Genomic DNA, 115343 nt, shown 5'->3' with positions numbered 1-115343 from the left:
CCGAGATCGGCCCCACGGTCGACGCGAACGGCGTCGAGCGCAAGGTCGGCCGCTCCGAGAAGCTGCGTGCCAAGCTCAGCGAGGCGTACTACGGCGAGGAAGCCCAGATCGCCAAGCCGACCGTCGAGGAGTACAAGGAGATCACGAGCGGCCACGGCCACCACTGATCACTGCTTGTCGCTGCGCTCGCCACGCGCGGTAGCAAGGGCCCGTCCGGTTCGCCGGACGGGCCCTTTCCCGTGCGGGTCGGTGGGGGCTCGTCCGAGGGCCGGACGTGGCCCTGTGGCGTGCTGCGGGCTGGATAGGGTGTCAGCACACTTTTCTACGACATCTGGAGCGGCCCCATGAGCGCTGTGACCCCCGCTGGAGGCGACACCGCGGCGGGCCGTTCCTGGCCCGAGGTGCTGAACGCCCTGCTGTACGGCCGTGACCAGAGCGCCGACGCGACGGCGTGGGCGATGGACCGGATCATGCAGGGCGAGGCGACCGACGCGCAGACCGCCGGTTTCGTGGTCGCCCTCAGAGCCAAGGGCGAGACGGTCGAGGAGATCAACGGGCTGGTGCGGACGATGTACGCGCACGCCAATGTGATCGAGGTCCCCGGACGGACGGTCGACATCGTCGGCACCGGCGGCGACGGCGCCAAGACCGTCAACATCTCCACGATGTCGGCGATCGTCGTGGCCGGCACCGGTGCCACGGTCGTGAAGCACGGCAACCGGGCCGCCTCCTCCGCGTCCGGCGCCTCGGACGTCCTGGAGAAGCTCGGCGTCAACCTGGAGCTGACCCCGCAGCGGGTGGCCGAGGTGGCCGGCGAGGCCGGTATCACCTTCTGCTTCGCGATCAAGTTCCATCCGGCGCTGCGGCACGCGGGCGCCGCCCGCGGTCAGTTGGGCATCCGCACGGTGTTCAACATCCTCGGCCCGCTGACCAACCCCGCCCGGGTGCGGTCCCAGGCGGTCGGGGTCGCCGATCCACGCATGGCACCCGTCGTCGCGGGCGTCTTCGCCGAGCGCGGCAACTCCTCCCTGGTCTTCCGCGGTGACGACGGCCTCGACGAGCTGACGACCACCTCGACCTCCCACGTCTGGGTCGTCCGCGACGGCAAGGTCACCGAGGAGAGCTTCGACCCCCGGGACGTCGGCATCGACCTGGTGCCGGTGGAGGCCCTGCGCGGCGGCGACCCGGCGTACAACGCGGAGGTCGCCAGGAAGCTCCTGGACGGCGAGAGAGGCCCGGTCCGGGACGCCGTACTCCTGAACTCGGCGGCCGCGCTGGTCGCCCTGGACCCGGGCACCGGGACGCTGGCCGAGCAGCTGCGGGCCGGGATGGACAAGGCCGCGGAGTCGATCGACTCCGGGGCGGCCAAGCGGACCCTGGAGCGCTGGGTGGCCGCGAGCAACGCCTAGCGTCCGGCGGGGTGTCGTCCCGCGATCCGGACACGGGTTGCGGGACGACGATCACCTCGCGTAGGTTTTTTGACCAGGTCATGAGTGACAGTCATGAGGCCCCGGCCGACTGTCCGGCAACCCTCCGTCCGTGGCGGGGTGCCCCGGGTGAAGACCAGGCCGTAGGCAGCGAGGTCTGCGGCAAGCGCGGATCCCTCACGAACCAGGGATCCTGGTCGTTCGAGGAGTCTTCCGTGAGCAAGCGAATGCGATAGGGCGCCGAGCCCCCTCTCCGCACATCCATCTCACTTTTCTCTTTCCACGGGAGTTCCCCATGTCTGTCTCCACCGCTGCCTCCACCCAGACCATTTGTGCGCAGCTGCCCGTTCTGGGCAGGGATGTCACCGTCCCGCTCGTGACCGGCGGCGAAGTCACCTACGCGGCGCTCGACTACGCGGCCAGCGCCCCCGCCCTCCAGCGCGTCTGGGACGACGTGGCGGCGTACGCGCCCTACTACGGCAGTGTGCACCGCGGGGCCGGCTACCTCTCCCAGCTGTCGACGGACCTCTTCGAGAACGCCCGCAGGACCGTCACCGAGTTCCTGGACTGCCGCGACGACGACCAGCTGATCTTCACCCGGTCGACCACCGACTCGCTCAACCTCCTCGCCGCCGCCCTCCCCGCCGACTGCCAGGTCTTCGTCTTCGAGACCGAGCACCACGCGAGCCTTCTGCCCTGGCAGGACGCCCGGGTCAGCTACCTCGACGCCCCCCGCACCCCGCGGCAGGCCGTCGAGACCCTGGAGAAGGCCCTCGCCGCCCGTGACCCGCAGGGCCCGGCCCTGGTCTGCGTCACCGGCGCCTCCAACGTCACCGGCGAACTGTGGCCGGTCCGCGAGCTGGCCGCCGCCGCCCACGCCCACGGCGCCCGGATCGTCCTGGACGCCGCCCAGCTGGCCCCGCACCACCCGGTGAGCGTCCGTGACCTGGACGTCGACTGGGTCGCCTTCTCCGGCCACAAGCTCTACGCCCCGTTCGGCTCCGGCGTCCTGGCCGGCCGTGCCGACTGGCTCAAGGCGGCCGACCCCTACCTCGCCGGCGGTGGCGCCAGCCGCAAGGTCACCCGGCGTGAGGACGGGGGAGTGGACGTGGAGTGGCACGACACCGCCGCCCGCCACGAGGCCGGCTCCCCGAACGTCATCGGCGCCTACTCCATCGCCTCGGCCTGCAAGGCCCTCACCGAGGCCGGCTTCGACACCCTGGTCGCCCGTGAGCAGCACCTGATCGCCAAGGTCCGCGAAGGGCTGGCGGAGGTCCCCGAGGTGCGCGTCCTGTCCCTGTTCGGCGACGACGCCCCCCGCGTCGGCGTGATCTCCTTCGTCGTCGAGGGCTGGAACAGCTCCCACTTCGCCGCAGCGCTCTCCGCCGAGTACGGCATCGGCGTCCGCGACGGCCTCTTCTGCGCCCACCCGCTCGTCCGCACCCTCCTCGGCAGCGACCCGCAGACCCAGGGCGAGTGCGGGGCTCCCGAGGCGGCGCCCGGCGAGAAGTCCCTGAACGCGATCCGGGTGAGTTTCGGCGCGGGCACCCCGGACGAGCACGTGGAGCGTTTCGTGAAGGCCGTGAAGGAACTGGTCGCCGATGGTGCGAAGTGGCAGTACCGCACCGAGGACGGGCGCTGCGTCCCGGCCGTCTGACCAACTGGCCCCTCCCTACGGCGTATACGCTCGCCCGAGAGCCGTACGAGGCAGGGGGAGCACGGGGTGCAGGAGCTGCGGGAGACCGATCCGCGGACCATCGGACCGTACGGGGTCCTGGGCAGACTCGGGTCGGGCGGCATGGGCGAGGTGTACCTCGCCGAGGCGCGGGGCGGGCTCAGGCTCGCGGTGAAGGTGGTCCGCGCCGAGCACGCCGAGGACCGCACCTTCCGCGCCCGGTTCCGGCACGAGGTGCGGGCGGCGCAGACCGTCGGCGGAGCCGGCACCTACACCGCGCGGGTCGTGGACGCCGACACCGAGGCCGCGCGGCCGTGGATGGCCAGCGAGTTCGTGGCGGGCCCCAACCTGCGGGACGCGGTGCTCGACCGGGGGCCGCTGGGCGCGGACGCGGTACGGCTGCTGACGGGGGCGCTGGCCGAGGCGCTCGCCGCGATCCACACCAAGGGCCTGGTGCACCGGGACCTCAAGCCCTCCAACATCCTGCTCGCGCCCGACGGGCCCCGGGTCATCGACTTCGGGATCGTCCGGGCGCTGGAAGGGACCGCGCTGACCCGGACCGGGGTGGTCGTCGGCTCGGTGGGCTATCTCTCGCCCGAGCAGATCCGCAACGGCGCCCAGGTGGTGCCGGCCAGCGACGTGTTCTCCCTGGGCGCGGTCCTCGCGTACGCGTCCGGCGGGAAGGAACCGTTCGGCGAGGGGCAGGACTCGGTCGTCCTGCTGCGGATCCTGACCGGGGACGTCGACCTGTCCGCCGTACCGGAGGAGCAGCTGCCGCTGGTGGAGGCCTGTCTGCGGGACGATCCCGCCAGGCGGCCGACCCCCGCCGAACTGGTCGCGGCCGTGGGGCACACCGCCGGCTCGCTGCGGGAGGGCCTGCGCGAGGGGTGGTTCTCCGGAGGGCCGCCGACCGTGGCCCTCGGTGCCGACGAGCGCTGGGTGCCGGAGGACGGCTCGCGGGAGCGGCTCAGCGGGGTGGAGTACATGGCGCCCATGACGACGGTCACCGACGTGCCCGAGACCACCGGCCCCGGCGCGGCGAAGCCCTCGCGGCGCCGGATCCTGGCGGCCTGCGCCGGTGGCGCGGGGGCCGTGGGCGCCGGGGGGCTCGGCTGGTGGCTGCTGCGGGGCTCCTCGCACACGGCCGCCTCCGCGGGCGCGGGACGCTCCGTGCAGGGCGGCCCGGTCGCGGCCGAGGTGGGATGGACGTACGCCGTGCAGGGGCTCGGCGGGCGGCGCGGCCCCTGTGCCGCCGTCCCGCCCGACGGCACCCGGGTGTACGTCGGCGGTGCGGACGGCACGATGCACGCCCTGGACCTGGCCGGCCGGCCGGTGTGGCGGACCGCGCTGGGCGGCGAGGCCATGTCCCCGCTCGCCACCGCGGACGGCGTGTACTGCCTGCTGGAGAACGACCGGGAAGGCGCCTCCGCGCTGTGCGCGCTCGGTCCGCGCGGCAAGGTCCGCTGGAAGAAGGCCTTCGCCGCGAACAGCCAGTTCCCGGTGGCCTCCGGACGCCTGGTCCTGGTCTCCTACGGCGACGGCTCGGACGCGGGCGGGGTGCGCGCCTACGCCCCCGACGGCAGTGTGCGCTGGTCCACGCCCACGGGTGCGGCGCCCACCAGCGAGCCCCTGGTGGCGGACGGGGTGGTGTACGTCGGCACCTTCGGGGACGAGGTGCAGGCCCTGGACGCGAGGACCGGCAGGCGGCTCTGGGCCACGAAGGCCGGCGCCGACACCGGGCGGCCCGCGCTGGTCGGCGACACGCTGATGGTCGGCTCCGGCGGCGAGCAGATGCTGCACGGCCTCAGCCGCGCGGGCAGGCTCCTGTGGAACTCGGCCAACGACAAGGTGTACGGCAGCCGCTACTTCACCTGCGTGCCCTTCGCGGGGCTCGGCGTCACCGCGTCCGACTTCGAGCTCGTCGCCCTCGACCCCACCGACGGATCGACCGCGTGGTCCTTCCGGTTCACCGACGACGGGAGCCAGTACAGCGACCCGGTGGTCCACGGCGACACCGTCTACGTGCGGCGGGGTTCGACGCTCTACGGTCTCGACCGCAAGGGCCGGCGGGTCTGGCAGAAGCGGGTCGAGGGCGGTGCGTCGGTCGGCACCCAGTCACCGGTCGTCCGCAACGGCCGGGTCTACGTCGCGACCGCGGACGGCATCACGGCGCTCGCGCTGGACTCCTAGCCGCCGGGGCCGGTCAGATGTCGAGGCCGGTCAGCTGTCGAGGCCGATCGCGAAGGCGGCCTCCAGGTCGTGCTGGGAGTACGTGCGGAAGGCCACGTGGGTGTCGGTGGCCTCCACGCCGGGGATCTTGCTGATGCTGCCTGGAATGACCTCGGCGAGGTCCTCGTGCTGCTTCACCCGGACCATGGCGATCAGGTCGTACGTGCCCGTCACGGAGAAGACCTCGCTCACGGACTCCAGCGCGGCGATCCGCTCCGCGATCTCGGGGATCCGGTCCACGCTGGTCTTGATGAGGACGATCGCGGTGATCACGGCTGGTTCTCTCCCTCGGGGGCCGGAGCTGGGGCGGCCCTCACTCTAGTCGTAGGGCCGAAACGCACCCAGGCGAAGGCCAGGCCCAGGCCGAAGCCCACCACGTGGGCGAGATAGGCCACCCCCGGCCCCTCGTTCGCCCGGCCCGCGGCCAGCCACTGGAGCGTCGCCCAGAACGGCAGGACGACCCAGGCCGGGAAGCGCAGCGGGAGGAAGAAGAGGAACGGCAGGAGACTGGTCACCCGGGCTCGGGGGAACAGGAAGAGGAACGCCCCGAGGACCGCGGAGATCGCCCCGGACGCGCCGACCAGGGACTGCTCCGAGCCGGCGTTGGCGGCCGCGTAGCCCAGCAGGGCGAGGTAGCCGCAGCCGAGGTAGAAGAGGAGGAACTGCACCCGGCCCATCCGTTCCTCGGTCATCACGCCGAAGACGTAGAGGAAGAGCATGTTGCCCAGCAGGTGCACCCAGCTGCCGTGGATGAACAGCGCGGTGGCGGGGGACAGGGCGGCGCCGGCGGAGCCCTCGAAGAGCTCGGCGGGGACCACGCCCCAGCGGTGGAAGTAGGCCCGCTGGGCGGCCAGGAGAGCGTCGCCGTGGCCGTAGGCCGGATTGAGGCCGGACGCGGGGCCGACCAGGAAGACCAGGAAGCACAGTGCGATCAGGCCGTAGGTGACCGGTGCCGGCCCCCGAAGCGACCTGCTTGCTCCACCGACCGTCACCCTCCAGTTGCGGATCATGAACACAGAGCATGACGTAACGGGACGCAAGCCGACAGACCGCCTCGCCGCCGTGGACGCCCGAGCGGCGAGTACCCGCCAGGCCGTAGGGTTACGTGCCACACCCCGGGAGCCCGGAGTGTCGCGGACAATAGAAGGCCTAGAAGGAAAGAGCACAGTCACGATGACGGTTCCCCTCCCGACCGCCTCGACGCGGTGGCGCTGCACCCTCTGCGGCAACCTCACGCGCTTCGACGTGACCCGCTCGTCGAAGGTCGTCGAGTACGTCCACCTCGACCTGGCCGGAGAGCCGAAGGTCGAGGAGCGCGAGGTGGTCAGTGAGACCATCGAGTCGGTGCGGTGCCGCTGGTGCAACGCCGTGGACCAGGTGGAACTCGTCGACAGGCCGGGCGCCGACTCCTGAGCGGAGCGGCCCCGCAGGTATTGGGGTGTGACGGATGGTGGAGACCACGGGCGGGGGGCCGGGCGACGGCGCCGCCGAGGTGCTCGACCGTCCGCTGCCCGACGGTGTGCGGCGCCGGGTCGTGCACATCGTCTCGGAGGGCTTCGGCGGGCTGACCGTCGGCGAGCTGCCCGCCCAGCTGCGGCAGTACGCCCGGTTCGCGCCCAACCGGCGCGCCAAGTTCGCGGGCAACGCGATGGCGGCCGCGCTGGAGACCGATCCGCTGTTCCGGCAGCGCATCGCGGAGAAGTTCAGAGAGACCCAGCCGGAGCTGTGCGGTGCTCTGGACTCCGGTGCGCCGCCCCCGGCCGCGGATCCGCTCGAGGTGGCGGCCGCGGCCTATGTGCTGCGGCCCACCGGCTGGGTCAAACTGGTCACCGCGGCCGGCGAGGAGGCCCTGCGCGCGGACGCCGAGCGGGCCGACGAAGAGGCCCGTGCCGAGCTGGAGCGGCTGCGCGAGGAGCTCGCGGCGGCGCGTGACCAGACGCGCGTCGAGACCGAGCGGCTGCGCACCGAGCTGGAATCGGCCAAGAAGGAAGCCGAATCGCTTCACCGCAAACTCCGTGCGGCCCACAGCGACGTCAAGCGCGGCGAGGCGGCCCTGCGCAAGGTGCAGGGCGAGATGGACGCCGTACGCGCGGAGGGGCAGGCCCAGGTGTCGGCCGCGGAGAGCGAGACGCGGCGCCTGAAGGCCCGGCTCGGGGAGGCGGAGGCCGCCCTGGAGGCCACGCGCAGAGCGGCGCGGGAGGGGCGCAGCGTCGAGGACATGCGTGTGCGTCTGCTGCTGGACACCGTGCTGGACGCGGCCCAAGGGCTGCGCCGGGAGCTGGCGTTGCCGCCCGTCTCCGTACGGCCCGCGGAGACCGTGGACGCGGTCGAACCGGGCCGCATGACCCCGAAGGACATCGCCGCGCGGGCCCTGTCGGACAACGACCCGGCGATCCTGGACCAGCTTCTCGCCCTGCCCCAGGCGCACTTGGTGGTCGACGGCTACAACGTGACCAAGACCGGCTATCCCCAGATGCCGCTGGAGAAGCAGCGCCTGAGGCTCCTCGGGCAGCTCTCCCAGCTCGCCGCGCAGACCGGCGCCGAGGTGACCTGTGTCTTCGACGGGGCCGAGCTGGCCGCGCCGGTGCTGCTCGCGCCGCCGCGCGGGGTGCGGGTGCTGTTCTCCAAGGCGGGGGTCACCGCCGACGAGTTGATCCGCCAGCTGGTGCGCGCGGAGCCGCCCGGACGGCCGGTGATCGTCGCCTCCACCGACCGCGAGGTCGCCGACGGCATCGCCAAGGCGGGGGCACGACCGGTCGCGTCCGCGGTACTGCTGAAGCGGCTGTCCTAAACCTTGAAGTTAGAGGTTTAACGCCCGAATTGGCCGCTATCGTCACGCAACGTAGGGTCAAGCCGACATCACTGCACGTGAGTTGTGTGTAAAGAATGCATGGCGTGACGGGATTTTGCTCCTGAGGATTTGAACTGATCACGGGAAGGTCACTAGGGTCTGGGCTCGAACCTCCGAGCGGGTGATCACTCAAAAGAAGGAGTTCACCTCCGTGGCGTCCCACCGTCGACCCAAGCAGCAGAGCCGAGTGCGCGTGACCGTGCTCACCACCGCAGCTGCTGCCGCCGTAGCCCTCAGCGCCAACGCCGCCAACGCGGCGCCGAGCGAGAAGCCCAGCAAGGACGAGGTCAAGGCGAAGGTCGACGCGCTCTACGAGCAGGCCGAGCAGGCCACCGAGAAGCTCAACGGCGCCAAGGAGAAGCAGCAGGAGCTCCAGAAGGAGATCTCCACGGTCCAGGACAACGTGGCCCGCGGCCAGGAGGAGCTCAACGAACTGCGCGACTCCATAGGCCTCGCGGCCGCCGCGCAGTACCGCTCCGGCTCCATCGACTCCTCCCTCCAGCTCTTCCTCTCCTCGAACCCCGAGGACTACCTGGACCAGGCGTCCACCGCCGACCAGCTCAGCGCCCAGCAGGTGGACGCGCTGAAGAAGATCCAGGAGAAGCAGCGCGAACTCGCCCAGGAGCGTGCCGAGGCCACCGAGAAGCTCCAGGACCTCGCGAGCACCCGCGCCGAACTGGCCAAGCAGAAGAAGGCCGTTCAGGCCAAGCTGGCCTCCGCGCAGAAGTTGCTCAACTCCCTGACGGCCGCCGAGCGCGCCGCCCTCGCCGCTGCCGACGCCCGCGCCAGCCGCTCCGCCAGCGAGCGGGTGGACCTCGGCAACACCGGCTCCGCCTCCGCCCGGGCCCAGGCCGCCTTCCAGGCCGCCCAGAGCAAGATCGGATCGCCCTACGTCTACGGCGCGGCCGGCCCGAGCTCCTTCGACTGCTCGGGTTTCACCTCCTGGGCGTTCGCGCAGGCCGGCGTCACCATCCCGCGCACCTCGCAGGCCCAGGCCAACGCCGGTACCCGCATCTACTCCCAGGCCGACCTGAAGGTCGGCGACCTGGTGCTCTTCTACGGCGACCTGCACCACGTCGGCTTCTACGCCGGCAACGGCATGGTCCTGCACGCCCCCCGCACCGGCACCGTCGTCCGCTACGAGTCGATCAACAACATGCCGTTCCAGTTCGGCGTGCGGATCTGAGCCCTTCGGCGGCTCAAGATCGCGACGACTCGCCCCCCGTTCGGGCGAATCGCGGCGACGCCGTCTGACTCCACGCCCCGCCCATGACCTGCGTCTGAGGCGGGGCGTTCCGTTATGCACCCTCTGGGGTCTTTGGTCGAGTCCCGTTCCCGGGGCTACTGTCTGCCGCGTTCTCGTCCGCCAACGGAAGGAGCGCGGCCTCCGTGGGGTCCCATCGCCGCCTTGTCCAGCCGTCCGGGTTCAACCGGGGCGCCGGTGCCGCCCTGGGTGTGCTGTCCGCGGCGGTCGCCGCGCTCGGCGCCGTACCGGCCGACGCCGCTCCGTCCGAGGGCACCCGGGCCGAGGTGGACCGCCTCTACGAGCAGGCCGAGCAGGCCACCGAGGCCTTCAACAAGGCCGACGAGCGCGCCGGCTCGCTCCGCGAGGAGATCAGCACCGCCCAGGACTACATCGCCCGGCAGCAGGAGCGCGTCAACTCCATGCGGGAGGCGCTCGGTTCGCTGGCCGGCGCCCAGTACCGCTCCGGCGGCCTCGACCCCTCGCTCGCGCTGCTGTTCTCCGACGACCCGGAGGACTACCTCGACAAGGCCGCCGTCCTCGACCGGATCAACGCCCACCAGGCGAGTGAGCTCAAGGACCTCCAGGAGGCCCTGCGCGAACTCGCCCAGGAGCGCGCCGAGGCGGCCCGCACGCTCGGCGAGTTGGAGACGAGCCGCAAGGCCGTCGCCACGCACAAGCGCGCGGTCGAGAGGAAACTCGCCAAGGCACGCGAACTCCTCAACACCCTGCCGTCCGACGAACGGGCCGCCTACGACCGGGCCTCGCGCTCCGGCCGCACCGAGATCCCCGACCTCTCCGGCGCGGCGGCGCCCTCGGGCCGGGCGGCCGCCGCGGTGGCCGCCGCGCAGTCCGCGCTCGGCAAGCCCTACGTGTGGGGCGCCAACGGCCCGAACGGCTTCGACTGTTCGGGCCTGATGCAGTGGTCGTACGCCCGCGCAGGTGTCTCCCTGCCGCGCACCTCCCAGGCCCAGCGGTACGCCGGCCGCCAGGTCCCGCTCTCCCAGGCCCGCCCCGGCGACCTGGTCACCTACCGGGGCGACGCCAGCCATGTCGGCATGTACGTCGGCAACGGCCAGGTCATTCACGCCCCCTATCCCGGCGCCCCGGTGCGCTACGACCCGGTGGGCATGATGCCGGGAGCCACCGTCACGCGCCCCTGACCGGGGGCCGGTGACCCCGTACGATCGGGAAACATGGCTGGTCGAAGGCGGGCGTCGAAACACGGTGTCGTGGTGCTGTGCCTGCTGCTGGCCTCCCTCGTGGCGTGCGGCGGCAGGCCCGCCGCCGACGACTCCGCCGCGACGGACGTCCAGCGCGTCCTGGACCTGCGGGCCGCGGCCGTCCTCGACCGGGACCGGGTCGCTATAGCCAGGACGGGCGCGGCGGACTGGTGGAGCGACCTCAGCGCCGTCCCGCTGGCCTCCTGGTCCTACAAGGTCACGTCGGTGCACCGCAGCGGCGCCAGTGCCACCGCGGACGCCGAACTCCGTTACCAGGTCCAGGGGTACGACAGCGCCCCCGTCACCGTCGGCCGCGTCCTGGACCTCTCCCTGGACGCCTCCGGCCACTGGTACGTCGTCAGGGAGCGGCCTGCCGCCAAGGCCCCGCAACAGCTGTGGGACCAGGGCCCGGTGACCGTCGTCCGCGGGCGGCACAGCATGGTCCTCGGCGTCGGCCAGTCCGGCGAGAAGCTGCACTCCTTCGCGGACCTGGCCGACCGCGCGGTGCCCGCCGTGTCGGACGCCTGGGGCACCGAGTGGTCCCGGCACGTCGTCGTCCTCGTCCCCGGCTCCCTGGACGGCATGGCGGGCCTGCTGGGCTCGCCCGCCTCCTCGTACCGGGGGATCGCCGCCGTCACCACCGGCGAGACCGGCGCTCCGGCCGAGGCGCCCGCCGACCGGATCATCGTCAACCCCGACGCGTACGCGCTCCTGGGCACCCTGGGCCGACAGGTCGTGCTGACCCACGAGACCACCCATGTCGCCACCCGTGCCGCCACCACCGGGGCGACCCCGCTGTGGCTGTCGGAGGGGTACGCGGACTGGGTCGGCTACCGGGGCACCGGGCGCACCCCTGCCGAGGCCGCGCCGGAGCTGGCGGAGGCCGTCTCCGCGCGCCGGGTGCCGAGGGCCCTGCCGTCCGACGCGGACTTCGGCTTCTCGGGCAGCGCGACCGGGCTCGCGCTGTCCTACGAGAGCGGCTGGATGGCCTGCCGGCTGATCGCGGACCGCTGGGGCGAGGCGAAGCTGGACGCGTTCTACCGGGTGGTGGGCGCCCACGGGAAGCGACCGGGCGCGGTCGAGGACGCCCTGGCGAAGACCCTCGGCACGAACCTGCGGGACTTCACGGCACAGTGGCGCGCCTATCTGCGCGACCGGCTCGACCCACCCACTGGATGACGCTCGGTCAGGACGACCGCTCCAGTTGCTCGACGGCCTCGGTGAGCCACTCCCGCTCGGCCCGCCCGGTCGCGCGGGCCACTCGCAGCATGCCCTGCCGGAACAGGTCGCCGGTCTCCTCCGCGGACACGGGTGCGCCGGCGTCGTAGAAGAAGCTCGTGGGGGTCTCCAGGAACTCCAGCCGCCGCCGTAGCACGGCCGCCTGCTCGTGCCGGTCCGGGAGGTGGCGCAGGAACGCGAGGACGGTGTTGAAGCGGACCTGGTCGGTGATCTCGGCCTGCTTCGGATGCCGGAGCCGCTCCAGGAGGTCCTCGCGGCCGAGGGCGGTGAGGGAGAGCGTGCGCCGCGGGGCCGCGCTCGTGCCCGGCTCGGGACGCTCGTCGAGCTTGCCGGCCCCGATGAGCCGGGTGATCGCCGGATACAGCGCCCCGTCGCTGACCGGGCGGACATGGCCGGTGAGCGCCTTGATGCGCTCCTTGAGTTCGTAACCGTGCAGCGGTTCCTCGGCGAGGAAGCCGAGGATCGACAGCTCCAGCACCGGGATTCCTCCTTGCGGGGTCGTCGACGGCCATGCTACCTCTTAACGAGCTACCTCGATTCGAGGTAGCTCGTATCGAGGGGGGTCAATCAGTGAGCAGCCACCGCAGACAGCTCGTCGCGCTCGCCCGTCCCGTCTACTTCGGCCTGCTGGCCTCCGTCGCCGCAGGAATCATCAACACGGTGTGGGTCTCCCGGCTCGGCGGCCCGGCCGTCGCCGCCGTCGCCGTGGCGACCGGTGCGGAGAACGTGCTGCTCGGCGTCGCGCTCGTCTTCGGCTCCGGTACGACCGTGCTGGTCGCCCACGCCCGGGGCGCGCGGGATCCCGGTGGGATGCGGGCGGCGGTGCGCGGCGGCACGGCTCTGTGGGCTCTGGTCACCCCGGTGGTGGCCGGGGGCGGGTTCCTGCTGAGGGAGCCCCTGTCCCGGCTGGTCCTCGACGACGGCCCGGCCGTGTCCCTCGCCACCGCCTACTTCGCACTCTCGATGCCAGGCATCGCCGTCTTCTTCGCCCAGCAGCTCGTGGACGGCATCCTCAAGGGCACCGGTGACACCCGCACCCCCATGCGCCTCGCCCTCCTCGCCAACGGGCTGATCCTGGTGTGCGACCCGTTCCTGATCCACGCGTACGGCGTCCAGGGGGCGGCCGCCTCGACCGTGCTGTGCCGGGTCGTGGCCCTGGCGGTGGGACTGGTCGCCCTGCGCCGGAACGCCCTGCTGCGGCCGTCCGCCGGGGGTGGGACCGCGCTCGGACGCGTGCTCAGGACCGGGCTGCCCATGGCCGCCGACTTCACCCTGCGCCAGGGCGGCACCCTCGTCCTCGTCGCGATCGTGGCGCGGCTCGGGGTGACGGCGGTGGCCGCCTACTCCATCGCGTACAAGGTCATGTACGTGGCGACCATGGCCTTCTACGCTGTCCGGCAGGCCGCCTCGATCCACACCGCCCAGCTGCGGGGAGCGGGACAGGACGAGCGGCGGGCGGTCGGGCGGGCGGCGCTGGTCGTGTCCGGGGCCGTCGGGCTCGTGGCCGCCGTCCTGCTCCTGGCGACCGCGCCGTGGATCATGGCCGCCTTCGGGGCGGGACCCGAGGTCGCCCACACCGGCGTGCTGTTCCTGCGCTGCGTCGGCCCGTATCTCGTGCTCATGGCCTGCTGCATCGCGCTCGGTGGGGTTTTCGAAGGCAGTGGGGGAGCGCCCGTGCTGCTCCGGGTGACCTTGCTGGGCACGGCCGTGCAGTCGGTGGCGGCGTACGGGTTCGCCGCGCTCGGGCTGCCCGGGGTGTGTCTGGCGCTCGCGCTGGCCATGGCGGTGCAGTGCGGACCGGTGCTCGTGCTCCTGCGGCGGGCCGGCAGGGGCGCTCAGGAGGACGCCGGGGCCTCCTGGGCCGGGGTTTCCGTCTGATCCGAGGACGGGGGCGGGGGCGGGGTCGGGAGGGTCTGCTGGGGGACCGTGTCGCGCCACAGTTCGCGCATGCCGATGGCCGTGGCGAGGGCCAGGAGGCCGTTGCGGACGACGAGGAGGCCGATTCCGCGCGGGGTGCTGCCGACCACGTCCGCGAACCAGATCGGGAACTCCAGGACCGTCACGAAGCACGCCACCAGCACCAGGACGGCCGGCAGCCCCATCCGGCTGGCGCGGAAGCACAGACAGGCCGCCGCCAGGCCGACCAGCCACACCATGTACTGCGGGCTGATCACCCTGCTGGTGGTGGTGAACATCAGCACCGCCACCAGGGCCGCGTCGGCCGCCGTGTGGGCCTGGAACCGGGTGGCCGTCAGCCGCCACAGCAGCAGCAGTCCGAAGGCCATGCCGGTCAGCGCCAGCGCGGCCGTGGAGACCAGGGTCACCCACGGGCCGAGGAACTCCACCGAGCCGTAGTTGAGCAGCACCGAGCCGCTCCAGCCGTGGTGCCGGGCGATGTGGAAGACCAGGGAGCCCAGCGACTCCACCTCGGTGCCCCGCTCCCGCTGGAAGGTCAGGAAGGCGAAGGCCCCGGGCATCGCGAGGGAGAACACCCCGGCCACCACGCCGGCCGTCACCGCCGCCCAGGCCCATACGCTCCGCCTGCGGATCCCGACCAGGACCAGCGCCGGCCACACCTTCAGCATGGCCCCGAAGCCCACCAGCGCCCCGGCCACCCGGGGATGCCGGGCGGCCGCGAGGACGGCGGCTACCGCCACCGCGGTCACCATCACGTCGTAGCGGGAGTAGACCGTCGGTCCGAGCAGCGGTACGCCCGCCACCCACACCCAGGCCCCGCGCAGCCGCCGGCCGGGGCGCAGGCCCGCGTACAGCAGCAGGGCGAGGACGGCCAGGTCGGCGGCGAAGGCGATCAGGAAGAAGGCCTGGGTGTACTCGAGGAACGGCAGCAGGGCGGGGGAGAGGATCGCGAGGGCGGCGGCGGGCGGGTACTGCCAGGTCACGTCGTCCTGCGGGAACGTTCCGGTGCGCAGGACGTCGTACCAGCCCTGGTAGATGACCGACACGTCACTGGTGACGTCCGGGCCCGGGAAGACGTACACCTTGTAGACCCAGAGCAGCAGCAACAGCCTGGTCACGCCCCAGGTCAGCAGCAGTCCGGTCAGGGACCGCCGCCAGGCCGTCGTCTCCACGTGATCCCCTGCCGTTCATTTCCGGTCTTGAGGGGAACATGATGTCCCGCTCTCCTGTGAGGGTGCCATAAACGCGGCCGTGCCCGGCTGTGAGCAGCCCGTTCGGTAGGGTCGGCGGCGATGCACAAGACCCTGATCGTGACGAACGACTTCCCGCCCCGTCCCGGTGGCATCCAGGCGTTCCTGCACAACATGGCGCTGCGGCTCGACCCCGAGCGGCTGGTCGTCTACGCCTCCACCTGGAAGCGGAGCCGGGAGGGCGTCGAGGCGACCGCGGCCTTCGACGCCGAGCAGCCCTTCACCGTTGTACGGGACTCCACGACCATGCTGCTGCCGACGCCCGGGGCGACCCGCAGGGCCGTCGGGCTGCTGCGGGAGCACGGGTGCACGTCGGTGTGGTTCGGGGCGGCCGCGCCGCTCGGGCTGATGGCCCCCGCCCTCAGGAGGGCCGGGGCGGAGCGGCTGGTGGCGACGACCCACGGGCACGAGGCCGGGTGGGCCCAACTGCCCGCCGCACGGCAGCTGTTGGGGCGCATCGGCGAGTCGACGGACACGATCACCTACCTCGGCGAGTACACGCGCTCGCGGATCGCCGGGGCGCTGAGCCCGAAGGCCGCCGCAAGGATGGTGCAGCTGCCGCCGGGGGTCGACGAGAAGACCTTCCACCCCGGCTCCGGCGGGGAGGCCGTGCGGGCGCGCCTCGGGCTCACGGAACGGCCGGTGGTGGTGTGCGTCTCGCGGCTGGTGCCGCGCAAGGGGCAGGACACCCTCATCCTCGCCATGCCGCGGATTCTCGCCGAGGAGCCCGAGGCCGTGCTGCTGATCGTCGGGGGCGGCCCGTACGAGAGGGAGCTGCGCAAGCTCGCCCACGAGACCGGGGTCGCCGCCTCCGTGCGGTTCACCGGAGCCGTGCCCTGGGCCGAGCTGCCCGCGCACTACGGCGCCGGGGACGTCTTCGCGATGCCGTGCCGGACCCGGCGGGGCGGGCTCGACGTCGAGGGGCTCGGGATCGTCTACCTGGAGGCCTCGGCCACCGGGCTGCCCGTCGTCGCCGGGGACTCCGGAGGCGCCCCGGACGCCGTGCTCGACGGGGAGACCGGGTGGGTGGTGCGCGGTCGTTCCCCGGAGGAGGCCGCCGAGCGGATCACCGTTCTCCTCGGCGACGCGGAACTGCGGAGGCGCATGGGGCAGCGGGGACGGGAGTGGGTCGAGGAGAAGTGGCGGTGGGACTTGTTGGCGGAAAAGTTGAAGACGCTGCTATAGCCGGAGGCCGATAATCCGCCGATGCTGCGGCCATGACAGTAAAACTGATACAACGTCAGCTGACTAGACGTCAGATCCTTGGTATGGCCGCCCTTCAGACGGCGGCCACTCTCGGCTTCACCCGCGTCGGGCTCCAGTCGGCCCGCGCGGACGAGCCCGCCGCGGTCGAGTCCGCACCCGCCATCGTCGTGGGCTCCGGTTACGGCGCCTCCGTCGCCGCCCTCCGGCTGGGCCAGGCCGGTATCCGCACCCTCGTCCTGGAGATGGGACGGCTCTGGAACACCGCAGGCCCCGACGGCAAGGTCTTCTGCAACACCGCCAACCCCGACCAGCGCTCCATGTGGTTCCGCACCCGCTCCGAGGCGCCGCTGGCCACCTTCCTGTGGCTGGACGTCGTCAACAAGGACATCAGCCCCTACCCCGGCGTCCTGGACCGGGTCCACTTCGCCAACATGTCCGTCTTCGTGGGCCGTGGAGTCGGCGGCGGCTCCCTCGTCAACGGCTCGATGGCGGTCACCCCGCTCCAGTCCTACTTCGCCGAGCAGTTCCCGACCGTCGACACCGTCGAGATGTACGCCACGTACTTCCCGCGCGCCCGCGCCATGCTCGGCGTCAACACCATCGACCCGGCCTGGTTCGAGTCGACCGAGTGGTACAAGTTCAGCCGTGTCTCCCGCAAGCACGCCCAGAACACCGGGCTGAAGACCACCTTCGTGCCCAGCGTCTACGACTTCGGCTACATGCAGCGCGAGGCCGCAGGCACCGCCACCAAGTCCGCCCTCGGCCAGGAGGTCATCTACGGCAACAACTTCGGCAAGAAGAGCCTCGACAAGACGTATCTGGCGTCCGCGCTCGGCACCGGCAACGTCACCATCCACACCCTGGAGAAGGTCACCGGCATCAGCCGGGCGGGCGACGGCAGTTGGGTGCTGACCGCCGACCGCATCGACTACACCGGCGCGGTCGTGGAGACCAAGCAGTACTCCTGTACCTACCTGTTCCTCGGCGGCGGCAGCCTGGGCACGAGTGAACTCCTGCTCAGGTCGCGGCAGTCGGGGACGCTCCCGGCGCTGGACGCGAGCGTCGGGGCGGGCTGGGGGCCCAACGGCAACACCATGCTCGGGCGGGCCAACCACCTGTGGGACACCGTCGGGGCCAACCAGTCGACCATGCCGGTCATGGGCATCGACGACTGGGCCAACGCCGACAACCCCGTCTTCGCCGAGATCGCGCCTCTGCCCACGGGACTGGAGCACTGGGTGAGCCTGTACCTGGCCATCACCAAGAACCCGCAGCGCGCCAGATTCTCCTACGGCAGCGGGGGGTTGGCCCTCGACTGGAGCGCGGCACAGAGCGCTGTCTCCTCCGGCATGGCCAAGAAGCTCTTCGACCGGATCAACTCCGCCAACTCGACCATCTACCGGTACGACCTGTTCGGCTCGCCCAGCAGGGTCTTCGCCGACGACTTCACCTACCACCCGCTCGGCGGCTGCGTGCTGGGCAAGGCCACCGACAACTACGGCCGGGTGAAGGGGTATTCGAAGCTGTACGTCACCGACGGCTCGCTGATCCCCGGCAACATCGGGGTGAACCCGTTCGTCACCATCACGGCACTCGCCGAACGGACGATGGCGCGGGTCCTCGTGGAGGACACCGCGCCATAAGCCCTGTGCCGGTGACTACTTGGCGTAGATGGCCTCGATCTCGCCGGCGAAGTCCTTCGCCACCACATTGCGCTTGAGCTTCAGCGACGGCGTGAGGTGGCCCGTCTCCTCCGTGAACTGGGAGGACAGAATGCGGAACTTCCGCACCGATTCCGCCTTCGACACCGCGGCGTTGCCGTCGTCGACCGCGGCCTGGATCGCCGCGTTCAGGTCCGCGTCCCCGGCCAGCGACGCCGCGGTGGAACCTGCCGGCTTGCCGTGCTCCTCGGCCCAACGGCCCAGGAACTCCTCGTCGATGGTGACCAGCGCGCCCACGAACGGCCGCCCGTCACCCACCACCATGCACTCCGCGACCAGCGCGTGCGCCCGGATACGGTCCTCGATCACGGCCGGGGCGACGTTCTTGCCGCCCGCCGTGACGATGATCTCCTTCTTGCGGCCGGTGATCCTGAGGTAGCCGTCCTCATCGAGGGTGCCGATGTCACCGGTGTGGAACCAGCCGTCGGTGAGCGCCTCGGCCGTGGCGGCCTCGTTGTTCCAGTAGCCCTTGAACAGGTGCTCGCCGTGCAGCAGCACCTCGCCGTCGTCCGCGATCCGGATCACCGAACCCGGCAGCGGCTGGCCGACGGTACCGATCTTCGTGCGGTCCCACGGGTTGAACGCGGTGGCCGCACAGGACTCGGTCAGGCCGTAGCCCTCCAGGACGGTGAAGCCGATACCGCGGAAGAAGTGCCCGAGGCGCTCGCCGAGCGGGGCGCCCCCGGAGATGGCGTACTCGCCACGACCGCCCAGCACGGCCCGCAGCTTGCTGTAGACCAGCTTGTCGAAGGTCTTGTACTTGATCTTCAGGCCGAGCGGCGGACCCGACGGGGTGTCCAGCGCCCTGCTGTACGCGATCGCGGTGTCGGCGGCCTTGTCGAAGATCTTGCCCTTGCCGTCCGCCTGCGCCTTGGCGCGCGCCGAGTTGTAGACCTTTCCGAAGACCCGCGGCACGCCGAGGATCAGGGTCGGCCGGAAGGACGCCAGTTCGTCGGTGAGCTGCTTGATGTCCGGGACCATGCCCAGCTTGATCGGCGCCATCATCGGCGCGATCTGCACCAGCCGGCCGAAGACGTGCGCGAGCGGCAGGAACAGCAGCACCGAGCACTCGCCGGTGCGGAACAGCGGGCGCAGCCGCTCCACGATGTTGCCGCACTCCGCGAAGAAGCTGCGGTGGGTCAGCACACAGCCCTTGGGGCGGCCGGTGGTGCCGGAGGTGTAGACGATGGTGGCCGGGTCGTCGGCCTTCGCCAGCGAGCTGCGCTCGTCCACCGCCGCGTCGCTGATGTCCTTGCCCGCGCGGCCCAGTTCCTCGATCGCGCCGCCCTCGATCTGCCAGACGTGCTTGAGCGCGGGCAGCTGCTCGCGCACCGACTCGACGGCCGCGGAGTGCGTGTCCAGCTCCACCACACAGGCGGTCGCGCCGGAGTCGGAGAGGATCCACTGGATCTGCTCCGGCGAGCTGGTCTCGTACACCGGCACGGTGACCGCGCCCGCGCTCCAGATCGCGAAGTCGAGCAGCGTCCACTCGTAGCGGGTGCGCGACATCAGACCGACGCGGTCGCCCGGCTGGACGCCGGAGGCGATGAGCCCCTTGGCGGCGGCGTGCACCTCGGCCAGGAAGGCGGTGGCCGTCACGTCCTGCCACGCGCCGCCCACCTTGCGGGCGATGACGGCGACATCGGGATGCTGCGCGGCGTTTCTCCGGACGATGTCGGTGAGATTGCCGTCCGCAGGGACCTCGTACAAAGCCGGAAGGCTGAACTCGCGCAAGACTGCTGCTCCTCATAGGGCGCCGGCGCCACGACGTTGTGTGATGCGACGGTCGGTCCAAGGCTCGGGCAGGTGCTCAGGCAGTGATTGACATGCTGAGCACGACTGGACTGCCCGGACGTTACCCGCCGGTATGGCTTCTTCGACAGGGGGTCCCGACGAGATGTTCGGTGCGTCACATGGATGGGGGTTCCTGCCGCACAGTAGTCCACCTGCTTACTGACTGGCCAGTAACCGCAGGCCCGGCCGCCACTGTTCACGTATGCCCCACAGGCCTACCCTTGATCGTCATGGCACCCTCACCGGCCGGAAGCCGGACTACGCGCGTTCATGTGGTCAGCGATGTGCACGGCAACGCCCGTGACCTGGCCAGAGCCGGCGAGGGCGCCGACGCCCTGATCTGCCTGGGTGACCTTGTTCTTTTCCTCGACTACGCCGACCACTCGCGCGGCATCTTCCCCGACCTGTTCGGGGTGGAGAACGCCGACCGGCTCGTGGAACTGCGCACCGCCCGCCGTTTCAAGGAGGCGAGCGAACTCGGCGCCCGGCTGTGGGGCGGCATCGACGCCGACCGGGCCTCGGTGATCGAGAAGGCGGTGCGCAAGCAGTACGCCGAGATGTTCGCGGCCTTCCCGACACCGACGTACGCCACGTACGGCAATGTCGATATGCCGTCCCTCTGGCCGGAGTACGCCGGACCCGGAACCACCGTGCTCGACGGCGAGCGGGTGGAGATCGGCGGCTGGACGTTCGGCTTCGTCGGCGGCGGCCTGCGCACCCCCATGCGGACGCCGTACGAGATCAGCGACGAGGAGTACGCGGCCAAGATCGAGGCGGTCGGCGAGGTCGACGTGCTGTGCACCCACATCCCGCCCGAGGTGCCGGAGCTGGTCTACGACACGGTGGCGCGGCGGTTCGAGCGGGGGAGCCGGGCCTTGCTGGACGCGATCCGCCGGACCCGCCCCCGGTACTCCCTCTTCGGTCATGTGCACCAGCCCCTCACCCGGCGGATGCGGATCGGGGCGACCGAGTGCGTGAACGTGGGGCACTTCGCGGGGACCGGGAAGTCGTGGGCGCTGGAATGGTGAGTCCGCACGCGCGGTAGCCTTCACGCTGCACAGACGTGCGTACCACCCTTTCTCAGCGGTCCGTATCTGGAGGAGCCACGGCGATGGCGGAACACACCAGTTCGAGCATCACGATCGAAGCTGCGCCGGCCGACGTCATGGCCGTGATCGCCGACTTCGCCCGCTACCCGGACTGGACCGGCGAGGTGAAGCAGGCGGAGGTGCTCTCGACGGACGCGTCCGGCCGCGCCGAGCAGGTCCGGCTGGTCATGGACGCGGGCGCGATCAAGGACGACCAGGTGCTGGGCTACACGTGGACCGGCGGGAACGAGGTCTCCTGGACGCTGGTGAAGTCCCAGATGCTGCGGCAGCTGGACGGCTCGTACGTCCTGAAGCCGGTGGGGGCGGGTTCGACCGAGGTCACCTACCTGCTGACGGTCGACGTCAAGATCCCGATGCTGGGCATGATCAAGCGCAAGGCGGAGAAGGTCATCATCGACCGGGCGCTGGCGGGGCTGAAGAAGCGGGTGGAGTCGGGGCAGTAGGGGTTCGCCGGTTCGTCGTCGGCCGCGTGCCGGTGGGGGCTGGTCGCGCAGTTCCCCGCGCCCCCAAACAGGTGGGACTCCACCCACATGCTTTTAGGGGCGCGGGGAACTGCGCGACCAGCCACGACGCACCCGCAACCGCAAGACGACACAGCGAGGCACATCCTCGGCGTCCGTTACGGTTCACCCCTATGCGCACCATCCTGATCACCGGCCCCGGCGGCAGCGGACGCACCACCGTCGCCGCCGCCACCGCGCTCACCGCCGCCCGCGAGGGCACCCGCACCCTCGTGCTGAGTGCCGACCGCACCGACACCCTCGGCACGATCCTCGGCACACCGACCGGTGCGACGCCCGCCCGGATCTCCGCGACCCTCACCGCGTGGCGCCCCGACGCGACCGCCGGTTTCCGCGACGACCTCGCCGGCTTCCAGGACCGCGCCTCCAACGTGCTGAACCTGCTCGGCGCCTCCCGGCTCGACCCCGAGGAGGTCACCCCGCTGCCCGGCGCCGAGGAACTCACCCTCCTGCGCGCCCTGCGCGACGCGGCGCTCTCCGAGCGGCACGAGCTGCTCGTCGTCGATCTGCCGCCCACCCCGCAGGCCCTCGCCCTCCTCTCCCTCCCCGAGGAACTGCGCCGCTACCTGCGCCGCCTCCTGCCGGCCGAGCGTCAGGCCGCCGCCGGTCTGCGTCCCGTGCTCGGACGCCTCGCCGGGGTTCCCATGCCCTCGGAGTGGCTGTACGAGACCGCCGCCCGCTGGGACACCGAACTCGGCGCGGTCGAGGCCGTCCTCGCCGACCGGCACCGCGTCGTACGCCTGGTCGCCGAGCCCGGCCCCGCGGGCAGCGACGCCGTACGGTCCGCGACCCTCGCCCTCGCGCTGCGCGGCCTGCGCCCCGACACCCTGGTCGCCAACCGGGCCGTACCGGAGGACTGGCCCCCCGGCCTGGTCGCCCAGCAGCGCAAGGTTCTGGAGGAGTGGCAGGAGACGTACGACGTCCGGGCCCTCCCGCACCTCGGCCACGACCCGCGCGGCACCGACGACCTCGACGCCCTCCAGGTGCCCGGCGTCAACGCCACGACCTCCACCGTCGAGTGGCCCGTCGCCGACCAGCTCGCCGAGGACGGCGTCCTCGTGTGGCACATCCCGCTGCCCGGCGCCGTACGGGAGGAACTGGACCTGATCCGGCGCGGCGACGAACTCGTCGTCAGCGCCGGGCAGTTCCGCCGGATCGTCCCGCTGCCCTCCGTCCTGCGGCGCTGCACGGTGGCCGGCGCCGCCCTGCGCGACGGCGAGCTGCGGATCCGGTTCGCGCCGGACCCGGACCTGTGGCCCCGCACCCCGTGAACCGCGTACGGCCGTTCGGGTAACGTCGGAGGGACGAACCGTAGTCAGGAGTCCGTCATGAGCGAACAGCTCCCCCCGTCCGACGCCGGGGAACACGAGGCGAACGACGAGGTACGGGCGACCGACGCCGACGCGTGGGCGACGGCGGCCGCTGAGGACCTCGCGGCGGAGAAGGCGCGCCGCCGCACCCAGTACGGCCCGCCCCCGGGCTCGGCGGCCGAGGAACTGCGCAAGCTCGTCGACAACGTCGCGGAGAAGCTGTCCGGCATCCAGTCCCCGCTGCTCGGCGGCATCGCCGGACCCGCCGCCCAGCAGGTGGTCCGGCAGGTCGTCCAGCAGGCCAAGGCCGCGGTCGAGCCGGTCATAGAGCGCAACCCGGACGTCTTCGACCACCTCGCGGCCGCGGGCGGGGAGCTCCTCGCCGCGTACCGCTCCGCGGTCCAGGCCCAGGAACAGCGCTGGACGGCCCGCGGCACCGGGCCGCGGGACCCCGACGGCGACGGCCGTGACCGGGGCGAGGGCACCGGCCCCGGTGAGCGCATCGACTTGGACTGAAACCCTCCGACGGCAGGGCCTCGGGTACGGTTGACCGTAGCGGGGCTCGACCGAAACTGAGGGATTCATGGGACTCACCATCGGCGTCGACATCGGCGGCACGAAGATCGCGGCCGGCGTGGTCGATGAGGAAGGCAACATCCTTTCGACCTACAAGGTGCCGACCCCGGGCACGGCCGAGGGCATCGTGGACGCGATCGCCTCGGCGGTGGAGGGCGCGCGTGCCGGGCACGACATCGTGGGCGTGGGCATCGGTGCGGCCGGATACGTCAACCGCCAGCGCTCGGAGGTCTACTTCGCCCCCAACATCCACTGGCGCAACGAGCCGTTGAAGCAGAAGGTCGAGGCCCGGGTCGGCCTCCCGGTCGTCGTGGAGAACGACGCCAACGCGGCTGCGTGGGGCGAGTACAAGTTCGGCGCGGGCAAGGGCCACCGCAACGTCATCTGCATCACCCTCGGCACCGGTCTCGGCGGCGGCATCATCATCGGCAACAAGCTGCGCCGCGGACACTTCGGCGTGGCCGCCGAGTTCGGCCACATCCGCATGGTCCCCGACGGCCTGATGTGCGGCTGCGGCTCGCAGGGCTGCTGGGAGCAGTACGCGTCGGGGCGGGCGCTGGTGAGGTACGCCAAGCAGCGCGCCAACGCCACCCCGGAGAACGCCGAGATCCTCCTCGGGCTCGGCGACGGCAGTCCGGACGGCATCGAGGGCAAGCACATCTCCATGGCCGCCCGCCAGGGAGACCCGGTAGCCGTCGACTCCTACCGGGAGCTCGCCCGCTGGGCCGGCGCGGGCCTCGCCGACCTCGCCTCCCTCTTCGACCCCTCCGCCTTCATCGTCGGCGGCGGCCTGTCCGACGAGGGCGAACTGGTCCTGGACCCGATCCGCAAGTCCTACAAGCGCTGGCTGGTCGGCGGCAACTGGCGCCCGGTCGCCGACGTCATCGCCGCCCAACTGGGCAACGAGGCGGGCCTGGTGGGCGCGGCGGACCTGGCGAGAGAGCCGGATCCGATCATGTAACGGTGACTGTAGCTTTTTCAGGGGCGCGGGGAACTGTGCGACCAGCCACAACGAACCGGCAGTCGCGCACGGTCCCTGCGCCCCTCCCTCTTGGGCGTAAATTGATCCACATGGTTCCGGTCAAAGTCCTGAGCTACAACATCCGCTCGATGCGCGACGACACGGACGCACTGGCCCGTGTCATCAGCGCCTGTGAACCCGACCTCGTCCTGATCCAAGAGGCCCCCCTCTTCTTCCGCTGGCGCAAGAAGCTCGCGCGGCTGGCGTCGGCCTCGGGGCTGGTCATCCTCACCGGCGGCGGCACCGCCGCGGGACCCGCCATCCTCTGCAACCTGCGGGTCACGGTCGAACGCACGGAGGACGTCCTGCTCCCCCTCACTCCGGGGCTGCACCGAAGGGGTTTCGCCACCGCCGTCGTAAGGATCGGCGGTGCCCGCCTCGGCGTGCTGAGCTGTCACCTCTCGCTCCAGAAGAACGAGCGCTATGAGCAGGCGGGCGCGCTCCTCGACCGCCTCGCCGGCATGGGCGTGGACCACGCGATCGCCGGCGGCGACCTCAACGACCGCCCCTCGGGACCCGCCTTCAGCCGTCTCGCGGCCAACCTCCAGGACTGCTGGGCGACCAGCCCCACCGGCGGCGAACACACCTGGACCCACTCGGAGCCCCCGCAGCGCATCGACGCCGTCTTCGCCACCAAGGGCATCGAGGTGCTCGGCTGCGGAGTGCCGACCGACCTCCCCGGGATCACCGGGACAGACCTGAGGGCGGCCACCGACCACCTCCCGGTCCTGGCCACCCTCAACGTGCCCGCGAGCTAGACGACGCCGCCCGGGCGACGCCCGATCAGACGACCGCTCCCCGCCCCGGGTCGCCGTCGTCCTCGTCGTCCGTCCGCATCCGCGTCACCAGCGTGACGAAGCCGCCCAGGAAGCCACCGATCCCGACCGTGGCCAGCCACCAGGTCATCTCCCAGCCGAGCAGCACCGCGACCAGCAGCACGAGCGGCCCGCCCAGCACCCCCAGCCACGCGAACTTCGCGGTGGTGTCGGCGGCGGGCAGCGGCGGCGGCTCCGGCGGGACGAAGTGGCCCTCGTCGTCCTCCTCGAAGTCGTCCTCGGACGGCTCCGGGGCGCTGTAGTCGCGCGGTCCCACACCGGGCGCGAAGGAGACGGAGCCGCCCAGCGGCTTCACGGGTTTCTCGTCCTTCCGCGCGCCGGGTTCCGTCTTCTCCGCGGTCGTCGGCTCGTCGTTGGTCTCGGTCTCCAGGAGCGCGAGGTCCTCGACCGACTTGAACGGCTTGGTGCCCGGCGGATCCTTCGGCTCCTCGCCGTACCCGGCGACGATCGCCGCCCACGCGGCCTCCTCGTCGAACGGAACGCCCTGCTCCTCCGGCTCGTGGCCCTCGTGACCCTCGCGGTCCTCACGGTCGGAGTCGTGCTCAGCCACGGGCGGCCGTCCCTTCACTGCCGATGCCGGTGGTGTGCCGGCCGATGAACGCGAGGCTCTCGTCGAAAATCCGCTCCGCGTCATGGTCCAACGTCGCCACGTGGTAGCTCTGTTCCAGCACGATCTCTGTTACGTCCGTCGACGACACCCGACTCAGCACGCGCGCGGTGTCGGCCGCCGGCACCACATGGTCCCGGGCGCTGCGCAGCACCAGCAGCGGCTGGGTGACCTGCGGCAGCTCGCCGTCCACCTGCCGGAAGAAGGTCCGCAGGGAGTGCGCCGCGTGCAGCGGCACCCGGTCGTACCCCAGCTCGACGCTGCCCTCCTTGGCGATGTCGCTGGCGATCCCGGGCGCGGTGCGCAAGAAGTGCCGGGCCACCGGAAGGGCGTACGGCGCGAGGCCGTGCATCCGGTTCGCCGGGTTGACGACCACGACTCCGCTGACCGCGTCCCCGTGCCGGGCGGCGAGCCTGAGGGCCAGGGTGCCGCCCATGGAGAGCCCGGCCACGAAGACGGAGGTGCAGCGCTCGCTCAGGGCGCGCAGCTCGCGGTCCACCTCGGCGTACCAGTCCTGCCAGCCGGTGAGCGCCATGTCCTGCCAGCGGGTGCCGTGCCCGGGCAGCAGGGGCAGGGAGACCGTCAGATCACGGTCGGCGAGGTGCTGGGCCCAGGGACGCAGCGACTGGGGGGAACCGGTGAAGCCGTGGCAGAGAAGGACACCGGCCTCCCCGCCCTCATGGCGGAACGGCTCGGCTCCGGGGAGGACCGGCACCTGGGTCTCCTGTTCATGAAAGAAGTGTGAGCAAGTCCGGGTGTGGTTCACCGTACGCGACCGCACTGACACCGACCAGGGCCGTCGGACTCTTTGGCAGCGCTCCGGGTTAAGGTCTGAGCGACGGACACAGGAGGCACTCGGTTGTTGTACGGCACGATGAAGGTCGCCATCGGCGGGCCGCTGAAGGTCGCCTTCAGGCCCTGGGTGGAAGGCCTGGAGAACATTCCCGCCGAGGGTGCCGCCATTCTGGCGAGCAACCACCTCTCCTTTTCCGACTCCTTCTTCCTGCCGGCGGTCCTCGACCGCAAGGTCACCTTCATCGCGAAGGCCGAGTACTTCACCACGCCCGGGGTGAAGGGCCGCCTCACGGCCGCCTTCTTCAAGGGCGTCGGCCAGCTCCCGGTGGACCGCTCCGGCGCGCGCGGCGCCGGTGAGGCGGCGATCAGGAGCGGTCTGGAGGTCCTGGAGCGCGGCGAGCTGTTCGGCATCTACCCCGAGGGCACCCGCTCGCCCGACGGACGCCTGTACCGCGGCAAGCCCGGCGGCCTCGCGCGCGTGGCGCTCGCCAGCGGCGCCCCGGTCATCCCCGTTGCCATGATCGACACCGAGAAGATCCAGCCGCCCGGCAAGGTGATGCCCAAGCTGATGCGCCCGGGCATCCGGATCGGCGAGCCCCTGGACTTCAGCCGCTACCAGGGCATGGAGCACGACCGCTTCGTGCTGCGCGCGGTGACCGACGAGGTCATGTACGAGATCATGAAGCTCTCCGGCCAGGAGTACGTCGACATCTACGCGACGGCGGCCAAGCGGCAGATCGCGGAGGCCGCGAAGGCGGAGAAGGCCGCCAAGGCCGAGAAGGACAAGCCCGGCACGTCCGCGTCCTAGGATCCTGGGACACGGCAGTCGGGCCGGGGGGTGGGGGAGATGGCCAAACAGGTACGCGTCATGCGCATGTCCGTCGAGCAGCCGCTGTGGCGTGCCCTGACCGGGTACCGCGTGCTCACCATGCTGTACGCGGTCGGGCTCTTCGCCAGCGAGTACGACGACTTCGACCTGCCCGGCGTCGCCATCGCCTACTACGTCGTCCTGTGCGTCTGGACGCTCGCCACCCTGCCCCGCGTCCAGAACGCGGCCGCGTGCACCAAGCGCTTCCTCGCCGTCGACCTCGCGATCGCGCTCTCCGGCATCGTCCTGACCCCGCTGGTCGTCAACCAGCACCACATCGACAGCGGCGGACCCACCCTGCCGTCGATATGGACCGCCGGTTCCGTCCTGGCCTTCGCCATCAAGGGCGGCTGGCGCTGGGCCGCCCTCGCCTCCACCCCGGTCGCCGCCGCCAACCTCGTCGAGCGCGGCCAGCCGGCCCGTGACACCGTCCACAACGTGATCCTCGTCTGGGTCGCCTCCATCGCCATCGGCTACGTCGTCGAGGTCGCCCGCGCCTCCGAGCGCACCCTCGCCCGCGCCCTGGAGATCGAGGCGGCGACCCGCGAGCGCGAGCGCCTGGCCCGCGACATCCACGACAGCGTGCTCCAGGTGCTGGCCATGGTGCAGCGCCGGGGCGCGGTCCTGGGCGGCGAGGCGGCCGAGCTGGGCCGGATGGCCGGCGAGCAGGAGGTGGCGCTGCGCACGCTGGTCTCCGGCGGCCTGGCGACCGTGTCGCGGGTGTCGTCCGACGCTTCCCAGGGCGCGGTCGTGCACGTGGTGGAGGACGAGGCGGACGACGACGGCCCGCTCGACCTGCGCGCGCTGCTCGCCCCCTACGCCTCGGCGAAGGTCTCCCTCGTCGAGCCCGGCGCCCCCGTCCCGCTGCCTCCGCCCGCCGCCCGCGAACTGGCCGCGGCCGTCGGGGCCGCCCTGGACAACGTGCACCGGCACGCCGGCGAGCACGCACGCGCGTGGATCCTCGTCGAGGACGAGCCCGACGAGGTGATCGTGACCGTACGCGACGACGGCCCCGGCATCCCCGAGGGCAGGCTCGCCCAGGCCGAGGGCGAGGGACGGCTCGGGGTGGCCCTGTCGATCCGGGGCCGGCTGCGCGACCTCGGCGGCAGCGCCGAGCTGATCTCTCCTCCGGGGCAGGGCACGGAGGTCGAGCTGAAGGTACCGAAGGTCTCACGGGGGAAGGCAGGACAGCGATGAACGACAAGGACCCGATCAAGGTGATGGTGGTCGACGACCACCCCATGTGGCGCGACGCGGTCGCCCGGGACCTGGCCGAGTCCGGCTTCGACGTGGTCGCCACCGCGGGCGACGGCGACCAGGCCGTACGCCGGGCCAAGGCGGCGGACCCCCACGTCCTGCTCCTCGACCTGAACCTGCCGGTCAAGCCCGGCGTCCAGGTCTGCAAGGAACTCGTCGGCCACAACCCGGCCCTGCGCGTCCTCGTCCTGTCCGCCAGCGGTGAGCACGCCGACGTCCTGGAGGCCGTGAAGTCAGGAGCGACCGGCTATCTGCTGAAGTCGGCCTCGACCGAGGAACTCCTCGACGCGGTCCGCCGTACCGCCGTCGGCGACCCCGTCTTCACCCCCGGCCTCGCCGGCCTGGTCCTCGGCGAGTACCGGCGCCTGGCCACCGACCCGGCACCTTCGGGGGACCCCGACCAGCCCAAGGCCCCGCAGCTCACCGAGCGCGAGACCGAGGTGCTGCGCCTGGTCGCCAAGGGCCTGAGCTACAAGCAGATCGCCGAACGCCTGGTGATCTCGCACCGCACGGTCCAGAACCACGTCCAGAACACCCTCGGCAAGCTGCAACTCCACAACAGGGTCGAGCTCGTCCGGTACGCCATCGAACGGGGCCTCGACGACGAGTGAGACGCGCGTCACACTGACCCTTCGTCGGACACCTACGGCGAAGGGAACCGTTCATGCGCGTCGGAGTACTGACCGGAGGCGGCGACTGCCCCGGTCTCAACGCCGTCATCCGGGCCGTCGTCCGTAAGGGCGTTCAGGAGTACGGCTACGACTTCACCGGCTTCCGGGACGGCTGGCGGGGTCCACTGGAGGACGCCGTCGTGCGTCTCGACATCCCGGCCGTGCGCGGCATCCTGCCCCGCGGCGGCACCATCCTCGGCTCCTCCCGCACCAACCCGCTCCAGCAGGAGGACGGCATCCGCCGTATCCGGGAGAACCTGGCCGCGCGGGACGTCGAGGCGCTCATCGTGATCGGCGGCGAGGACACCCTGGGGGTTGCGGCCGAGCTCTCCGACCGGCACGGCGTGCCCTGCGTCGGCGTGCCGAAGACCATCGACAACGACCTCTCCGCCACCGACTACACCTTCGGCTTCGACACCGCGGTCGGCATCGCCACCGAGGCCATCGACCGGCTGCACACCACCGCCGAGTCCCACATGCGGGTCCTGGTCTGCGAGGTGATGGGCCGTCACGCGGGCTGGATCGCCCTGCACTCCGGGCTCGCGGGCGGCGCCAACGTCATTCTCATCCCCGAGCAGCGCTTCGACGTCGAGCAGGTGTGCGCCTGGATCACCTCCCGCTTCCGGGCCTCGTACGCCCCGATCGTGGTCGTCGCCGAGGGCGCGATGCCTAAGGACGGCGACATGGTCCTCAAGGACCAGTCGCTCGACTCCTTCGGCCATGTGCGCCTGTCCGGGGTGGGCGAGTGGCTGGCCAAGCAGATCGAGAAGCGCACCGGCAAGGAGGCCCGCACCACCGTGCTCGGGCACATCCAGCGCGGGGGCACCCCGAGCGCCTTCGACCGCTGGCTCGCCACCCGCTTCGGCCTGCACGCCATCGAGGCCGTCCACGACGGCGACTTCGGCAAGATGGTCGCCCTGCGCGGCACGGACATCGTCCGCGTCCCCATCGGCGAGGCCACGGCACAGCTCAAGACGGTCGATCCCAAGCTGTACGAAGAGGTGGGGGTGTTCTTCGGCTGACGCCCGCACGGCCGCGCCGACGTCCGTACGGGCGTGCCGACGCCTACACGGCCGTGCGGCGCAGCTGCCCCACCAACTCCCTTACGACGGCGGCACCGTTCAGGGTCAGCACCGACTCGGGGTGGAACTGGACGCCCGCGAAGCCGGGGCCGCGCAACGCGTGCACCTCTCCGTTGCCGTCCCGGCTCACCTCGATGCCGTGCGCGGCCAGCTCCTCGGCGGTGTCGTCGTCGCAGCGCGCCACGAAGCTGTTGTAGAAGCCGACGGTCTCCGGCCGCCCGAACAGGTCGACCGTCGTCTGCGCGCCCTGGTACGGCACCTCCTTGCGGACGATCTCCAGGCCCAGCTCCGCCGCGAGCAGCTCGTGGCCCAGGCAGACGCCGAGCACGCCGTGCCGGTGGTCCCGGACGACCTCGGCGGTCAGCTCGCGCAGGAACCGCATCTTGGGGTCGGTGAGGTCGGACGGGTCACCGGGTCCGGGTCCCAGGACCACCGGCCCCTCGTGCGCGAGCACGGCTTCCCTGAGCCCCGGCTCGTCGTAGCGCCGGACGGTCACCTCCAGGCCGCCCGAGCGCAGCACGTGCGCGAGCATCGACGTGAAGGTGTCCTCGCCGTCGACCACGAAGGCGTGCCCTTCCAGTTCGTACGACAGCTCCTGCATCCGCAGCCAGAACGGCGCGAGGTGGGCCCGGCGCCCGTCGAGCGCGGCACGCACGCGTGGGTCCTCGCAGAGGCTCACGCGCGCGTGCTCCCCGCGCGGCCGGGACGGCCGTACCCCGAGAGCCGCCAGGACGCCCGCCGCCTTCGCGTGGGTCTCCGCGACCTCGCTCACCGGGTCCGAGCCGCGCACCAGGGTGGCGCCCACCGGGACCCGCAGCCGGCCGTCCGCGTCGATGTCCGCGGTGCGGATCAGGATGGGGGAGTCGAGGGTCTGGGCGCCCCCGGAGTCCCGGCCGAGCAGGGCCAGCGCACCGGCGTAGTAGCCGCGCCCGCCGACCTCGTGCCGCTCGATGACCCGGCAGGCGTTCTGCACCGGCGAGCCGGTGACCGTCGCCGCGAACATGGTCTCCTTCAGCACCTCCCGTACGTCCAGCGAGGACTTCCCGCGCAGTTCGAACTCGGTGTGCGCGAGGTGGGCCATCTCCTTGAGCCGGGGCCCGATCACGACCCCGCCCATGTCGCCGACCGTGCACATCATCTTGAGCTCCTCGTCGACGACCATCGACAGCTCCTCGATCTCCTTGCCGTCGGCGAGGAAGCGGAGAAGGTGCTCGGGGGTGGGGCCCTCGGCGGGATAGCGGTACGTGCCGCTGATCGGGTTCATCACGACCGTCCCGCCGGACATCCGCACGTGCACCTCGGGGCTCGCGCCGACGAGCGTGCGCTCACCGGTGTGCACGACGAAGGTCCAGTACGCGCCCCGCTCGCCTTCGAGGAGCCGCCGGAACAGGGCGAGGGCGTCGGCGCGGGAGAATCCCGGGATCTCGCCCTCGTACGTCCGCCGGATCACGAAGTTGGCGCCCTCCCCGCGCCCGATCTCCTCGCGCAGGACACGCCCGACGATCTCGGCGTATTCCTCGTCGGCCACGTCGAAGCCGCCGTTCTCTACCCGGACGTCGTGGGACGGGAGCCGGTCCAGCACCTCGGCGAGCGGGAGGCGGTGCGTCTCCTCGGGGACCAGCACCGACAACGGCGTCCCGTCGTCCCGCACGTCGAACCCGCGCTCGCGGATCTGGCGGAAGGGGACGAGCGCCAGGCCTTCGTCAGGGAGGTCGGCGAGGCGGTCGTAGGTGCTGACCGGCCCGAGGAACACCTCGACGGTGTTCTCGTCATGGCCCGGTGTGCGGCGGCGCAGCAGGGCGAAGGGGCGGTCGTCGTGCAGGAGCTGGGTCAGGTCCATGGTTCCTCTGCCGTCTGATGTCGATAGCGGTGAGGAACGACCCCGGAAACGCCGAAGGCCGCCCCTCGGGCGGCCTTCGCGAAGTCTTGCGTACGCGCAGTCAGTGGGCCGCCGGATGAGCGGTCCACCACCAGTTCTGGGTCGAATGCGCGAACATGTGCGGCACCCTACCCCATGTCCGGGGAGTGTTTCCGGTGTCTCACTTGATGGGCATGGCGCTGGAGCCACGACACGACCCCGTAATGTTGAGGACGTGACAGTGAACGCTAAGACCAGCGCGAGTGCTGGCAACACCTGGCGAGACCTGCCCGCGGCGCAGCAGCCCGAGTACCCCGACACCGAGGCTCTGCGCGCAGTGATCGCGGACCTCGAGTCGTATCCGCCACTCGTCTTCGCGGGCGAGTGCGACCAGCTGCGCGCCCGGATGGCGGCTGTCGCCAAGGGAGAGGCGTTCCTCCTCCAGGGCGGCGACTGCGCCGAGGCCTTCGACGCGGTCTCCGCCGACCACATCCGCAACAAGCTCAAGACGCTGCTCCAGATGGGCGCCGTGCTGACGTACGCCGCCTCGGTGCCGGTCGTCAAGGTGGGCCGCATCGCCGGCCAGTACTCCAAGCCGCGCTCCAAGGGCACCGAGACCCGTGACGGCGTGACCCTGCCGACCTACCGCGGCGACTCGGTCAACGGCTTCGAGTTCAACGAGAAGGCCCGCATCCCGGACCCCGAGCGGCTGAAGCGGATGTACAACGCCTCCGCCTCCACGCTCAACCTGGTGCGCGCCTTCACCACCGGCGGTTACGCCGACCTGCGTCAGGTGCACGCCTGGAACCAGGACTTCGTGAAGTCGTCCCCCTCCGGCCAGCGCTACGAGCAGCTCGCCCGGGAGATCGACCAGGCGCTGAACTTCATGCGGGCCTGCGGGACCGACCCGGAGGAGTTCAAGACCGTCGAGTTCTACTCCTCGCACGAGGCACTGCTCCTCGACTACGAGTCGGCGCTCACCCGCGTGGACTCGCGCTCCGGGCACCTGTACGACGTCTCGGCGCACATGGTGTGGATCGGTGAGCGCACCCGGCAGCTGGACGGCGCGCACATCGAGTTCGCCTCGAAGATCCGCAACCCGATCGGGATCAAGCTCGGCCCGACGACCACGGCCGAGGACGCGCTCCAGTACATCGAGCGCCTCGACCCCGACCGTGAGCCCGGCCGGCTGACCTTCATCGTGCGCATGGGCGCCGACAAGGTCCGCGACAAGCTGCCCGAGCTGGTCGAGAAGGTCACCGCGTCCGGTGCCACCGTGGCCTGGGTCACCGACCCGATGCACGGCAACACCTTCGAGGCGGCCTCCGGCCACAAGACCCGCCGCTTCGACGACGTGCTCGACGAGGTCAAGGGCTTCTTCGAGGTCCACAAGGGTCTCGGCACCCACCCGGGCGGCATCCACGTCGAGCTCACCGGTGACGACGTCACCGAGTGCGTGGGCGGCGGCGACGAGATCTTCGTCGACGACCTGCACCAGCGCTACGAGACGGCCTGCGACCCCCGGCTGAACCGCAGCCAGTCGCTCGACCTGGCTTTCCTCGTCGCGGAGATGTACAGGGACCAGTGAGTCCTTGAGACGGGGACCAGTGAGTCCCTGAGACGGCTGTGGGGCGCGGATCACATACGATCCGCGCCCCACACCACTTTTGTCGCCACCCGGCGCCGGGTAAGGTTAGGTTAGCCTTATCGATCTCGGCGGGAGGTGAATCCGCGTGTACGTGTGCAGCTGCTTCGGTGTGACCGAGACGCAGGTCAAGAAGCATGCGGAGGACGGCGCCTGCACGCCGCGCCAGATAGCCTCCGCCTGCAAAGCGGGCACCGACTGCGGCTCCTGCGTACGGCGCATCCAGGCGATCCTCGGCCGGGGCGCGTACCCGCGTCCTGCCTCCGCCGACGCCGCCCCTCCGGTACTCGCCGAGCTCGAAGCGCTCGAAGAGGCCGCCTAGCTCTCCGGCTGCTCGATCAGCTGCGCGATGTAGAGCGCCTCGCCGAGCTTCTCCAGCAGTTCCAGCTGCGTGTCGAGGTAGTCGATGTGGTGCTCCTCGTCCGCCAGGATCGACTCGAAGATGTTCGCGGACGTGATGTCGCCCTTCGCGCGCATCACCTCGATCCCGCGCCTGAGGCGGTCGATCGCCTCGACCTCCACCTGCCGGTCTGCCTCGAACATCTCCTTGACGGTCTGGCCCACGCGGACGTGGAACAGCCGCTGGTAGTTCGGAAGTCCCTCCAGGAAGAGGATGCGGTCGGTCAGCACCTCGGCGTGCTTCATCTCGTCGAACGACTCGTGCCGCGTGTACTTCGCGAGCTTCGTCCAGCCGAAGTTCTCCTGCATCTTCGCGTGCAGGAAGTACTGGTTGATCGCGGTGAGCTCGCCCGTGAGCTGCTCGTTGAGGAATTCGATGACCTCGGGGTCGCCCTGCATCGCAGAGGCTCCTTCCAACCGTGGGGAACTGGCCAGGCTGGGCCGCATCCTTGCACCGGCGAAGAAGATCGTCCAGTAAGTCTCCACTTAGTTAGTAAGGGCATGCTTAGTCCATTTTGGGTTGCTTTGAGGAGTGGCTGGTCGGGTGCATCCCCTCGGGTCTGTCAGGATGGAAGGCATGGGTCAGCCGGAGGAGCGCGAGGGTGGAGCAGCGGCACACTCCGAGCTTCCGCCGGGGCAGCGGCTCCAGCGCGGCTGGCCTGTCACGCACTACGGCCCGGTCCCCAAGTTCCGGCCCGAGCGCTGGGAGTTCCGGGTCTTCGGGGCCACCGCGGACGGCGAGAAGCAGTGCTGGAACCACGAGGAGTTCACGGCGCTGCCGTACACCAGTGTCGTGGGCGACCTGCACTGCGTGACGAAGTTCAGCATGCTCGGCTCCGAGTGGGGCGGCATCCCCGCGCGGACCGTCCTGGAGCTCGCCCCGCCCGCCCCCGCCGTCACCCATGTGATGGTCTGGGCCGAGTACGGCTTCAGCTCCAACCTCCGCCTGGCCGACTTCGCGTCCGAGCGCACGATCTTCGCCACCCACAAGGACGGCGAGCCGCTCACCGCCGAGCACGGCTTCCCGCTGCGCCTGGTCGTCCCCCATCTGTACGCCTGGAAGGGGCCCAAGTGGGTCCGTGGCGTGGAGTACATGACCGCCGACCGCCGCGGCTTCTGGGAGGAGCGCGGCTATCACAACGTCGGCGACCCCTGGAAGGAGCAGCGGTACTCCTACCAGGAGGAGCCGGGGGACGGCCCCGAGCTGTGAGGTCCTTCAGTGCGCGTGGTGCTCGTGGTGCTCGTGGACCACGGCATGCCCCTTGCCGCGGCCGATCATCCACTTGTTGACCGGCACGGTCACGACGAACGCGATGGCCAGCGAGATCGCCAGTGAGGTCCAGAACAGCAGGTCGGCGAGTTCCGCGTCCATGGCGTCCGGCCACAGGGCGATCACCCCGTTGTCGATCAGCTCCATCACGGCGATGGAAAGGGTGTCGGCGGCCAGGGCCACCTTGACGGCCGCGCCGAGACTGAGGCCGGCCTTGAGGATGCCGTACAGGGTGAACGAGTAGCCGAAGAGGAAGGCGAGCGCGATCGCCAGGACGGTCGTCGGCAGGTTTCCCCAGCCCAGCGCGGTGCCGACGACCATGCCGAGCACCTCGCCGACGGCACAGCCGGTGAGGCAGTGGAGGGTGGCCTGGACGGCCGTTTTCCAGCTGGAGCCTTGGTGCTGCACGGGTACCCCCAGGGTCGGGTGAACGGTTCCTGCACTGGCGGGAACCGTATACCCCCTAGGGGTATTCCTCAACGGGCCCCGCCTCCCGGAGTTTCTTCAGTCGCTCCACGTCCGCCGCATGACCCTCCTTGCCGCCGGGGGTCTCGATGACCAGGGGGACGCCCTCGGTGGCGGGGTGGGTCATCAGGGCGCGGAAGGGGTCCTCGCCGATGTGGCCGGAGCCGATGTTCTCGTGGCGGTCCTTGTGGGCACCGACCACGTCCTTGGAGTCGTTGGCGTGGATCAGCTTCAGACGGCCCTCGCCGACCGTGTCCACCAGCAGGTCCAGCGTCTGGTGCATGCCGGACGGGCCGGTCAGGTCGTGGCCGGCCGCGAAGATGTGGCAGGTGTCAAGACAGACGCCCAGCTTCGGGTGGGCGTCCAGGGCCTCGAAGTACGGGCCGAAGTCCCAGGTCCGTGAGCAGAGCGAGAAGCCCTGGCCGGCCGTGGACTCCAGCAGCAGGAACGGGTCGTCGTCGTGGGTGAGCTCGTCGAGCAGCGGGAGCAGGTGCTCGCGGACCTGCTTCAGGGCCACGGAACGGTCCCGGCCGCCGGTCGCGCTGCCGGTGTGCACGACGACACCCAGCGCGCCGATCTCCCGTCCGCGTCGCAGGGAGTGCCGGAGCGAGTCGACGGACCTCTCCACGGTCGCCTCCGTGTGGGAGCCGAAGTTGATCAGGTAGGGCGCGTGGACGTACGCCGGGATCGCCTCTTCGGCACACGCCTCCCGGAACGCCTCGTCCTGCTTCGGGTTTCCGGCGGGGGTGGCCCAGCCGCGCGGGTTCGCGACGAAGACCTGCACGGTCTCGGCGTTCAGGTCACGGGCGTAGGAGAGCCCGACAGAGTTGAGACCGCCGGCCACGGGGACATGGCCGCCGACGGGGTTGCGCTGAGTTGTCACCGGTCAAGGGTGCCATTGCCTGCGGCGGGCTGTGCGGGGCGCCCAGGGATGTGGGTCGGTTCGTCGTCGGGCGGGTGCGGTCCGATGGGGCCTGGTCGCGCAGTTCCCCGCGCCCCTGAGAGGCGCGTCCAGTGAACCTACCTCAAGGGGCGCGGGGAACTTCGCGACCAGCCACAACGCACCCGCAGCCGCCCGACGATCTTGACCGCCGGCCCGTCCCGTGCCGCTCAGCGAATCGTGATCGTGATCGTCGACCCCTTCGGTGCCGTGTCCCCGCCCTCCACGGACTGTTTCTTCACCGTGTCGCCGAACAGTCCGAGCAGCCCCCGGTCCTCCTCGACCTGGAACCCGGCCTTCTCCAGCGCGGACTTCGCGTCGTCGACGCTGTCGCCCGTGACGTCCGGGACCTCGACCATCTCGGGGCCCTTGGAGATCGTCAGGGTGACGGTGTCGCCCTCGGCGGCCTGGCTGCCGGATTCGGGGCTCTGCCGGGCCACCTGGCCCGCGTCGTACTCGGAGTTGACCCGCGTGTCGGCGATCTTCACCTTCAGCCCGGCCTCCGCGAGGTCGGACCTCGCGTCGGACAGGTCCTCGCCGGTGACGTCCGGGACGTCGACCGGGGCGCCCTTGCTGACGGTGAGGGCGATCGCCGAGCCGGTGCGCAGGGTGGTGCCGCCCGACGGGTCGGTGCTGATCACGAGGCCCCTGGGGACGTCGTCGCTGAACTCCCGGGTGACCATGCCCGGCTGGAGCCCCTCGGCCTTCAGCCGGTTGCGCGCCGTGCCCAGCGCGTCGCCGTCCACATCGGGCACCTTGACCGTCTGCGGGCCCCTGGAGACGGTGATCGCCACGGAGTCGTTGTTCCGTATGCGGCTGCCCACACCCGGGTCCGTGCTGATCACGGTGCCGCGCTTGACGGTGTCGCTGTAGGCGTAGGTGACCTTGCCGGTCTCCAGTCCCACCTCGTCGAGGCGGTCGCGCGCCTGTGCCTCGGTCTTGGCCAGCAGGGCCGGGACCCGGGTGAACTGGCCGGAGTTGATGTACCAGACGCCCGCACCGAGGCCGAGCGCCAGCAGCACCGCGGCGACGACCAGGAACGGGCCGCGCCGGGAACGGCCACCGGAGGCACGGCCGCGCCGGGGCGGGGGCGGTGGGGTCTCCAGGACGCTGGTGCGGTGGTGGACCGGCTCGTCCTCGTTGACCGGGAGCAGCCGGGGCACGGTCAGGGAGCGCGGGATCACGCTCGTACGGTTCTCGGCGCCGGTGTACTCCGACGGGAGCGCCTGCGGGGGCACCATGTCCAGCTGGGCGTCGCTCAGCCTGCCGTGCGCCTCACGGGTCTGCGCGAGCAGCGCCACCGCGTCGTACGGGCGCAGCTCCGGGGTGCGGGCGGTGGCCGAGGCCACCAGCGCGTCCAGTTCGTACGGCAGCCCCGGGACCACGGCCGACGGGGGCGGAACGTCCTCGTGGAGGTGCTTGTAGAGCACTATCGCGGGGGATTCTCCCTCGTGCGGCTGGCTGCCGGTCAGCATCTCGTACAGGACGACACCGCAGGCGTAGACGTCGACGCGGGCGTCGGCGGTGTGGGGCCGGTCGATCTGTTCCGGTGACAGGTAGGAGACGGTGCCGAGGACCGCTCCGGAGCTGCTGGTCACGTTGTTCACGGACCGTACGAGCCCGAAGTCGGCGACCTTGACCCGGCCGTCGTCCCCTATGAGGACGTTCTCCGGCTTCATGTCCCGGTGCACGAACCCGGCGCGGTGCGCGGCGCCGAGCGCGGCCAGGACCGGCTCCAGGATGTCCAGGGCGGCGCGCGGTTGCAGCGCCCCGCGCTCGCGCAGCACGTCACGCAGGGTGCAGCCGGCCACGTACTCCATGGCGAGATAGACGTACGACCCGTCGGTGCCCTGGTCGAAGACCTGCACCACGTTGGGGTGGGCCAGTCGGGCGACGGACTTGGCCTCCCGGATGAACCGCTCGACGAAAATCCCGTCCGCCGCGAGCGCGGGGTGCATCACCTTGAGCGCGAGCACGCGGTCCAGACGGGTGTCCAGGGCACGGTAGACCGTGGCCATCCCGCCGACCGCGATCCGCGCGTCCACGCGGTAGCGGCCGTCGAGCACCTGCCCGACCAGCGGGTCCTGAAGGGTCGTATCCACGCAGCGAGTCTACGAGCCACGGCTGACAGCCGATCCGGTTCGGCCGGAACAGGAGCGGTACTGGAGCCGAGCTGTGACGGAGGTCGCACCTGCCCGAGTCCGGGGTCGAACGTATGTTCAGAGCCGGGCGGTCCGGGTCGGTTCAGCTGCCGGGACCTCCGGATCCGCTTCAGAAGGCCGGCCGCTCCGGGTCCAGTGCGGCCAGGCCCTCCGCCGGGGACGACGCCTCCGCGAAGTGCCGACGGGGGATCCGCCCCGCCCGGTACGCCAGCCGGCCCGCCTCCACCCCGTGCCGCATCGCCTGCGCCATCAGTTCCGGCTCCTGCGCCCGTGTCACCGCCGAGGCGAGCATCACCCCCGCGCACCCCAGCTCCATCGCCAGGGCCGCGTCGGACGCCGTACCCGCCCCCGCGTCCAGGATCACCGGCACCCGCGCGTGCTCGACGATCAGCTGGAAGTTGTGCGGGTTGCGGATGCCGAGCCCGGAGCCGATCGGGGAGCCCAGCGGCATGATCGCCGCGCAGCCCACGTCCTCCAGCCGGCGCGCCAGCACCGGGTCGTCGTTCGTGTACGGCAGCACCGTGAAGCCGTCGTCGACCAGGGTCTCCGCCGCGTCCAGCAGCTCCACGCCGTCCGGGAGCAGGGTCCGCTCGTCGGCGATGACCTCCAGCTTGATCAGGTCGGTGCCGAGCGCCTCGCGCGCGAGACGGGCCGTGAGGACGGCCTCGCCGGCCGTGAAGCAGCCCGCCGTGTTGGGCAGCACCCGGATGCCGAGCCGCTCCAGGACGGACAGCACGGAGCCGTGCACCGACGGATTCACCCGCCGCATCGCGACCGTCGTGAGCTCGGTCCCGGAGGCGACCAGCGCCCGCTCCAGGACGTCCAGGCTGGGCGCCCCGCCCGTGCCCATGATCAGCCGGGACGAGAACGGCGTACCGCCGATGACGAAGGGATCGTCGGCCATGGGTCAGCCTCCTTGGACGGCGGTGAGGACTTCCACGCGGTCACCCTCGGCGAGGGGCGTCGAGGGCCACTGCGTGCGCGGCACGACGGTCTCGTTGACCGCGGCGGCGACCCCGGAGGGCGCCGCGGTCAGGGCCCGTACGACGGTGTCGAGAGCCGTACCGGGAGCGAACCGGCGCGGCTCCCCGTTGACGGAGATGTTCATGCCGGCTGCTCCACCCGCCGAAGGAACCGACCCGGGGTGAACGGACGGGCCACCTCCGGGAGTTCACCGGTCGCAAGGACATGGGCCATCGCGTCCCCGGTGACCGGGGTCAGCAGCACGCCGTTGCGGTAGTGCCCGGTGGCGAGCAGCAGGCCGGGCAGGTCCGTCGGGCCGAGCAGGGGAGCGTTGTCGGGGGAGCCCGGGCGCAGTCCCGCGCGGGTCTCCGTCAGCGGCAGCTCGGTGATGCCGGGGACCAGTTCGTGCGCGTCCCGCAGCAGTTCGTACACCCCGCCCGCGGTCACCGTGGTGTCCCAGCCCAGCTCCTCGCTGGTCGCGCCGATCACCAGCTCGCCGTTCTCGCGCGGCACGAGGTAGACATGGCTGCCGCGCACGACGGCCCGCACGGTACGGCTCAGGAAGGGCGCGTACCGGGGTGGCACGGTCAGGCGCAGCACCTGGCCCTTCACCGGCCGCACCGGGGGCAGGACGGCCTCGGGGACCCCGTCCAGACGGCCGCTCAGGCTCCCGGCGGCGAGCACGACCTGGCCCGCGTCCAGTGCGCCGCCGTCCGTCGTGGTGATCCCGGCGGCCCGGTCCCGGACGATCCGCAGGCGCTCCGCCCACACGCGGTGGAACACCACACCGGCCCGCTCGCACGCGGCCAGCAACGCGCGCGTGAGGCGGCGCGGATCGATCTGGTGGTCACCGTCCACCCGCAGCCCGCCCCGCACCCCCGGTGCGAGCATCGGCTCCAGGCGGCGGCACTCGCGCCCCGACAGCCACTCCGACTCCAGGCCCGACTGCCGCTGGAGCGCGTGCAGTTCGCGCAGATGGGCGCGGTCGTCGGCGTCCAGGGCCACGGCCAGCGTGCCGCACCTGCGGTAGCCGAGGTCGTGGCCGGTCAGCTCGGTGAGCTCGGCCGCGAAGTCGGGGTAGCGGTGGGCCGAGGCGAGGTTCAGGCCGAGCAGTGTCTGCTCGCCGTAGTGCAGTTCGGTGACCGCGGCCAGCATCCCGGCGGCCACCTGGGCGGCCCCGCCGCCCGGTTCCGGGTCCGCCACGGCCGTGCGGAGACCGCGCTGCGCGGCCCGCCAGGCCGTGACCAGGCCGATGATGCCGCCCCCGACGACGAGGACGTCTGACGTACGTGAGGACATGGGCGTCCAGCCCCTCCCTTCGCCGGCATGACCCGGATCAGGTTCGTACGGTCGGAGGCCGGCCAGCCTCCCTCTCAGCCCGGTGCGTCCGGGCTCCCGCGAGTGCTCTACGTTGGCCACCCTAGCCCGACCCCGTACGTCTCAGTAAGGGAGCCTCTCTCCGTGGCACGCTCGCTCGACAACCTCGTCCTCGCCCCGGTCGCCGACCAGGCCCCAGGTCAGGTGGGCACCGGCACCCGGTTCACGTACCACGAGAAGGACGGGGAGATCTGGGCCGAGTACGCCGGCGGTGACGTGGTCCGCGGGCATCTGGTCGGCACGCGCGCGGGAGACCGCCTCGACTTCCGCTACGTCCAGCTCAAGCACGACGGGACGACGTCCTCCGGCCACTGCGTCTCCATGGTCGTCGACCTGCCCGACGGCAGGGTGCGGCTGGAGGAGACTTGGCAGTGGGAGTCGCAGTCCGGCAGCGGGACCAGCATTGTGGAGCAGCTCACTCGGCACGACTCCTGACTGACTGAACGTCAGGTGGCTAGGGTGATCAAATGACCGAGCAGACACAGGCGCAGCAGCGGGTGGTCGTGGTCGGGGCGGGCATGGCCGGCGTGCAGACCGCGGTCGCCCTGCGCGAACGGGGCTTCCAGGGCACCGTCACGGTGATCGGCGCGGAGCCCCACCAGCCCTACGACCGACCGCCGCTCTCCAAGGCGGTCCTGCTGGGCAAGGCCGAGGGCTCCGCCTTCGACGTGGACTTCGAGGCCCTCGGCATCGAACTGCGGCTCGGCCGCGAGGCGCTGGGCGTGCGCCCGGACGCGCACGAGCTGGACACCGAGGCCGGGCCCGTGCCGTACGACGTCCTGGTCCTCGCCACCGGCGCCGAGCCGATCCGGCTGCCCGGCACCGAGGGCGTGCCCGGCGTGCATCTGCTGCGCACCCTGGACGACGCCGAACGCCTGCGCCCGGTGCTCGCCCGGCAGCACGACATCGTGGTCGTCGGCGCGGGCTGGATCGGCGCCGAGTTCGCCACCGCCGCGCGCGAGGCGGGCTGCGCGGTCACGGTCGTGGAAGCCGCCGACCGGCCGCTCGCCGGCGCGCTGCCCGCGGAGGTGGCCGCCCCGATGACGTCCTGGTACGCCGACGCGGGCGCCGATCTGCGCACCCACGCGCGCGTGGTGCGCGTCGAGCCCGGCGAGGTCGTCCTGGACGACGGATCCCGGGTGCCCGCGGGCGCGGTCGTGGTCGGTATCGGCGCCAGGCCCGCCACGGCCTGGCTCGCCGGTTCCGGCATCGAGCTCGGCGCGCACGGCGAGGTCGTCGCCGACGAACGGCTGCACACCTCCGCGCCGGACGTCTACGCGGTCGGCGACTGCGCCTCCTTCCCCTCGCGGCGCTACGGCGAACGGCTGATGGTCCACCACTGGGACAACGCCCTTCAGGGACCTCGCACGGTCGCCGCGGCCGTCCTGGGCGAGACCTCCGCGGTCTACGACCCGGTCCCGTACTTCTGGTCCGAGCAGTTCGGCCGCTTCGTGCAGTACGCCGGCCACCACACGTCCGCCGACACGACCCTGTGGCGCGGTGAGCCGTCCGGCCCCGCCTGGTCGGTGTGCTGGCTCAGGGACAACCGCCTGGTCGCCCTCCTGGCGGTCGGCCGCCCCCGCGACCTGGCGCAGGGCCGCCGCCTGATCGACGCGGGCACCGAGATGGACCCGGACCTGCTGGCGGACCCGGCGAGGCCGCTGAAGGCGGCGGCGAGGTAGCCGGCCTGCCGGACCCCGGCCCGGGAGGGGGCGGGAGCTCGTTCGGGAGCTCTCGGTGGCACCCGGCATCTCGCCCTGTGTCCCCCGCCGGAGGCGCCCCGGCTTCCGACTGTCAGTGCGGGATGGCACGCTTAATCCCGTGACCGAGATTGACGCAAAGATCGATGCACTCGTCCCCGCCTGGCTCACCCTCCCCGACATCGCGGAGCTGCTCGACGTCGAGGTGACGCGGGTGCGGCAGCTGGTCAAGGAGGGCCAGCTCATCGCCGTACGCCGTGGCGAGAACCGCGCGCTGCACGTCCCCGCCGCCTTCATCGACGGGGCCGAGCAGAAGGTGGTCAAGGGGCTGGCCGGGACCCTGACGCTCCTGAGGGACGACGGCTTCACCGACGAAGAGATGCTGGAGTGGCTCTTCACCCCCGACGAGAGCCTGCCCGGCACCCCCGCGCAGGCCCTGAGCGAGAATCGCGGCACGGAGGTGAAGCGCCGGGCCCAGGCGCTCGCCGTCTGACCTGACAGCACCGGCGTACGGGCCGGGCCCGCACAGAGGCCGCGGCCGCGGTCGAGCACGGCCCGTACACCGCCGAATCCCGGGGGAGTTCCCGCATGCCCGACACCGCCCGCACCCGGCTCGCCGACGCCCGTGTCTACCTGTGCACGGACGCCCGCAAGCGCCAGGGCGACCTTCCCGAGTTCCTGGACGCCGTCCTGGCCGGCGGCGTCGACATCGTGCAGTTGCGGGACAAGGGCATGGAGGCGGCCGAGGAACTGGAGCACCTGACGGTCCTCGCCGAGGCCTGCGCCCGCCACGGCAGGATGCTCGCGGTCAACGACCGGGCCGACGTGGCCCACGCGGCCGCCGCCGACGTCCTCCACCTGGGCCAGGGCGACCTCCCCGTCCCCGCCGCCCGGGCGATCCTCGGCGACGACGTCCTGATAGGCCGCTCCACCCACGCGGAGGCGGAGGCCGCCGCGGCCGCGGTGCAGGAGGGTGTGGACTACTTCTGCACCGGCCCGTGCTGGCCGACCCCCACCAAGCCCGGCCGGCACGCCCCCGGCCTGGACCTGGTCCGGTACACCGCGGCCCTGGGCACCGACCGTCCCTGGTTCGCCATCGGAGGCATCGACCTCGGCAACCTCGACGAGGTCCTGGAGGCCGGGGCCCGCCGGGTCGTGGTCGTCCGGGCGATCACCGAGGCGGACGACCCCGGCGCGGCCGCCGCGGAGTTCGCGAAGCGGGTCCGGCACGCGTTGTAACCGCTCCAGGTGTCCGAGGGATGGACAACAAGTCGACAATCCGGGCAAATTTCCCGGATCAGGTTGGGTGGTCGCCGCCCCCTGACTAACCTTCCGGTATGGCCCTCGGAACCGCATCCACCAGGACTGACCGCGCACGCACCGTGCGCGACATGCTCGCCACGGGCAAGACGACGTACTCCTTCGAGTTCTCGGCGCCCAAGACTCCCAAGGGTGAGCGAAACCTGTGGAGCGCGCTCAGGAGGGTCGAGGCGGTCGCCCCGGACTTCGTCTCCGTGACGTACGGCGCCGGCGGGTCCACCCGCGCGGGCACCGTCAAGGAGACCGAGCAGATCGTCGCGGACACCACCCTGACCCCGGTCGCCCACCTCACCGCGGTCAACCACTCCATCGCCGAACTCCGCAACATCATCGGCCAGTACGCCGACGCCGGGATCCGCAACATGCTCGCCGTGCGCGGCGACCCGCCCGGCGACCCCATGGGCGACTGGCTGGCCCACCCGCAGGGCCTGACCTACGCGGCCGAACTCGTCCAGCTCATCAAGGAGTCGGGCGACTTCTGTGTCGGCGTGGCCGCCTTCCCGGAGATGCACCCGCGCTCCGCGGACTGGGACACCGACGTCTCCCACTTCGTCGACAAGTGCCGCGCGGGCGCCGACTACGCCATCACCCAGATGTTCTTCCAGCCGGAGTCCTATCTGCGGCTGCGTGACCGAGTCGACGCCGCCGGCTGCCCGACCCCCGTCATTCCGGAGATCATGCCCGTGACCAGCGTGCGAATGCTGGAGCGGCTCCCGCAGCTCAGTAACGCGATCATCCCCTCCGCCCTGAAAGAGCGGATCCTCACAGCACAGGACGATCCGACCGCTGTACGCTCAATCGGAATCGAGTTCGCCACGGAGTTCTGCGCGCGACTGCTGTCCGAGGGAGTGCCCGGACTGCACTTCATCACGCTCAACAACTCCACGGCATCGCTGGAAATCTACGAAAACCTGGGCCTGCACCACCGACCGCAGGCCTAGACCGGCCGCACGGACATACGACACACTGCGTAGCGGTCACTGGGAGAGGGGCGTACATGGGCTGGACGGTCCTCTACATCGCGTTCGGATTCGTCGCGTTGTGGCTGCTCGGCGAAGTGCTGTTGCAGTACAAGGCGCGGCTGCGCTGGCGGGTGCTCGCCTTCGTCGGCTTCCTGGGCGTGGTCGCCGGCGTGCTGATCTCGCAGGTGGTCGTCATCGGCCTCGGCGCGATCGCCTTCGCGGTCGGCCAGACCTACGTCACCCTGTCGTTCCGGCGCGGCTTCGAGCAGGGCTGGGCGGTCAACCCGCCGGCCGCGCTGGAGAGTCTGACCGGCGGCAAGAAGACCCGCCGGGAGCGCGGCCGCGAGGAGGCCGCGCCGGAGGCCCCGGAGCCGGCGGCCGCTGCCTACCGCGACGAGACCGGCTACGACCAGGGTCTCCCGGACACCGCCGGGTACGGTCACAACGACGACTACGACCGCGACGACGTCTTCACCCCCACGCGTTCCGCCACGGCCGCCGAGACCACCTCGGTCTACGAGCCCCAGCCCCTGCCCGACGACACCGGTTCCTACGGCGTGTACAGCGACGCCGGCTACGGCGGCGACCAGTCCTACGCCACCGCGGGCCAGCCCCAGGACCAGTACGCGACGGCTGCCGCCGAGCAGACGTACGGCTACGACGGCTACACCGGCTACGACCAGCAGCAGTACGGCTACGACACGGGCGGGCAGCAGTACGCCGCCTACTCCGACCCGTACATCGGCACCCAGACCTACGGGACGGGGTCGTACGACACCTCCTACGGCGGCCAGCAGCAGTTCGCCCAGCAGGGCTACGACCAGTACGGCGGGACCTACGGCGGCGAGACGCCGGCCGGCGGGGTGTGGGTGCCGCAGCAGCGCACCGACGAGTACGGCGGCGAACTCCCGCAGGAGCAGCAGTACTACCAGGACAACAGCGGCCAGGGGCACCAGGGCCAGGGCCAGGGGTACGACGAGCAGTACCGCTACTGACCCCGGCCGGCGCCCTCACTGGGAGCCGCGGAACTCCGGTCCCTCCACGATCAGTCCGGCGACCAGAGCCCCCGACATGCCGGCGTGCGCGAGCCCACCACCGGGATGCGACCAGCCACCGACGGTGAACAGGCCCGGGAGTGCTGTGCTGTTGGAGGGGTGCAGTGTGCCGTCGGAGCCGGCCAGCGAGGGCGGCGGTACGGCACCGCCTTCGGCCCCCGTCTCGCGCTCGGTGTGCAGGGGCGTCCGTACCTCGCGCCACAGGATCCGCTCCCGGAGGTGCGGCAGCGCGCGTTCGGCGGCGGTGACCATCCTGTCCGCGAAGGCGTCGGCGACTCCCGGAGCGGTCCAGTCGAAGCTCCCCTGGGACGCCACGGTCGCCGTCAGCACCACGGACTCGTGGTCCGCGTCGGGACGCAGGGCCGGGTCGTCCGGGCGGTCGATCCGCACGGTGGGCTCGGGCCAGGGCACTTCCCCGTGCGCGAAGTCGCACAGCTCGCCCTCCGGGTCGGGGCCGTGCACCACCGTGCGGTGCACGGCGTCCGGCTGCCGAGCACCGCGCAACGCGAGACAGACCACGACCCGCCCGAGGCGCAGGTTCTCGGCGTACGGGCGGACGTCCTCGGTGCCGTAGAGCTCACGTCCCGGCAGGAGCCCGCGCAGTCGCCAGGGCCCGCCGCCGACGACGGTGTCCGCCTCCACGAGCGTCCCGTCGGCCAGCTCCAGACCGCCCGCGCGACCGTCCTTCTCCAGGACACCCGTCACCTCGGCGCCGAAGTGGAACTCCACCTTGCGCTGGACGCACCGCTCGTGGACGGCCCGCGCCAACTCCCGCATGCCGCCCCGGACATACCAGGTCCCGAAGGCGTGCTCCATGTACGGCAGGATCGCGGCACTCGCCGGAGCGCTGCCCGGATCGATGCCGTACGCGAGCGCGATCCCCTCCAGCAGCGCCGTGAGCCGGGGGTCACGCAGCTCCCAGGCGGCCACCTCGGCCAGGGTGCCGGCCCGCCGGGTGCGCAGGAACTTCTTGTGGGGGACCGACGGATACGGCTCACGCTCCGCCAGCACCGACCAGTTGGGCCACAGCGGCTCCTCCAGGAGCGGTCTGCGGGTGCGGTCCCAGGCCTCGCGGGCGCGGACCAGGAAGTCGCCCCAGCGTGTGCCGGCCCCGTCACCGAGGGCTTCGTCCAGCGCGGCGACCACTCCCGCGCGGGACGCGTTCGGCAGGGACACCTCGGTGCCGTCCGCGAAGACGTGCCGTGACGAGGGGTCGACCTGGACCAGGTCGACGACCGACTCCAGCGGCTCCTTGCCGGTCTTGACGAACAGATCGCGGTAGACCGCGGGGAGCGTGAGCATCCCCGGTCCTGTGTCGAAGGCGAAGCCGTCCCGCTCGAAGCGGCGCACCGCTCCGCCGTACGTCTCCGTACGCTCGTACACCGCCACCCGATGACCCGCGACGGCCAGCCGGGCAGCGGCCGCCATCGCGCCCATCCCGGCGCCGATCACCGCAATCCTTGCCATGCCTGCGACTTTATCGGCCGCCACTGACAGTCCGGGCCGACAGGGGTGCCCGCCCGGCGACCCTCAGGCAGGCGGCCGTGCCGCCAGTCGTTGCTCCTCCCGGCGTTGCGCCCGGCGTCTGCGGAATCGCCTGATCCGGGAGACAAGGAAGTACAGCACCACCAGGCCCGCCACCAGCAGGACGCCCGCGATGGTCGCCGCCGCCTCCGGGTGGAAGATCGCGAACGAGACGATGCCGGCCACGCCGAGATCCTCGGCCAGGCTCAGCACGATGTTGCTGAACGGCTCAGGAGAGGCGTTCACGGCCATGCGCGTGCCCGCCTTGACCGTGTGGCTGGCCAGTGCCGTCGAGCCGCCCACCAGACCTGCGACCACGTCGTTGAGCGAACCGCTCTGGCCGGCCAGCAGCGCGCCGACCCAGGCGCCCGCGACCGGCCGGACCACGGTGTGCACGGAGTCCCACGCCGAGTCGACGTACGGGATCTTGTCAGCCACTGCCTCGCACAGGAACAGCAGGCCCGCCACGACGAGGACCTCGGGGCGCTGGAGGGTCTCCGGGACGTCGTCGCTCAGCCCGGTCGCGCCGAAGACGCCGAGCAGCAGCACCACCGCGTACGCGTTGACACCGCTGGCCCAGCCGCTGGTGAACACCAAGGGGAGTACGGACACGGACGCGATGGTAACCAGTCGGCCACGGGCCGTCCTGGGGGTGAGTGCGCAGGACTGAGTATCCGTACCTAGTACGTGAGATGAGTACGCGCGCGGATGGGCCCGGACCTGCGTGAACGGGAGAGTGGAGGCACGGCGAAGGGGAACGGCTCCGGCACCGGCGACACGGGGCGCCGGAACGGAGCCGCCCCGGACCCGCTCCTTCCGTCGACCGCGGTCGGCGGGAGCGAGGCACGGGGGAACCCGGAAAGCGGGGGAACGACCGAACGGGGGCCCAACGGGGGGGGGAACCGGGGGGACACGGGGACGGGGGAATCGGGGGAAGGAGGCGCCGGTTCGGGGTGGCCCGCGGGGGACGCGGCCACACCGAACCGGCGCTTTCGCCTGTCAGCCGGGTGTGCGCCAGGTGCAGGTGCCGCCGGTTGTCAGCCCCTGCGCCCGCTCACCTGCGCCCGCTCACCCGCCCCTGCAACAGCCGCGACAGCGCCGCGTGCACGTCGTCCAGGGAGCGTTCGGGCTGGAAGGACTGCCAGTCGAGGGCGGCCACCAGGACCATGCCGACCAGGGCGGCGGCGGTCAGCGGGACATCGATCTCCTCGCTGAACTCGCCGTTCTCCACGCCTTCGCGCAGCACGCCCTCCACGACCGCCACGGCCTCCTGACGGACCACCATGAGCGTGGACTGCCATGCCCGGTTGGTGCGCCACAGCTCGGCCACGTACAGCTGGGTGAAGGCCGGGTAGCGCTCGATGAAGACGAGACCCGCGCGGATCATCGCGTCCAGCGCGTCCACCTTGCCGCCGCCCGCGCGGGCCGTCGACTCCGCCGCCTCCCGCAGGGAGGTGGTGAGCAGGCCCACGCCGTGCCGCAGCAGCTCCTCGAAGAGGACGGACTTGCTCGCGAAGTTGTAGTAGACCGTGCCCTTCGCGACTCCGGCCCGCTCGGCGATCTCGTCGACCGTGGTGGCGGAGAAGCCCTGCTCGGCGATGAGCGTGACGGCCGCCTCGTAGAGCTTCTGCCGGGTGGCCTCGCGGCGCGTGCTGACGCCCGCCGTGGCGCTGCTGCTTTCCATGCTTCTGATTCTCACAGGTGACAGGGCCCCTGAGGTGCCGGAACGGCTCACAGGGTCAGCTCCGGGTGCAGCCGGTCCAAGGTCCACACCTGCCGGCGACGCGCGGACACGGCGGTCAGCGCGAGCGCGCCCAAGGTGAAGGCGAGGAGCACCACGCACGCGTGCCACACCGGAGTGAGACCGCCGCCCGTGATGAGCCTGCGCAGGGCCGCGACGACGTAGCTCATCGGCAGGAAGGGGTGGAGCGCGTTGAAGAAGCCCGGGCTGGTCTGCACGGGGTAGGTACCGCCTGCGGACGTCAGCTGGAGCATCAGCAGGGCGAGGACCAGGATCCGGCCGGCCGCTCCGAAGCGGGCGTTCAGCCACTGGACGATCGCCGCGAAGCACGCCGTCACCAGGAACAGGAAGCCCACAGTCCCGGCCGCGCGGGTCATCTGGAGTCCTACGGCCCAGTGCAGCACCGACATCAGGGCCACTGTCTGGAGCACCCCGATCGCCACCACCGGCAGCCAGCCCGCGAGCGCGATCCGCCAGGCCGCGGCACCGGCGGCGAGCGCCCTGCGGTTCATCGGCGCGATCAGCATGTAGGCCACCATCGCGCCCACCCACAGCGACAGCGGGATGAAGTACGGCGCGAACCCGGTGCCGTAGTTCGGCGCCTTGTGCAGGTCCCTGGAGACCAGCTGGACCGGGTCGGCCATCACGTCGGTGCGCTGGTCGCGGTCCTTCTTGTCGTAGTCGGGGATCCGCGAGGCGCCGTCGTGCAGGCCGCCGGCGAGCTTTCCGGAGCCGTCGGCGAGCTTGTACATGCCGCCGCTCAGGGTGTCGGCGCCGCCGCTGAGCCTGTCGATCCCGTCGTTCAGGGTCCGGGCGCCGGTCGTGGCGCTGCCCAGCCCCGAGTGGAGCGTCCTCGCGCCTGCGGCGACCTGCTGGGCGCCCGCGTTCAGCTTGTTGATCTTGGCGACGGCGTCGTCGAGGTCCTCGGAGAGCCGGGGCGACCGGTCGGCGAGCGCCTTCGCCTGCTTCTGGAGGGTGGCGAGCTGTCCGTCGAGCCTCTTCAGGTCGCCGTTCTGGTCGGCGACCAGGGCGTTGACGTCGTCGGCGACCCTCGCCACGTCGGCGGCGGCCTGCTGGGCCTTCTTCAGGTCCGCGCAGGCGGGGTCCGGCAGGACCGCGTCCGTGCAGCGCGCCCTGTAGACGGCGTTCAGGGTGTCGGCGGCCTTGTGCGCGCCCTGGGCGGCCGCCGGGGCGGTCCTCACCAGGGTGCCGAGGTTGTGGCGGACGGCTCCGGCCGAGTCGGCGACGAGCCGCGCGGTGTCTCCGATGCTCTTCTCGTTGTCCGCGACGAAGGGCCCCACCTTGTCGGCGATGCCGTTGACCCGGCCGGCCAGCGTCCGGGTGCCGTCGGCGACCTGCCGGGCGCCGTCCGCCAGGTCGCCGGAGCCCGAGTCGAGCCTCGCCAGCCCGTCGGAGAGCCTGCCGCTGCCCGCCTGGGCGTCCTTCAGGCCCGCGGCGAGGTCCTGGGAACCCTTCTCGGCCTTGCCGATGCCGCCCTCCAGGTCGTCCGCGCCGTTCGCGGCCTTCACGGTGGCGCCGTGGATGTCGGAGAAGGAGATGAAGATCCGGTCCAGGAAGGACCGCGAGGCCTTGGTGGACGCGGCCTGGCGCACCTCGGCGAAGACCGTGCGCGAGATCTGCCCGACGATGTAGTTGTTGGCGTCGTTCGTACGGACCTGGAGCGCGCCCGTCTCGGGCGAGTCGCCCGCGCTGGAGGCGATCCGCCGGCTGAAGTCGGCCGGCATGGTCAGCGACAGGTAGTAGGTGCCGTCCTCGACGCCCTTGCGGGCCTCCTCGGCGCTCACCTGGTGCCAGTCGAAGGTGTCGCTCTTGTGCAGCCCCTTGGTGATGTCCGTGCCCGCCGTCAGCCGGTGGCCGTCGGCGGTGGCGCCCTTGTCGTCGTTCACGAGGGCCACCGGGATGCGGTCCAGGCGGCCGTAGGGGTCCCAGAATGACCACAGGTACAGGGCGCCGTACAGCAGCGGCAGCACCAGCAGGGCCACCAGTGCGGCGCGCGGCAGCTTCCCCCTGCCGAAGCGGCGCAGCTCAAGCGCGGCCAGTCTCGGTGAGCGCATCGCCCGTCTCCTTCCGGTTCTGCTCGGCGTCGGCGTCGGCGTCAGTGGCGGTGGCGTCTGTGGCCTCGGCAGCTTCGGTGGCTTCGGCGGCTTCCGGGCGCGTGGACACCGTCACGGCGTCCTCCGGGGCCTCGCTGCACACCGCCAGGACCGTCGTCCCGGCCGCGGTGAGCGACCTGAGCAGGGCCCAGGCCTCGGCGCGCTCGGCGTCGGACAGCTTCAGGTCCAGGTCGTCGACGGCGAGCAGCCGCGGACGGCCGATCAGTGCGAGGGCGATCGACAGGCGCAGCGCCTCCAGCCGTTCCAGATCGCGGACGGCGGTCCGCGCGCCCTTGGGCAGTGCCTCCCGGTCGAGCCCGGCGGCCGCCAGGGCGGTGTCGATCCGCAGCCCCGCCTCGGCCGTGCGCTCGGCGCGCGGCCGCACCAGCGCCCGCACCGAGTCGCCGAACCGGCGCTGGAGCAGCGCCCGTTCGCGCAGGTGCTCCCCGACGGTCAGAGCTGGGTCGAGGTCGGTGACCCCGGCGACATTGGCCGGCGCGCTGAACCGGCGCACCGCCGCGAGCTGCTTCGGCAGCCGGGCCCCGCCCACGGTCGCGGACCCCTCGGTCGCCTTCATCCGCCCGGTGAGCGCGAGCAGCAGGCTCGTCCGCCCGGACCCCGAGGGCCCCTCCACGGCGATCAGCGCACCGGGCGCCGCGGTGAGGTCGATCCCGCGGAACGCCCAGCCGCGAGGGCCCTTCAAACCGAACCCCTGGGCCGTGACGTCGACTCCGTCCACGGCCACCCCCTGATTCCTCGTAGTGACAACTTTTTTGAACTGACTGGTCAGTGCAAAAATAAACCCGAACCTACGTCCGAAGCAAAACGGCAGGTCAGAACGGATTGTCAGTGCCATACCTCACGATGGGCACATACGGCACTCCGTAGCGGGAGCTGCCGTCAACCAGACGACAGGAGGTTCGTCATGGCCAGCTACCACGCAGCCGCCGCCCGTCGGCGCCGCGCCACCGGCCCTGCCCCCTCACTGACCGGCCCGGCGAGCGACGTGCACCCCGTGCTGCGCCGGGCGACGGCCCCGCCCGCCGCCCTCGACCTGCTCGCCCAGGCCCGTGCCGGCCTGGACGAGGCCTCGGCGCTGGAGACGTCGAACGAGCGCTATGCCACGGCACACCTCGCCGCCCTGCGCACCGCGGCCGCCGTGCTCGCCGCGCGGGGGCGTCCGGAGCCCACGCCCCGACGCCGCGCCAAGATCCGCAGCGCCTGGGAAGTGCTCCCGGAGATCGCGCCCGAGCTCGCCGAGTGGAGCGCGCTCTTCGCCTCCGGCGCCCGGCGCCGTGCCCGGGCCGAGGCCGGCATCCAGGGCGCGGCCAGCCGCCGGGACGCCGACGACCTCATACGTGACGTGGCGATGTTCCTGCGCCTCGTCGAGCGGATGCTGGTCCTCCAGCCGGTCCTGCCGCAGCCGCGCCAGGACCCGGAGGGGGCCGAGGAGGGGGCCCGCGGCACCGACCATGACCGCGACCGCGACTTCCCGGACGCCGGGTGACGGGCGTGCCGCGCCCCGGGCCGCCGGGGCCCGGCGGGGTCCGCCGTACGAGACGGGCGGCCGGGCGGGCCACCGGAGTGCCCAGGTGGGGCGGTGGAGGCAATAGGGTGGAGGGCGCCTGAAGCCTTCCCCTGCGCGCCGAGGAGCCAACTGCCGTGCCGGACCCGCTGCGACCCCGCGCCTCCCTCCGTACCGCCGTGGTCTGGGACGTCCTCCAGGACGCCCTCGATCGCCGGGTCAAGGCCACGGGGCGCCAGGCGCTGGACGTCCTCGACACCGGAGGCGGCAGCGGCAACTTCGCGGTGCCCGTCGCCCGTCTCGGTCACCAGGTCACCGTCGTCGACCCCAGCCCCAACGCGCTGTTCGCACTGGAGCGCCGTGCGGCCGAGGCCGGAGTCGCCGACCGCGTCCGCGGTGTCCAGGGCGATGCCCACGGCCTCTTCGACGTGGCCGAACGCGGCGCCTACGACGTGGTGCTGTGCCACGGCGTCCTGGAGTACGTGGACGACCCGGCCGAGGGCGTGCGCAACGTGGTGGCCGCCCTGCGCCCCGAGGGCGTCCTCAGTCTGCTCGCCGCGGGACTCGGCGGTGCCGTGCTCGCGCGGGCCCTGGCCGGCCACTTCAAGGAGGCCCGGCAGGCCCTCGGCGACCCGGACGGCCGCTGGGGCGACGGCGACCCCGTGCCGCGCCGCTTCACCGCCGAACAGCTCACCGCGCTCGTCGAGGGCGCGGGCCTGAGCGTGGGCGCCGTGCACGGCGTGCGGGTCTTCGCCGACCTCGTCCCCGGCGTCCTCGTGGACACCGAGCCCGGCGCCGTGGAGGCCCTCCTGAAACTGGAGGAGGCGGCGGCCGAACTCCCCGCCTTCCACTCCGTGGCCACCCAGCTCCACGTGCTCGGCGAGACGCGGGAGAGCGCCGGGGCCTGAGCCGCCTCCTGTGCCGTAGTGCTGATCAGGTACTTGATGGCGCATGGAGTACGCCACAGGCCACCCGATCGGGCGCTCAGCGCCGTATGATCGAGGGAGACCGCCCGGCATGACGGGACGGCCGCTGGGGAATGACAGATTCAGCAGCCGGAGCGTTCATGGCGGATTCCGGTTGGCCAATTGGCGCAGAGGGGCGGGTTTCACGGGGGCGATTCCCTGCCTATCCTGAAGGGACCCCCCGAGTCGCCCCGGCGACTGCACGATGAGGAGGACTCCGTGCCGCTCTCGGAGCACGAGCAGCGCATGCTCGAGCAGATGGAGCGAGCGCTGTACGCCGAAGATCCCAAGTTCGCGTCGGCGCTCGAGGGAAGCGGGCTGCGTACGTACACCCGGCGGCGGGTCTACCAGGCGGTCGCCGGCTTCCTCGTGGGTATCGCGCTCCTCATGGCCGGTATGGTCGCCAAGCAGGTCTGGCTCAGCGTGGTGGGTTTCCTCGTCATGCTCGGCTGCGCGGTTCTCGCCGTGACCGGCTGGCGCAAGGCTCCCAAGCCCGGTGAACAGCCCGCGGCGGGCGGTCCGCATGCCCGTCGGCAGGCGCGTCAGAAGCGCTCGATGATGGACCGGATCGAGCAGCGCTGGCAGAAGCGCCGTGACGAGCAGGGCGGCCAGTAGCCGCTCGCGACCAGCTCCCACAGATGTGTGAGGGGGTGAGTGCCCGACAGGGTGCTCACCCCCTCTGCTCTGCTCACCCCCTCGCGCATGCCCTGGCGGGACATACGCGAGGGGGCTTTTTCAGCCTTGCTGACCGGACGGCCTGCGCAGGGTCGGCCGGGCCGCCGCCACCCTCGCGCGGACCCCCGCCCACCACTCCGACGCCGCCCACACCACCCGCGCGGTCGAACGCGGCGCGATCAGCGCGCGCACCCGGGTGCCCCGGCCGACGGAACCGCGCAGACCGCCGATCACCTGGTGGACGTCCTGGGCGAGACCGGCCGTGAGCCGCGGCCGCGGGGCGTAGAGGACCTGCTCCACCGCGTCCGCCACCCGGTGCACCGAGGCCGCGGCCGTGGTTTCCAGATGCCCGAGCCGTACGATCCGCGCCGCGGCCTTGCGCGGTGTCTGCGAGTCGTCCGGCGGGATCCCGAAGTCCCACGCCGTGTCGGTCAGCTCCTGCCAGACCGCCAGGGTGTGCGCGGCCGCCTCCGCCTCGCTGCGGCCGTGACCGCCCAGCCGGACCGCACGGGTGCGCAGCCGCCACAGCATCGGCGACAGGGGGACCAGCAGCACGGCCAGCCCGAAGAGCACCCAGAACAGCAGCTTCAGGTACCACCACGAGCCCTGTACGGCCCACCAGGGGCCGCCACCGCCGCCGCCCGCCACCGCCGCCGGGGACGCGCTGTCGCAGGCCTCCAGCTTCCGCAGCTGCGGCGAGCAGTTGTCGCTCGCCGAGGCCGCGGCCGAGGGGGCCGTGGACGAGCCCGCGCTCGGCCGCGGAATGTCGGGGTTCGTGTTGCCGGTGGCGTCCGGGACCGTGTACGACGGCACCGTGCCCCGGGTCGGGGTGGGCTCGAAGCGGGTCCAGCCCACACCCTCGAAGTACAGCTCGGGCCAGGCGTGGGCGTCCTTGAGCCCCACCGACACCGAGCCGTCCGCCTGCGGGGTGCCGGGCGCGAAGCCCACCGCCACCCGGGCCGGGATGCCCAGGGAGCGGGCCATCGCGGCCATGGCGAACGAGAAGTGGACGCAGAAGCCGCGCTTGTCGCGCAGGAAGTTGGCGATCGCGTTGGGCCCGTCACCGACCTCCACCTGGGTGTCGTACTCGAACCCGCCGGTCACCGCGAAGTAGTCCTGAAGGTCGACCGCCTGCTCGTAGGGGTTCTTCGCGTCCGCGGTGACCTCGCGCGCGGCCCTGCCCACCACCGCCGGCAGCGAGTCGGGCAGCTCGGTGTACTCGCGCTCGATCGCCGGGGGAGCGGCCGGCGCCGAGGCCAGCTGCGCCGCGGTCGGCTGCACGTCCAGGCTCGTCACCTGGTAGGTCAGCCCGCGCGTGTTCTGCCCGTGGTCGCCGACGAGCGCCATGCCCTGGGGCTCGTAACGCCAGTTGCCGCTGATCTTCACCCCGCTCGGCGGGTACGGCATCGGCAGGTAGTCCTGGGCGTACCAGTTCGCCGCCGAGACGGTCGTCTCCACCTTGGTGCGGTTGACGTCGGCGCCGAGGCCGATCGGGGTGGGGAACTCCCTCGGGACAGCCGTGATGGAGCGCTTGGACGGCTTCCAGGTGCGGCCGTCGAAGTCGTCCAGGGAGACGATCCGCAGGTACAGGTTGGAGATGTCGGTGCTGCTGCCGGTCTGGAGGGACAGGACCTGGCGGTCCTCGTCGACGTTCAGGCTGTCACGCAGGGACAGCAGCGGGTTCACCGCGGAGATGGTGCCGCCGTTTCCGTTGCCCGCGCCCACGCCTGCCCCGGTGGCGTCCAGCAGACCGCCGCTCATCGAGGGCAGCCCGAGGGGCACCACGAGGGCGATGCCCAGGGCGAGCGCGCCGATGCGCCGCCCGGTGCGCACGGGAGCCACGGGGCCGGTGTCGATGCCGGGGGTGCGCGCGGCACCGCCGAAGACGCGGCCCCACTGCGAGAGCCGGTCGCGGCCCTCGGCCAGGAGCAGCAGCAGATAGCCGCCCGCCGCGACCAGGAACCAGAACCAGTCGCCCCCGCCGTCGGACAGCCCCGCCGCCACGGAGTACAGCGCGAGCAACGGCAGGCCCGCCGGGGCCGCGCTCCGGAAGGTCACCGCGAGGGTGTCCACCGCGAGCCCGATGATCAGCACTCCGCCGAACACCATCAGCTTGATGCCCTCGGACTCCAGCGGCGCCGGGATCGCGTACCGCGCGATGTCGTCGCCGCCCTGCTGGAGCAGGTCACCGAAGTGCAGGAAGGCGCCCGGACCGGGGATCAGCCCGAAGAGGGCCTGGCCACGGGCGAAGATCAGGGTCAGCATCATCAGCGTGACGGCCGTCTGGGCGGCCAGCGTCAGCGGCCGGGCCAGCGGGACGCGCCGGGTCATCGCGCCCACCACCGTCTGGACGCCGAGCAGGAAGGCCACCTGGACGATCCAGGTGACCGGCTCGACCAGCGGGAGCAGGGCGCACGCGGCCATCAGCGTGGCCGCCCACGCGCACAGCGCCAGTCGTGCCCGCCCGCTCATCACGATGCCTCCCCGGCGCCGGCCGCGCCGACGCCCGTGCGCTCACGGTCCGCGAGGCGCCACAGCTCCTCCAGCGAGGTGCCCCTGGGCACGCCCAGGGCGGTCCAGCCCGCCTCGCGCAGCATCCGCAGCCGTTCCTCGTGCTCCGTCGCCGGTCCGGGCACGTCGGTCGGTTCCCGGACCCAGCTCTCGCTGTCCAGCACGAAGGCGAGGGCGCCCCCGCTGCGCTGACGCATCCTGGCGGCCACCGCGGCCTGCTCCTCGTCGAGGTCGCCGAAGAAGGCCACCAGCAGCCCTTCGTTGCCCCTGCGCAGCACGTCGTAGGCGAGGGACAGGCCGGTGCCGTCGGAGTGGTCGATCACCGCGAGGGTGTCCATCATCAGCCCGGCCGCGTCCGCCGTCCCCTGGCTGGCCCCGGCGAAGCCCTCGGCGCCCTCGCCGGGCACGGAATTGCCGGTGTCCGTCAGCAGCCGTACCGAGAAGCCCCGTTCGAGCATGTGCACCAGCACCGAGGCGGCGCCCGAGACGGCCCACTCGAAGGCCGAGTCCGGGCCCGCGCCCGCGTAGGCGAGGCCCCGGGTGTCCAGCAGCACCGTGCAGCGGGCGCGCTGGGGCTGTTCCTCGCGGCGGACCATCAGCTCGCCGTAGCGGGCGGTGGAGCGCCAGTGGACCCGGCGCAGGTCGTCGCCGTAGCGGTAGCCGCGCGGGATCACGTCGTCCTCGCCTGCCAGGGCGAGCGAGCGCTGCCGCCCGTCGCCGTATCCCTTGGCCTCGCCGCTCAGGCGGACCGGCGGCAGCGCCTCCACGCGCGGGATCACGGTCAGGGTGTCGTACGCCGAGAAGGAGCGGGTCAGCTCGCACATCCCGAACGGGTCGGTCAGGCGCAGCTGGAGGGGGCCCAGCGGGTAGCGGCCGCGCAGGTCGGAGCGGACCCGGTAGGAGACCTCGCGGCGACCGCCCGGCTCGACACGGTCGAGCACGAAGCGGGGGCGCGGGCCGAGGACGTAGGGCACCCGGTCCTGGAGCATCAGCAGGCCGGTGGGCAGCCGCGAGACGTTGTCCATGCGCAGATGGACGCGGGCCTCGCTGCCGGCCGGCACGCGCGCGGGGGAGAGCCTGCGGCTGCCCGCCACCCGGTAGCGGGTGCGGTACAGCACGGTGGCGCACACCAGCGGCAGCACGGCGAGCAGCAGGCCGACCCGCAGCAGGTCGCTCTGGCCCAGGACGTACGCGCATATCGCCGCGGCGATACCGGCGGCGAAGAAGGAGCGGCCGCGGGTGGTCAGGCCGGCCAGCGCGGTGCGCACCCCGCCCTTGTCGCCCCGGTCGGCCTCCGGGCCGCCGGCCGGGGGCACCCCGGTGGACATCACAGGCTCCGCGGCGGCTGCTGCGGATACGCGGGTGCGACCCGGCCGATCCCCGTCCCGCCCTGCTGGGGCGCGGCGGGAACCGCGGTGCGCTGGAGGATCTCCTGCACGACCTGCTCGGCGGTGCGCCGGTTCAGCTGGGCCTGGGCGGTGGGCAGCAGCCGGTGGGCGAGCACGGCCACGGCGAGCGCCTGGACGTCGTCCGGCAGCGCGTACTCCCGGCCGCTGAGGGCTGCGGCGGCCTTGGCGGCGCGCAGCAGGTGCAGCGTCGCGCGCGGGGAGGCGCCGAGTCTGAGGTCGGGGTGGGTGCGGGTGGCGGCGACCAGCTCCACGGCGTACCGCCGGACCGTTTCGGCGACATGGACGCCCCGGACGGCCTCGATCAGTTTCACGATGTCGTGCGCGTGGGCCACCGGCTGGAGGTCCTCCAGCGGGCTCACCCCGCCGTGGACGTCGAGCATCTGCAACTCGGCCTCCACGCTGGGGTAGCCGACCGAGACACGGGCCATGAAACGGTCGCGCTGGGCCTCGGGCAGCGGGTAGGTGCCCTCCATCTCGACCGGGTTCTGGGTGGCGACCACCATGAAGGGGCTGGGCAGCTCGTAGGTGTGCCCGTCGATGGTGACCTGGCGCTCCTCCATCGACTCCAGGAGCGCCGACTGGGTCTTCGGCGAGGCGCGGTTGATCTCGTCGCCGATCACGATCTGCGCGAAGATCGCGCCCGGCTTGAACTCGAAGTCACGCCGCTGCTGGTCCCAGATGGACACGCCCGTGATGTCCGAGGGCAGCAGGTCGGGCGTGAACTGGATGCGGCGCACCGAGCAGTCGATGGACCGCGCCAGGGCCTTGGCCAGCATGGTCTTGCCGACGCCGGGGACATCCTCGATCAGAAGATGTCCCTCGGCGAGCAGCACGGTCAGAGAGAGCCGTACGACCTCGGGCTTCCCCTCGATCACGCCCTCCACCGAACTGCGTACCCGCTCCACGACGGCGGTCAGATCAGTGAGGCTCGATCGATCGTCATAGGTGGTCACCCGGCCCTCCTCGGCCCGTACTTTCCGGGCCGACGCTCTGTGATGCGTAATCGGCCCACCCCGAATCACGGACACCACGCGTGAAACTCTCAGCGCGACGCCACACCCGCATTCTTGCTGCCGTTACCGATTCGTGTCACTCGACTGTGGACAACTGGCTGCACTATGTCGGGTTTTACGGCGTTGTAGGCACCCCTGGGGTCGAAATCAACAGCGAAACGACAGGTGGGACCCCTCGTGAGGCCTAGGCGGGGTCGACCTCGCGCAGCAGGCCCGTCTTCACGTCGAAGACGAAGCCCCGCACGTCGTCGTTGTGCAGCAGGAACGGCGAGGTCCGCACTCGCTGCATGGACTGCCGTACGTCCTGGTCGACGTCACGGAAGGCCTCCACCGCCCACGCGGGACGCTGGCCGACCTCCATCTCCAGTTCGGTGCGGAAGTCCTCGGTGATCGCCTCGAGGCCGCAGCCGGTGTGGTGGATGAGGACGATGCTGCGGGTGCCGAGCTTGCGCTGGCTGATGGTGAGGGAGCGGATCACGTCGTCGGTGACCACACCGCCCGCGTTGCGGATGGTGTGGCAGTCGCCGAGCTCCAGGCCGAGCGCGGCGTGCAGGTCGAGGCGGGCGTCCATGCAGGCCACCACGGCTACGTGCAGGACGGGGCGGGCGTCCATCCCGGGGTCCGTGAACGCCGCGGCGTACCGCTTGTTGGCGTCGACCAGGCGGTCGGTCACGGTGTCGTCACGGGTTATGGCGCCTTCGGTGGGAACGGATGCGGAAGTCGTCATAACCATGACGTTACTGGTCACCGCGGCCCCGGTCCTGCGGTGGGAAGGGAAAAAGAGCGTCATCACGTCCTCGGTGTGAGGTAACCCACAAGAGTGCCTGGTGCACCCGAACGGGTGGTTTCCGGTCATTCGCCGCTTCGAGTCGCCGTCGATGCGCGACGCGCAGGCCGGTTGATTGACCGCGAGACACCGTGGACTAAAGTGACGCGAAGCGGGAGGCGAGGCCTCCCCGCAGACATTCCCCCGAGACCCCGGCTCACGCACGGACGGTCTCCCCGCGTGCGCGGCGCGTACGTACGGCTCGGCCTCCTCCCGCTTCCGGTCGGCTGACGCTTCCGGCGCCGGCAGGCCCTCCCCTTCCGCCGGCGGGCGGGGCCCCGGCGGTGCGTCCGGCCACGCCGGATCTGAGAGGGCCCCTTGAGCCAGAGTCGACATGTTCCGGTGATGCTCCAGCGGTGCCTGGACCTGCTGGCCCCCGCGCTGGAGCGGCCCGGAGCGGTGGTCGTCGACTGCACGCTCGGTCTCGGCGGCCACAGCGAGGCCCTGCTCCAGCGCTTCCCCGAGGCCCGGCTCGTCGCCCTCGACCGCGACAAGGAGGCCCTGCGCCTGTCCGGCGAGCGGCTCGCGCCCTTCGGTGAGCGCGCCACCCTCGTGCACGCGGTCTACGACGAACTCCCGGACGTCCTCGACCGGCTCGGCATCGCGCGCGTGCAGGGCGTCCTCTTCGACCTCGGTGTCTCCTCCATGCAACTCGACGAGGCCGACCGCGGCTTCGCCTACGCCCAGGACGCCCCGCTCGACATGCGCATGGACCAGACGACCGGGATGAGCGCCGCCGAGGTCCTCAACACCTACCCGCCGGGCGAACTCGTCAGGATCCTGCGGGCCTACGGCGAGGAGAAGCAGGCCAAGCGGATCGTGTCCGCGATCGTGCGGGAGCGCGACAAGGAGCCCTTCACCAACAGCGCGCGGCTCGTCGAGCTGATCCGGGACTCCCTGCCGCAGGCCGCCAAGCGGACTGGCGGCAACCCGGCCAAGCGCACCTTCCAGGCCCTGCGCATCGAGGTCAACGGCGAACTCGCCGTCCTGGAACGGGCGATCCCGGCCGCCGTCGAGGCGCTCGCGGTCGGCGGCCGGATCGCGGTGCTGTCGTACCACTCGCTGGAGGACCGGCTCGTCAAGCAGGTCTTCGCGGCCGGCGCCGCCACCACCGCACCGCCCGGACTGCCCGTCGTCCCGGAGCGGTACCAGCCCCGGCTCAAGCTGCTCACGCGCGGTGCCGAACTTCCCACCGAGGAAGAGATCGCCGAGAACCGGCGGGCGGCACCGGCGCGCTGCCGGGGCGCCGAGCGAATCAGGGAGTCCATCGAGTGAAGTGCGTAAGCCGGGTCAGTGAGTTGGGAAACCGGACTCACGGGAGGGTGTGTGAGTAGGAAACCCGAACTGAGGGGCAGGGCGGCCCGTCTCGCGCGCCTGTTCCCCGGTCCTACGAGCTCAGGACAGGCGGCCCGCACCCCCTTCGTGCTCCTCGTGGTCCTGCTCCTCGGCGGCGGCCTCATCGGGCTGCTGGTGCTGAACTCGGCGCTCAGCGAAGGGTCGTTCAAGCTCACCGACCTCCAGAAGGACACCAAGAGCCTGACCGACGAGCAGCAGGCCCTCCAGCGGGACATCGACGCCTACTCCGCGCCCGAGGCCCTGGTGCGCCGTGCCCAGGAACTCGGCATGGTGCCCGGGGGCGACCCGGCCTTCCTCGACCCCGACGGCACCGTCAGGGGCGTGCCGTCCCCGGCCTCCGGTGCCGACCTGACCTCCCTGCGGGAACCGCTCGTCCTCGCACCCGAGGTGCTCGGCACCGCGACCGGCCCTGCGCCCGCCGCCGGTTCCACTCCGTCGGCCGTCCCGACCCCGACGGACCCCGTCGAGCCGGGAGCCGCCGGGCAGACGCCGGGGACCGCCGGGCAGGCCCCGGGAACCGTGGGGCAGACCCCGGGGACCGTCGAGCAGACCACCGGGGCCGCCCCCTTCGACGTCCCGCCCGCCGGGACGGCACCCTCCTACGCCACGACCTTGACGAACCCGACCCCGAACCCCGGCAGGTGACGGCAGTGTCCGACGATTTCGGCAGGCAGCCGCCCCGCCGCCGCGTGCCGGGACCCGCGCGCCCCGAGCGCTCCGCCCGCCCCGTCGGCCGGCCGCGCCCGGGCCCCGGAGCCCGCCCGGCCCGCCGTCCCGCCGCGCCCCGCGCGGCGACCCCCAAGACGATCCGCCTGGGCAGCCCCCGCCCCCGGCTGCGCCTGGTCGGCCTCGCGTTGACCCTGGTGCTCAGCGCCTTCGTCGTACGACTGCTCCAGGTGCAGGCCGTCGACGCGAGCACCTACGCGGCCAAGGCCGAGCAGAACCGGTACGTCGGCTACACCCTGGCCGCCGAGCGCGGCGGGATCACCGACCGCGACGGGGTGGCCCTCGCGACCAGCGAGGACGCGTACGACATCACGGCCGACCCCACGCTGTTCACCCGCAAGCAGCTGAAGATCGACGACGGTCCCGAGCAGGCCGCGGCGCTGCTCGCCCCGATCCTCGGGCAGGACCAGGAGGCGATCGTCCAGAAGCTGCGGCCCAAGGACAAGAAGCTGCGCTACGTCCTGCTGGCGAGCCGCCGCACCCCTCAGGTCTGGAAGCAGATCAAGGACCTGAAGAGCGCGCTCGCGGCCAAGTCGGAGACCGACCCGGGCACGGCCAATGTCCTCGGGGGCGTCCTGTCCGTACCGACCACCAAGCGGGTGTACCCGAACGGCGACCTCGCCGCCGGGATACTGGGCTGGGTCAACGCCGACGGCAAGGGCGGCGGCGGGGTCGAGCAGGAGCTGAACACCCTGCTGGCCGGCAAGGACGGCAAGATCCGCTACGCCCAGTCCGGGGGCCGGCAGGTGCCCACCGTGGGCTCCACCGAGACGCCCGCGGTACCCGGCAGCGACGTCGAGCTCACCATCGACCGCGACATCCAGTGGGCCGCCCAGAAGGCCATCACCGACCAGGTGAAGGAGTCCAAGGCGGACCGCGGGTACGTGATAGTGCAGGACACGCGGACCGGCGAGGTCCTCGCCATGGCCAACGCACCCGGCTTCGACCCCAACGACCTGTCCAAGGCGAGCTCGGTGAACATGGGCAACGCGGCCCTCCAGGACGCCTACGAGCCCGGCTCCACCGCCAAGATCATGTCCATGGCCGCCGTGCTGCAACAGGGCGTCGCCACGCCGCTCACGCATGTCATCGTGCCCAACCGGCTGCACCGCGGCGACCGGCTCTTCAAGGACGACATCGATCACGAGACCTGGTACCTCACGCTCAACGGCGTGCTCGCCAAGTCCTCGAACATCGGCACCATTCTGGCCACCGGGCAGCTCGGCAAGACCCAGGCGCAGGCCAACCAGGTCCTCTACTCGTACTTGCGCAAGTTCGGGCTCGGCAGCTACTCCGGGCTGGACTTCCCCGGCGAGACCCCCGGCATCCTCGCCAAGCCCGCCGACTGGTCGACCTCGCAGCAGTACACGATTCCTTTCGGCCAGGGCGTGTCCCTCAACGCGATGCAGGCCGCGTCCGTCTACTCGACGATCGCCAACGGCGGGGTCCGTATCGAACCCACGCTCGTCCGCGGCACGACGGGGCCCGACGGACGCTTCACACCCGCCGCGAAGCCCAAGGAGACAAGGGTCGTCAGCGCGAAGACGGCGAAGACCCTCGCCCAGATGCTGGAGTCCGTGGTGGACGACCAGGAGGGCACCGGCACCAAGGCGCGCATCCCCGGCTACCGGGTCGCGGGAAAGACGGGCACCGCCAACCGCGTGGATCCGGCCACCGGCAAGTACAAGGGCTACACCTCGTCGTTCGCCGGGTTCGCGCCCGCCGACCAGCCCCGGATCACCGTCTACTGCGCCATCCAGAACGCCACCAAGGGCAGCTACTTCGGCGGGCAGATCTGCGGACCCGTCTACAAGCAGGTCATGGAGTTCGCCCTGAAGACCCTCCAGGTCCCGCCCACGGGAGCGAAGCCGGCGAAGCTGCCCGTCTCCTACACGCCGTGACCAGCGGCCCTTCACACCTGCTCCGCATCTCGGAAAGGCCACCAGGAACCACCTCGTGACGACGATCACCTCCGCAGCCGGTAACCAGGGCACGCCCCGCCCCTCACTTCGCTCCGAGGCGGGTACGCCCGGTACGCTCACCGCCGTGTCACACGCTGATCAGTCCCAAACCACCCAGAAGGGCCATCCCGTGACCTATCCGGGACCGCCCAGGCCGGTCCGGGTCTCCGCAACACCCCTCGCGGAGCTCGCCGATCAGCTGGGCGCCACCGCCCCGGCAGCCGCCGCCGAGATCACGGGCATCACCCATGACTCGCGCGCCGTCCGCCCCGGCGACCTGTACGCCGCCCTCCCGGGCGCCCGTCTGCACGGCGCCGACTTCGCGGGCCAGGCCGCGAGCCTCGGCGCGGTCGCCGTCCTCACCGACCCGGCCGGAGCCGAGCGCGCCGCCGCGAGCGGGCTCCCGGTCCTGGTCGTCGACGACCCGCGGGCGCGGATGGGCGAACTGGCGGCCACGATCTACGGCCACCCCGGCCGTGACCTGCTCCAGATCGGCATCACAGGAACGTCCGGCAAGACCACCACGGCGTACCTCGTCGAGGGCGGGCTGCGGACCTCCCGCAGCACCGGGCTGATCGGCACCGTCGAGATGCGCATCGGCGACGAGCGCATCAAGTCCGAGCGCACCACGCCCGAGGCCACCGACCTCCAGGCCCTGTTCGCGGTCATGCGCGAGCGCGGCGTCGAGGCAGTCGCCATGGAGGTCTCCAGCCACGCGCTGGTCCTCGGGCGCGTGGACGCCTGCGTCTTCGACATCGGCGTCTTCACCAACCTCAGCCCGGAGCACATGGAGTTCCACTCCGGCATGGAGGACTACTTCCAGGCCAAGGCGCAGCTCTTCACGCCGGAACGCAGCCGGCTCGGCGTCGTCAACCTCGACGACGAGTACGGCCGCCGGCTCGTCAAGGAGGCCTCGGTCCCGGTCGTCACCTTCTCCGCGGAGGGGCACCCCGACGCCGACTGGCGTGCCGAGGACGTCCGGGTCGGGCCGATGGACTCCACGTTCACCGTGCTCGGCCCCAAGGACGAGCGGATCACCGCCAGGTCGCCGCTGCCGGGCCCCTTCAACGTGGCGAACACCCTCGCCGCGATCGTCGCCCTGGCCGCCGCGGGCATCGACCCGCAGACCGCCGCCGACGGCGTCGCCGCGGTGCCGGGCGTGCCGGGCCGGCTGGAGCGCGTGGACGCCGGGCAGCCCTACCTCGCGGTCGTGGACTACGCCCACAAGACGGACGCCGTCGAGTCGGTGCTCAAGGCCCTCCGCAAGGTCACCGAGGGCAAGGTGCACGTCGTGCTGGGCTGCGGCGGCGACCGGGACACGACCAAGCGCGGGCCCATGGGCGCCGCCGTGGCCCGCCTCGCCGACACCGCCGTACTGACCTCCGACAACCCGCGCTCCGAGGACCCGCTCGCGATCCTCGCGGCCATGCTCCAGGGCGCGGCGTCCGTGCCCGTGCACGAACGCGGCGAGGTCCAGGTCTTCGAGGACCGGGCCGCCGCGATCGCCGCGGCCGTCGCCCGTGCCCAGCCCGGTGACACCGTGCTCGTCGCGGGCAAGGGCCACGAGCAGGGCCAGGACATCGCCGGGGTGGTCCGTCCCTTCGACGACCGCCAGGTGCTTCGAGAAGCCATCCAGAAGACCCAGGGATGAACTTGTGATCGCCCTCTCTCTCGCCGAGATCGCCTCAGTCGTCGGCGGGCAGACGCACGACATACCGGATCCGTCGGTGCAGGTGCACGGGCCCGTCGTCATCGACTCCCGGCAGGTGGCGGACGGCAGTCTGTTCGCCGCCTTCGTGGGGGAGCGCGTCGACGGCCACGACTACGCGGAGCAGGCCGTCCGGGCGGGCGCGGTGGCCGTGCTGGCCCAACGCCCCGTCGGAGTGCCCGCGATCGTGGTCGAGGACGTCCAGACGGCCCTCGGCGCCCTCGCGCGTCATGTCGTACGACTGCTCGGCGCGACCCTCGTCGGCCTCACCGGCTCGGCCGGCAAGACCAGCACCAAGGACCTGATCGCCCAGGTGCTCCGGCGCAAGGCCCCGACGGTGTTCACACCGGGCTCGCTCAACAACGAGATCGGGCTCCCGCTCACCGCGCTCACCGCCACCGCCGAAACCCGGTTCCTCGTCCTGGAGATGGGCGCCCGCGGCATCGGGCACATCAGCTACCTCACGGATCTGACGCCTCCGAGGATCGGCCTCGTCCTGAACGTCGGCACCGCCCACATCGGCGAGTTCGGCGGCCGCGAGCAGATCGCGCAGGCCAAGGGCGAGCTGGTGGAGGCGCTGCCCCCGGCGAGCGAGGGCGGCACGGCGATCCTCAACGCCGACGATCCGCTCGTACGGGCCATGGCATCCCGTACGAAGGCGAAGGTGCTCCTTTTCGGAGAGTCCGGCGAAGCGGACGTACGCGCCGAGAACGTGCGACTCATGGACAGCGGACAGCCCGCCTTCATGCTCCACACACCCTCCGGTGCAAGCGAAGTGACCATGCGCCTGTACGGTGAGCACCACGTGTCGAACGCGCTCGCCGCGGCCGCCGTCGCCCATGAGCTGGGCATGTCCGCAACCGAGATCGCCACCGCGCTCTCCGAGGCGGGCTCCCTCTCCCGCTGGCGTATGGAGGTCACCGAGCGCCCGGACGGCGTGACCATCGTCAACGACGCCTACAACGCGAACCCCGAGTCCATGCGAGCGGCCTTGCGCGCGCTCGCGGCGATGGGCAAGGGGCGGCGGACCTGGGCGGTGCTCGGCAAGATGGCCGAGCTCGGGGACGAGGCGCTCGCCGAGCACGACGCGGTCGGACGGCTCGCCGTCCGGCTCAATGTCGGCAAGCTCGTCGCGGTCGGGGGCAGGGAAGCGTCCTGGCTGCAACTGGGCGCATATAACGAGGGTTCGTGGGGTGAGGAGTCGGTGCACGTGTCCGACGCACAGGCGGCGGTCGACCTGCTGCGCAGTGAATTGCGCCCGGGAGACGTCGTCCTCGTGAAGGCGTCCCGTTCGGTCGGCCTGGAGAGCGTCGCCCAGGCGCTGCTCGACGCCGAGGGTGAGGTTGCCGCCCGATGATGAAGCAGATCCTGTTCTCAGGAGTCATCGGCCTCTTTCTGACCCTGGTCGGCACCCCGCTGCTGATCAAGCTGCTCGCGCGCAAGGGTTACGGCCAGTACATCCGCGACGACGGCCCGCGCGAGCACGCCAGCAAGCGCGGTACGCCCACCATGGGTGGTATCGCCTTCATCCTGGCGACGGTCGTCGCCTACTTCCTGTCCAAGGTCATCACCGGGTTCCCGCCCACCTACTCGGGCCTGTTGGTGCTCGGCCTGATGTGCGGCATGGGCCTGGTCGGCTTCCTCGACGACTACATCAAGATCGTCAAGAGGCGTTCGCTGGGTCTTCGGGCCAAGGCGAAGATGGCGGGCCAGCTGATCGTCGGCATCAGCTTCGCGGTGCTCGCCCTGATGTTCCCGGACGCCCGCGGCAACACCCCGGCCTCCACCAAGCTGTCGTTCATCACCGACTTCGGCTGGAAGATCGGCCCGATCCTGTTCGTGGTCTGGGCGTTGTTCATGATCCTCGCGATGTCGAACGGCGTGAACCTCACCGACGGTCTGGACGGCCTCGCCACCGGCGCCTCCGTGCTCGTCTTCGGTGCCTACACGTTCATCGGTGTCTGGCAGTTCCAGGAGTCCTGCGCCAACGCGCAGACCCTGACCAACCCCAACGCCTGTTACGAGGTACGCGATCCGCTCGACCTCGCGGTGATCGCCTCCGCGCTCATGGGGGCCTGCCTGGGCTTCCTGTGGTGGAACACCTCGCCGGCCAAGATCTTCATGGGCGACACCGGTTCGCTCGCCCTCGGCGGTGTCCTCACCGGCCTCGCGATCCTGTCCCGCACCGAACTCCTGGTCGCCATCATGGGCGGTCTGTTCGTCCTCATCACCATGTCGGTCGTCATCCAGGTCGGCTCCTTCCGGCTCACCGGGAAGCGCGTCTTCCGGATGGCCCCGCTCCAGCACCACTTCGAACTCAAGGGCTGGTCCGAGGTCCTGGTCGTGGTCCGTTTCTGGATCATCCAGGGCATCTGTGTGATCGTCGGACTGGGCCTCTTCTACGCGGGATGGGCAGCAGAGAAGTGATCGACCTGGAGGGTGTGCGCGCCACCGTCGCCGGACTCGGCGTCTCCGGCATCCCGGCGGCCAAGGTGCTGCACGCGCGCGGGGCACACGTCACGGTCGTCAACGACGGCGACGACGCACGCGCGCGTGAGCAGGCCGCCGAGTTGGAGGCGCTCGGCGTCACCGTCCGCCTCGGCGACGGTGCCACCCTTCCGGACGGCACCGAACTCGTCGTCACCGCACCCGGCTGGAAGCCCGACAAGCCGCTCTTCACGGCGGCCCGCGCGGCCGGCGTCGAGATCTGGGGTGACGTCGAACTCGCCTGGCGGCTCAGGGGTTCCGACGCGGCCCCCTGGCTCGCGATCACGGGCACCAACGGCAAGACGACCACCACCCAGATGCTGGCGTCGATCCTGAAGGCCGCGGGCCTGCGTACGGCCGCCGTCGGCAACATCGGCGTCTCCGTCCTGGACGCGGTGCTCGGCGACGAGCAGTACGACGTCCTGGCCGTGGAGTTGTCGAGCTACCAGCTGCACTGGGCGCCCTCGGTGCGCGCCCACTCCGCCGCCGTCCTGAACCTCGCACCGGACCACCTCGACTGGCACGGCTCCATGGAGGCCTACGCCGCCGACAAGGGCCGCGTCTACGAGGGCAATCGGGTCGCCTGTGTCTACAACGTGGCCGACAAGGCCACCGAGGACCTGGTGCGTGCGGCGGACGTCGAGGAGGGCTGCCGGGCGATCGGCTTCACCCTCGGCACCCCCGGGCCGTCCCAACTCGGCGTCGTGGAGGGCATCCTGGTCGACCGGGCCTTCGTCGAGGACCGGCACAAGAACGCCCAGGAGCTCGCCGAGGTCTCCGACGTCAACCCGCCGGCCCCGCACAACATCGCCAACGCCCTTGCCGCGGCGGCCCTCGCACGCGCCTTCGGGGTGCCCGCGAGGGCCGTACGGGACGGCCTCAGGAACTTCACCCCGGACGCGCACCGCATCGCGCACGTGGCCGACGTGGACTCGGTCGCCTACGTCGACGACTCCAAGGCCACCAACACCCACGCGGCGGAAGCCTCGTTGGCGGCCTACGAGTCGATCGTGTGGATCGCGGGCGGGCTCGCCAAGGGAGCCACCTTCGACGAGCTGGTCGCCAAGTCGGCAAAGCGACTTCGCGGGGTCGTCCTCATCGGCCAGGACCGCGCCCTGATCCGCGAAGCCCTCACGCGACACGCCCCGGAAGTACCCGTGGTCGACCTCGACCGGACCGACACTGGTGCGATGCTCGCGGCGGTTCGCGAGGCGCAGGCCCTGGCCGTGGCCGGGGACACGGTGCTGCTGGCGCCCGCCTGTGCGTCGATGGACATGTTCGCCAATTACAACAAGCGTGGTGAGGCGTTCGCGGAGGCGGTTCGCGAAATCGGCTCCTGACCGACGTAGCGGAGGCGTTGATGCCCAGTAGCCGTACCGGCAGGCCCCCCGTTCAGCGGGCGCCCCGGCGCCTCGTCGTCCCCCGGCAGGCCCGCGAGAACCCCGTCCTGCGGCTCTACACCCGCGCGCGCAAGGCCTGGGACCGGCCGCTGACCGCCTACTACCTGATCCTCGGCGGCAGTCTGCTGATCACCGTGCTGGGCCTGGTGATGGTCTACTCGGCCTCCCAGATCACGGCGTTGCAGATGTCCCTGCCCGGCTCCTACTTCTTCCGCAAGCAGTTGCTCGCCGCCGTCATCGGGGGAGTGCTGCTGCTGGTGGCCTCGCGCATGCCGGTCAAGCTGCACCGGGCCCTCGCCTACCCGATCCTCGCGGGCGCGGTCTTCCTGATGGCCCTGGTGCAGGTGCCGGGGATAGGGATGTCGGTCAACGGCAACCAGAACTGGATCTCGCTCGGCGGCTCCTTCCAGATCCAGCCCAGCGAGTTCGGCAAGCTCGCCCTCGTGCTGTGGGCGGCCGACCTGCTCGCCCGCAAGCAGGACCGCAAGCTGCTGTCCCAGTGGAAGCACATGCTGGTGCCGCTCGTCCCGGTCGCCTTCCTGCTGCTCGGTCTGATCATGCTCGGCGGGGACATGGGCACGGCGATCATCCTGACGGCGATCCTGTTCGGCCTGCTCTGGCTCGCGGGGGCGCCCACCCGGCTGTTCGTCGGGGTGCTGTCGGTCGCCGCGTTCATCGGGTTCGTCCTCATCAAGACCAGCCCCAACCGGATGGCCCGGCTCGCCTGCATCGGCGCCACCGAGCCCCGGTCCGGCGGCGCCGACTGCTGGCAGGCCGTGCACGGGATCTATGCCCTCGCCTCCGGTGGGATCTTCGGTTCCGGGCTGGGTGCGAGTGTGGAGAAATGGGGCCAACTACCCGAAGCCCACACCGACTTCATCTTCGCCGTCACCGGTGAGGAACTGGGCCTCGCGGGGACGCTGTCGGTGCTCGCCCTCTTCGCGGCTCTAGGCTATGCGGGTATCCGCGTGGCCGGACGCACGGAGGACCCCTTCGTGAGGTATGCCGCGGGAGGCGTGACCACCTGGATCACCGCGCAGGCGGTGATCAACATCGGTGCGGTGCTCGGTCTGCTGCCGATCGCCGGCGTCCCGCTCCCGCTGTTCTCCTACGGAGGGTCCGCCCTGCTGCCGACCATGTTCGCCATCGGGCTGCTGATCGCGTTCGCGCGGGACGACCCCGCTGCGCGGGCAGCACTGTCGATGCGGCAACCTCGCTTTGGTAGAAAGCGGGCGGGAGGCGCCGTGCCGGCACGGGGGCCTCGGAGATGGAACACGATGCGACGGCGCGCCCCATCGGCGCGTTCGTCCGGAGAGCGGTGAATTTCGGTGCATGTCGTACTCGCCGGTGGGGGGACCGCCGGCCACATCGAGCCCGCGCTCGCCCTCGCGGACGCCCTGCGCAGGCAGGACCCGAGCGTGGGGATCACGGCCCTGGGCACGGAACGGGGTCTGGAGACCAAGCTGGTCCCGCAGCGCGGCTACGAGCTCGCCCTCATCCCGGCCGTCCCGCTGCCCCGTAAGCCCACCCCCGAGCTGATCACCGTCCCCGGACGGCTGCGCGGCACGATCAAGGCCACCGAGCAGATCCTGGAGCGCACCAAGGCCGACGCGGTCGTCGGCTTCGGCGGCTACGTCGCCCTGCCCGGCTACCTCGCGGCCAAGCGGCTCGGCGTGCCGATCGTGATCCACGAGGCCAACGCCCGCCCCGGCCTCGCCAACAAGATCGGCTCCCGGTATGCCGCCCAGGTCGCCGTCGCCACGCCGGACAGCAAGCTGCGCAACTCCCGCTACATCGGCATCCCGCTGCGCCACACCATCGCCACCCTGGACCGGGCCGCCGCCCGTCCCGAGGCCCGCGCGATGTTCGGCCTCGACCCCAACCTGCCCACGCTGCTGGTCTCCGGCGGCTCGCAGGGCGCCCGGCGCCTCAACGAGGTCGTGCAGCAGGTCGCGCCCTGGCTCCAGCAGGCCGGGATCCAGATCCTGCACGCCGTCGGCCCGAAGAACGAACTGCCGCATGTCCAGCAGATGCCGGGAATGCCCCCCTACATCCCGGTAAGTTACCTGGACCGGATGGACCTCGCGTACGCCGCGGCCGACATGATGCTCTGCCGCGCGGGCGCGATGACCGTCGCCGAACTCTCCGCCGTCGGGCTCCCGGCCGCCTACGTCCCGCTGCCCATCGGCAACGGCGAACAGCGGCTGAACGCCCAGCCGGTGGTCAAGGCCGGCGGCGGACTGCTGGTCGACGACGCGGAACTGACGCCCGACTGGGTACGGGCCAACGTCCTGCCCGTGCTCGCCGACCCGCACCGGCTGTACGAGATGTCCCGCGCCGCCGCCGAGTTCGGCCGCCGGGACGCCGACGACCTCCTCGTCGGCATGGTCTACGAGGCGATCGCCTCGCAGCGCCGTTAGGACCCGTGTACGAAGGGCAGGAAGCGTGGCCGGATCGACGACCGCCGAGCGCGGTGAACGCCAGCAGGAGTCGTCCGGCCCGCCTCCCGCCCGGCGGTTGAGGGTCCGGCGCCTTCGTGTGATCATCATCCTGGCCGTGGCGCTCGTCCTGCTTTCCGCGGGCACCGTCTGGCTGTTGTACGGCTCTCAGTGGCTGCGCGTGGAGCGTGTGTCGGTCTCCGGGACCACCGTGCTCACCCCCCAGCAGGTGCGCGAGGCCGCCGACATCCCGCTCGGATCACCCCTGATTTCCCTCGACACCGATGCCATCGAGGCCCGACTGCGCCGGAAATTGCCCCGAATTGACGCAGTTGACGTCAGCCGTTCCTGGCCTCATGGAATCGGGCTGAAAGTGACCGAGCGTGTTCCCGTTCTGCTTGTCCAAAAGGGCAGAAACTTTGTCGAAGTGGACGACGGCGGTGTCCGTTTCGCCACGGTTCCCGTGGCCCCGAAAGGCGTCCCCGCACTGCAATTGACGCTCTCCCGGCCCGGTTCCCGGGCCGCGAGCCTGCGCCGCTTCGGGGAGGAGCGGCTGGTGCGCGAGGCGGTCCGCGTGGCGGGTGACATTCCGGCCGCGGTCGCGCACGCCACCCGTGCCGTCAAGGTGCGTTCCTACGACGACATCTCGCTGGAGTTGAACGACGGCCGGACCGTCGCCTGGGGGAGCAGCGAGAAGGGTGCCGCCAAGGCCCGTACGCTCAGCGCTCTCATGAAAGCCGCCCCGGATGCGCGGCACTTCGACGTCAGCGTTCCCACCGCCCCGGCGTCATCGGGGAGTTGACGCACATCAGCGCAGGCCAGCACCCTGGTTGGGCACTGCTACGGCTGATCACATAGGGTGAAAAGAAAAACGGGAGGTTCGGCGTGTTCGTTGAACGTGCGCCACTTGTCGACTTAGTGTCCTGTTCAGAAGACTCCAGGGAACAGACACACTGGTAACCCTAAACTTCAGCGTTAGGGTTCGGGTCGGCACTACGGACCGTCCCATTCGGCATCAGTCGACGGATCGCTTGGCAGCAGTGCCACGTCGGTTCGGCGACACGTAACTCGAGGCGAGAGGCCTTCGACGTGGCAGCACCGCAGAACTACCTCGCAGTCATCAAAGTCATCGGTGTCGGCGGCGGTGGTGTCAATGCCATCAACCGGATGATCGAGGTCGGTCTCAAGGGCGTCGAGTTCATCGCCATCAACACCGACGCGCAGGCGCTGTTGATGAGCGACGCCGACGTCAAGCTCGACGTCGGCCGCGAACTCACCCGCGGACTCGGCGCCGGCGCCAACCCGGCCGTCGGCCGCAAGGCCGCCGAGGACCACCGCGAGGAGATCGAGGAGGTCCTCAAGGGGGCCGACATGGTCTTCGTGACGGCCGGTGAAGGCGGCGGCACCGGCACCGGCGGCGCGCCCGTCGTGGCCAACATCGCCCGTTCGCTGGGCGCTCTCACCATCGGCGTGGTCACCCGCCCCTTCACCTTCGAGGGCCGGCGCCGCGCCAACCAGGCCGAGGACGGCATCGCGGAACTCCGCGAAGAGGTCGACACCCTCATCGTCATCCCCAACGACCGCCTGCTGTCCATCTCGGACCGCCAGGTCTCGGTGCTCGACGCCTTCAAGTCGGCCGACCAGGTCCTGCTCTCCGGTGTGCAGGGCATCACCGACCTCATCACCACGCCCGGTCTGATCAACCTCGACTTCGCCGACGTCAAGTCGGTCATGTCCGAGGCCGGTTCGGCCCTGATGGGCATCGGCTCGGCCCGCGGCGACGACCGCGCGGTGGCCGCCGCCGAGATGGCGATCTCCTCGCCGCTCCTCGAGGCGTCCATCGACGGCGCCCGCGGTGTGCTGCTCTCCATCTCCGGTGGCTCCGACCTCGGCCTGTTCGAGATCAACGAGGCCGCCCAGCTGGTCAGCGAGGCCGCCCACCCCGAGGCCAACATCATCTTCGGTGCGGTCATCGACGACGCCCTCGGCGACGAGGTCCGCGTCACCGTGATCGCCGCCGGCTTCGACGGCGGTCAGCCGCCGGCCCGCCGCGAGACCGTGATGGGCTCGTCCTCCTCGTCCTCCTCGGCCCGCCGCGACGAGCCCACTCCGGTACGGCAGCCCGAGAGCCGTCCGTCCTTCGGCTCGCTCGGCAGCGTCACGCCGAAGGAGGACCCGGAGCCGGCGCCCGAGCCGGTTGCCGACCTCCCGGTCTCCCCGCCGGTCCCGCCGTCGCGGAGCTACTCCGACAGCGCGGCCGAGGAACTGGACGTGCCGGACTTCCTGAAGTGATAGGACAGCGCGAGAGCGTGAGCGGCGCGCACTTCGCCTTCACCGACCGGTGGGGCGGGGTGAGCGCCGCTCCGTATGCGGAGCTCAACCTCGGCGGAGCGGTCGGCGACGACTCCGAGGCCGTGGCGACCAACCGTGAACTGGCCGCCAAGTCGCTCGGGCTCGACCCCGCGCGGGTGGTCTGGATGAACCAGGTGCACGGAGCCGACGTCGAGGTGGTCTCCGGGCCGTGGGGCGAGCGCCCGGTGCCCGAGGTCGACGCGATCGTCACCGCCGAACGCGGTCTCGCCCTCGCCGTCCTGACCGCTGACTGCACTCCGGTGCTGCTCGCCGACCCGGTCGCCGGGATCGTCGCGGCGGCCCACGCCGGCCGGCCCGGCATGGTCGCCGGAGTCGTCCCCGCAGCGCTACGCGCGATGACCGGACTCGGCGCCGACCCCGCCCGGATCGTCGTCCGCACCGGACCCGCCGTCTGCGGAAAGTGCTACGAGGTGCCCGAGGAGATGCGCGCCGACGTCGCCGCCGTCGAACCCGCGGCGCACGCCGAGACGAGTTGGGGCACCCCCGCGGTCGACGTGACCGCCGGAGTGCACGCGCAGCTCGACCGGCTCGGGGTGCGCGACCGGCAGCAGTCGCCGGTGTGCACGATCGAGTCGGGCGACCACTTCTCCTACCGCCGCGAGCGCACCACGGGGCGACTCGCGGGATATGTCTGGCTGGGTTGATGGGGCATGACGGACCGTAAGGACGAACTCGCCGCGAATCTGGCGAAAGTGGAGGAGCGTATCGCCGCGGCGTGCGCTGCTGCCGGGCGGGGGCGTGACGAGGTGACGCTCATCGTGGTCACCAAGACCTACCCCGCGAGCGATGTGCGGACCCTCTGCGAGCTCGGCGTGCGGCACGTCGCCGAGAACAAGGACCAGGACGCGGCGCCCAAGGCCGCCGAATGCTCGGATCTGCCGCTCACTTGGCACTTTGTTGGTCAGTTGCAGACCAACAAAGTGCGATCCGTGGTCGGTTACGCGGATCTCGTGCAGTCTGTCGATCGTTCCAAGCTGGTGACGGCTCTCTCCAGGGAGGCCGTGAAGGCAGGGCGCGAACTGGGGTGCCTCATCCAGGTCGCGCTCGACGCCGGATCCAGCGAGCGGGGGGAGCGGGGCGGCGTGGCGCCGGGTGGAATCGAGGAGTTGGCCGGTCTCGTGGCCGGGGCTCCGGGGCTGCGGCTCGACGGGCTGATGACCGTCGCTCCGCTCACCGGTGAATACGCGGGACGTGAACAGGCGGCGTTCGAGCGGTTGATGGATTTGTCGACCGACCTGCGCCGAGCCCATCCGGCTGCGAACATGGTCTCCGCAGGGATGAGCGCGGACCTCGAACAGGCCGTGGCGGCCGGGGCGACACATGTGCGCGTCGGCACCGCGGTACTCGGAGTCCGCCCCAGGCTCGGGTAACGTCGCCAGGAAGTCGGACCACAGCAGAAAATATGGTCATTACCGCCCGAAAGGCGGCAATAACGACCTCGTGGATCGCGGGCACTTGGCAGTAGTCAGTCGATCCACCACAGAGCGGAGGACTCAGAGAATGGCCGGCGCGATGCGCAAGATGGCGGTCTACCTCGGCCTCGTGGAGGACGACGGGTACGACGGCCGTGGGTTTGACCCCGACGACGACTTCGAGCCCGAACTCGACCCGGAGCTCGAGCGGGACCGGCGACGGCATGAGCCGTCTCACCAGTCACATCAGGCACTTCAGTCCGAAAGGGGCGAATCGGTCAGAGTCGTTCAGCCGTCCGCGGCGCGCGACCCGCTGCCCCGATCCTCTTCGCCGGCCGCGGAATCGGTGCGTCCCGCGCGTATCGCGCCCGTGGCATCCATCACACAAGAGCGCGCAAGCCTGGAGAAGAACGCACCGGTGATCATGCCCAAGGTCGTGTCGGAACGAGAGCCTTACCGGATCACCACACTTCACCCCCGGACCTACAACGAGGCCCGTACCATCGGGGAACACTTCCGTGAGGGCACCCCGGTGATCATGAATCTGACTGAGATGGATGACACAGACGCCAAGCGACTTGTCGACTTTGCGGCCGGTTTGGTGTTTGGTCTTCACGGCAGCATCGAGCGGGTGACGCAGAAGGTGTTCCTGTTGTCGCCTGCTAACGTCGATGTCACGGCGGAGGACAAGGCCCGCATCGCAGAGGGCGGGTTCTTCAACCAGAGCTGAGACGCACGACCGGAACAGCAGTACCAGCAGCACGGAAACTGGGGAGAGGGAAGCACCAGCAATGAGCGTGGTCGTTCAGGTGATCTACATCGCGCTGATGTGTTTCCTCATCGTGCTCATCTTCCGGTTGGTCATGGACTACGTCTTCCAGTTCGCCCGCTCATGGCAACCCGGCAAGGCGATGGTGGTCGTTCTGGAGGCCACCTACACTGTCACTGATCCACCGCTCAAGCTTCTGCGGCGGGTTATCCCGCCGTTGCGTCTCGGGGGCGTGGCGCTCGACCTGTCCTTCTTCGTACTGATGATCATCGTCTACATCCTGATCTCCGTCGTGAGCCGGCTGTGAACGATACGGTCTTGCCGAATGCCGACGACTACGTTGAGGTGAAGAGATGCCGTTGACCCCCGAGGACGTGCGGAACAAGCAGTTCACGACCGTCCGCCTCCGAGAAGGCTATGACGAGGACGAGGTCGATGCCTTCCTCGACGAGGTCGAAGCCGAACTGACGCGCCTGCTCCGCGAGAACGAGGACCTGCGCGCCAAGCTGGCCGCGGCCACGCGCGCTGCTGCCCAGAACCAGCAGAACATGCGCAAGCCTCCGGAGCAGGACCAGCAGGGCGGCATGCAGCAGGGCGGTATGCAGCAGCAGGGTGGCATGCCCGGACAGGGGATGCCGCAGCAGGGCATGCGCGGACCCGGTCCCGGCGCTCCCGTACCGGCCGGCATATCTGGGCCGCCGCAGCAGATGGGTGGCCCCATGGGCGGTCCTCCCCAGCTGCCGAGCGGTGCGCCGCAGCTGCCCGCCGGCCCCAGCGGCCAGGGCGGCCCGCAGGGCCCCGGACCGATGGGTCAGGGTCCGATGGGTCAGGGCCCCATGGGTCAGGGTCCGATGGGCCAGGGCACCATGGGCGGTCAGCCCATGCAGCAGATGGGTGGCCCGATGGGCGGCCCCATGGGCGGTCCGATGGGCGGCCCCGGTCAGGGCCCCGGTGGCGACAGCGCCGCGCGCGTCCTCTCGCTGGCCCAGCAGACCGCCGACCAGGCGATCGCCGAGGCCCGTTCCGAGGCCAACAAGATCGTGGGCGAGGCGCGTTCGCGTGCCGAGGGCCTCGAGCGTGACGCCCGTGCCAAGGCCGACGCCCTGGAGCGGGACGCGCAGGAGAAGCACCGCGTCGCGATGGGCTCCCTGGAGTCCGCCCGCGCCACGCTGGAGCGCAAGGTCGAGGACCTGCGCGGCTTCGAGCGCGAGTACCGCACGCGTCTGAAGTCGTACCTCGAGTCGCAGCTGCGTCAGCTGGAGACCCAGGCCGACGACTCGCTGGCCCCGCCGCGCACCCCGGCGACCGCGTCGCTGCCGCCGTCCCCGGCGCCTTCCATGGCCCCGGCCGGCGCGAGCGCCCCGTCGTACGGCGGCAACCCCGGCGGCATGGGCGGCGGTCCTTCGCCGGCCGCTCCGTCCTACGGCGGTCAGCAGCAGATGTCGCCCGCGATGACCCAGCCGATGGCTCCGGTCCGGCCGCAGGGCCCCGGCCCGATGGGCCAGGCTCCGTCGCCGATGCGTGGCTTCCTGATCGACGAGGACGACAACTGACGGCCTCTAGTACGCCTTAGGCGTCGGCAGCGTTCAGGGCGGGACCCCGGATCTTTCATCCGGGGTCCCGCCCTTTTACGCGTGTTGATCACGGTGTCGTAGGCATGAAGAAGGCCCGGTCCCCGAGGGGACCGGGCCTTCTCGCTCCGCCTTACGCCTTGCGTAGACGGAAGGTCAGGGACAGGCCCTCATCGCTGAACGCCTCGCCGTAGGAGCCGTCCGCATCTCCCTGCGCGAAGTCCGTGGCCAGGACCTCGTCGGAGATCAGCCCCGCGTGCTCGGTGAGAGCCGCGGTCACCGCCGGGTCCGTGGACGTCCAGCGCAGCGCGATGCGGTCGGCCACGTCGAGGCCGCTGTTCTTGCGGGCCTCCTGGATCAGACGGATCGCGTCACGGGCGAGGCCCGCCTGGCGGAGCTCCTCGGTGATCTCCAGGTCGAGAGCGACCGTGGCACCGGAGTCGGACGCCACCGACCAGCCCTCGCGCGGGGTCTCCGTGATGATCACCTCGTCGGGAGCGAGGGTGACGGTCTCGCCGTCGACCTCGACCGACGCGGTGCCCTCGCGCAGGGCCAGGGAGAGCGCGGCCGCGTCGGCGTTGGCGACGGCCTTGGCCACGTCCTGGACGCGCTTGCCGAACCGCTTGCCCAGGGCGCGGAAGTTGGCCTTCGCGGTGGTGTCGACCAGGCTGCCGCCGACCTCGGAGAGGGACGCGAGCGAGCTCACGTTCAGCTCCTCGGTGATCTGCGCGTGCAGTTCACGGTCGAGGGCGTCGAAGCCGGTCGCCGCGATCAGCGCCCGGGACAGCGGCTGACGGGTCTTCACACCCGACTCCGCGCGCGTGGCCCGGCCCAGCTCGACCAGCCGGCGCACCAGGACCATCTGCCGCGACAGCTCCGGGTCGATGGCCGAGAGGTCCGCCTCCGGCCAGGAGGCCAGGTGCACCGACTCCGGGGCGTCCGGGGTGACCGGCACCACCAGGTCCTGCCAGACCCGCTCGGCGATGAACGGGGTCAGCGGGGCCATCAGCTGGGTGACCGTCTCGACGACCTCGTGCAGGGTGCGCAGCGCGGCCTTGTCGCCCTGCCAGAAACGGCGCCGGGACCGTCGTACGTACCAGTTGGACAGGTCGTCGACGAACGCCGACAGGAGCTTGCCGGCGCGCTGGGTGTCGTACGCCTCCAGGGACTGGGTCACCTGGTCGGTCAGGGCGTGCAGTTCGGACAGCAGCCAGCGGTCCAGGACCGGGCGGTCGGCCGGGGCCGGGTCCGCCGCGCTGGGCGCCCAGTTCGACGTACGGGCGTACAGGGCCTGGAAGGCGACCGTGTTCCAGTACGTCAGGAGCGTCTTGCGGACGACCTCCTGGATGGTGCCGTGGCCCACCCGGCGGGCCGCCCACGGGGAGCCGCCGGCCGCCATGAACCAGCGCACGGCGTCCGCGCCGTGCCGGTCCATCAGCGGGATCGGATCCAGGGTGTTGCCCAGGTGCTTGGACATCTTGCGGCCGTCCTCGGCGAGGATGTGACCGAGGCAGACGACGTTCTCGTACGACGACTTGTCGAAGACCAGGGTGCCGACGGCCATCAGTGTGTAGAACCAGCCGCGTGTCTGGTCGATGGCCTCGGAGATGAACTGCGCCGGGTAGCGGGACTCGAACAGTTCCTTGTTCTTGTACGGGTAGCCCCACTGCGCGAACGGCATCGAACCCGAGTCGTACCAGGCGTCGATGACCTCCGGCACGCGCGTGGCCGTCTTCCGGCACTGCGGGCAGTCGAAGGTGACCGCGTCGATGTACGGACGGTGCGGGTCCAGTTCGGACTGGTCGGTGCCCGTCAGCTCGGTGAGCTCCGCGCGGGAGCCGACGACCGTGAGGTGGTCGTCCTCGCAGCGCCAGATCGGCAGCGGGGTGCCCCAGTAGCGGTTGCGGGACAGGGCCCAGTCGATGTTGTTCTGGAGCCAGTCGCCGAAGCGGCCGTGCTTGACGGTCTCCGGGAACCAGTTGGTGTTCTCGTTCTCCTGGAGGAGACGGTCCTTGACGGCGGTGGTGCGGATGTACCAGGACGGCTGCGCGTAGTAGAGGAGCGCGGTGTGGCAGCGCCAGCAGTGCGGGTAGCTGTGCTCGTACGGGATGTGCTTGAAGAGGAGGCCGCGCTGCTGGAGGTCCTCGGTGAGCTTTTCGTCCGCCTTCTTGAAGAAGACGCCGCCGACCAGGGGGACGTCCTCCTCGAAGGTGCCGTCCCGGCGGACGGGGTTCACGACGGGCAGGCCGTAGGCGCGGCAGACCTTGAGGTCGTCCTCACCGAACGCGGGGGACTGGTGGACCAGACCCGTGCCGTCCTCGGTCGTGACGTACTCGGCGTTGACCACGTAGTGGGCCGGCTCCGGGAACTCCACGAGCTCGAACGGACGTTGATACGTCCAGCGCTCCATTTCGGCGCCGGTGAAGGACTGGCCGGTGGTCTCCCAGCCCTCGCCGAGCGCCTTGGCGAGCAGCGGCTCGGCGACGACGAGCTTTTCCTCGCCATCGGTCGCGACGACGTAGGTGACCCCGGGGTGCGCGGCCACGGCCGTGTTGGACACCAGTGTCCAGGGAGTCGTCGTCCACACCAGGAGCGCGGCCTCACCGGCGAGCGGACCGGAGGTGAGCGGGAAACGGACGTACACGGAAGGGTCGACGATCGTCTCGTAGCCCTGCGCCAGCTCGTGGTCCGACAGGCCCGTCTCGTCACGGGGGCACCAGGGGGCCACGCGGTAGTCCTGGACCAGCAGGCCCTTGTTGAAGATCTCCTTCAGCGACCACCAGACCGACTCGATGTACTCCGGATCCATCGTGCGGTACGGGTCCTGGAGGTCGGTCCAGTAGCCCATGCGGGTCGTGAGCGCCTCGAAGGCGTCGGTGTGACGGGTCACCGACTCGCGGCACTTCGCGTTGAACTCGGCGATGCCGTACGCCTCGATGTCCTTCTTGCCGGTGAAGCCGAGCTCCTTCTCCACCGCGAGCTCCACCGGCAGGCCGTGGCAGTCCCAGCCGGCCTTGCGGGCCACGTGGTAGCCGCGCATGGTGCGGAAGCGGGGGAAGACGTCCTTGAAGACGCGGGCCTCGATGTGGTGGGCGCCCGGCATGCCGTTGGCGGTGGGCGGGCCCTCGTAGAACACCCACTCGGGGCGGCCCTCGGACTGCTCCAGGGTCTTGGCGAAGATCTTCTGCTCGCGCCAGAAGTCGAGCACGGCGTGCTCGAGCGCGGGCAGGTCGACCTGGGCGGGCACCTGGCGGTACTGCGTCATCAGTCTTCCTCCGGCGGATGTGCTGCCTTCCGTCCGGAGGGACGAGAGCCTTCTTCTCTACGCCGGTCTCGGCGCGCTCCCGCGGTACCACCCTCCTTGGCCCGCCGGCACGGGGTGTGCGCCGGTGAGCCCCCTCATTGGGGTCGCGATGCCGGGTCTACGCCCCCTGCTGGGGGTTTCTTCCGGCGGCTCCGGGGTGATCTTCGCGTCGCGCTCGCCCCCGGGCTTCCACCGTCCCCGGGTCGCTCCTGGCTGCGTACGCCGCTACTCGTCCCCATCCACGCTTTTCGCTCCGCCCAGTGTACGGCGCGTCGAGGACAGCGGCCGACCGGTTTTCCGGGGCCGGACGCCGAGGCCGCCGTGGGGCGTGGAGTGACCCGAATGGAGCGGCACGACTGTTCGCATTCCGGGACGGCCGCTCGGGCGGATTACCTGGCGGGGAGCTGGGCACAACGCTTGCATGCTTCCCGCCTCGCGCGCGGGGGCGGGCGAATCGGGCGGCGTGCCCCGTTGCCGCGGGACTCGAGTCGATTTATCGTCCCAGCACGATTCGCGAGCAAGATCACAATATGTGAAGGGGCCGCGGCATGGTGGCTAAGAAGACCGCCGTACAGCAGTCGGCGTCGGGCCGGTCCACCGATGCCCGGGCCTCCGGCGGCGAGGCCAAGGAGACAGGCGGGAAGAAGAGTGCGCGGGGGGCGCCCGCCAAGGGTGCGGTCAAGGCCGTCAAGGCCGTGAAGGCGGTCGGGGCCGCGGCCAGGAAGGCGGTGCCCCGCAAGGCGAGCGGCGCCAAGAAGGCCACGTCGGCCTCCGGCGGGCGCGGGGCGGCCGAGGACGGGAGATCGGGCCGGAGAGCGGCGGCCGAGGCACCTGTCGGTGGGGCGGAGGAGGTCACCAAGGGCGTCGGCAAGGCCTCGGTCACGAAGACGTCCGCGGTCGCGAAGAAGTCCACGGCCGCGAAGAAGGCCGCGCGCGGGAAGAAGGCCGTGAGCGCGAAGAAGGCCGCGGTCGCGAAGACTGCCGCGGTCTCCAAGAAGGCGGTCGGCAGGAAGCCCGCGACCGCCGAGCAGCCCGCGGTCGCGAAGAAGACTCCGGGCACGAAGAAGACTCCGGGCACGAAGAAGGCCTCGGGCACGGAAAAGGCTCCGGGCACGGAGAAGAAGGCGGTCACGAGGAAAACCGCGGCGAGGAGCACAGCCGGGGCGAAAGGCACGGCCGCGACCAAGAGCACGGCCGAAGGCCCCACCGCGGCGCAGACCGCGGGGAAGAGGACGGCCGCGAAGGACACCGCTGTCACGGAGACGGCCGCCACGGAGGCCGGTGTTCCGCAGGGCACCTCCGGGGAGGGCACCCCCAAGAAGCGGGCGGCCAGAAAGAGCACGGCCAAGAAGGCGGGCGCGGCCGAGGCCGCGAAGAAGACGGGAGCCACGACGGTGGTTGCGAAGAAGACTCCTGGCACGGCCACGGCGGACAAGAACGCCGTACCCGGCGCACGTGCCTCCGCGGCGGAACCCGGCGAACTCGCGGTACGCCCCGGCGAGGATCCCTGGACGCCCGAGGAGGTCGAGGAGGCGCGCGCGGAGCTGACGGCCGAGGTGCTGCGGCTGCGCACCGAGATCACCACCTCCGAGGAGTCCCTGGTCGGGCTCATGCGGGACTCCGGTGACGGCGCGGGCGACGACCAGGCCGACACCGGCACGAAGAACATCACACGGGAGAGCGAGATGGCCCTCGCGGCCAACGCGCGCGAGATGCTCACCCAGACCGAGCGCGCCCTCGGACGCCTCGACGCCGGCACCTACGGTCTGTGCGAGAACTGCGGCAACCCCATCGGCAAGGCACGCATGCAGGCCTTCCCTCGCGCGACCCTGTGCGTGGAGTGCAAGCAGAAGCAGGAACGCCGGTACTGAGGGTGGGTGTGGGCGTGTCGTACCCTCGTCCTCAGTCAGGTACCTAGGTCGAGGGACTCACGTGGCAGAGGCGGAGCGCATCATCGGTACGCCGGATACCCCAGAGGCGGCGGGGGCCGAGCCGGAGCAGGACCAGCAGGCGCGGTCCCGGGGCAGGCGCCGTGTCGCCGTGCTGTTCACGGTCGCCGCCTTCGCGTACGCCCTGGACCTCATCAGCAAGATGATCGTGGTCGCCAAGCTGGAGCACCACGAGCCGATCGAGATCATCGGTGACTGGCTGAAGCTGGAGGCGATCCGCAACGCGGGCGCGGCCTTCGGCTTCGGCGAGGCGTTCACGGTGATCTTCACGGTGATCGCGGCCGCCGTCATCGTGGTCATCGCGCGGCTGGCCCGCAAGCTCTACAGCCTGCCCTGGGCGATCGCGCTCGGTCTGCTGCTCGGCGGTGCCCTCGGCAACCTCACGGACCGGCTGTTCCGCTCGCCCGGCGTGTTCGAGGGGGCGGTGGTCGACTTCATCGCGCCCAAGCACTTCGCGGTCTTCAACCTCGCGGACTCGGCGATCGTGTGCGGCGGCATCCTGATCGTGCTGCTGTCCTTCAAGGGGCTGGACCCGGACGGCACCGTCCACAAGGGCTGAGCGCCGACCGAGCCCCGCCCATGCGGTCAGCGCGACCCTGTCCCGGCCATGCGGTCAGCGCCGACCGAGCCCCGGCCATCCGGTTTTCCACAGGGCCGGTCGGGGCGGTCCGGGCGGTCCGGCATACTCGACGGGTGAGCACGATTCCCGAGATCCGTACCCTGCCCGTGCCCGACGGACTGGAGGGCGAGCGCGTCGACGCCGCCATCTCCCGCATGTTCGGCTTCTCCCGGACCAAGGCGGCCGAACTCGCCGCCTCGGGGAAGGTCACGGTCGACGGGTCGGTGGTCGGGAAGTCCGAGCGGGTGCACGGCGGGGCCTGGCTCGAGGTCGAGATGCCCCAGGCGCCCGCGCCGGTGCAGATCGTCGCCGAGCCGGTCGAGGGCATGGAGATCGTCCATGACGACGACGACGTGGTCGTGATCGTCAAGCCGGTCGGCGTGGCCGCGCACCCCTCCCCGGGCTGGACCGGGACCACCGTGATCGGCGGGCTCGCCGCCGCGGGGTACCGGATCTCGACCTCCGGCGCGGCCGAGCGCCAGGGCATCGTGCACCGGCTCGACGTCGGCACGTCCGGGCTGATGGTCGTGGCCAAGTCGGAGCGGGCGTACACCTCGCTCAAGCGCCAGTTCAAGGAGCGCACGGTCGACAAGCGGTACCACACGCTCGTCCAGGGCCACCCGGACCCGACCAGCGGCACCATTGACGCGCCCATCGGCCGGCACCCCCAGCACGACTACAAGTGGGCGGTCACCGCAGAGGGCAAGCCGTCCGTGACGCACTACGACCTCATCGAGGCGTTCCGCGCGGCGTCCCTGCTCGACGTGAAGCTGGAGACCGGGCGCACCCACCAGATCCGCGTCCACATGGCGGCCCACCGGCACCCCTGCGTCGGCGACCTGACGTACGGCGCCGATCCGACGCTCGCCAAGCGGCTCCGGCTGACCCGGCAGTGGCTGCACGCGGTGCGGCTCGGCTTCGAGCACCCCGGGGACGGGGAGTGGGTGGAGTTCGCGAGCGACTACCCCGAGGACCTCCAGCAGGCTCTGGACCTGGTGCGCGAGGAGACCTACGGGTGAGCACGCCCGCGTACGAGGTCCGGGTCGCCGAGGACCCCGCCGACCGTGAGGCCTGCTTCACGGTCCGCAAGGAGGTCTTCGTCGGCGAGCAGGGCGTGCCCGAGGACATCGAGTACGACGCCTACGACGCCGTGGCGCTGCATGTGCTGGCCGTGCGGGAGGACGGGGTGCCGCTCGGGACCGGGCGGCTGCTGTTCGGCGAGGCCGCGGCCGGGAAGACCGGCGGGGACGACTCGGTGGGGTCCCTGGGGCGGCTCGCGGTGTCGCAGGCGGCCCGGGGACTGGGGGTGGGCGCCGCGCTGGTGCGGGCCCTCGAGGACGCGGCACGCGCGCGTGGCCTGGCCGCCGTCGATCTGCACGCACAGACCCACGCGCTGGGGTTCTACGAGCGGCTGGGGTACGTGGCGTACGGGCCGGAGTTCCCGGACGCGGGGATCGCCCATCGGGCCATGCGGCGGGTGCTCTGACGGCTCGGCGGACTCCTGGGCCCGATTCCGGACCGGGTGCGGTCGGTACTCGCAGGCGGCGATCGGGCAGGTCCCGGGGTTGAGCGGGCAGACTAAAGGGACCGATGGTTCGTCGAGGTGCCCGGAGCTCTGACCGTGGATCAGCTGGCCCTGTTGTTCGTGTTGTTGCTGGGGGCTCTGATCAGCGTCCCGGTGGGGGACCGGTTCGGGTTGCCGGCGCCCGTGCTGATGACGCTGCTCGGGATCGTCCTCGCGGTGCTGGACTTCGTGCCCAACGTCGACATCCCGCCCGAGCTGATCCTGCCCATCCTGCTGCCACCGCTGCTCTACGCCGCCGTCCGGCGCACCTCCTGGCGCCAGTTCGCGGCCAACAAGCGGCCGATCTTCCTGCTCGCCGTCGCCCTCGTCTTCGTCACGACCCTGTCCGTGGCCGCGGTCGCCCACACCATCGTGCCGGGGCTGCCGCTCGCGGCCGCCGTCGCGCTCGGCGCGCTCGTCGCACCGCCCGACCCGGTCGCCGCCACCGCGGTCGCGGGCCAACTGGGTCTGCCCCGCAGGCTGGTGTCCATCCTGGAGGGCGAGGGGCTCTTCAACGACGTGACGGCGATCGTGCTGTACCACGTGGCCGTCGCCGCCGCCGTGAGCGGCTCCTTCACCCCGGGCGAGGCCGCCGTCGAGCTGGTGCTCTCCGCCGTGGTGGCCGTCGCCGTGGGGCTCGTGCTCGGCTGGGGCGCCAACAAGCTGATGGACCTGCTGGGCGACGCGACCCTCCAGATCGGGCTCACGGTCCTCGTGCCGTACGCCTCCTACGTCCTCGCCGAGGAGCTGCACGGCTCCGGTGTGCTCGCCGTGCTGACCACCGCCCTGTTCCTCGCCGAGTACGGCACCGACGCCGACGACGTGATGACCCGGCTCGCCGGCCACACCTTCTGGGACATCGTCGACACGCTCGTCACCGGGGTGGCCTTCGGGCTCATCGGGCTGGAGCTGCACAACGCGATCAGGACCGCGGCCGGACGCTGGGGCGAGATGCTCGGCTGGGCCGGGGTGATCGTGGCCGTCGTCGTGTTCGTACGGCTCGCGTGGCTGCTGCCGGCGACCGCGCTCACCAAACGGATGCACGCCAAGCGGGACTACGAGGAGGAGATCCCGGTGGGATGGCGGGAGACCGTCATCATGTGGTGGTCCGGGATGCGGGGCGTGGCGTCGGTCGCGCTGGCCCTGGCCATTCCGCTGGAGACCGAGTCCGGGGCGGGGTTCCCCGACCGGGACGAGATCATCTTCATCGCGTTCGGGGTGATCATGGCGACCCTGGTGCTCCAGGGGCTGACCCTGCCCTGGCTGGTGAAGCGGCTGGGGGTGACGGCCGACTCCGAGCGGGAGAAGGAGTTCGAGAAGTCACTGGCGGTACGGGCGGCGAAGGCCGCCAAGCGGCGGCTCAAGGAGATCGAGAGGGTCGAGGAGCTGCCGGAGGAACTGTCCGAGCAGATGCAGCGGAGGGCGTTCGAGATCGGGGTGCGGATCTACCCGGAGATGGGGGACGAGGAGCGGCGCGAGGCCCGGCGGAAGCTCAAGCGGATGCGGCGGATCCAGGGGGAGATGCTGAGCGCGGCGCGGCACGAGGTGCTCGCGGCGCGGAGCGAGCCGGGGGCCGATCCCGAGGTGGTGGACCGGGTGTTGCGGCACCTTGACGTTCGTAGCCTGCGGTGACGGCTGTGCGAAGGCCGGGTGAATCGGGGTGAGGCGGCCGGGGGACGGTTTGTAGGGTCCACCCATGGCTCGCAATGTGGTGATCAGTGGTGGCGGTACGGGGATCGGGCTCGCGGCGGCGCAGGTGTTCGCCGCGGAAGGGGACCGGGTGCTGCTGCTCGGGCGGCGCGCCGAGGTGCTGGAGCAGGCCGGGGTGCCGGGGGCGTTGACGTACGCCGCCGATCTCGCCGACGTCGACGCGGTGCGCGGGGTCGTCGGGTTCGTGGAGCGGGAGCTGGGGGCCGTGGACGTGCTGATCCACAGTGCCGGGGGGAACGGGCAGCTGGAACCGGCCCTGGAGGGCGGGGACGCGCTCGACGCCGTCGCGCACGACTGGACCGTGAACTTCCGGCTCAATCTGCTGACCGCGGTGTTGCTCACCGAAGGGCTGAAGGAGCGGCTCGCCTCGCCGGGCGGACGGGTGCTGTTCGTCAGCTCCATCGCCGCGTACCGGGGGTCCGGGAGCGGGGCGTACGGGGCGGCGAAGGCGGGGTTGCATCCGTACGCGCACGATCTGGCGCGGGAGTTGGGGCCGCGGGGGATCACGGCGAACGTGGTGGCGCCGGGGTATGTCGAGGACACGGAGTTCTTCGGGGCGGCGATCGATCCCGCTCGGCGGGAGCGGCTGGTCGGTGACACGGCCACCGGGCGGGCCGGGACGCCGGGGGATGTCGCCGCCACGCTGCATTGGCTGGCGTCAGTGGGGGCTGGGCATGTGACTTCTCAGGTTGTGCAGGTCAATGGGGGTGCGGAGAGGGGGCATTGACCGGTCGGTGGGCGGGTGCGGGTTCGTGGTGGCTGGTCGCGCCCGCGCGGCGGAGCCGCAAATCGATACAGCCCCGCGCCCCTGAGCGGGTGCAGGGAACCTGCGCCACCATGAACCGCCAAGTCAGCCGCGGCCCGTTCGTGGGAGCTCGTGGGCGTGGCGGGACGAGTCGCCGTCCCTCCCGTTGCCGTTGCCGTTGACCCGGTGGAACCCCGGGGCCAGTGTCGCGTCCGCCGTGTTGACCCTGGGGAGGGCGTACGGGTGGTGGTCGGTGAGCCAGCGGAGCATCTGTTCGCGGACCGTGACCCGGACCGTCCAGATGTCGTCGGCGTCCTTGGCGGTCACCAGGGCCCGTACCTGCATGGTGTTGGGGGTGGTGTCGGTGACGGCCAGGCCGTAGTCGCGGCCGTCCCAGGCCGGGCACTCGCGCAGGATGTCCCGCAGCCGCTCGCGCATCAGCTCCACCGGGGCCGTGTGGTCGACGTGCCAGTAGACGATGCCGGTCATCTGCGGGGTGCCGCGCGACCAGTTCTCGAACGGCTTCGAGGTGAAGTACGACACCGGCATGGTGATCCGGCGCTCGTCCCAGGTGCGGACCGTCAGAAAGGTCAGGGTGATCTCCTCGACGGTGCCCCACTCGCCGTCCACCACGACGGTGTCGCCTATGCGCACCATGTCGCCGAAGGCGATCTGGAGCCCGGCGAACATGTTGCTGAGCGTGGACTGGGCGGCCACACCGGCGACGATGCCGAGGATTCCGGCGGAGGCCAGCAGCGAGGCGCCGGCCGCGCGCATCGCGGGGAACGTGAGCAGCATCGCTGCCACTGCCACCACGCCCACCGTCGCGGCGACCACCCGCATGATCAGCGTGACCTGGGTGCGCACCCGGCGGACCCGGGCGGCGTCGTGGTGGGCGCGCGCATAGCGGCTGTAGGTCGTCTCCACGACGGCGGCGGCGATCCGGATCACCAGCCAGGCGGTCGCCCCGATGAGGATCAGGGTCAGCGTCTGCCCGATGCCGGCGTTGTGCCGTTGCAGCGGCCGCACCTGGTCGTACGACCCTCTCAGCATGGCCGCGCAGAGCACGAGCATGTAGGGGATGCGGCCACGGCGCAGCAGACCCCACAACGGGGTCTCGCTGTGCCGGTTGTCGGCCTTGCGCAGCAGTCGGTCGGTGGCCCAGCCGATCAGCAGGGTGAGCAGCACGGAGCCGCCGACCACGATCAGTGGGCGGAGTACGTTCTCCATGACCCCGAACCTAACCGGCCCGGCGGGGGCATGAACATGTGACTTCTGCCGCGAAGTGGGTAGGGCCCCGGCCCCGCTCGCCGCCCGTGAGAAACGGCACTGTCGGTCCCGGCTGGCACCATGGCCTCATGAACATCATGCTCTTTCACTCGACCTACGGACTCAGGCCCGCCGTCCGCCAGGCCGCCGACCGGCTGCGGGAGGCCGGGCACGAGGTGTGGACGCCGGACCTCTTCGAGGGGCGCACGTTCGACACGGTCGAGGAGGGCATGGCCTTCAACGAGGAGATCGGCAAGGACGAACTGCTCAAGCGGGCCGTCCTGGCGGCCGCCCCCTACTCCGAGCGCGGCCTCGTCTACGCCGGGTTCTCGCTCGGCGCCTCCATCGCGCAGACCCTCGCCCTCGGCGACGAGCGGGCCCGCGGCCTGCTGCTCCTGCACGGCACCTCGGACATCGCGCCGAACGCGACCGCGGACGAACTGCCGGTCCAGCTGCACGTGGCCGAGCCGGACCCGTTCGAGACCGACGATTGGCTGAGCGCCTGGTACCTCCAGATGGGCCGCACCGGCGCCGACGTCGAGGTCTACCGATACGCCGGGGCCGGCCACCTCTACACCGACCCCGGCCTGCCGGACTACGACGAGGAGGCCGCCGAGGCCACCTGGCGGGTGGCCCTCGGCTTCCTCGACAGCCTCTGAGCGGGTTCCAAAGGTTCCATGGGCTCCAAGGTTCTGGAGGCTCTAGACGGGGCTGTACGTCCGCTCGACCTTCTGCGTGCCGGTCCGCGTGCGGTACGAACGCGCCCAGGACGAGGTCGCGTTCGCCTTCGTCTTGTCGGACAGCACGTAGTAGTCCATCTGCGCCCGGTCGGCGGTGATGTCCAGGACGCCGTACCCGTGGCGGTCGGTGTCGACCCAGTGGACGTGCCGGTTGGCGAGCTGGATGACCGGCGCGGCGAGCGCGGTGACCGTGCCCTCGGGGACCTTCAGGAGGTCGTCGAGGTTGTCGGAGGTCACCGAGGTCACCACGAACTCCGTGGCGGCCGAGGCCGACAGCGGGTAGGTCCCGGCGTCCACGGGCACGTCGTTGGCCCACGCCATGTGGATGTCGCCGGTCAGGAAGACGGTGTTGCGGATGGCGTTGGAACGCAGGTGGGCCAGCAGTTCGCGGCGGTCGTCGGTGTAGCCGTCCCACTGGTCGGTGTTGAGGGCGAGGCCCTCCTTCGGCAGACCGAGCAGTTCGGCGAGCGGCTTCAGCAGGTCGGCGGAGAGCGAGCCGATCGCGAACGGCGAGATCATCACGGAGTTGCCGACCAGCCGCCAGGTGGTGTCGCTCGACTTCAGGCCGGCCTTCAGCCAGTCGAGCTGGGCGCGCCCGGTGATCGTACGGTCCGGGTCGTCGACCGAGCCGTTGCCCACGGCGGCCTGCTGGGAGCGGAAGGACCGCAGGTCGAGCAGGGAGAGGTCGGCGAGTTTGCCGAAGCGCAGCCGGCGGTAGGTGGTGCCGGCGAGCGCGGGGCGGACCGGCATCCACTCGAAGTAGGCCTGCTTGGCGGCGGCCTGACGGGCAGTCCAGGCGCCCTCCGCGCCCTCGGTGTGGTTCTCGGCGCCGCCCGACCAGGCGTCGTTGGCGAACTCGTGGTCGTCCCAGATCGCGACGACGGGGGCGACCGCGTGCAGGGTCTGGAGGTCAGGGTCCGTCTTGTACTTGCCGTGCCGGATCCGGTAGTCGGCGAGGGTGAGGATCTCGTGGGTCGGCGCGTGCTGCCGTACGACGGTGTCGCGGGTGCCGTAGTCGCCGGTGCCGTACTCGTAGATGTAGTCGCCCAGGTGCAGCCAGGCGTCCAGGTCGCCGCGGGCCGCGAGATGGCGGTACGAGGAGAAGTAGCCGGCCTCCCAGTTGGCGCAGGAGACGACGCCGAAACGGAGGTTGGTGACCGGGGCGTCCGCCGCCGGCGCGGTGCGGGTGCGCGCCGCCGGGGAGTCGGTGCCGCCGGCCGAGAAGCGGAACCAGTAGTCGGTCGCGGGGGCGAGACCGCGCACGTCCGCCTTGACGGTGTGGTCGGAGGCGGCGGTCGCGGTCACCGAACCCTTGGCGACGACGTTCGTGAAGGCCTTGTCCTTCGCCACCGTCCAGGCGACCTCGGTGTCGGGGCCGAGCCCGGAGCCGGGGACCGCCTCGGCGGTCGGGGTCACCCGGGTCCACAGCAGGATGCCGTCCGGGAGCGGGTCGCCGGAGGCGACGCCGTGCAGGAAGGCCGGGGCCTCGGCGGCGCGGGCCGGTATCGCGGCGGCGAGCGGGGCTGCCAGGACAGCGGTCGCCGCCGCGGCCTTGACGACCGTACGGCGGCGAGGGGACAGGGAGTTGCTGTCGGCTGTTCTCTGTCTACTAGTCACGGCCGATCAGGTTACTGATCGGTATGAACGAGAGCGGGCGAACTCGTTAAAGTCCGCCCGCTCTTTTCCCGAAGTGTGCGGGACTCAGCCCTTCAGCGCCGCGGCGAGCGCGGTGTTGAAGTCGGCCACCGTCATCGGCGCGCTCTTGCCGTCGGGACCGGTCAGCGTCTTGCCGTCCATCTTCAGGGTCGGCGTGCCGCTCACGCCGTCCTTGTTGAACTTGTCGGACATGTCCAGGGCCCACTTGTCGTAGGTGCCGTTCTTCACGGCGTCCTGGAAGGTCTTGTTGTCCTTCAGCTCCGGGACGGTCTGCGCGATCTTGATCAGGTAGGAGTCGTCCTTGAACTTGTCCGGGCCGCTCTCCTCCGGGTGCCACTTCGTGGAGTACATCGCGGTCTTGTACTTCAGGAACGCGTCGGTGCTGACGTTCAGCGCGGCGCCGAGGGCGCTGAGGCCGTTCTTGGAGCCCTCGCCGCCGAGGTTGCCGTCGAGGAAGGTGGCGCCGACGTACTGGATCTTGAACTTGCCGTCCTCGACGTCCTTGTCGACGGTCGAGCCGACGGTCTGCTCGAACTGCGCGCAGACGGGGCAGCGCGGGTCCTCGTACATGACCAGGGTCTTCTTGGCGGTGCTCTTGCCGATGACGACCGTGGTGCCGTTGGTGCCCGTGGAGTTGGCCGGCTTGACGAGCTTGTCGTCCTTGGCCGCCTCCCAGTAGCCGGGCTTGTTGCCCTGGACGACCGCGTAGCTGATGCCGCCGGCTATCGCCAGGACGCCGACTATGGAGCCGATGACGATGAGCTGACGCTTCATCTTGTCGCGCTTGGCCTGGCGCTCGCGCTCCTGCCGCAGCCGCTCGCGGGCGGCGGTCTTCGCCTGCTGGCTGTTCCGCTTGCTCATGGTGGTGTTCTCCATCAAGGGGACGCGCACACGTCGTGTGCGGGGATACGTGGGTCGGGACTGGTGGTGCTCAGGTGCTGCGGGAGCGGTGAGGCTCAGACGGCAGCGACCGAGCACGGCGGTCCACGCCGTCCCAGGGAGTGCGCGAGGATCTCGTCGAGCGCGACGGCCGTACGGCGGCCGGGACGCGCCGGGCGGGCCGGCTCCGGCGCCGAGCGCACGGTCAGCGCGGCGGCCGCGAGGAGCAGCGGCCGGAAGGTGGTGGCGGCCACGGCCCGCAGCAGCTGGGCCAGGGCCCGCTCGCCGCGGCGCAGCCAGGCGGCCGCGAGGAGGCCGACCGAGACGTGGGCGCCGAGCAGCAGCCACGCGGTCTGCGGATCGGCGTGGGCCAGCAGGCCGCCGAGCCGGTCGGTGTCGGTGCCGGTCATCCGGGCCAGCGGCGATCCGACGCTGGTGCCGTCGCCGCAGAACACGTCCCAGCCCACCGAGCGCAGCGGACCGGCGACCGGGCCGCCGGCGGCGCCGTAACAGACGTGCTGGCCGGTGGTGAAGACGGTGTCGGCGGCGAGCTCCAGCGGGATCAGCACGGCGGCGATCCGCCCGAAGCCGCGCTCCCCGCCGGCCAGCAGGTAGGCGAGCGCGAACACGGCGACGCCGACCGCCGCCACCGTGTTCAACGGCAGGGGAGCCCGGGACAGCAGCACGTGCGACGTGGTGCTGAGCGTCACGACGAGCGCCGTGAACAGCGCCGCGCGGAGCGCTCGTAGCTGGGTCCCGGATATGTCCATAGCGTGGAGAGTGTGTCACGCGGGCCTGTAAGGCACCCCTAAAGGGTCCCTGTGCGCGGCCCTATCGTTATCGACGACGATGGTATGGCCCCGGTCACAGGCCGGGGATGCGGCCGTTGCGGAACAGGTCCACGAAGGTCTGGTGGTCGGCACGCGCGCGTGCGCCGTAGCTGTGCGCGAAGTCGACCAGGAGCTCCGCGAAGCCGTCCTCGTCGGCGGCGATCGCCGCGTCGATGGCCCGCTCCGTGGAGAAGGGCACCAGGGACTCGCCGGACTGGTCGTCCGCCGCGCCGTGCATGGTGGCGGTCGCCCGGCCGAGGTCGGCGACGACGGCCGCGATCTCCTCCGGGTCGTCGATGTCGCTCCAGTCCAGATCCACGGCGTACGGCGAGATCTCGGCGACCAGCTGGCCCGCGCCGCCCAGCTCGGTCCAGCCCAGCCACGGGTCGGCGTGCTGCTGGAGAGCGCGCTGGGAGATCACCGTGCGGTGGCCCTCGTGCTGGAAGTAGCCACGGATCTCCGGGTCGGTGATGTGCCGGGAGACGGCCGGGGTCTGGGCCTGCTTGATGTAGATGACGACGTCGTTCTCCAGGGCGTCGGTGTGCCCCTCCAGGAGGATGTTGTACGACGGCAGCCCGGCCGAGCCGATCCCGATGCCCCGGCGGCCGACGACGTCCTTGACGCGGTAGGAGTCCGGGCGGTCCAGGCTGGCCTCCGGCAGGGTCTCCAGATAGCCGTCGAACGCGGCCAGCACCTTGTAGCGGGTGGCCGCGTCCAGCTCGACCGAGCCGCCGCCCTCCGTGAAGCGGCGCTCGAAGTCGCGGATCTCCGTCATCGACTCCAGCAGTCCGAACCGGGTCAGCGCGCGGGCCTCGCGCAGCGCGCCCAGCAGCGGGCCCTCGGCGGTGTCCAGCGTGAACGGCGGCACCTCGTCGCTCTTGGCGCCGGTGGCGAGCGCGTGGATCCGCTCGCGGTACGCGGCCGCGTACACCCGCACCAGCTCGCTGATCTGGTCGTCGCCGAGCGCCTTGGCGTACCCGATCAGTGCCACGGAGGCGGCGAAGCGCTTGAGGTCCCAGGTGAAGGGGCCGACATAGGCCTCGTCGAAGTCGTTGACGTTGAAGATCAGCCGGCCGTTGGCGTCCATGTACGTGCCGAAGTTCTCCGCGTGCAGGTCGCCGTGGATCCACACGCGCGAGGTGCGCTCGTCCAGGTACGGGCCGCCCCGCTTCTCGGCGTCCAGGTCGTGGTAGAAGAGGCACGCCGTGCCGCGGTAGAACGCGAACGCCGAGGCCGCCATCTTGCGGAACTTCACGCGGAACGCTGCCGGGTCGGCGGCCAGGAGCTCGCCGAAGGCGGTGTCGAAGACGGCGAGGATCTCCTCGCCGCGGTGCTCGTCGTTGAGCTGCGGTACCGACATCGCGGAATGCCTCCTGGTGCATGTGTACGACAGCGTTTCTGTCGTCTGTCCAACGGGCGGGCCCGGGGGAAAGTGCCCGCGACCCTCGTTGTGAAGGTACGCGGGGCGGCCCCTTGAGTGTCAGTGCCGAGGCATAGACTTCCGAGCTGTTCCCGGAACTGTCCGCCCGCCAGTCGCCGAGTGTTTTCCATGGAGGCCACGCCGTGTCAAAGCCGCCGTTCACGCACCTGCACGTCCACACCCAGTACTCCCTGCTGGACGGTGCCGCGCGGCTCAAGGACATGTTCAACGCGTGCAACGAGATGGGCATGACCCACATCGCCATGTCCGACCACGGCAACCTCCACGGGGCGTACGACTTCTTCCACACCGCGAAGAAGGCCGGGGTCACCCCGATCATCGGGATCGAGGCGTACGTCGCCCCCGAGTCCCGGCGCAACAAGCGCAAGATCCAGTGGGGCCAGCCGCACCAGAAGCGGGACGACGTCTCCGGTTCGGGCGGTTACACCCACAAGACGATGTGGGCCGTGAACAAGACCGGCCTGCACAACCTCTTCAAGCTCTCCTCCGACGCGTACGCCGAGGGCTGGCTCCAGAAGTGGCCCCGGATGGACAAGGAGACGATCTCCCAGTGGTCCGAGGGGATCGTCGCCTCCACCGGCTGCCCCTCCGGCGAGCTCCAGACCCGGCTCCGGCTCGGCCAGTACGACGAGGCCCTGAAGGCGGCCGCCGACTACCAGGACATCTTCGGCAAGGACCGGTACTTCCTGGAGCTGATGGACCACGGCATCGAGATCGAGCACCGGGTCCGCGACGGCCTCCTGGAGATCGGCAAGAAGCTCGGCATCCCCCCGCTGGTCACCAACGACTCGCACTACACGTACGCGCACGAGGCGACCGCCCACGACGCCCTGCTGTGCATCCAGACCGGCAAGAACCTCTCCGACCCGGACCGCTTCAAGTTCGACGGCACCGGCTACTACCTGAAGTCCACGGAGGAGATGTACGCCGTCGACTCCTCGGACGCCTGGCAGGAGGGCTGCGCCAACACCCTCCTGGTCGCCGAGATGGTCGACACCACCGGCATGTTCGAGGCCAAGAACCTCATGCCGAAGTTCGACATCCCCGACGGCTACACCGAGGTCACCTGGTTCAAGGAGGAGGTCCGCCGGGGCATGGAGCGCCGCTTCCCCGGCGGCATCCCCGAGGACCGCCAGAAGCAGGCCGACTACGAGATGGACGTCATCATCCAGATGGGGTTCCCCGGCTACTTCCTCGTGGTCGCCGACTTCATCATGTGGGCCAAGAACAACGGCATCGCGGTCGGACCCGGCCGAGGCTCCGCGGCCGGCTCGATCGTCGCCTACGCCATGGGCATCACCGACCTCGACCCGATCCCGCACGGCCTGATCTTCGAGCGGTTCCTCAACCCCGAGCGCGTCTCCATGCCCGATGTCGACATCGACTTCGACGAGCGTCGGCGCGTCGAGGTGATCCGGTACGTGACGGAGAAGTACGGCGCCGACAAGGTCGCCATGATCGGCACCTACGGCAAGATCAAGGCCAAGAACGCGATCAAGGACTCCGCGCGCGTGCTGGGCTACCCGTACGCGATGGGCGACCGGCTCACCAAGGCCATGCCCGCCGACGTCCTCGGCAAGGGCATCGACCTCGACGGCATCACCAACCCCTCGCACCCGCGCTACAACGAGGCCGGCGAGATCCGCGGGATGTACGAGAACGAACCGGACGTGAAGAAGGTCATCGACACCGCCAAGGGCGTCGAGGGCCTGGTCCGGCAGATGGGCGTGCACGCGGCCGGCGTGATCATGTCCAGCGAGCCCATCGTGGACCACGCCCCGATCTGGGTGCGGCACACCGACGGCGTGACCATCACGCAGTGGGACTACCCGCAGTGCGAGTCGCTCGGCCTGCTGAAGATGGACTTCCTGGGCCTGCGCAACCTCACGATCATGGACGACGCCATCAAGATGGTGAAGGCCAACAAGGGCATCGACCTGGAGATGCTCGCCCTGCCGCTGGACGACCCCAAGACCTTCGAACTGCTCTGCCGCGGCGACACCCTCGGCGTCTTCCAGTTCGACGGCGGCCCCATGCGCTCGCTGCTCCGCCAGATGCAGCCCGACAACTTCGAGGACATCTCCGCCGTCTCGGCCCTCTACCGGCCCGGCCCGATGGGCATGAACTCGCACATCAACTACGCGGAGCGCAAGAACGGCCGCCAGGAGATCACCCCGATCCACAAGGAGCTGGAGGAGCCGCTCGAGGAGGTCCTCGCGGTCACCTACGGCCTGATCGTCTACCAGGAGCAGGTCCAGAAGGCCGCCCAGATCATCGCCGGGTACTCGCTCGGCGAGGCCGACATCCTGCGCCGCGTGATGGGCAAGAAGAAGCCCGACGAACTCGCGAAGAACTTCACCATCTTCCAGGCCGGCGCCCAGAAGAACGGCTACAGCGACGAGGCCATCCAGGCCCTGTGGGACGTCCTGGTCCCCTTCGCCGGCTACGCCTTCAACAAGGCCCACTCCGCCGCGTACGGACTGGTCTCCTACTGGACCGCCTACCTCAAGGCCAACTACCCGGCCGAGTACATGGCCGCGCTGCTCACCTCGGTCAAGGACGACAAGGACAAGTCGGCCGTCTACCTCAACGAGTGCCGGCGCATGAAGATCAAGGTGCTCCCGCCGAACGTCAACGAGTCCGAGCACAACTTCGCCGCCCAGGGCGACGACGTGATCCTCTTCGGCCTCGAAGCGGTGCGCAACGTCGGCACCAACGTGGTCGAGTCGATCATCCGCAGCCGCAAGGCCAAGGGGAAGTACGCCTCCTTCCCCGACTACCTCGACAAGGTCGAGGCGGTGGCCTGCAACAAGCGCACCACCGAGTCGCTGATCAAGGCGGGCGCGTTCGACACCATGGGGCACACCCGCAAGGGCCTCACCGCGCACTTCGACACCATGATCGACAACGTGGTCGCGGTCAAGCGCAAGGAGGCCGAGGGCCAGTTCGACCTCTTCGGCGGAATGGGCGAGGCGGACAACAGCGAGCCCGGCTTCGGACTCGACGTGGAGTTCACCACCGACGAGTGGGACAAGACCTATCTGCTCGCCCAGGAGCGGGAGATGCTCGGTCTCTACGTCTCCGACCACCCGCTCTTCGGTCTGGAGCACGTGCTCTCCGACAAGGCCGACGCGGGCATCGCCCAGCTCACCGGCGGTGAGCACGCGGACGGCGCGGTCGTCACCATCGGCGGCATCATCTCGGGCCTCCAGCGCAAGATGACCAAGCAGGGCAACGCCTGGGCCATCGCCACCGTCGAGGACCTCGCCGGGTCCATCGAGTGCATGTTCTTCCCGGCGACCTACCAGCTGGTGTCGACCCAACTCGTCGAGGACGCCGTGGTGTTCGTCAAGGGCCGCCTCGACAAGCGGGAGGACGTGCCCCGTCTGGTCGCCATGGAGCTCCAGGTCCCCGACCTGTCCAACGCGGGCACCAACGCGCCGGTGATCCTCACCATCCCGGCCCTGAAGGTCACCCCGCCGATGGTCAGCAGGCTCGGGGAGATCCTCAGCCACCACAAGGGCGAGAGCGAGGTCCGCATCAGGCTCCAGGGGCCCAGCAAGACGACGGTCCTGCGGCTGGACAAGCATCGCGTCAAGCCGGATCCGGCGCTGTTCGGCGATCTGAAGGTGCTGCTGGGCCCGGCCTGCCTGGCGGGCTGAGGCGGGTTGAGAGAGTGTGCGAAGGGGCGCACCCGGATCGGGTGCGCCCCTTCGTGTACCTGGGCCTCAAGGGCCCTCGTGCCCAGGGCCTCAACGGCCCTTGACGTACCCGGGTCTCAACAACCCTTTATGCACATGTCAGTTGTGGCCGAAGCTTTTCTGCCGACCCTTGCGGGCGACATCGCCGGGAGTGACCTGCGTGGCGTGCTGCTCGGACTGCGGCTCCATCGCGGAGTGCTGCGGTGCCTGCGGGCCACGCTCGGACTGCGGCTGCTTGCGGTTCTGCTTCTTGTTCTTGGCCATGGGGATCTGCCTCCTGAGGGGGATCTAGGGGCCAGGGCCGGGACCAGATTCACATAGGCTGGCAAGAGGCGCATTTCGGATAATTACCGTGTGTGACAGGGAATGTCGCGCGGCGATGCCCCGAAACGCCACGCCGAAGATCGAGTTCGGGCCGTTAACCCCCGTGCGGTCGGGCAGACTCGAAGCAAGCCCGAAGCAAACCTCCCGGAAAGAGGGTGGAAAGCGTGGACCGCTGCATCGTCCTGGTGGACGCCGGGTATCTGCTGGGGGCCGCCGCCAGTCTCCTTGCCGGGGAGCCCTCCCGTTCCCGCATCACCGTCGACCACGCCGCCCTGGTCCAAGGGCTGCGCGACCGGGCCGAGTCCGACACGGAACGGCCCCTGCTGCGCATCTACTGGTTCGACGGCGCCCCCGACCGCGTCCCGCAGCCCGAGCACCGCAGGCTGCGTGTGATGCCCCGGGTCACCGTCCGGCTCGGCGCCCTGACCCGCAGCGACGGACGCTGGGCCCAGAAGGGCGTGGACGCCGCCATGCACGCCGAACTCACCGAACTGGCCCGCAACCGCGCCTGCTCCGACGTCGTCCTCGTCACCGGCGACGGGGACCTGCTGCCGGGCATGATGGCGGCCAAGGAGCACGGCGTCGCCGTACACCTGTGGGCCGTGCAGGCCGCCGACGGGGACTACAACCAGTCGGAGGACCTGGTCGCCGAGGCGGACGAACGGCGGGTGCTCGACCGTACGTGGATCACCAAGGCCGTCCGCGCGAAGGACCTCGGCGGGGTGTGCGCGCCGCCGCCCGTGCCGCGCCCCGAGATCGCCGCGATCCTCTCCGCGCCGCTGCCCGAGTCCGCGCTCTCCCGGGCGCCCGAGCGGACCGAGGAGGAGACCGAGCACGCCCCGGCGGGCGCCCCCTCGGAGAACGGCACGCAGGAGAGGGTGCCGGCGCCCAAGGGGGTGCCCACCCCCAAGGACCTCGCCGCGCTGCGGGCCCCCGGCACCCAGCCCGCCCAGCACCCCGCGAGCGCGACGCTGCGCTGGTCCTCCGACAAGGGCTGGGTGGACCGGCCCGGAGCCGCCGCCGAGCCGCCCGAGGTGGCGTCCATGCCGACCCTCGCCCAGCTCACCTCCGCCGAACAGCGGTGGGCCGACCGGGAGGAGGACATCACCACGGTCGGCGGGGACCCCTTCGAGGTCGGGCAGGTCTTCGCCCGGCGGTGGATGGAGCGGCTGGGCGACCAGGCGCACCTCCAGCGGCTGTCCGGGATGTACCCGCGGGTGCCGCACCGGATCGACGGCGAGCTGCTCCGCTACGCGGCCCGGTTCGGGCTGCTCGCGCACAAGGACGACCAGATCGACGAGCACGACCGTTACGCCATCCGGGCCGGGTTCTGGCGGGAGATCGACGCCCGGACGGCCGCGGAACACGCCTCCGCCGGTGAGTGAGTTTTGCGGTGTATTTCGGTATGAGGGGCGCCCCGGGAACGGCGGAGCGCTCCCGACCCCGTAGTCTCGTCCCTTGTGAGTACGCGCGCTGCCCCGGCACTTCGACACCGTGGTGATGTCGTGTGCGCGGTGCGCGGGCTGACCAAGACCTATCCCGCGGTGCGCGGGCGGCGCGGGGCCCCGGGAACACCCGAGGTGCGAGCCACCGACGACGTACGCCTGGACATCCGCCGGGGTGAGATCTTCGGGCTGCTCGGGCCCAACGGCGCCGGCAAGACCACCCTCGTACGGCAGCTCACCGGGCTGATGCGGCCCGACAGCGGCAGCGTCGAGATCCTCGGCCACGACATCGTGCGCCACCCGGACCGGGCCTCGCGGATCCTCGCCTACCTCGGCCAGGAGTCCAGCGCCCTCGACGAACTGACCGTCTCCCTCGCCGCCGAGACCACCGGACGGCTGCGCGGGCTGGAGGCCAGGCAGGCGCGGGCCGAGCGGGACGCCGTACTCGACGAGCTCGGGCTCACGCCGATCGCCGGGCGGCCGCTGAAGAAGCTGTCCGGCGGCCAGCGGCGGCTCGCGTGCTTCGCGGCCGCGCTGGTGGGGGAGCGGCCGCTGCTCGTCCTTGACGAGCCGACCACCGGAATGGACCCCGTGGCGCGGCGCGCGGTGTGGTCCGCCGTGGACCGGCGACGGGCCGAGCACGGCGCCACCGTGCTCCTCGTCACCCACAACGTCATCGAGGCGGAGACGGTCCTGGACCGGGTCGCCGTCCTCGACCAGGGCCGTGTGATCGCCTGCGACACGCCCTCCGGTCTCAAGGAACAGGTCGCCGGGGAGGTCCGGGTGGACCTGGTGTGGCGCGAGGCGGCTCCGCTGCACGTCCCCGAGGTCGCCGCCCTCCAGGACCGGGCTGTGGCCGCCGGGCGCCGCTGGACCCTGCGGCTCGCCCCCGAGGAGGCCCGCGCGGTCGTCGCCACCGTCACCGGCGGGGCCGCGTTCGCCGCGCTGGACGACTTCACGCTCGCCACGCCCAGCCTGGAGGACGTGTACCTCGCGCTGGGCGGCGCTGCGCAGCAGGGGCTGGTGAAGGCATGAGCACGTTGAGTACGGGGACTGCCGTATCCGTACGTCACAGGGCGAGTGCCGGAGCGAAGAGGAGCAGAGCCACGTGAGTGTCGTACCCGCCGGGATCCTGTCCGGCGGCGCCCTGGCCGCCGAGGAGACGGACCGGGACGGGGCCGCCGAGCTGGGGCCCCGCGCCCGGCTGTGGCCCTCGCTGGCGGCCGTGTACCGCGCGCAGCTGTCCCGCGCGCGGGTCGCCCGCATCCCGCTGCTGTTCGTGGCGACCTTCCAGTCCATCGGGATCATGATCCTGATGCGGGGGGTCGTGGACGGCGGCGGCGAGGCGCAGTCCGTGGTCGCCGGTGCCTCGGTGCTCGTGGTCGCCTTCGTCGCGCTCAACCTGCTCGCGCAGTACTTCGGGCAGCTGCGGGCGAGCGGCGGGCTCGACCACTACGCCACCCTGCCGGTGCCGCCCGCGGCCGTGGTGCTGGGCGCGGCGGGCGCGTACGCCTCCTTCACCGTGCCCGGGACCGTGGTGACCGCCGTCTTCGGGTGTGTGCTGTTCGGGCTGCCGCTGGCGCATCTGTGGGTGCTGGTGGCGGTGATCCCGCTGGCGGGTGCGGCCCTGGCGGGGCTGGGGGCGGCTCTCGGGCTGCTCGCGCCCCGGCCGGAACTGGCCACGCTGCTGGGACAGCTCGGCATGTCCGCCGCGCTGCTGCTCGGGGTGCTGCCCGCCGACCGGATGCCCGAGGTGGTGCGGTTCGCCCGGGACCTGCTGCCGTCGACCTACGGCGTCGAGGCCTTCGCACGGACCTTCGGACCGCATCCCGACTGGGCCTTCGTGCTCGGGGACCTCGCCGTGTGCGGGGGCGTGGGCGTGGTCTCGCTGGCCGTCGCCACCTGGGCCTACCGTCGGGCGGCCGTCCGGTGACGCGCCGCACAGGCGGGCCTGGCACGATGTCAGGGTGACCGCACCATTGACTCCTCCTCCGCCGCCGCACGAACCCTCCTCGCACGACGCGTGGCAGGTTCCTGACGCCGGGTACGCGACTCCTTCCGACGTCGGGTACGGGCACGATGGGCCCGGGATGAGGACCGAGCTGCGGGAGGCCGCGGTGATCACGGTCTGTGTGGCGGTCCTCGGGGCGCTGCTCGGGGTGCTGTGGTGGTGGCTGGCGCCGCATGTGCCGCTCGTCGGGGACGTCGACGAGCGGGGGAGCTGGGTCGTCTATCTCAAGGACACCGAGGGCGAGCAGGCGGTGGGAGTGGACGGAACGTTCACGCTGCTGGCGCTCGCGTTCGGCCTGCTGAGCGCGCTGGCCGTGTTCCTCTGGCGACGGCGGGGCGGGGTGCCGCTGGTGGTCGGGCTGGCCGTCGGAGGGCTGCTGGGGTCGCTGCTCGCGTGGCGGGTGGGGATGTGGCTGGGACCCACGTCGGACGTGCTCGCGCACGCGAAGTCGGTGGGCAAGGGGGTGACGTTCTCCGCGCCGCTGCGGTTGGGGGCGAAGGGGGCGTTGCTGGTCTGGTCGTTCGCGGGCCTGGTCGTGCATCTGGGGCTCACGGCGTTGTTCGGCCCGCGGGATCCCGAGCCGGGGTACGGGGCGGTCGTACGTGACGACGGGCACGGGGCGCCCGTGCAGTAGGGGAGTTCTTCTCGCCCCCCGCCGCCCCTTCGACCCCGCCCCGTGACTACGCCGGGCGGCTGCCGTGGTTGCTGCGGCCCTTCTTCGTGCGCCACTTGCGTTTGCGGGTCTTCTTCGACATGTCTCTTCTGCTTAGTCGAGGAAGGGCGTCCCGTCGAGGGGTCAGGCGCGGGCGATGGGGGCCAGGGTGGCGTCGGTGAGGTGGGTGAGGTCCGTGGGGGAGAGTTCGACCTCCAGGCCCCTGCGGCCCGCCGAGACGCAGATCGTGGCGTGGGCGGAGGCCGAGGCGTCCAGGACCGTGGGGAGCTTCTTGCGCTGGCCGAGCGGGGAGATGCCGCCCCTGACGTAGCCCGTGGTGCGTTCGGCGAGGGTCGGGTCGGCCATCGCGGCCCGCTTGCCGGACACCGCCGTCGCCAGGGCCTTCAGGTCGAGGGAGCCCGCCACCGGGACCACGGCCACCGTGAGGGTGCCGTCCACGTCCGCGACGAGTGTCTTGAAGACGCGGTCCGGGGAGACCCCCATCGCTTCGGCCGCCTCCTCGCCGTAGGACGGGTGGGAGGGGTCGTGGTCGTAGGCGTGGACCGTGAACGAGACTCCCGCGGTGGTCAGGGCCACCGTCGCGGGGGTGCCTCCCGGCTGCTGCTTCTTCGCCTTCTTCGGCATCTGGTGCTTCCCCGGGCTCAGTTCAGACTCGTCGGGCCGCGCGTCAGGTCCGACGCGGGCAACGACGGAAGGTTACGGATGATCGCCGTCTCCGCGCGCAGGATCCGCAGTTCGTCGCGGAGGCGGGACGCGGTGTCGGGGGCCTGGAGCAGCCGCTGCTTCGTGGGCGTGTCCAGCATCATCGCCGCCGCCACCAGGTAGGACAGCACCGAGGGCTCGTCGGGCAGCTCCGCACCGCTCGACAGGGAGCGTTCCCGCGCCCCCGCCAGGCGCTTCTGGTACTGGCGGAAGGCCCTGAGCACCCCTTCGGCCAAGGGTCCCGACTCGTCGCCCGCCGTCTCCTCCAGCTCCTCCAGCTCGGCCGTGAGATACGGGCCCGAGGCGTCGACCGACACCAGCCGGACGCGGGTCGTGCCCGTCGCCAGGACCTCGAACGTGCCGTCGGGACGCTCCCGTACCGTCGCCGCGTCTGCCACGCAGCCGGTGGAATGGAAGGCATTGATCGGGTCCTCGCCGAAGCCGGTCGCCGGACCGCGCTCGGGCAGGGCCGTCGGGTCCGGCATCCCCGGTGCGCTGGGCGCCACCTCGTGGCCGTCGCGGATCGCCACGACGGCGAACCGGCGCGGCTCCTCCTCGGGCGTCTTCAGCAGTTCGCGCATCATGGCGCGATAGCGCTCCTCGAAGACGTTGAGAGGAAGCACCAGCCCCGGGAACAGCACTGAGTTCAGGGGGAAGAGCGGGAGCCGCACGGTGGTCACGGCGCCAAAGCCTAATGGCCTCCGGAGCGGACACGTCCCCCGTGCTCACTCCGTGGATGGATCAAGGCGTGCCGCCGGACCTCCTCGCGGACCTCCAGGAACCGGCCGAGCGGGTCCTCGGACTCCCCGCTCCAAGGGAACGAGGTGGCGTACGGGCCGATCATGCGCAGCTGGTCCAGCGCGTCCGTCCAGCGGCCGAGACGCACCAGGACGAACACCAGCTTGTTGCGGATCTCGGCCGGCCACGGGTCGGCCGCCGCGAACGTGGCGGACAGCTCGATCGCCCGGTCCGCCGCCGCGTCCGTCCGCTCGCGCGCCACCGCGTTGCCGGCGCCCTCGGTCAGACAGGCCAGCGTGGCCCGCGCGGGCAGTGCCTGGACGAGCGAGCCGGCCGGGGCGTCCTGGGCGGCCCGCTCGGCGAAGTCGAAGCACTCCCGGTGCGAGCCGCGCCAGGAGGTGGCCAGATAGCGCAGGGCGGCCACGTGGCAGCCGTAGTGGAGCGGGGCGCGGCGCACGGCCGCCTCCCACAGCTCGCCGAAGTAGGTGGGACCCGCCTGCGATCCGCGGGCGTGGTCCAGCGCGAGCCGCCAGGGCACCGGGTCGCGGTCCTCCCCGCGCGCGGCGGCCGTGATCAGCGGGCTCACCTCGCGCAGCAGCTCCGCGCGGGCCGGTGAGTCCCAGGCCCGGTCCACCGCGAGCTGTGCGCCCAGCAGCAGCCGGTCCACGTCCTGCGGGGCCTCGGCACGCCAGGTGTCGTACCACTCGGAGCGGGAGCGGGCGAAGGCGGCCAGCCGCCGGACGTACCGGTCGCGCAGCTCCCAGGCGGCGTCCTGGCGGGTCGCGGCGAGCAGCCGGGACGCGCGTTCGTACGAGCCCTGTCCGGCGGCGACCAGTGCGGGTCCGAGCCGGTCGTCGGGCGCGTCGAGCAGTACCTCGTCGTCGGCGATCAGTCCGCCGGTGAGGTAGGGGGGTCTCCGCGACGCGCGGAAGGGGGGCAGCAGAGCCATGGTGTCGACCATTGAAAGACCGCGGTTCCGGGTCGCGCCAGTGCGCACGTGCAACTCGTGGAAAGTTGTACGGCGGATGGTCAAGGAGAGGTAAAGAGCTGACCCTTGTTCACGTTATGCACCGTGGACCTCCTCAATTCCGCCGCAACAGCCGGGTCGCCCCGGCCGCGACCGTGGTGGCCAGGATCCAGCCCAGGAGAACCATCACCGCCGCCAGCCACTGCCAGCCGCCGCTCAGCTGCCAGAAGCCGACCTGCCCCAGGTCGACCACCGGAAGCAGCAGGTCCAGGGCGAACAGGGCGGGGTTCCAGGCTGGATGGTCGCCGCCCTTGAGCGGTGGATGGCTCGCGTGTGCGAACGCCACCGAGCTCGCCGCCCACAGCACCGCCATCCAGACGGCGGCCCGGCCGGGCCGGTACCCGTAGGCGACCGTCCAGTCCTGCACATAGCCCCACAACTTCGCCGCGGGGGGCAGCGTCTCCCGGCGCCGGCGCTGTTTGGCGAGCAGCACCTCGCGCGCGTCCTCGTCCTCGCCCCCGGCCCGCAGCACGGCGGCGAGCCGCTCGTACGGCTCCGGGTTGTACTCGGCGGTCGCCGCCGCCACCCAGTCCAGGCGCTCGGCCAGCGGGAAGGGGCCGTGCGGGACGAGGTTCTCGTAGACGAAGCCGCCCATGTGGAGGTTGCCGGGCCCAGGCCAGGCGGTCGCCCGGTCCACCAGGTTGGCGACCCGGGCCCCCGACAGGACCACCTTGCCGCGCTGCGGCTTCTCGCCGAGGAAGCGCAGCTCCGGGGCCTGGATCCGGCGCAGCGACAGCTCCTGCTCGTCGGTGAAGGTGAACCGGGCCCGCTCCAGGTCGACCGCGTCCCCGAACCGCCCGTCGTCCAGCCGGATCCCGCCCTGGCACTCGAAGCGCTGGATCCGCGTCCCGCGCGCGGGCGTCGCCCCGCTCAGCATCGAGGCGCCGACGCCCGCCGGGGTCAGGTACAGGGTGCGCTCGACGGTCAGCTGCGGGGCGTTCAGCGCGAGCCGGGTGTACGGGTTGTTCAGGCGGGCGCCGCGCAGGCTCAGCGAGACGCCGACGGTGGCGCTGCGCAGGCTCAGCTCGCCGTGCGACTCCAGGAGCTCGGCCTGGAGGTCCTGGCCGACGGTCATGCCGTCCGCGGCGATCGAACGGCCGCTGCGGTCGCGGTAGACGATCGCCTGGTTCATCAGCAGATCCGTGCCGATGTGCGCGTCGGTCAGCCGTACGCCGTTGTGGAACCGGCAGCGCGGCAGATGCAGATCGCCCTCGGTGTGCACCCGGGCCGCCTCCAGGCGCGGCACCGAGCAGTCCACGAACCGCGCGGTGGTGAAGCGGGCCTCGGGCAGCAGGATCTCCCGCTCGAAGCGGCAGCCCTTCATCTCCAGGTACGGCACGATCGTGCCGCCCGCGAGATCCAGGGTGCCGCTGACCTGCACACCGGTGAGCTTCAGGGACGCCACCCGGCCTGCCAGCGCCGGAGGCCCGTCCAGGAGCAGCCAGCAGATGATGCGCGCCCGCACCGTCCGTTCGGGCCCCCAGGGATGTCCGCCGTGCGGATCGTCGACGACGGTGTCGCCGCTGCTCAGGTCGTACACGGTGCCGTTGCGGAAGGCCTGCCACATGCCGGCCTCGGCGGCGGTCAGATCGTCCGGCAGGTCTCCGTCGCGGATGCCGGCCCCCTCGGTCACGATTAGTCCAGCTCCTTGCGGCTCGTGGGATGCGTACGACCGTTCATGCCCGGTGAGTAACCCCTCGAACGCTAGACGTGAAGGGGATCTTCCGGGTTGCGTATCAGCCATTGGAATGCGCGGACGGCCGCCGATGCGGGTCTGAGAGAATTGGCCCTGTGATCTCCCGAATCGATCTGCGCGGCGACGCCCTCCCCGAGGGCCCCGCCCTGCGCGACCTGCTGCCCCGAGCCGACTTCGACGTCTCGGCCGCCCTGGAGAAGGTGCGTCCGATCTGCGAGGCCGTGCATCATCGGGGTGACGCGGCGCTGATCGACTTCGCCGAGAAGTTCGACGGGGTGCGCCTGGACCGGGTGCGGGTGCCCCGGGCGGCGCTCGACAAGGCGCTCGAAGAGCTCGACCCGGCCGTGCGCGAGGCCCTGGAGGAGTCCATCCGCCGCGCCCGTCTCGTCCACCGCGAGCAGCGCCGGACCACCCGCACGACCCAGGTCGTGCCCGGCGGCAGCGTGACCGAGAAGTGGGTGCCGGTCGACCGGGTCGGGCTGTACGCGCCGGGCGGCCGGTCCGTCTACCCGTCCTCCGTGATCATGAACGTGGTGCCCGCGCAGGAGGCCGGCGTCGGGTCGATCGCCCTCGCCTCCCCGGCGCAGGCCGAGTTCGACGGCCTCCCGCACCCCACGATCCTCGCCGCCTGCGCGCTCCTCGGCGTCGACGAGGTCTACGCCGCCGGCGGCGCGACCGCCGTCGCGATGTTCGCGTACGGCACCGAGTCCTGCCCGCCCGCCGACATGGTCACCGGCCCCGGCAACATCTGGGTCGCCGCCGCCAAGCGGTACTTCACCGGGAAGATCGGCATCGACGCCGAGGCCGGCCCGACCGAGATCGCGGTCCTCGCGGACTCCACCGCCGACCCGGTGCACGTGGCGTCGGACCTGATCAGCCAGGCCGAGCACGACCCGCTGGCCGCCGCCGTCCTGGTCACCGACTCCATCGAACTCGCGGACGCGGTCGAGAAGGAACTGGAGCCGCAGGTCGCGGCCACCCGGCACGTCGAGGACCGGATCGTGCCCGCGCTGAAGGGCCGGCAGTCCGCGATCGTCCTGGTCGACGGCATCGACGAGGGCCTCAGGGTCGTCAACGCCTACGGCGCCGAGCACCTGGAGATCCAGACCGCGGACGCGGCCGCGGTGGCCGACCGGGTGCGCAACGCGGGCGCGATCTTCATCGGCCCCTGGGCCCCGGTCTCGCTGGGCGACTACGCGGCCGGGTCCAACCACGTGCTGCCGACCGGCGGTTGCGCCTGCCACTCCTCCGGACTGTCCGTGCAGTCCTTCCTGCGGGGCATCCACATCGTCGACTACACGCGCGACGCGCTCGCCGACATCGCCCGGCACGTGGTCACGCTGGCCGAGGCGGAGGACCTGCCGGCCCACGGCGCGGCGATCAAGGCACGGTTCGACTGGAAGGTTCCCGAGAGCAAGTGACCGGCATCGACGACCTCCCCGTACGGGACGAGCTGCGCGGCAAGTCCCCCTACGGCGCGCCCCAACTGGACGTCCCCGTACGGCTGAACACCAACGAGAACCCCTACCGGCTGCCCGAAGAGCTGGTCGAGCGCATCGCCGAGCGTGTCCGCGAGGCGGCTCGCGACCTCAACCGCTACCCGGACCGGGACGCGGTGGAACTGCGCACGCGGCTCGCCGAATACCTCACCGACACCTCCGGGCACGAGGTGGGCCTGGCCAACGTGTGGGCCGCCAACGGCTCCAACGAGGTCCTCCAGCAGCTGCTCCAGACCTTCGGCGGACCGGGCCGTACGGCGATCGGCTTCGAGCCGTCGTACTCGATGCACGCGCTCATCTCGCGCGGCACCGGCACCGGCTGGATCCCGGGTCCCCGCAATGCGGACTTCACGATCGACGTCGAGGCGGCCGTGCAGGCCATCGCCGCCGAGAAGCCGGACGTCGTGTTCATCACGACCCCCAACAACCCGACGGGCAACGCCGTCCCGCCCGAGACGGTCCTCGCGCTGTACGAGGCCGCCCAGGCGGCGAAGCCGTCCATGGTCGTGGTCGACGAGGCGTACATCGAGTTCAGCCACGGCGACTCGCTGCTGCCGCTCATCGAGGGACGGCCGCATCTCGTCGTCTCGCGGACCATGTCGAAGGCGTTCGGCGCGGCCGGGCTGCGGCTCGGCTACCTCGCCGCGCACCCGGCGGTCGTGGACGCCGTGCAGCTCGTACGGCTGCCCTACCACCTGTCGGCCGTCACCCAGGCGACCGCCCTGGCCGCCCTGGAGCACACCGACACGCTGCTCAAGTACGTCGAGCAGCTCAAGGCCGAACGGGACCGGCTGGTGAGCGAGCTGCGGGCGCTCGGGTTCGAGGTCGTGGAGTCGGACGCGAACTTCGTGCAGTTCGGGCGCTTCGACGACTCGCACGTGACCTGGCAGAAGATCCTCGACCAGGGCGTCCTGGTCCGGGACAACGGCATTCCGGGGTGGCTGCGGGTGTCCGCCGGCACCCCCGAAGAGAACGACGCGTTCCTCGACGCGGTCCGTGAGTTGACGAAGGAGCAGAGCACATGAACCGCGTGGGACGCGTGGAGCGAGTGACCAAGGAGACCTCGGTGCTCGTCGAGATCGATCTCGACGGCAGCGGAAAGGTCGATGTGTCGACAGGCGTCGGCTTCTACGACCACATGCTCGACCAGCTCGGTCGGCACGGTCTGTTCGACCTCACCGTGAAGACCGAGGGCGATCTGCACATCGACTCGCACCACACCATCGAGGACACCGCCCTCGCCCTCGGCGCCGCCTTCAAGCAGGCCCTCGGCGACAAGGTCGGCATCTACCGCTTCGGCAACTGCACGGTCCCGCTGGACGAGTCGCTCGCCCAGGTGACGGTGGACCTCAGCGGCCGCCCGTACCTCGTGCACACCGAGCCCGAGAAGATGGCGCCGATGATCGGCGAGTACGACACCACGATGACCCGGCACATCCTCGAGTCCTTCGTCGCCCAGGCCCAGATCGCGCTGCACGTGCACGTGCCGTACGGGCGCAACGCGCACCACATCGTGGAGTGCCAGTTCAAGGCGCTCGCCCGGGCCCTGCGCTACGCCTCCGAGCGTGACCCGCGCGCGGCCGGCATCCTCCCCTCCACGAAGGGCGCGCTGTGAACGGCCTGTCGACCCTGCTGATCGTCGTCGGCCTCTTCCTGGCCGGCGGCATCTACTCCTTCGTCAAGCAGAAGATGCCCAGGAGCCTGATCGTCCTGCTCTCCATCGCCGCCGGGATGTGCCTGGTCGCCGGCGTCATGCGGCTGGAGGTGTGGAGTTGAGCGCCTCCCCGTCGAAGAAGGTCGTCGTCTTCGACTACGGCTTCGGCAACGTGCGGTCCGCCGAGCGGGCCCTCGCGCGCGCGGGGGCCGAGGTCGAGATCACGCGCGACTACGACAGGGCCATGAACGCCGACGGTCTGCTGGTGCCGGGCGTCGGTGCCTTCGCCGCCTGCATCAAGGGCCTGCACGAGGCCCGCGGCGACTGGATCATCGACCGCCGGCTGTCCGGCGGGCGCCCGGTCATGGGCATCTGCGTCGGCATGCAGATCCTCTTCGCGCGCGGCATCGAGCACGGCGTGGAGTCCGAGGGCCTCGACGAGTGGCCCGGCTCGGTCGAGCCGCTCCAGGCCGACGTCGTGCCCCACATGGGCTGGAACACCGTCGACGCGCCGGCCGACTCCCAGCTGTTCGCCGGCCTGGACGCGGACGCCCGCTTCTACTTCGTGCACTCCTACGCCGTCCACGACTGGTCGCTGGAGACGCACAACAAGGCGATGACCGCGCCGAAGGTCACCTGGTCGACGCACGGCAAGCCCTTCGTGGCCGCCGTGGAGAACGGCGCCCTGTGGGCCACCCAGTTCCACCCCGAGAAGTCCGGCGACGCCGGTGCGCAGCTGCTGAACAACTGGATCGGAACCCTCTGATGCCCTCGAAGCTCGAACTCCTTCCCGCCGTGGACGTCCGCGACGGCCAGGCGGTCCGCCTCGTGCACGGCGAGTCCGGCACGGAGACCTCGTACGGCTCCCCGCTGGAGGCCGCCCTGTCCTGGCAGCGCTCGGGCGCCGAGTGGCTGCACCTGGTCGACCTGGACGCGGCCTTCGGCACCGGCGACAACCGGGAGCTGGTCCGCCAGGTCACCGAGGCGATGGACATCAAGGTCGAGCTGTCCGGCGGCATTCGCGACGACGCCTCCCTGGCAGCCGCCCTCGCCACCGGCTGCACCCGGGTGAACCTCGGCACGGCCGCCCTGGAGAGCCCGGAGTGGGTCGCGAAGGTGATCGCCGAGCACGGCGACAAGATCGCGGTGGGCCTGGACGTGCGCGGTACGACCCTCAAGGGCCGCGGCTGGACCAGCGAGGGCGGCGACCTCTACGAGGCGCTGGAGCGGCTCGACAAGGAGGGCTGCGCCCGGTACGTCGTCACCGACATCGCCAAGGACGGCACCCTCCAGGGCCCCAACCTGGAGCTGCTGCGCAACGTGTGCGCGGCGACCGACCGTCCCGTGGTGGCCTCCGGTGGCGTGTCCTCGCTGGACGACCTGCGGGCCATCGCCGAGCTGGTTCCCCTCGGTGTCGAGGGCTCCATCGTCGGGAAGGCGCTGTACGCGAAGGCGTTCACCCTTGAAGAGGCTTTGGAGGCGGTGGCTCAGTGAGCGATCTGCGACGCGTCGCGACCGGCGCGCCCTGGGAGGAGACCTTCGGGTACTCCCGCGCGGTGGAACTCCCCAACGGCCTGGTGCTGGTCTCCGGCTGCACCTCGATAGTGGACGGCGAGATCGCCGGAGGCGGTCCGTACGAGCAGACGGTCAACTCCTTCAACGTCGCCTTCGCGGCGCTGAAGGAGCTGGGGCTCGGCCGGGACGACGTGGTGCGGACCCGCATGTACATCACCCATGCCCGGGACGTGGACGATGTCGGCCGCGCCCACAAGGAGCTGTTCGACGCCGTCCGGCCCGCCGCGTCCCTGATCATCGTCTCCGGCTTCGTGGACCCCAGCCTGGTCGTCGAGGTCGAGGTGGAGGCGTTCCGAGGAGAGAGCGCGCCATGACCCTCGCCGTACGAGTGATCCCCTGCCTGGACGTGGACAACGGCCGGGTCGTCAAGGGCGTCAACTTCCAGAACCTGCGCGATGCGGGCGACCCCGTCGAGATGGCCAAGGTGTACGACGCCGAGGGCGCCGACGAGCTGACGTTCCTGGACATCACCGCGTCCTCGGGCAACCGCGAGACCACGTACGACGTGGTGCGCCGCACCGCCGAGCAGGTCTTCATCCCGCTCACGGTCGGCGGCGGTGTCCGTACGGCCGAGGACGTGGACAAGCTGCTGCGGGCCGGCGCGGACAAGGTCGGCGTGAACACCGCGGCCATCGCCCGTCCCGACCTGATCCGCGAGATCGCCGAGCGGTTCGGCCGGCAGGTGCTGGTGCTGTCGGTGGACGCGCGGCGCACCGGGACGGGTTCCTTCGAGGTGACCACCCACGGCGGTCGCAAGGGCACCGGCATCGACGCGGTCGAATGGGCGCACCGGGCCGCGGAACTGGGCGCCGGTGAGATCCTGCTCAACTCGATGGACGCGGACGGCACCAAGGACGGCTACGACCTGGAGATGATCGAGGCCGTCCGCAAGCACGTGACGGTCCCCCTGATCGCCTCCGGCGGCGCGGGAAAGCTGGACCACTTCCCCCCGGCCATCCAAGCGGGCGCGGACGCGGTCCTGGCAGCCTCGGTCTTCCACTTCGGCGACCTGCGCATCGGCGAGGTGAAGAACACGCTGAGGGAGGCGGGCCACCCGGTGAGGTGACGCCACGCTCGGCTTGAGCCCCGGTCGCCGGTGTCGGTGGCCGGGGCTTTCTCCCACGGAGACGCGCAAGAAAAGTTGCGCAAGAAATATTGTGCAACTTTTCTTTCGTATCTACGATCGGGGTCATGTCACACGAGCAGAACCGCCCGATCACCGACCTCGGCACTCTCAAGGCGCTGGCCCATCCGCTGCGGATGAAGCTCTACCGATGCCTCTGCGTGACACGGGCCGCCACCGCCTCCCACCTCGCCGACCAGGTCGACGAGGCCGTGTCCCTGGTCAGCTACCACCTGCGCAAGCTGGCCGAGCACGGGCTGATCGAGGAGGCCGAGGCGCAGAGCGGAGACGGCCGGGAACGCTGGTGGCAGCCCTCGTCCGAGGGCGTGAGCATCCGTGACCGGGACTTCCGGGACGCGCCCGAGCGGGCGGCGGCACACCTGGCGGCCACCCGGCTCTTCCACGAGCAGCGTGCCGACATGTACCGCCGCTACCTCGACGAACGGCCCACCTGGAGCGCCGAGTGGAACGCGGCCGCCCCGGACAGCGAGTCGCTGCTGCGGCTGACGGCCGGTGAACTGGACGAACTGCGCGAGGAGTTGCTGGCCCTCGCCAGGAAGTACGACGAAAAGGGCCGGGCCGCCGAGGCCGCCGGCGACAGCGAGGGGCGCGAGAACGTCGCGCTGCACGTGTACGGCTTCCCGTTCCGCGTCTGATCTCCGAGAGGGCCCCAGCAGTGACCTCCACCGACACCCTGCCCCCGTCGCTCGCCGACGCCGTCGAGACCCCGGCCCACCGCGACGGCAACGTCCTGCGCTGGCTCGCCGCCTACACCGCCTCGATGACGGGCGACAGCGTGTACTACATCGCCCTGTCCTGGGCGGCCGTCCAGTCCGGCACACCGGCTCAGGCCGGAGTCGTGATGTCGGTCAGCGCGCTGCCGCGGGCCCTGCTGATGCTGGCCGGCGGGGTGATCGCAGACCGGTTCGGGCCGCGCAGGGTCGTCATCGGCAGTGACGCGGTGCGCTGTGCGGCGGTGCTCGCGGTGGCGGCACTGCTGTACCTCGCAGAGCCCGGTCTGTGGGCGCTGGCCCTGCTGGCGTTCGTGTTCGGGACCGTCGACGCCGTCTTCATGCCGGCCGTGGGAGCCCTCCCCGCGCGCGTGACGACCCGTGGGCAGTTCACCCGCGTCCAGGGCATGCGGGGGCTCGGCATCCGCTTCGCCAGTGTCGTAGGGGGCCCGCTCGGTGGCCTCGCGGTGGCGGTCGGGGGAGCGGCGTCCGCGTTCGCCTTCGCGGGACTGCTGATCGCGATATCGGTGCCGCTGCTGGTGTCGGTGCGGATACGGGAGCCGGACCGGCAGGCTGCCGCCCCGAGTACCGGTGGCGAGAACCCCGCGGCGGGCGCCGTCCGCTCCGCCTGGAGCGACCTGCGGATCGGGCTGCGGTACATCCGCCGGCACCGGGTCCTCGCCCCGCTGA

Annotated in this window: 108 protein-coding genes and 2 riboswitches (2 of these 110 only partly in view); of the genes, 72 read left to right on the top strand and 36 right to left on the bottom strand. The window is 71.2% G+C overall.

All coding sequences use genetic code 11. The annotated features are described in order from the left end of the window. The 4 genes from IF54_RS0116340 to IF54_RS43905 all read left to right on the top strand — a co-directional run. Window positions 1-167 carry the end of a cytochrome b gene (locus tag IF54_RS0116340; RefSeq protein ID WP_030319111.1) on the top strand. It extends 1471 nt beyond the left edge of the window, so the window shows 167 of its 1638 coding nt (coding positions 1472-1638); the start codon falls outside the window, past its left edge; its stop codon occupies window positions 165-167. Window positions 168-344: 177 nt separating this feature from the next. After that, window positions 345-1409: an anthranilate phosphoribosyltransferase gene (gene trpD, locus IF54_RS0116335; RefSeq protein ID WP_030319109.1), complete on the top strand. Its 1065-nt coding sequence runs from the start codon at window positions 345-347 to the stop codon at window positions 1407-1409. 76 nt (window positions 1410-1485) lie between these two features. Beyond that, window positions 1486-1602: riboswitch (SAM riboswitch) on the top strand. Window positions 1603-1722: 120 nt separating this feature from the next. Further along, window positions 1723-3084: an aminotransferase class V-fold PLP-dependent enzyme gene (locus IF54_RS0116330; RefSeq protein ID WP_030319106.1), complete on the top strand. Its 1362-nt coding sequence runs from the start codon at window positions 1723-1725 to the stop codon at window positions 3082-3084. A gap of 66 nt (window positions 3085-3150) precedes the next feature. Next, window positions 3151-5292, top strand: a complete 2142-nt coding sequence (locus IF54_RS43905; RefSeq protein ID WP_030319103.1) for a protein kinase domain-containing protein — start codon at window positions 3151-3153, stop codon at window positions 5290-5292. Between the two features lie 30 nt (window positions 5293-5322). Here the strand turns inward: IF54_RS43905 and IF54_RS0116320 are convergent, their stop codons facing one another. Continuing rightward, entirely contained in the window at window positions 5323-5604 is a 282-nt protein-coding gene (locus tag IF54_RS0116320; RefSeq protein WP_020137395.1) for an Lrp/AsnC family transcriptional regulator, read from the bottom strand. Then, a complete protein-coding gene (locus IF54_RS0116315) occupies window positions 5601-6341 on the bottom strand; it encodes a rhomboid family intramembrane serine protease (RefSeq protein ID WP_030319100.1) in 741 nt (246 codons plus the stop codon). Before IF54_RS0116315 ends, IF54_RS0116320 begins: the two co-directional genes overlap by 4 nt. Window positions 6342-6504: 163 nt before the next feature. Between IF54_RS0116315 and IF54_RS0116310 the strand changes: the two genes are divergently transcribed. The 5 genes from IF54_RS0116310 to IF54_RS0116290 all read left to right on the top strand — a co-directional run bounded on the left by IF54_RS0116310 (window position 6505) and on the right by IF54_RS0116290 (window position 11827). Further along, window positions 6505-6744, top strand: a complete 240-nt coding sequence (locus tag IF54_RS0116310) for a hypothetical protein (protein WP_020137397.1) — start codon at window positions 6505-6507, stop codon at window positions 6742-6744. Between the two features lie 34 nt (window positions 6745-6778). After that, window positions 6779-8122, top strand: coding sequence for an NYN domain-containing protein (locus IF54_RS0116305; protein WP_030319097.1), 1344 nt, complete (start codon window positions 6779-6781; stop codon window positions 8120-8122). Window positions 8123-8333: 211 nt separating this feature from the next. Continuing rightward, the gene (locus IF54_RS0116300) at window positions 8334-9368 is read left to right on the top strand and encodes an NlpC/P60 family protein (RefSeq protein ID WP_030319095.1); all 1035 of its coding nucleotides are present in this window, start codon (window positions 8334-8336) and stop codon (window positions 9366-9368) included. Between the two features lie 203 nt (window positions 9369-9571). Beyond that, a complete protein-coding gene (locus tag IF54_RS0116295) occupies window positions 9572-10588 on the top strand; it encodes an NlpC/P60 family protein (RefSeq protein ID WP_030319092.1) in 1017 nt (338 codons plus the stop codon). A 33-nt stretch (window positions 10589-10621) separates the two neighbouring features. Then, window positions 10622-11827 (top strand): hypothetical protein, encoded by a 1206-nt coding sequence (locus tag IF54_RS0116290; protein WP_030319090.1) that lies wholly within the window; start codon window positions 10622-10624, stop codon window positions 11825-11827. Window positions 11828-11834: 7 nt separating this feature from the next. Here IF54_RS0116290 and IF54_RS0116285 read toward each other — a convergent pair whose 3' ends face one another. Beyond that, on the bottom strand, window positions 11835-12365 hold the full coding sequence (locus IF54_RS0116285) for a PadR family transcriptional regulator (RefSeq protein WP_030319088.1): 531 nt from the start codon (window positions 12363-12365) through the stop codon (window positions 11835-11837). A gap of 92 nt (window positions 12366-12457) precedes the next feature. Here IF54_RS0116285 and IF54_RS0116280 point away from each other — a divergent pair, with 92 nt between their 5' ends. Continuing rightward, window positions 12458-13765 carry an MATE family efflux transporter gene (locus IF54_RS0116280; protein ID WP_030319087.1) on the top strand — a complete coding sequence of 436 codons (1308 nt, stop codon included), beginning with the start codon at window positions 12458-12460 and terminating at the stop codon, window positions 13763-13765. Here IF54_RS0116280 and IF54_RS0116275 read toward each other — a convergent pair. After that, window positions 13723-14976, bottom strand: coding sequence for a glycosyltransferase family 87 protein (locus tag IF54_RS0116275; protein ID WP_030319086.1), 1254 nt, complete (start codon window positions 14974-14976; stop codon window positions 13723-13725). The genes IF54_RS0116280 and IF54_RS0116275 overlap by 43 nt on opposite strands. Before the next feature lie 120 nt (window positions 14977-15096). On the opposite strand from IF54_RS0116275, the gene IF54_RS0116270 reads away from it, so the two are divergent. Continuing rightward, on the top strand, window positions 15097-16239 hold the full coding sequence (locus IF54_RS0116270; protein WP_030319084.1) for a glycosyltransferase family 4 protein: 1143 nt from the start codon (window positions 15097-15099) through the stop codon (window positions 16237-16239). An 83-nt stretch (window positions 16240-16322) separates the two neighbouring features. After that, the gene (locus IF54_RS0116265) at window positions 16323-17903 is read left to right on the top strand and encodes a GMC oxidoreductase (RefSeq protein WP_030319083.1); all 1581 of its coding nucleotides are present in this window, start codon (window positions 16323-16325) and stop codon (window positions 17901-17903) included. Between the two features lie 15 nt (window positions 17904-17918). Here the strand turns inward: IF54_RS0116265 and IF54_RS0116260 are convergent, their stop codons facing one another. Next, window positions 17919-19715, bottom strand: a complete 1797-nt coding sequence (locus IF54_RS0116260) for an AMP-dependent synthetase/ligase (RefSeq protein ID WP_030319082.1) — start codon at window positions 19713-19715, stop codon at window positions 17919-17921. Between the two features lie 290 nt (window positions 19716-20005). Between IF54_RS0116260 and IF54_RS0116255 the strand changes: the two genes are divergently transcribed. The 6 genes from IF54_RS0116255 (at window position 20006) to IF54_RS0116230 (ending at window position 25070) form a co-directional block, all read left to right on the top strand. Further along, complete coding sequence (locus tag IF54_RS0116255) at window positions 20006-20803, top strand: metallophosphoesterase family protein (RefSeq protein ID WP_078851994.1); 798 nt, start codon at window positions 20006-20008, stop codon at window positions 20801-20803. Window positions 20804-20886: 83 nt separating this feature from the next. Beyond that, window positions 20887-21327 (top strand): SRPBCC family protein, encoded by a 441-nt coding sequence (locus tag IF54_RS0116250; RefSeq protein WP_030319077.1) that lies wholly within the window; start codon window positions 20887-20889, stop codon window positions 21325-21327. Between the two features lie 191 nt (window positions 21328-21518). Beyond that, window positions 21519-22676 (top strand): ArsA family ATPase, encoded by a 1158-nt coding sequence (locus tag IF54_RS0116245; protein WP_030319074.1) that lies wholly within the window; start codon window positions 21519-21521, stop codon window positions 22674-22676. Window positions 22677-22733: 57 nt separating this feature from the next. Continuing rightward, complete coding sequence (locus IF54_RS0116240; protein WP_030319072.1) at window positions 22734-23231, top strand: DUF5304 domain-containing protein; 498 nt, start codon at window positions 22734-22736, stop codon at window positions 23229-23231. Between the two features lie 67 nt (window positions 23232-23298). After that, window positions 23299-24252, top strand: a complete 954-nt coding sequence (locus tag IF54_RS0116235) for an ROK family glucokinase (RefSeq protein WP_020137409.1) — start codon at window positions 23299-23301, stop codon at window positions 24250-24252. A 110-nt stretch (window positions 24253-24362) separates the two neighbouring features. Further along, the gene (locus tag IF54_RS0116230) at window positions 24363-25070 is read left to right on the top strand and encodes an endonuclease/exonuclease/phosphatase family protein (RefSeq protein ID WP_030319069.1); all 708 of its coding nucleotides are present in this window, start codon (window positions 24363-24365) and stop codon (window positions 25068-25070) included. 25 nt (window positions 25071-25095) lie between these two features. Here IF54_RS0116230 and IF54_RS0116225 read toward each other — a convergent pair whose 3' ends face one another. Further along, entirely contained in the window at window positions 25096-25698 is a 603-nt protein-coding gene (locus IF54_RS0116225) for a hypothetical protein (RefSeq protein ID WP_030319067.1), read from the bottom strand. Beyond that, complete coding sequence (locus IF54_RS0116220) at window positions 25691-26470, bottom strand: alpha/beta hydrolase (RefSeq protein WP_030319064.1); 780 nt, start codon at window positions 26468-26470, stop codon at window positions 25691-25693. Before IF54_RS0116220 ends, IF54_RS0116225 begins: the two co-directional genes overlap by 8 nt. A gap of 144 nt (window positions 26471-26614) precedes the next feature. Between IF54_RS0116220 and IF54_RS0116215 the strand changes: the two genes are divergently transcribed. The 4 genes from IF54_RS0116215 to IF54_RS0116200 are packed head-to-tail and all read left to right on the top strand — an operon-like array spanning window position 26615 to window position 30368. After that, on the top strand, window positions 26615-27358 hold the full coding sequence (locus tag IF54_RS0116215; RefSeq protein WP_030319062.1) for a lysophospholipid acyltransferase family protein: 744 nt from the start codon (window positions 26615-26617) through the stop codon (window positions 27356-27358). Window positions 27359-27397: 39 nt separating this feature from the next. Beyond that, entirely contained in the window at window positions 27398-28615 is a 1218-nt protein-coding gene (gene macS, locus IF54_RS0116210; RefSeq protein ID WP_030319060.1) for a MacS family sensor histidine kinase, read from the top strand. Next, window positions 28612-29286, top strand: coding sequence for a response regulator (locus tag IF54_RS0116205; protein ID WP_030319057.1), 675 nt, complete (start codon window positions 28612-28614; stop codon window positions 29284-29286). The genes macS and IF54_RS0116205 overlap by 4 nt, the downstream gene beginning before the upstream one ends. A gap of 53 nt (window positions 29287-29339) precedes the next feature. Further along, on the top strand, window positions 29340-30368 hold the full coding sequence (locus tag IF54_RS0116200) for a 6-phosphofructokinase (protein WP_030319056.1): 1029 nt from the start codon (window positions 29340-29342) through the stop codon (window positions 30366-30368). Between the two features lie 43 nt (window positions 30369-30411). On the opposite strand, the gene IF54_RS0116195 is transcribed toward IF54_RS0116200, so the two are convergent. Both IF54_RS0116195 and IF54_RS44180 read right to left on the bottom strand, forming a co-directional pair. Continuing rightward, the gene (locus IF54_RS0116195; protein WP_030319055.1) at window positions 30412-32268 is read right to left on the bottom strand and encodes an anthranilate synthase family protein; all 1857 of its coding nucleotides are present in this window, start codon (window positions 32266-32268) and stop codon (window positions 30412-30414) included. A gap of 100 nt (window positions 32269-32368) precedes the next feature. After that, window positions 32369-32425, bottom strand: a complete 57-nt coding sequence (locus tag IF54_RS44180; protein ID WP_071528813.1) for a trp operon leader peptide — start codon at window positions 32423-32425, stop codon at window positions 32369-32371. 96 nt (window positions 32426-32521) lie between these two features. Here IF54_RS44180 and IF54_RS0116190 point away from each other — a divergent pair, with 96 nt between their 5' ends. Together IF54_RS0116190 and IF54_RS0116185 are read left to right on the top strand one after the other, a co-directional pair. Then, complete coding sequence (locus IF54_RS0116190; RefSeq protein ID WP_028809603.1) at window positions 32522-33874, top strand: class II 3-deoxy-7-phosphoheptulonate synthase; 1353 nt, start codon at window positions 32522-32524, stop codon at window positions 33872-33874. 145 nt (window positions 33875-34019) lie between these two features. Beyond that, window positions 34020-34253 carry a (2Fe-2S)-binding protein gene (locus tag IF54_RS0116185; protein ID WP_030319054.1) on the top strand — a complete coding sequence of 78 codons (234 nt, stop codon included), beginning with the start codon at window positions 34020-34022 and terminating at the stop codon, window positions 34251-34253. Here the strand turns inward: IF54_RS0116185 and bfr are convergent. Continuing rightward, on the bottom strand, window positions 34250-34729 hold the full coding sequence (gene bfr / locus IF54_RS0116180; protein ID WP_030319052.1) for a bacterioferritin: 480 nt from the start codon (window positions 34727-34729) through the stop codon (window positions 34250-34252). The two genes, IF54_RS0116185 and bfr, sit on opposite strands and share 4 nt — an antisense overlap. A gap of 178 nt (window positions 34730-34907) precedes the next feature. On the opposite strand from bfr, the gene IF54_RS0116175 reads away from it, so the two are divergent. Next, window positions 34908-35540: a sulfite oxidase-like oxidoreductase gene (locus IF54_RS0116175; RefSeq protein WP_030319050.1), complete on the top strand. Its 633-nt coding sequence runs from the start codon at window positions 34908-34910 to the stop codon at window positions 35538-35540. A gap of 6 nt (window positions 35541-35546) precedes the next feature. Here the strand turns inward: IF54_RS0116175 and IF54_RS0116170 are convergent, their stop codons facing one another. The 6 genes from IF54_RS0116170 to thiO form a co-directional block, all read right to left on the bottom strand. Beyond that, the gene (locus tag IF54_RS0116170) at window positions 35547-36008 is read right to left on the bottom strand and encodes a DUF4396 domain-containing protein (protein WP_030319048.1); all 462 of its coding nucleotides are present in this window, start codon (window positions 36006-36008) and stop codon (window positions 35547-35549) included. 55 nt (window positions 36009-36063) lie between these two features. Beyond that, window positions 36064-36948: a deoxyribonuclease IV gene (locus tag IF54_RS0116165; protein ID WP_078851993.1), complete on the bottom strand. Its 885-nt coding sequence runs from the start codon at window positions 36946-36948 to the stop codon at window positions 36064-36066. A 227-nt stretch (window positions 36949-37175) separates the two neighbouring features. Continuing rightward, window positions 37176-39107, bottom strand: a complete 1932-nt coding sequence (gene pknB / locus IF54_RS0116160) for a Stk1 family PASTA domain-containing Ser/Thr kinase (protein ID WP_030319045.1) — start codon at window positions 39105-39107, stop codon at window positions 37176-37178. A 169-nt stretch (window positions 39108-39276) separates the two neighbouring features. Further along, window positions 39277-40071, bottom strand: coding sequence for a thiazole synthase (locus IF54_RS0116155; RefSeq protein ID WP_030319043.1), 795 nt, complete (start codon window positions 40069-40071; stop codon window positions 39277-39279). Window positions 40072-40074: 3 nt separating this feature from the next. Next, window positions 40075-40275 (bottom strand): sulfur carrier protein ThiS, encoded by a 201-nt coding sequence (gene thiS / locus IF54_RS0116150; RefSeq protein WP_030319041.1) that lies wholly within the window; start codon window positions 40273-40275, stop codon window positions 40075-40077. Beyond that, window positions 40272-41429: a glycine oxidase ThiO gene (thiO, locus tag IF54_RS0116145; RefSeq protein ID WP_030319038.1), complete on the bottom strand. Its 1158-nt coding sequence runs from the start codon at window positions 41427-41429 to the stop codon at window positions 40272-40274. The genes thiS and thiO overlap by 4 nt, the downstream gene beginning before the upstream one ends. Continuing rightward, window positions 41427-41539: riboswitch (TPP riboswitch) on the bottom strand. Its footprint overlaps the gene before it by 3 nt. Before the next feature lie 52 nt (window positions 41540-41591). Between thiO and IF54_RS0116140 the strand changes: the two genes are divergently transcribed. The 6 genes from IF54_RS0116140 (at window position 41592) to IF54_RS0116115 (ending at window position 46484) form a co-directional block, all read left to right on the top strand. Then, a complete protein-coding gene (locus IF54_RS0116140; RefSeq protein WP_030319037.1) occupies window positions 41592-41942 on the top strand; it encodes a hypothetical protein in 351 nt (116 codons plus the stop codon). Between the two features lie 32 nt (window positions 41943-41974). Further along, window positions 41975-43189, top strand: a complete 1215-nt coding sequence (locus IF54_RS0116135) for an NAD(P)/FAD-dependent oxidoreductase (protein WP_030319035.1) — start codon at window positions 41975-41977, stop codon at window positions 43187-43189. 139 nt (window positions 43190-43328) lie between these two features. Beyond that, window positions 43329-43700 carry an Rv2175c family DNA-binding protein gene (locus IF54_RS0116130; protein ID WP_030319033.1) on the top strand — a complete coding sequence of 124 codons (372 nt, stop codon included), beginning with the start codon at window positions 43329-43331 and terminating at the stop codon, window positions 43698-43700. Between the two features lie 95 nt (window positions 43701-43795). Beyond that, window positions 43796-44446: a thiamine phosphate synthase gene (thiE, locus tag IF54_RS0116125; RefSeq protein ID WP_030319032.1), complete on the top strand. Its 651-nt coding sequence runs from the start codon at window positions 43796-43798 to the stop codon at window positions 44444-44446. A 98-nt stretch (window positions 44447-44544) separates the two neighbouring features. Further along, entirely contained in the window at window positions 44545-45468 is a 924-nt protein-coding gene (gene metF, locus IF54_RS0116120; protein WP_051735453.1) for a methylenetetrahydrofolate reductase [NAD(P)H], read from the top strand. Window positions 45469-45524: 56 nt separating this feature from the next. Then, window positions 45525-46484 carry a membrane protein gene (locus IF54_RS0116115; RefSeq protein WP_030319030.1) on the top strand — a complete coding sequence of 320 codons (960 nt, stop codon included), beginning with the start codon at window positions 45525-45527 and terminating at the stop codon, window positions 46482-46484. A gap of 15 nt (window positions 46485-46499) precedes the next feature. Here IF54_RS0116115 and IF54_RS0116110 read toward each other — a convergent pair whose 3' ends face one another. The 5 genes from IF54_RS0116110 to IF54_RS0116090 all read right to left on the bottom strand — a co-directional run bounded on the left by IF54_RS0116110 (window position 46500) and on the right by IF54_RS0116090 (window position 52668). Beyond that, a complete protein-coding gene (locus IF54_RS0116110; RefSeq protein ID WP_030319028.1) occupies window positions 46500-48011 on the bottom strand; it encodes a phytoene desaturase family protein in 1512 nt (503 codons plus the stop codon). Between the two features lie 63 nt (window positions 48012-48074). Beyond that, entirely contained in the window at window positions 48075-48680 is a 606-nt protein-coding gene (locus tag IF54_RS0116105) for a DUF4126 domain-containing protein (protein ID WP_030319026.1), read from the bottom strand. A gap of 442 nt (window positions 48681-49122) precedes the next feature. Then, window positions 49123-49752, bottom strand: a complete 630-nt coding sequence (locus IF54_RS0116100) for a TetR/AcrR family transcriptional regulator (RefSeq protein ID WP_030319024.1) — start codon at window positions 49750-49752, stop codon at window positions 49123-49125. A gap of 47 nt (window positions 49753-49799) precedes the next feature. Next, window positions 49800-51884, bottom strand: coding sequence for a YhgE/Pip domain-containing protein (locus IF54_RS0116095; protein ID WP_030319022.1), 2085 nt, complete (start codon window positions 51882-51884; stop codon window positions 49800-49802). Continuing rightward, on the bottom strand, window positions 51856-52668 hold the full coding sequence (locus IF54_RS0116090) for an ATP-binding cassette domain-containing protein (RefSeq protein WP_030319020.1): 813 nt from the start codon (window positions 52666-52668) through the stop codon (window positions 51856-51858). Before IF54_RS0116090 ends, IF54_RS0116095 begins: the two co-directional genes overlap by 29 nt. A 180-nt stretch (window positions 52669-52848) precedes the next feature. Here IF54_RS0116090 and IF54_RS0116085 point away from each other — a divergent pair, with 180 nt between their 5' ends. From IF54_RS0116085 to IF54_RS0116075, 3 genes are all read left to right on the top strand, one after another. Next, on the top strand, window positions 52849-53430 hold the full coding sequence (locus IF54_RS0116085) for an SAV_6107 family HEPN domain-containing protein (RefSeq protein ID WP_030319019.1): 582 nt from the start codon (window positions 52849-52851) through the stop codon (window positions 53428-53430). A gap of 155 nt (window positions 53431-53585) precedes the next feature. Next, window positions 53586-54356, top strand: coding sequence for a methyltransferase (locus IF54_RS0116080; protein ID WP_030319017.1), 771 nt, complete (start codon window positions 53586-53588; stop codon window positions 54354-54356). A 276-nt stretch (window positions 54357-54632) separates the two neighbouring features. After that, window positions 54633-55028 carry a DUF3040 domain-containing protein gene (locus tag IF54_RS0116075; protein ID WP_030319014.1) on the top strand — a complete coding sequence of 132 codons (396 nt, stop codon included), beginning with the start codon at window positions 54633-54635 and terminating at the stop codon, window positions 55026-55028. A 120-nt stretch (window positions 55029-55148) separates the two neighbouring features. Here IF54_RS0116075 and IF54_RS0116070 read toward each other — a convergent pair whose 3' ends face one another. The 4 genes from IF54_RS0116070 to IF54_RS0116055 form a co-directional block, all read right to left on the bottom strand. After that, on the bottom strand, window positions 55149-57560 hold the full coding sequence (locus IF54_RS0116070) for a transglutaminase TgpA family protein (protein WP_030319012.1): 2412 nt from the start codon (window positions 57558-57560) through the stop codon (window positions 55149-55151). Beyond that, entirely contained in the window at window positions 57560-58927 is a 1368-nt protein-coding gene (locus IF54_RS0116065; protein WP_030319010.1) for a DUF58 domain-containing protein, read from the bottom strand. The genes IF54_RS0116070 and IF54_RS0116065 overlap by 1 nt, the downstream gene beginning before the upstream one ends. Further along, the gene (locus IF54_RS0116060; RefSeq protein WP_030319006.1) at window positions 58927-59961 is read right to left on the bottom strand and encodes an AAA family ATPase; all 1035 of its coding nucleotides are present in this window, start codon (window positions 59959-59961) and stop codon (window positions 58927-58929) included. Before IF54_RS0116060 ends, IF54_RS0116065 begins: the two co-directional genes overlap by 1 nt. A 244-nt stretch (window positions 59962-60205) precedes the next feature. Then, window positions 60206-60811, bottom strand: coding sequence for a beta-class carbonic anhydrase (locus IF54_RS0116055; RefSeq protein ID WP_078851992.1), 606 nt, complete (start codon window positions 60809-60811; stop codon window positions 60206-60208). A gap of 354 nt (window positions 60812-61165) precedes the next feature. On the opposite strand from IF54_RS0116055, the gene rsmH reads away from it, so the two are divergent. The 16 genes from rsmH to IF54_RS0115975 all read left to right on the top strand — a co-directional run bounded on the left by rsmH (window position 61166) and on the right by IF54_RS0115975 (window position 79030). Next, entirely contained in the window at window positions 61166-62122 is a 957-nt protein-coding gene (gene rsmH, locus IF54_RS0116050; protein WP_078851991.1) for a 16S rRNA (cytosine(1402)-N(4))-methyltransferase RsmH, read from the top strand. Between the two features lie 51 nt (window positions 62123-62173). Continuing rightward, window positions 62174-62848: a hypothetical protein gene (locus tag IF54_RS39610; RefSeq protein WP_078851990.1), complete on the top strand. Its 675-nt coding sequence runs from the start codon at window positions 62174-62176 to the stop codon at window positions 62846-62848. Between the two features lie 5 nt (window positions 62849-62853). Then, entirely contained in the window at window positions 62854-64830 is a 1977-nt protein-coding gene (locus tag IF54_RS0116040; protein ID WP_030319000.1) for a peptidoglycan D,D-transpeptidase FtsI family protein, read from the top strand. A 190-nt stretch (window positions 64831-65020) separates the two neighbouring features. Then, window positions 65021-66541, top strand: coding sequence for a UDP-N-acetylmuramoyl-L-alanyl-D-glutamate--2,6-diaminopimelate ligase (locus IF54_RS0116035; protein WP_030318998.1), 1521 nt, complete (start codon window positions 65021-65023; stop codon window positions 66539-66541). A 4-nt stretch (window positions 66542-66545) separates the two neighbouring features. Continuing rightward, entirely contained in the window at window positions 66546-67955 is a 1410-nt protein-coding gene (locus IF54_RS0116030) for a UDP-N-acetylmuramoyl-tripeptide--D-alanyl-D-alanine ligase (protein WP_030318997.1), read from the top strand. Next, window positions 67952-69025, top strand: a complete 1074-nt coding sequence (mraY, locus tag IF54_RS0116025) for a phospho-N-acetylmuramoyl-pentapeptide-transferase (RefSeq protein ID WP_030318994.1) — start codon at window positions 67952-67954, stop codon at window positions 69023-69025. Before IF54_RS0116030 ends, mraY begins: the two co-directional genes overlap by 4 nt. Then, on the top strand, window positions 69007-70425 hold the full coding sequence (gene murD / locus IF54_RS0116020) for a UDP-N-acetylmuramoyl-L-alanine--D-glutamate ligase (protein WP_030318991.1): 1419 nt from the start codon (window positions 69007-69009) through the stop codon (window positions 70423-70425). The genes mraY and murD overlap by 19 nt, the downstream gene beginning before the upstream one ends. A gap of 20 nt (window positions 70426-70445) precedes the next feature. After that, complete coding sequence (gene ftsW / locus IF54_RS0116015) at window positions 70446-71807, top strand: putative lipid II flippase FtsW (RefSeq protein ID WP_030318989.1); 1362 nt, start codon at window positions 70446-70448, stop codon at window positions 71805-71807. A gap of 6 nt (window positions 71808-71813) precedes the next feature. Further along, window positions 71814-72905, top strand: coding sequence for an undecaprenyldiphospho-muramoylpentapeptide beta-N-acetylglucosaminyltransferase (murG, locus tag IF54_RS0116010; protein ID WP_030318986.1), 1092 nt, complete (start codon window positions 71814-71816; stop codon window positions 72903-72905). A 25-nt stretch (window positions 72906-72930) separates the two neighbouring features. Beyond that, the gene (locus IF54_RS0116005; RefSeq protein WP_030318985.1) at window positions 72931-73725 is read left to right on the top strand and encodes a cell division protein FtsQ/DivIB; all 795 of its coding nucleotides are present in this window, start codon (window positions 72931-72933) and stop codon (window positions 73723-73725) included. A gap of 287 nt (window positions 73726-74012) precedes the next feature. After that, entirely contained in the window at window positions 74013-75215 is a 1203-nt protein-coding gene (gene ftsZ / locus IF54_RS0116000; protein ID WP_030318984.1) for a cell division protein FtsZ, read from the top strand. After that, entirely contained in the window at window positions 75212-75940 is a 729-nt protein-coding gene (pgeF, locus tag IF54_RS0115995) for a peptidoglycan editing factor PgeF (protein WP_030318982.1), read from the top strand. Before ftsZ ends, pgeF begins: the two co-directional genes overlap by 4 nt. A 6-nt stretch (window positions 75941-75946) precedes the next feature. After that, window positions 75947-76666, top strand: coding sequence for a YggS family pyridoxal phosphate-dependent enzyme (locus tag IF54_RS0115990; RefSeq protein WP_020137458.1), 720 nt, complete (start codon window positions 75947-75949; stop codon window positions 76664-76666). Window positions 76667-76796: 130 nt separating this feature from the next. Continuing rightward, window positions 76797-77438 carry a cell division protein SepF gene (locus tag IF54_RS0115985; RefSeq protein ID WP_030318979.1) on the top strand — a complete coding sequence of 214 codons (642 nt, stop codon included), beginning with the start codon at window positions 76797-76799 and terminating at the stop codon, window positions 77436-77438. A gap of 61 nt (window positions 77439-77499) precedes the next feature. Beyond that, entirely contained in the window at window positions 77500-77784 is a 285-nt protein-coding gene (locus tag IF54_RS0115980) for a YggT family protein (RefSeq protein ID WP_020137460.1), read from the top strand. A 46-nt stretch (window positions 77785-77830) separates the two neighbouring features. Further along, window positions 77831-79030, top strand: a complete 1200-nt coding sequence (locus IF54_RS0115975) for a DivIVA domain-containing protein (protein WP_030318976.1) — start codon at window positions 77831-77833, stop codon at window positions 79028-79030. 151 nt (window positions 79031-79181) lie between these two features. On the opposite strand, the gene ileS is transcribed toward IF54_RS0115975, so the two are convergent. Then, window positions 79182-82313: an isoleucine--tRNA ligase gene (ileS, locus tag IF54_RS0115970; protein ID WP_030318974.1), complete on the bottom strand. Its 3132-nt coding sequence runs from the start codon at window positions 82311-82313 to the stop codon at window positions 79182-79184. Window positions 82314-82900: 587 nt separating this feature from the next. Between ileS and IF54_RS0115965 the strand changes: the two genes are divergently transcribed. From IF54_RS0115965 to IF54_RS0115940, 6 genes are all read left to right on the top strand, one after another. Next, window positions 82901-84223, top strand: a complete 1323-nt coding sequence (locus IF54_RS0115965) for a TraR/DksA family transcriptional regulator (protein WP_030318971.1) — start codon at window positions 82901-82903, stop codon at window positions 84221-84223. A gap of 61 nt (window positions 84224-84284) precedes the next feature. Beyond that, complete coding sequence (gene lspA / locus IF54_RS0115960; protein ID WP_030318969.1) at window positions 84285-84860, top strand: signal peptidase II; 576 nt, start codon at window positions 84285-84287, stop codon at window positions 84858-84860. Between the two features lie 134 nt (window positions 84861-84994). Further along, on the top strand, window positions 84995-85939 hold the full coding sequence (locus IF54_RS0115955; RefSeq protein WP_020137467.1) for an RluA family pseudouridine synthase: 945 nt from the start codon (window positions 84995-84997) through the stop codon (window positions 85937-85939). Next, entirely contained in the window at window positions 85936-86406 is a 471-nt protein-coding gene (locus IF54_RS0115950) for a GNAT family N-acetyltransferase (RefSeq protein WP_030318965.1), read from the top strand. Before IF54_RS0115955 ends, IF54_RS0115950 begins: the two co-directional genes overlap by 4 nt. A gap of 135 nt (window positions 86407-86541) precedes the next feature. Then, on the top strand, window positions 86542-88116 hold the full coding sequence (locus tag IF54_RS0115945) for a Na+/H+ antiporter (protein ID WP_030318962.1): 1575 nt from the start codon (window positions 86542-86544) through the stop codon (window positions 88114-88116). A gap of 64 nt (window positions 88117-88180) precedes the next feature. Continuing rightward, window positions 88181-88921: an SDR family NAD(P)-dependent oxidoreductase gene (locus tag IF54_RS0115940; RefSeq protein WP_030318959.1), complete on the top strand. Its 741-nt coding sequence runs from the start codon at window positions 88181-88183 to the stop codon at window positions 88919-88921. Between the two features lie 123 nt (window positions 88922-89044). Here the strand turns inward: IF54_RS0115940 and IF54_RS0115935 are convergent, their stop codons facing one another. Next, window positions 89045-90169: a mechanosensitive ion channel family protein gene (locus IF54_RS0115935; protein ID WP_030318956.1), complete on the bottom strand. Its 1125-nt coding sequence runs from the start codon at window positions 90167-90169 to the stop codon at window positions 89045-89047. A gap of 128 nt (window positions 90170-90297) precedes the next feature. Here IF54_RS0115935 and IF54_RS0115930 point away from each other — a divergent pair, with 128 nt between their 5' ends. Next, entirely contained in the window at window positions 90298-90867 is a 570-nt protein-coding gene (locus IF54_RS0115930; protein ID WP_030318953.1) for a dienelactone hydrolase family protein, read from the top strand. 42 nt (window positions 90868-90909) lie between these two features. Here IF54_RS0115930 and IF54_RS0115925 read toward each other — a convergent pair whose 3' ends face one another. The 4 genes from IF54_RS0115925 to IF54_RS0115910 form a co-directional block, all read right to left on the bottom strand. Beyond that, the gene (locus IF54_RS0115925) at window positions 90910-92565 is read right to left on the bottom strand and encodes an alkaline phosphatase D family protein (RefSeq protein WP_030318951.1); all 1656 of its coding nucleotides are present in this window, start codon (window positions 92563-92565) and stop codon (window positions 90910-90912) included. Window positions 92566-92649: 84 nt separating this feature from the next. Further along, the gene (locus IF54_RS0115920; RefSeq protein ID WP_030318949.1) at window positions 92650-93465 is read right to left on the bottom strand and encodes a thioredoxin domain-containing protein; all 816 of its coding nucleotides are present in this window, start codon (window positions 93463-93465) and stop codon (window positions 92650-92652) included. A gap of 95 nt (window positions 93466-93560) precedes the next feature. Further along, entirely contained in the window at window positions 93561-94253 is a 693-nt protein-coding gene (locus tag IF54_RS0115915) for a hypothetical protein (protein WP_030318948.1), read from the bottom strand. A gap of 94 nt (window positions 94254-94347) precedes the next feature. Beyond that, window positions 94348-95673 (bottom strand): DUF2252 domain-containing protein, encoded by a 1326-nt coding sequence (locus IF54_RS0115910; protein WP_030318947.1) that lies wholly within the window; start codon window positions 95671-95673, stop codon window positions 94348-94350. A 203-nt stretch (window positions 95674-95876) separates the two neighbouring features. On the opposite strand from IF54_RS0115910, the gene dnaE reads away from it, so the two are divergent. Beyond that, window positions 95877-99416 (top strand): DNA polymerase III subunit alpha, encoded by a 3540-nt coding sequence (dnaE, locus tag IF54_RS0115905; RefSeq protein WP_030318945.1) that lies wholly within the window; start codon window positions 95877-95879, stop codon window positions 99414-99416. A 138-nt stretch (window positions 99417-99554) separates the two neighbouring features. On the opposite strand, the gene IF54_RS43010 is transcribed toward dnaE, so the two are convergent. After that, on the bottom strand, window positions 99555-99719 hold the full coding sequence (locus IF54_RS43010; protein ID WP_162952126.1) for a hypothetical protein: 165 nt from the start codon (window positions 99717-99719) through the stop codon (window positions 99555-99557). 224 nt (window positions 99720-99943) lie between these two features. Here IF54_RS43010 and IF54_RS0115895 point away from each other — a divergent pair, with 224 nt between their 5' ends. The 4 genes from IF54_RS0115895 to IF54_RS0115880 all read left to right on the top strand — a co-directional run bounded on the left by IF54_RS0115895 (window position 99944) and on the right by IF54_RS0115880 (window position 103869). Further along, a complete protein-coding gene (locus tag IF54_RS0115895) occupies window positions 99944-101164 on the top strand; it encodes an NYN domain-containing protein (RefSeq protein WP_030318942.1) in 1221 nt (406 codons plus the stop codon). Between the two features lie 120 nt (window positions 101165-101284). Next, complete coding sequence (locus IF54_RS0115890; RefSeq protein ID WP_030318940.1) at window positions 101285-102259, top strand: ABC transporter ATP-binding protein; 975 nt, start codon at window positions 101285-101287, stop codon at window positions 102257-102259. A gap of 73 nt (window positions 102260-102332) precedes the next feature. Next, a complete protein-coding gene (locus tag IF54_RS0115885; RefSeq protein WP_030318937.1) occupies window positions 102333-103157 on the top strand; it encodes an ABC transporter permease in 825 nt (274 codons plus the stop codon). A gap of 34 nt (window positions 103158-103191) precedes the next feature. Beyond that, window positions 103192-103869 carry a DUF2567 domain-containing protein gene (locus IF54_RS0115880; RefSeq protein ID WP_078851989.1) on the top strand — a complete coding sequence of 226 codons (678 nt, stop codon included), beginning with the start codon at window positions 103192-103194 and terminating at the stop codon, window positions 103867-103869. 162 nt (window positions 103870-104031) lie between these two features. On the opposite strand, the gene ybaK is transcribed toward IF54_RS0115880, so the two are convergent. The 4 genes from ybaK to IF54_RS0115860 form a co-directional block, all read right to left on the bottom strand. After that, window positions 104032-104532 carry a Cys-tRNA(Pro) deacylase gene (gene ybaK, locus IF54_RS0115875; protein ID WP_030318933.1) on the bottom strand — a complete coding sequence of 167 codons (501 nt, stop codon included), beginning with the start codon at window positions 104530-104532 and terminating at the stop codon, window positions 104032-104034. Window positions 104533-104549: 17 nt separating this feature from the next. Next, window positions 104550-105290: an LON peptidase substrate-binding domain-containing protein gene (locus IF54_RS0115870; RefSeq protein ID WP_030318928.1), complete on the bottom strand. Its 741-nt coding sequence runs from the start codon at window positions 105288-105290 to the stop codon at window positions 104550-104552. Between the two features lie 11 nt (window positions 105291-105301). Beyond that, window positions 105302-106309: a hypothetical protein gene (locus tag IF54_RS0115865; protein WP_030318926.1), complete on the bottom strand. Its 1008-nt coding sequence runs from the start codon at window positions 106307-106309 to the stop codon at window positions 105302-105304. Window positions 106310-106430: 121 nt separating this feature from the next. After that, window positions 106431-108008 (bottom strand): hypothetical protein, encoded by a 1578-nt coding sequence (locus IF54_RS0115860; protein WP_030318924.1) that lies wholly within the window; start codon window positions 108006-108008, stop codon window positions 106431-106433. 158 nt (window positions 108009-108166) lie between these two features. Between IF54_RS0115860 and hisD the strand changes: the two genes are divergently transcribed. From hisD to IF54_RS0115810, 10 genes are all read left to right on the top strand, one after another. Continuing rightward, window positions 108167-109492: a histidinol dehydrogenase gene (gene hisD / locus IF54_RS0115855; protein WP_030318923.1), complete on the top strand. Its 1326-nt coding sequence runs from the start codon at window positions 108167-108169 to the stop codon at window positions 109490-109492. After that, window positions 109489-110595 (top strand): histidinol-phosphate transaminase, encoded by a 1107-nt coding sequence (locus IF54_RS0115850; RefSeq protein ID WP_030318921.1) that lies wholly within the window; start codon window positions 109489-109491, stop codon window positions 110593-110595. Before hisD ends, IF54_RS0115850 begins: the two co-directional genes overlap by 4 nt. Beyond that, the gene (hisB, locus tag IF54_RS0115845; RefSeq protein WP_030318918.1) at window positions 110592-111185 is read left to right on the top strand and encodes an imidazoleglycerol-phosphate dehydratase HisB; all 594 of its coding nucleotides are present in this window, start codon (window positions 110592-110594) and stop codon (window positions 111183-111185) included. The genes IF54_RS0115850 and hisB overlap by 4 nt, the downstream gene beginning before the upstream one ends. Further along, complete coding sequence (locus IF54_RS43005; RefSeq protein ID WP_020137490.1) at window positions 111182-111346, top strand: hypothetical protein; 165 nt, start codon at window positions 111182-111184, stop codon at window positions 111344-111346. Before hisB ends, IF54_RS43005 begins: the two co-directional genes overlap by 4 nt. Beyond that, complete coding sequence (gene hisH / locus IF54_RS0115835) at window positions 111343-111990, top strand: imidazole glycerol phosphate synthase subunit HisH (RefSeq protein WP_030318916.1); 648 nt, start codon at window positions 111343-111345, stop codon at window positions 111988-111990. The genes IF54_RS43005 and hisH overlap by 4 nt, the downstream gene beginning before the upstream one ends. Then, window positions 111990-112718 carry a bifunctional 1-(5-phosphoribosyl)-5-((5-phosphoribosylamino)methylideneamino)imidazole-4-carboxamide isomerase/phosphoribosylanthranilate isomerase PriA gene (gene priA / locus IF54_RS0115830; RefSeq protein WP_030318915.1) on the top strand — a complete coding sequence of 243 codons (729 nt, stop codon included), beginning with the start codon at window positions 111990-111992 and terminating at the stop codon, window positions 112716-112718. Before hisH ends, priA begins: the two co-directional genes overlap by 1 nt. Continuing rightward, window positions 112715-113113 (top strand): RidA family protein, encoded by a 399-nt coding sequence (locus IF54_RS0115825; protein WP_030318914.1) that lies wholly within the window; start codon window positions 112715-112717, stop codon window positions 113111-113113. The genes priA and IF54_RS0115825 overlap by 4 nt, the downstream gene beginning before the upstream one ends. Next, window positions 113110-113865: an imidazole glycerol phosphate synthase subunit HisF gene (gene hisF / locus IF54_RS0115820; RefSeq protein WP_030318912.1), complete on the top strand. Its 756-nt coding sequence runs from the start codon at window positions 113110-113112 to the stop codon at window positions 113863-113865. The genes IF54_RS0115825 and hisF overlap by 4 nt, the downstream gene beginning before the upstream one ends. Window positions 113866-113990: 125 nt before the next feature. Continuing rightward, window positions 113991-114578, top strand: a complete 588-nt coding sequence (locus IF54_RS0115815; RefSeq protein WP_030318910.1) for an ArsR/SmtB family transcription factor — start codon at window positions 113991-113993, stop codon at window positions 114576-114578. Window positions 114579-114703: 125 nt separating this feature from the next. Further along, window positions 114704-115343, top strand: partial view of an MFS transporter gene (locus IF54_RS0115810; protein ID WP_420790364.1) — the 5' portion only. Its footprint extends 542 nt past the window's final position; only the first 640 of its 1182 coding nucleotides appear in the window; it begins with the start codon at window positions 114704-114706; its stop codon lies beyond the right edge, outside the window.

The sequence above is a fragment of the Streptomyces sp. NRRL B-3229 genome (assembly GCF_000719505.1).
Lineage (GTDB): Bacteria > Actinomycetota > Actinomycetes > Streptomycetales > Streptomycetaceae > Streptomyces > Streptomyces griseorubiginosus.
This window is presented reverse-complemented; position numbering and strand designations above follow the sequence as displayed.

Bases quoted from the DNA above. Each gene is read 5' to 3' on its own strand.
- trpD (WP_030319109.1), top strand. From the start codon at position 345: ATGAGCGCTGTGACCCCCGCTGGAGGCGACACCGCGGCGGGCCGTTCC.
- IF54_RS0116330 (WP_030319106.1), top strand. From the start codon at position 1,723: ATGTCTGTCTCCACCGCTGCCTCCACCCAGACCATTTGTGCGCAGCTG.
- IF54_RS0116315 (WP_030319100.1), bottom strand. From the start codon at position 6,341: ATGATCCGCAACTGGAGGGTGACGGTCGGTGGAGCAAGCAGGTCGCTT.
- IF54_RS0116310 (WP_020137397.1), top strand. From the start codon at position 6,505: ATGACGGTTCCCCTCCCGACCGCCTCGACGCGGTGGCGCTGCACCCTC.
- IF54_RS0116305 (WP_030319097.1), top strand. From the start codon at position 6,779: ATGGTGGAGACCACGGGCGGGGGGCCGGGCGACGGCGCCGCCGAGGTG.
- IF54_RS0116290 (WP_030319090.1), top strand. From the start codon at position 10,622: ATGGCTGGTCGAAGGCGGGCGTCGAAACACGGTGTCGTGGTGCTGTGC.
- IF54_RS0116270 (WP_030319084.1), top strand. From the start codon at position 15,097: ATGCACAAGACCCTGATCGTGACGAACGACTTCCCGCCCCGTCCCGGT.
- IF54_RS0116265 (WP_030319083.1), top strand. From the start codon at position 16,323: ATGGCCGCCCTTCAGACGGCGGCCACTCTCGGCTTCACCCGCGTCGGG.
- IF54_RS0116255 (WP_078851994.1), top strand. From the start codon at position 20,006: ATGGCACCCTCACCGGCCGGAAGCCGGACTACGCGCGTTCATGTGGTC.
- IF54_RS0116250 (WP_030319077.1), top strand. From the start codon at position 20,887: ATGGCGGAACACACCAGTTCGAGCATCACGATCGAAGCTGCGCCGGCC.
- IF54_RS0116245 (WP_030319074.1), top strand. From the start codon at position 21,519: ATGCGCACCATCCTGATCACCGGCCCCGGCGGCAGCGGACGCACCACC.
- IF54_RS0116240 (WP_030319072.1), top strand. From the start codon at position 22,734: ATGAGCGAACAGCTCCCCCCGTCCGACGCCGGGGAACACGAGGCGAAC.
- IF54_RS0116235 (WP_020137409.1), top strand. From the start codon at position 23,299: ATGGGACTCACCATCGGCGTCGACATCGGCGGCACGAAGATCGCGGCC.
- IF54_RS0116230 (WP_030319069.1), top strand. From the start codon at position 24,363: ATGGTTCCGGTCAAAGTCCTGAGCTACAACATCCGCTCGATGCGCGAC.
- macS (WP_030319060.1), top strand. From the start codon at position 27,398: ATGGCCAAACAGGTACGCGTCATGCGCATGTCCGTCGAGCAGCCGCTG.
- IF54_RS0116205 (WP_030319057.1), top strand. From the start codon at position 28,612: ATGAACGACAAGGACCCGATCAAGGTGATGGTGGTCGACGACCACCCC.
- IF54_RS0116200 (WP_030319056.1), top strand. From the start codon at position 29,340: ATGCGCGTCGGAGTACTGACCGGAGGCGGCGACTGCCCCGGTCTCAAC.
- IF54_RS0116195 (WP_030319055.1), bottom strand. From the start codon at position 32,268: ATGGACCTGACCCAGCTCCTGCACGACGACCGCCCCTTCGCCCTGCTG.
- bfr (WP_030319052.1), bottom strand. From the start codon at position 34,729: ATGCAGGGCGACCCCGAGGTCATCGAATTCCTCAACGAGCAGCTCACG.
- IF54_RS0116175 (WP_030319050.1), top strand. From the start codon at position 34,908: ATGGGTCAGCCGGAGGAGCGCGAGGGTGGAGCAGCGGCACACTCCGAG.
- IF54_RS0116155 (WP_030319043.1), bottom strand. From the start codon at position 40,071: ATGGCCGACGATCCCTTCGTCATCGGCGGTACGCCGTTCTCGTCCCGG.
- thiS (WP_030319041.1), bottom strand. From the start codon at position 40,275: ATGAACATCTCCGTCAACGGGGAGCCGCGCCGGTTCGCTCCCGGTACG.
- thiO (WP_030319038.1), bottom strand. From the start codon at position 41,429: ATGTCCTCACGTACGTCAGACGTCCTCGTCGTCGGGGGCGGCATCATC.
- IF54_RS0116135 (WP_030319035.1), top strand. From the start codon at position 41,975: ATGACCGAGCAGACACAGGCGCAGCAGCGGGTGGTCGTGGTCGGGGCG.
- thiE (WP_030319032.1), top strand. From the start codon at position 43,796: ATGCCCGACACCGCCCGCACCCGGCTCGCCGACGCCCGTGTCTACCTG.
- metF (WP_051735453.1), top strand. From the start codon at position 44,545: ATGGCCCTCGGAACCGCATCCACCAGGACTGACCGCGCACGCACCGTG.
- IF54_RS0116115 (WP_030319030.1), top strand. From the start codon at position 45,525: ATGGGCTGGACGGTCCTCTACATCGCGTTCGGATTCGTCGCGTTGTGG.
- IF54_RS0116110 (WP_030319028.1), bottom strand. From the start codon at position 48,011: ATGGCAAGGATTGCGGTGATCGGCGCCGGGATGGGCGCGATGGCGGCC.
- IF54_RS0116100 (WP_030319024.1), bottom strand. From the start codon at position 49,752: ATGGAAAGCAGCAGCGCCACGGCGGGCGTCAGCACGCGCCGCGAGGCC.
- IF54_RS0116095 (WP_030319022.1), bottom strand. From the start codon at position 51,884: ATGCGCTCACCGAGACTGGCCGCGCTTGAGCTGCGCCGCTTCGGCAGG.
- IF54_RS0116085 (WP_030319019.1), top strand. From the start codon at position 52,849: ATGGCCAGCTACCACGCAGCCGCCGCCCGTCGGCGCCGCGCCACCGGC.
- IF54_RS0116070 (WP_030319012.1), bottom strand. From the start codon at position 57,560: ATGAGCGGGCGGGCACGACTGGCGCTGTGCGCGTGGGCGGCCACGCTG.
- IF54_RS0116065 (WP_030319010.1), bottom strand. From the start codon at position 58,927: ATGTCCACCGGGGTGCCCCCGGCCGGCGGCCCGGAGGCCGACCGGGGC.
- IF54_RS0116055 (WP_078851992.1), bottom strand. From the start codon at position 60,811: ATGACGCTCTTTTTCCCTTCCCACCGCAGGACCGGGGCCGCGGTGACC.
- mraY (WP_030318994.1), top strand. From the start codon at position 67,952: ATGATGAAGCAGATCCTGTTCTCAGGAGTCATCGGCCTCTTTCTGACC.
- murD (WP_030318991.1), top strand. From the start codon at position 69,007: ATGGGCAGCAGAGAAGTGATCGACCTGGAGGGTGTGCGCGCCACCGTC.
- ftsW (WP_030318989.1), top strand. From the start codon at position 70,446: ATGCCCAGTAGCCGTACCGGCAGGCCCCCCGTTCAGCGGGCGCCCCGG.
- IF54_RS0115990 (WP_020137458.1), top strand. From the start codon at position 75,947: ATGACGGACCGTAAGGACGAACTCGCCGCGAATCTGGCGAAAGTGGAG.
- IF54_RS0115985 (WP_030318979.1), top strand. From the start codon at position 76,797: ATGGCCGGCGCGATGCGCAAGATGGCGGTCTACCTCGGCCTCGTGGAG.
- IF54_RS0115980 (WP_020137460.1), top strand. From the start codon at position 77,500: ATGAGCGTGGTCGTTCAGGTGATCTACATCGCGCTGATGTGTTTCCTC.
- IF54_RS0115975 (WP_030318976.1), top strand. From the start codon at position 77,831: ATGCCGTTGACCCCCGAGGACGTGCGGAACAAGCAGTTCACGACCGTC.
- ileS (WP_030318974.1), bottom strand. From the start codon at position 82,313: ATGACGCAGTACCGCCAGGTGCCCGCCCAGGTCGACCTGCCCGCGCTC.
- IF54_RS0115965 (WP_030318971.1), top strand. From the start codon at position 82,901: ATGGTGGCTAAGAAGACCGCCGTACAGCAGTCGGCGTCGGGCCGGTCC.
- IF54_RS0115940 (WP_030318959.1), top strand. From the start codon at position 88,181: ATGGCTCGCAATGTGGTGATCAGTGGTGGCGGTACGGGGATCGGGCTC.
- IF54_RS0115935 (WP_030318956.1), bottom strand. From the start codon at position 90,169: ATGGAGAACGTACTCCGCCCACTGATCGTGGTCGGCGGCTCCGTGCTG.
- IF54_RS0115930 (WP_030318953.1), top strand. From the start codon at position 90,298: ATGAACATCATGCTCTTTCACTCGACCTACGGACTCAGGCCCGCCGTC.
- IF54_RS0115920 (WP_030318949.1), bottom strand. From the start codon at position 93,465: ATGAGCAAGCGGAACAGCCAGCAGGCGAAGACCGCCGCCCGCGAGCGG.
- IF54_RS0115915 (WP_030318948.1), bottom strand. From the start codon at position 94,253: ATGGACATATCCGGGACCCAGCTACGAGCGCTCCGCGCGGCGCTGTTC.
- IF54_RS0115910 (WP_030318947.1), bottom strand. From the start codon at position 95,673: ATGTCGGTACCGCAGCTCAACGACGAGCACCGCGGCGAGGAGATCCTC.
- IF54_RS43010 (WP_162952126.1), bottom strand. From the start codon at position 99,719: ATGGCCAAGAACAAGAAGCAGAACCGCAAGCAGCCGCAGTCCGAGCGT.
- ybaK (WP_030318933.1), bottom strand. From the start codon at position 104,532: ATGCCGAAGAAGGCGAAGAAGCAGCAGCCGGGAGGCACCCCCGCGACG.
- IF54_RS0115865 (WP_030318926.1), bottom strand. From the start codon at position 106,309: ATGGTCGACACCATGGCTCTGCTGCCCCCCTTCCGCGCGTCGCGGAGA.
- hisB (WP_030318918.1), top strand. From the start codon at position 110,592: ATGAACCGCGTGGGACGCGTGGAGCGAGTGACCAAGGAGACCTCGGTG.
- priA (WP_030318915.1), top strand. From the start codon at position 111,990: ATGCCCTCGAAGCTCGAACTCCTTCCCGCCGTGGACGTCCGCGACGGC.
- hisF (WP_030318912.1), top strand. From the start codon at position 113,110: ATGACCCTCGCCGTACGAGTGATCCCCTGCCTGGACGTGGACAACGGC.
- IF54_RS0115815 (WP_030318910.1), top strand. From the start codon at position 113,991: ATGTCACACGAGCAGAACCGCCCGATCACCGACCTCGGCACTCTCAAG.